The organism is Erwinia sp. SLM-02 (genome assembly GCF_037450285.1).
Classification (GTDB): Bacteria; Pseudomonadota; Gammaproteobacteria; order Enterobacterales; family Enterobacteriaceae; genus Erwinia.
This window is the reverse complement of record NZ_JAQISN010000003.1, coordinates 344036-459378: the sequence shown is the minus strand read 5'-3', so window position 1 is coordinate 459378 and position 115343 is coordinate 344036. Positions and strand designations below refer to the sequence as shown.

Genomic DNA, 115343 nt, shown 5'->3' with positions numbered 1-115343 from the left:
GGTTCACACTACTGCCTGCTGTCGCCAAAGCCCCTCGTGCCGGGCAGCCCGCAGGCGGAGCTTCTGGCATGGCTGAAATTGCAGGCATGAAGGTGGGTGTTTAAGACGGGTAATAAAAAAAGAGCCGACCAGCGGCTCTTTTTAACGGGGCAATGCTTATCCATTTCTGTCTGAAGCATCACCCATCTGAAAGATTTTTACCGATGACGATCGGAAAAATCCTCTCTCTCAGCGTTCTCAGACCGCAGTCTGGAAAATCACGCCGTCAGCTTTGTCAGTGTACTGGCTCAGCTGGTCGAAGTTCAGATAACGGTAGGTATCCACGGCGGTTTTATCCACCTGGTCCATAAACTTCAGGTACTCTTCCGGCGTCGGCAGCTTGCCCAGCAGGGAAGCAACCGCAGCCAGCTCGGCGGAGGCCAGGAACACGTTAGCACCGTTACCGAGGCGGTTCGGGAAGTTACGCGTTGAGGTCGATACCACCGTTGCGCCATCTTTCACGCGCGCCTGGTTACCCATGCACAGTGAACAGCCCGGGATTTCGATACGTGCACCGCTCTTACCGAAGACGCTGTAGTAGCCCTCTTCGGTCAGCTGCGCGGCATCCATCTTGGTTGGCGGAGCCACCCACAGACGGGTTGGCAGCTGCCCCTTATGGGCATCCAACAGTTTACCGGCGGCACGGAAGTGACCGATGTTGGTCATGCACGAACCGATGAAGACCTCATCGATCTTCTCGCCCTGCACGTCAGACAACAGGCGGGCATCGTCCGGGTCGTTTGGCGCACACAGGATTGGCTCTTTGATATCCGCCAGATCGATGTCGATCACCGCCGCGTATTCTGCGTCAGCATCGGCTTCCAGCAGCTGCGGATCGGCCAGCCATTTTTGCATGCCCTCTACGCGGCGCTCCAGGGTACGACGATCGCCGTAGCCTTCAGAGATCATCCACTTCAGCAGCACGATGTTGGACTGCAGATACTCAACGATCGGCTCTTTATCCAGCTTAATGGTACAACCGGCGGCAGAACGCTCTGCTGAAGCATCGGTCAGCTCAAATGCCTGCTCAACTTTCAGCTTAGGCAGGCCTTCGATTTCCAGCACGCGACCGGAGAAGATGTTTTTCTTACCTTTCTTCTCGACGGTCAGCAGGCCCGCTTTGATCGCGTACAGCGGAATAGCGTGAACCAGATCGCGCAGGGTGATACCCGGCTGCATTTCGCCTTTAAAGCGCACCAGCACCGACTCAGGCATATCCAGCGGCATTACGCCGGTCGCTGCGGCAAACGCCACCAGACCAGAACCCGCCGGGAAGGAAATACCGATTGGGAAACGGGTGTGGGAGTCACCGCCGGTACCGACGGTATCCGGCAGCAGCATACGGTTCAGCCAGCTGTGGATAACGCCGTCGCCCGGACGCAGCGACACGCCGCCGCGGTTCATGATGAAGTCCGGCAGAGTGTGGTGAGTGGTCACGTCAACCGGCTTAGGATAAGCGGCGGTATGACAGAATGACTGCATCACCAGATCGGCTGAGAAGCCCAGACAGGCCAGGTCTTTCAGCTCGTCGCGGGTCATCGGGCCGGTGGTATCCTGAGAACCCACGGAGGTCATTTTCGGTTCGCAGTAAGCGCCCGGACGGATACCTTCCACGCCGCAGGCGCGGCCAACCATTTTCTGCGCCAGTGAGTATCCACGGGTGCTGGCAGCCACATCTTTCGCCTGAACAAACACATCGCTGTGCGGCAGGTTAAGAGATTCGCGGGCTTTTGAGGTCAGGCCACGGCCGATAATCAGCGGGATACGACCACCGGCACGCACTTCATCCAGCAGCACGTCGGTTTTCAGCTCGAAGTTTGCCAGCAGCTCGTCGGTTTCGTGATTACGCACTTCGCCTTTGTAAGGGAAGATATCGATCACGTCGCCCATATTCAGCTTATCAACATCCACTTCGATCGGCAGCGCACCGGCATCTTCCATCGTGTTAAAGAAGATTGGTGCGATTTTGCCGCCGAGGCACACGCCGCCGCCCTTCTTGTTAGGCACGTAAGGAATGTCGTCGCCCATAAACCACAGCACCGAGTTGGTGGCGGATTTACGCGATGAACCGGTACCGACCACGTCACCAACGTAGGTCAGCGGGAAGCCTTTTTTCTGTAATTCTTCGATCTGTTTGATCGGTCCAACGTTGCCGGCATCGTCGGGTACAATGCCATCACGTTCGATTTTCAACATCGCCAGCGCGTGCAGTGGAATATCCGGGCGAGACCATGCATCCGGTGCCGGAGAGAGGTCATCGGTATTGGTTTCGCCGGTCACTTTAAACACGGTTACGGTGATTTTTTCTGCCAGTTTAGGACGCTTCAGGAACCACTCGGCGTCAGCCCACGACTGAATAATTTTTTTCGCGTGTGGGTTGCCCGCTTTGGCTTTCTCTTCAACATCATAGAAGTTGTCGAACATCAGCAGCGTGTGGGAAAGCGCTTCTGCGGCAATCGGAGCCAGCTTTTCTTCATCCAGAGCTTCAATCAGCGCATGGATGTTGTAGCCGCCCTGCATGGTGCCGAGCAGTTCAATTGCTTTTTCAGGAGTTACCAGAGGGGAGGTAGCTTCGCCTTTCGCGACAGCGGCCAGGAAACCGGCTTTAACATAGGCCGCTTCATCTACACCCGGCGGGACTCGATTGATCAACAGGTCTGACAGGAATTCTTCTTCACCCGCTGGAGGGGCTTTTAGCAGTTCAACCAGCGCGGCCATTTGGGAAGCATCTAACGGTTTAGGAACGATCCCCTGGGCAGCACGCTCGGCAACGTGCTTACGGTATTCTTCTAGCACGACGTTCTCCTCGCTCTCATTGTATATGGCATCCCGGGTCACCCAAGTCACCGCTATTAGTGATAACCATCCGTGTGTAGGGTAAGGCGCCCGGTTCCGCGTGGGGCAGCATAGCAGGATTTCGGTCGCATGTTAATCTGTTTACAAATAAGCAACATTATTTGCGAGGCGCGTCAACCCCGGTTAAGCGGTTTTTTATAGCATTCCACACTAGTCAGAAGGTTAATGTTTAGTTTTTATTCTGTTAGCCGAGCGATATAGCGGCATATCATCCAGGCATTAATCTTTATCTCTTTTAAATCAGCGCGAGAAATCGTCACGTTTTCGCACTGGTTGATAACCTGAGATTCAGGTTGGGGGCTGATGTTGGCTGGTATTGGCTGGCGGTTCGGTGCCCGAGCGGGCTGGCTGTGGCCCCTGCCGGGCTGGTCCTCGCGCAGCTTCGCGGTGCCCTCACTTCGTTCGTCAGCCTGTCGGACCGGCACTGCGCTGGCTGGCGGTTCGGTGCCCGAGCTGGCTGGCTGTGGCTCCTGCCGGGCTGGTCCTCGCGCCGCTTCGCGGTGCCCTCACTTCGTTCGTCAGCCGGCCGGACCGCCACAGACGCGCGTCCTGCGCGGCTGTGCCTTTCGGCCACTTCCCTGTGGCTGAATCCTGGCTTCCTCGCTACGTTCAGCGCTGCGGATTGTCCGGCAGGGGCCACAGCCAGCCCGCTTTCGATAACAATGTTGCCTGTTCGCAAACACAATTCCTATACCGTTCAGGCACGGCTCGCTAAACACCATGATTCCCATGCCATTTCAGGCCGCCAGCACATTGTAAAAAGGGGTCAGCCTCTGCGGCGACCGGGCAATCCGCAGCGCTGAGGTGCAGGCAGTGGGGCCGGAGAGACCAGCAGGGATGCTGGGCTCAGGCGCGGCGCGGGCAGGACGCCCGCTCCGCGCCGATCCGCAAGGCCCGCAGCCGGAACCGAAGGCACCGCAAAGCGGCGCGAGGACCGCCCGGCCGCCGCAGAGGCTGACCCCCGATCGCCATAGCCAACTCAGCCAGACGATATTCCCGCCAGTATCCGCTGCCACGGTTTTTCATGCTCACTCTATACATTTTTACTAATTTTCGCCCACTCCCCCCGGGGTTAGGATGACGCAGGATTTAACAATTTTTAAACATCCTGTCATCTCAACATGCACCCGCGGGGGTAAACCGATGTGGACACAACAGAAGTGGCAGCAACTGGCCGGGCAACAACACTTTATTCATCAGGCCATTATCGACGGCCAGAAACAGTTATCGACCAGTGAAAAAACCTTTGCCGTTATCAATCCGGCAACAAACCGCCTGCTGGCTGCCGTCGATATCAGCGAGCAGGCCACGGTCAATCAGGCGGTGAGCGTAGCGCGGCGCTGCTTTGAACGCGGCGACTGGTCACAGCAGTCTCCCGCCTCCCGCAAGCAGGTTCTGCTGCGGCTGGCCGACCTGATTATGCAGCACGCCGATGAACTGGCGCTGCTGGACTCACTGAGCATGGGCAAAACGGTAACCGATGCCAGGGAGATTGATGTGCCGGGCGCAGCGGGCGTATTCAGATGGTACGCCGAAAGCCTGGACAAGCTGTACGGCCAGATTGCTCCCACCGCGCAGGACGCCGTCGCCATGATCACCCGCGCTCCACTCGGCGTTATCGCCGCCGTGGTGCCGTGGAATTTTCCGCTGGATATGGCGGCCTGGAAGGTTGCCCCGGCGCTGGCGGCAGGCAACAGCGTAATTCTTAAACCGGCAGAGCAGTCCCCCTTCTCCGCGCTGCGCCTCGGAGAGCTGGCGCTGGAGGCTGGCCTGCCGCCCGGAGTGCTCAGCGTGCTTCCCGGTAATGGTGACATCACCGGCAAAGCGCTCGGCCTGCACGAAGATATTGATGCGGTGGTGTTTACCGGCTCCACTCAGGTTGGAAAATACTTTATGCAGTACGCCGCGCAGTCCAACCTCAAGCAGGTCTGGCTGGAGTGCGGAGGGAAAAGCCCGAACCTGATCTTCGCTGACTGCCAGAACCTCGAACTGGCGGCAGAAAAAGCGGCCAGCGCCATCTTCTTCAATCAGGGCGAAGTCTGCTCTGCGAATTCCCGCCTGCTGGTTGAGCACAGCATTCACCAAGAATTCGTCGAACGCCTGCTGGCAAAGGCTCAGCAGTGGCAGCCGGGCGATCCGCTCGACCCCGCCAGCCGGACGGGCGCCATGGTCAGCAGTCGTCATGCCGACAGAGTGATGGGCTTTATCCAGAACGCCTGCGAACAGGGGGCAGAACTGCGCTGCGGCGGCCAGCAGCAGCGCATTAACCATTCCAGCAACTACATCCAGCCAACGATTTTCACCGGCGTCCACGCCGGCATGACGCTGGCGCAGGAAGAGGTGTTCGGTCCGGTGCTGGCGGTTATGCCTTTCGACAGTGAAGAGCAGGCGATATCCCTTGCCAACGACAGCATCTACGGGCTGGCGGCGTCACTGTGGAGCGACGATTTGAGCCGTGCACATCGCGTTGCCCAGCGGCTGAATGCCGGCACCGTTTCCGTCAATACCGTTGATGCTATCGACGCCAGCGTCCCATTCGGCGGCGGCAAACAGTCGGGTTTTGGCCGGGATCTCTCCCTGCACGCCTTCGACAAATATACCCAGCTTAAAACCACCTGGATCCAGCTGCGCCGGTGATCGCCGCACTTCACAACGGAGGACAGACTCATGTCGCAAGATGCCGATGTATCAGTAAAACACAATACCTCACCGGTGCCGGGTAATAAGCTGGGGTTCCTCTCCCTTCTGTCGGTATCCGTCGGCCTGGTTGTCTCACAGGGCGTGATGGTGATGATGCTCCACGCGGCCGGTATCGCCGGTTTAAGCCTGATTCTGCCGCTGACCCTCGCCTGGCTTCTCGCCCTCAGCTATGCCTGCTCGTTTTCAGAGCTGTCGTTGATGATCCCGCGCTCGGGCAGCCTGTGCAGCTATACAGAAGTGGCCCTCGGCCATTTCCCCGCCATTATCGCGACCTTTTCCGGTTATATCGTCGTGGCGATGTTTGCGCTTTCCGCCGAGCTGCTGCTGCTGGATTTGATCATCGGTAAGGTATTCCCGCACAGCTCACTGCCGCCGCTAACCGTGGCCGCCGGCGTGCTGCTGCTGTTTACCCTGTTTAACCTGATGAATATCGATATTTTTGCCCGTCTGCAAACGGCGCTGGCGGTCATCATGATGGTGGTGCTGCTGGTGCTGGGGATTTGTGCCATTACCAGCCCGCATGCGGAAACCGTCACCAGCCTGGTCGCTCAGGGGAGTGTGGCACCGCAGGGTTGGGGATGGGGGGCGGTCGCCCTGGTGGCTACCACCGTCTGGGGCTTCGTCGGCGCGGAGTTTGTCTGCCCGCTGATTGAAGAAACCAAACGGCCCCAGCGCGACATTCCGCGGGCCATGATGATCGGTTTAACACTGATTTTTGTCACTATCATTCTTTACTGCCTCGGCGCGCTGCTGGTTCTGCCGCGTTCGGCGCTGACCGGGGACGATTTACCCCATTATCTGTTTGCCACCCGCGTGTTTGGGGAGGGCGGCAAGCTGCTGCTGCTAGCCGCCGCGATCACCGCCACCTGCAGTACCCTGAATTCATCGCTGGCAACGATTCCGCGCATGCTCAGCGGCATGTCGCAAAACGGTCAGGCCTTCCCTTGCTTTAATATCCACAGCCGCAACGGCGTGCCGTGGGTCGCCGTGGTGTTTGTCGCCGCCATTACCGGCCTGCCGCTGCTGCTGATGAATGCCGACTCCATCAGCCTGCTGCTGCTGGCCGCCGCAATCTGCTGGCTGCTGGCTTACATCATCACCCACATCAACGTCATCGTTTTACGCCGTCGCTATCCGCACCTGTCGCGCCCGTTCCGCACCCCCTTCTATCCGCTGCCGCAGATACTGGGGATCGTCGGCATGCTGTATGCCATCTGGAATGCCTCCCCCACCGCCGATATGGCAGGTGAAGTCTTTGCCGTCGCCGGCGGCGTGCTGGCGGTGGTGGCAATTATTGGCGCGCTGTGGGTGAGGCTGGTGATGCGCAAACCGCTGTTTACCCCGGAACCCATCGAGAAAGCGCTCAATCCCCCCCATAAAAACTGAATCAGGCAGGAAAAAACCTGCAGTACCCTACACTGACTGGAGAACTATTTATGAAAGAAAACGATGCAAAACAGCACAGTACCCGCACCTGGCAGAGTATGGATGCGGCGCATAATATGCATGCCTTCGTCGACCAGAAAAAACTGAACGCCGAGGGGCCGCGCGTGATGAACCGTGCAAAGGGACTGTACCTCTGGGATAACGACGACCGTCAATATCTGGACGGCATGTCCGGGCTGTGGTGTACCGCTTTAGGCTACGGCCGCCAGGATTTGATTGAAGCCGCCACAAAGCAAATGGCGCAGCTGTCCTATTACAATATGTTCTTCCACACCACCCACCCGTCGGTGATTGAGCTCTCCGAACTGCTGTTCAGCCTGCTCCCCGATCGCTACAGCCACGTGATTTATACCAACTCCGGATCGGAATCCAATGAGGTGCTGATCCGCACCGCACGCCGCTACTGGCAGGTCGTGGGCAAGCCGGAAAAACGGGTGATGATTGGCCGCTGGAACGGCTATCACGGCTCTACGCTGGCCAGTACCGCCATGGGCGGGATGAAGTTTATGCACGCGATGGGCGGCATGCTGCCGGATATAGCCCACATTGATGAACCTTACTGGTTCGCCCACGGTGGCAACCTGACGCCGGAGGAATTCGGCCTCAGGTGTGCCCGTCAGCTGGAGGAGAAGATCCTTGAGCTGGGCAGTGAGAACGTGGCCGGATTTATCGCCGAGCCGTTCCAGGGCGCGGGCGGAATGATCTTCCCACCGGAGAGCTACTGGCCGGAGATCCAGCGCATCTGCCGCCAGTACGATGTGCTGCTGTGCGCCGATGAAGTCATCGGCGGATTTGGTCGTACCGGAGAGTGGTTCGCCCACCAGCATTTTGGCTTCGAGCCGGACACCATTACCATCGCCAAAGGGCTGACCTCGGGCTACATTCCGATGGGCGGATTGATCCTTTCAAGGCGAATGGCGGAAGCGCTGGTCGAGCACGGCGGCGTGTTTGCTCATGGCCTGACCTACGCCGGGCATCCGGTGGCGGCGGCGGTGGCCATTGCAAATATCAAAGCACTGCGGGATGAAAAAATCGTCGATCGGGTAAAAAACGATACCGGTCCCTACCTGCAACAGCGCCTGAGAGAGACCTTCCGCGATCATCCGATGATCGGCGAGATCCAGGGAACAGGCCTGGTAGCCGCGCTGCAGTTTACCGCCGATAAAGCCACGCGGCGGCGCTTTACCAATGAAGATGAGATTAGCTGGCGCTGCCGCAGCTTTGGCTTCGAGGAAGGCGTCATCATCCGCTCAACGCAGGGCCGGATGATTATGGCTCCGGCGCTGGTTGCCACTCATGCCGAACTGGATGAGCTGGTGGAAAAAACCCGGCGGGCTGTGGAACGCACCGCGCAGGAATACAAGATTCGATAAATCATTAATGGCAGACCGCACGCGGTCTGCCGTCTTCCCTTAACGCTCCACCAGCGCAAACTCCTGCTCGCTGTAGCGCTCTCCGGCAATATTCGCCGGGGCAAACAGCGTATTCAGCGTGGCAAGATCGCGGTCGTTAATGACCACATCGGCCGCCGCACAGTTATCCTCCAGATGGGCCAGCTGACGCGCCCCTGGGATCGGCACGATATTCTCCCCCTGCGCCAGCACCCAGGCCAGCGCCAGCTGGGCCGGGCTGGCCCGATAGCCCTGCGCCATCTCCGTCAGCTGCGCGACCAGTTTCTGATTTTGCTCCCACGCCTGCTGCTGGAAGCGCGGCAGATAGCGGCGGAAATCATCCTCCGCCAGCGTACCGGCTGCCGCCACTTTACCGGTCAGAAATCCCCGGCCCAGCGGGCTGTAGGGAACAAAACCAACGTCCAGACGACGGCAGGTTTCAAGCAGTTCCTGCTCGGGGTCGCGGCTCCACAGCGAATATTCACTCTGCACGGCAGCGATGGGATGCACCGCCTGCGCGCGCCGCAGCGTATCGCTGGAAATTTCTGACAGGCCCAGATGCAGGACCTTACCTTCGCGAACCAGATCGGCCATCGTGCCGACCACCTCCTCCACCGGTACAGCAGGATCGGGGCGGTGCTGATACAGCAGATCGATGGCCTCTATCCCCAGACGCTGTAGCGAAGCTTCCACCACCGCACGGATGTTTTCCGGACGGCTGTTCACGCCTTTAATTCGCTCCCAGCCTTCGCCCTCATCGGTGATATGGAAGCCAAATTTGGTGGCAACTTTGACCTTACCCTGATGCCCCTTCAGCACGCGGCCAAGCAGCGATTCATTGGTAAACGGGCCGTAAACCTCTGCCGTGTCGAGAAAATCCACCCCAAGGTCGAAGGCACGATGCAGCGTATTGATGGCCTGGCGCTCATCGCTGGCACCGTAGGCGAAGCTCATCCCCATGCAGCCCAAGCCTATGGCGGACACCTGCAAACCCTGACTGCCTAACGTTCTTTTTTTCATGGTAATACTCCGGTTAACTGGCGATGAAGCAGTTATACTTTCTGCGGATTAAATCAACAATTGATGCCGTTTAACCGGTTTAGTGAAAAATAATCATCAATATGAAAAACCGCACCACGCTCCAGGAACTGGAAATTTTTGCCGCCATTGCCCGCCACCTGAACTTTCGCAAGGCGGCGGAAGAGCGCAACGTTACGCCGTCAACGCTCAGCCATACCATGAACCATCTGGAGCAGCGCATTGGCGTCAGGCTACTGAACCGCACCACCCGCAGCGTCTCGCTGACCGAGGCCGGGCGCGCCTTTCTCTCGCGTATTGAACCGGCGCTGGTGGACCTCTCCAGCGCAGTGGATGAGCTGAACAACTGGCGGGCCGATCCGCGCGGCACGGTGCGCCTGAACATGCCGCGCAGCGCCGCAACGCTCTGGCTTCAGCGGATCCTGCTGCCGTTTCGCCAGCGTTACCCGGACATCGCGCTGGAGATCGCCACCAGTGACAGCCTGGTCAATATCATTGACGAGGGTTTTGATGCTGGCGTTCGCTTCGGCGAGGCTATCCCGCAGGATATGGTCGCTATACCCTTTGGCCCGCCGATACACGGGGCGGTGATCGCCAGCCCGGCGCTGATTGCAGAGTACGGTACGCCGCAGCATCCCGAGCGGCTGGCGGGCTACCCCTGCATTCAGCGGCGCTTCCCCAGCGGCATGCTGTACAAATGGGAGTTTCAGGCGGAGGGGAAACCCTTTGACGTGGCGGTCAACGGCGACCTGACGCTGGATAACGATATGCTGATGATTCAGGCTGCCCGCGCCGGCGCGGGCGCGGCGCTGGTGATGCGCGAACTGGCACAGCCCTGGCTGGCCAACGGCACACTGGTGGAAATTCTGGCCGATTATGCCGCCAGGCCGGAGGGGCTGTGGCTTTACTACCCCAGCCGCAAATATCACTCCGCCGCGCTGCGCTGCTTTATTGAGTGGGTGCAGCAGGTCAATCGCGGCATGATAGACTTGCCTGATGCCTCAGACGCCGGGAAATTCTTATGATTATTGATGAACCGCTTACCCGCTTTGTCCTTGCCGACCGCCCCGCTCATCATGTGCTGTACCTGACGCTGCACCGCGCTTCGCAGCGCAATGCCTATAACGCGATGATGATTGCCGAGCTGGAGCAGTGGCTGGACTACAGCGAGCAGAACCCGGACATCTGGACCGTGATCCTCACCGGCAGCGGCAGCGCGTTTTGCAGCGGAGCAGATTTACAGGAAGCCTTTATCGACGGCGGTAAAAAGGTGCGTAATCGCCACGGCGGTTACAATCCCCTGCAGCACCAGCCCCGGCGTAAAATCTGGATCGCGGCCCTGAACGGCCATGCGATCGGCGGCGGGCTGGAGATGGCGCTGGACTGCGATTTTATCGTTGCCGGCGACCGGATAAAAATCGCCCTGCCGGAAGTTACGCACGGCCTGCTGCCGCTCGGCGGGGCCATCAGCCAGCTTGCGGCGCGCCTGCCGGTCAATATTGCTCGTGAGCTGCTGCTGACCGGAGAGGCCATCGATGCGGATCGGGCGCTGGCGCTGGGATTGTTTAATCAGTTGGCCGCGCCTGAAGGCCTGAAAGATGCGGCGCTGACGCTGGCGGCACGCATTAATCGCAGCGCCCCGCTGGCGGTACGGGCGTGCAATGCGCTGCTGAAACAGCATCTGAATACCGCTGCTGACGGCGAAGATGCACAGCTGAAAGATCCTCTACCCGCCGCCGGTGAGGATACGCAGCAGCACGCCCCTCTGCCCTCTGCCGGGGATGCGCTACGCCTGCTTCAGCAGAGCGAAGACTATCAGGAGAGCCTGCGCGCCTTCAGCGAACGCCGCCCGCCGCAGTGGCGCGGCAGATAACAGCGGGAAATTCTACATGAAGAACTGCGGTATTTTTGAAATACCCGTTCTGACGAGAGTAAAGCTCACTCTACAGCGCCTGCGCACGGAATAGCGCGCTCAGCCCCAGGCCACCGGCAATCCCCAGCATCGCCAGGCCAAAACCGTCTTCGCCCTCGGCGGTTACCAGCTGGCTGAACAGCCGCGTCACCATCATCGCGCCGGAAGCGCCGTAGGGATGGCCCAGCGCGATGGCTCCCCCCTGGCGGTTAACGCGCTGCTCGCCGATACCCAGCGCATCCAGCGATCCCAGCACCTGGGCGGCAAAGGCTTCATTAAACTCAATAGCCGCCACCCGATCGAGATCCAGCCATGGCTGCCTCACCAGCAGCTTCTGCGTGGCGGGAACCGGCCCCAGCCCGAGGTAATTCGGGTCAACGCCGGCGCTACAGGCATCAACAAAGCGCAGCCCGCGCACAAAGCCGCACTCGCGCGCCAGTCGGCGGCTCATCACCAGCAGCAGCGATGCACCGTCGTTAAGCGGACAGCAGTTGCCCGCCGTTACGCTGCCATCGGCGGCAAAGGCGGGCGGCAGCGCGGCCAGCCGGGCAAGTGAAGTTGTCGGGCGCGGGCATTCATCCTGCGCGATCGCCTGCCCCGCCACGTTCAGCGGCACGATCTCATTCTGGAATGCGCCCTGCTGCTGTGCGGCAACGGCCCGCTGGTGGCTGCGCAGGGCAAACTGGTCCTGTCGTTCCCGGCTGATGCCACAGCGGCGGGCTACGTTTTCTGCCGCTTCCCCCATCTCCGGGTCGCCGATAGCGTCCGGGGAAAAACGGGCGCGGCCATAAAAACGCGGCTGCTGCTTCAGCGAACCGGGTTTTTCCACCCGCCACGGTGCGGTACTGACGCTCTCCACGCCGCCGGCCAGGTAGCACTCTCCCGCCCGCGCCTGGATCAGGCGGCAGGCGTTGATCGCGGCCTCCAGCCCTGAACCACACTGACGGTCGACCGTCACTGCCGGAACCTCCAGCGGCAGCCCGGCGCTAAGCGCCGCGAGGCGGGCAATATTCCCGCCGCCGCCGGTCGCATTGCCGATAATCACCTCATCAATAGCGCGAAAGCCCGCCGGCAGCATACCAATCAGCCTGCCGAACAGCGGTGCCAGCAGCGCCTCCATCGGCAGCGCGGCCAGCATGCCGTATGCCCTGCCGACCGGCGTGCGGACCGCCGCTACGATGATGGGCTGCCAGTCATCTTCCGGCTGATAGTTCAGTGAGATCGGTTCTGAATTCATGATTTGCGATCCTTAATTCCAGCTCGGCACGTTTAATTTTTCCAGCGGGCGTGAGTGGCCAGCGGCTGATATGATAATAGTGACGCGGCAATTTATATTTCGCCAGATACTCACGGCATATTTCCGGGATCGTTTCCGCCAGGCTGAATTCCGCCTCAATAACAGCAACGATCTTTTTCCCCAGATAATTATCATCAATGGCAACGACTACCGCCTCAATAATTCCAGGGATCGATTTGATCGTCGTTTCTATTTCAGACAGATAAATATTATTCCCGCCGCTGACGATCATATTTCCGCGACGGCCAATAATATGCAGGCTCCGTTGTTCATCCAGATAGCCGATATCCGATACCGTGGCCCCCCACGGCGTTTTTTTAAATGCGCTGCCGTCATCGCCCCATAAATAGCCATCGATGATCTGTTCGCTGCGAATAAAAATCCGCCCCGGCTGATTCGCCGCCACCGGCGCACCGTCGTCGTCGAGGATCTCAATGGTGGTACCCGGGAAAGCCTGCCCGACGGTGGCCAGGGAATCGCGGATGCTGTCATCGTTCAGCGTGGAGACGGCGACGAATCCCAGCTCCGATGCACCATAATACTCCTGCATTCGCGCCGCCGGAAACAGCGCCCGCGCCTGCCGGTAGTGGTTCAGTTCCAGTTTGGCTCCGGCACTGAGCAGGTTGCGTAATCCGGGAAAAATCTGGCCATCGGCCACGCGGGAAAAACCGGCAATCATCGTGGGAACCACCACCAGCCGCTGGATCTGCTGCTCCACGATCAGCGCCAGTGCGGCATCAGGCTGCCACTTTCCGAGGCTGTAGAAGCACCCGCCCGCATAGAGCGTCTCATTCAGACAGTAGAGGCCGATGCCGTTCGAGAGCGGGCCGGGAAACAGCGTTGACGGCGCATCCGCCAGCTGAAAGATCGCTTCGCCGTTTTCAAAGCTGCTGCGCCAGGACCGACGCGAACGGACAAACGCCTTCGGCAGGCTGGTAGTGCCGGAGGTAAAGTTAATCAAAAACGGCGTTGCGTCCTGCATCCCCCGGCAGAATCCGGCCACGTCTTCAGTCACGGGAGGGGCATCCTCCAGCCACCGATCCACCGCCAGCCAGCGGATCTGCAGTTCATCCGCCAGCGCGATCGTTGCCCGATCCTGCTGATTAAGCAGCAGCAGATCCGGCTTAATACGGCTCAGCATTGCGTGCAGCTGCACGTCAGGCAGGTGCGGATCGATTATCGCTGCGGTAAAAGGCTGCGCCGTGGCCGCCAGCCAGGCGGTCGGGAAAGCAATGGCATTGCCGGTGGCGATCGCCACGGTATGCCCGGCTGAAGGCTGGTCGAGGAGATACTGATACAGTGCCTGCGATCCGGATAGCAGCTGCTGCCAGCTCAGCGTCTGGCCATCAATATTCACCGCGACAGACTGAGGAAACTCCCGGGCGTGCTGCTGAACCCTGTCGTGGACCGGCATCAGGCACCGGCCCCTGATTGCGGAAAATGACGGGTTAATGCCGTGCGGGTTTCATCGGGGATCGGACAAGGCTTATTATCGGCAGGATTAATGCAGACCCAGACCAGTTTTCCTTCAGCGGCGAGAATATCCTTGCTCTGTAAATTCAGATGAATAGAAAATATTAAGCTGCTGTTGCCGAGCTTCTCTATGAATACCTGCGGCTCAACCACATCGTCGACCGATAAGGGGAAATGAAAGGTGGCTTCGCATTTTTTAACGTGATAAACCACGCCTGCCGTCTGCGGGCGAAATAACGCTAAAATATCTGCACGGCGAAAGGCATTAACCACGGCATCTTCACAATAATCCAGGTAAACTGAATTATGGACGTGACCATGCAGATCGATATCACGCATTGATACGCGGAATGTTTCACTATTATACTGCTGCATAAAAATCATCAACCTGTAAACCAGAAACCACTAAAGAAAATATACCATGAAAGAGAGTTTATTCACCAGAGCGATGGTTCGCGAGTTCGGTAATATCAGGGATATTCTGCGGCTGGAATCCGGTGAGCTGAACGAATTATCCGCCGGTCAGGTGCGGATTAAGATGGCATGGGCGACGATTAACCCCTCTGATATTATTACTATTTCCGGCGCTTACCGTTCGCGCATTGCCCTGCCTTTCGTACCGGGCTTTGAAGGCATTGGGCATATTTTTCAGAGCAACGACCCTTCCCTGACGCCCGGGCAACGGGTGCTGCCGGTGGGCAGTATGGGTGCCTGGCAGACCTATAAGGACAGCGATGCGCAGTGGTGTTTTACCCTGCCCGACTTCGTCAGCGATCGGCAGGCCGCGACCAGCTATGTGAACCCAATGACCGCCCTGCTGATGCTGACCGAAGAGCTGCACTTCACTCCCGGCATGCGGGTAATCATCAATGCGGCTAATTCGGCGATTGGCAAGATGCTGATCCGCATTGCCGGCCATCTCGGCATCAGGCCGATTGCGATTGTACGTAAGGCAGAGAACCTGGCGCAGTTCGACGGCTATCCTACTGAGACGATACTGAACAGCGGCAGCCCGGATTATCCGCAGCAGCTGGCGGCTCTGCAGCGAAGCGGCGGCGTGGAGGCGATTCTGGACTGCATTGGCGGTGAAGAATCGTTGACGCTGGCGCAGGCGCTGATGCCGGGCGGGCAGTTTATTCACTATGGTCTGCTTTCCGGTCAGCCGATCCCTCCGGCGTTCTGGCGCAGCAGGCCGGATATTCGTTTTTCTAATTTCCATTTACGGTTGTGGGTACATGGTCATGAGAAGGCGCTGGTGCAGCGGCGCATTAATGAGGTGATGGCGCTGATCCGCGACGGGGTGATTGCCACCGAGGTGGTGGCCGAGTTCGCGCTGGCGGATATTCATCAGGCGGTGGAGGCGGTGCTGTCCGGGGAGTTGAAAGGAAAAATTCTGCTGAGGCTGTAAACGTGGCGCTGTTTGACGGTGCGGATGATGGCGCTGGCTGGCAGTGCCCCCGATCGAGCGGTCCTCGCGCCGCTTCGCGGTCCCTTCACTTCGTTCGTCAGCCGGTCGGACCGCCACAGACGGGCGTCCTGCCCGGCTGTGACTTTCGTCCGCGTCCATGCGGCCGAATCCTGGCTTCCTCTCTCCGCTCAGCGCTGCGGATTGCCCTCTCGGGGGCACTGCCAGCCTGCTCTCAAGCTTTCGCATTGCCTTAAAATCTAAAAGCGATGAAACAACTAAAGGGGCAGCCTCTGCTGCTGCGCCAGGGCATCCGCAGCGCTGAGGTGGAGCCATTGCGCCAGGAGACGGCAGCAGGGATGCTGGCGTCAGGCCTGGCTTGAACAGGGACGTTCAATCCAGGCCGATCCGTTCGGCACAATGGCGTTACCGAAGGCACCGCAACGCGGCGTGAGGACCGCCCTGAAGCAGCAGCAGAGGCTGAACCCATACGACTATTTTACCGCGCATCGCGCTGCGGATTGCCCTACCTGAGCAGAACCAGCCCGCTCCCATCTTTCGCGTTGCCTGAAAACAGATGGCTTTTCACTCTTGAGACAGTTACCAAGAACTCGCGTTTATACGTGTCGATCGGCTGGTCGGTTGTTATCTATTGAGTTGCCAGAATGAAGCATTGTTCCTTGTGGACGAACTCAATGATCTTTCCAAATCCAAAAGCGATGAAACATCTAATGGGGCAGCCTCTGCTGCTGCGCAAGGGCATCCGCAGCGCTGAGGTGGAGCCATTGCGCCAGGAGACGGCAGCAGGGATGCTGGCGTCAGGCCTGGCTTGAACAGGGACGTTCAATCCAGGCCGATCCGTTCGGCACAATGGCGTAACCGAAGGCACCGCAACGCGGCGCGAGGACCGCTCTGAAGCAGCACCAGAGGCTGAACCCCAACCACCAGTTCCACAGCGCCGTCTTGTGGCCTAAGTGCCACGCACGGCGTGAGGACCGCCCTGGAGCAGCAGCAGGGGCTGAACCCCAAACGCCTGTCCCACAGCGTAGAACGTTATCCCAGCGTCGGGTACGCCCGCCGTACCGCCCGAACAATCACCGCCGCCAGCACCACCTTCACGATATCGCCCGGCACAAACCCCAGCGAACCCAGGGCGGCCTGCTTCAGCGTGATGCCCGCAACGGCAGCAATCCACGGAATACCGCAGGCATAAATCACCACGATCCCGCCCAGTGCAATAATCAGCAGCTCCTTCACCAGCGTCAGTGAACGCAGGCCGCGCTGGTACAGTAAGCCGATGACCAATGCCGCCAGCGGCCAGGAAAGAATAAACCCTCCGCCCGGCCCCATATAAACCCCCAGCCCGCCGCGCCCGCCGGCCAGCAGCGGCAGCCCGATGGCCACCAGCAGATCGAACAGCACCATCGCCAGCGCGCCGCGCTTAGCACCGGCAATCGCCCCTGCCAGCATACAGCCCAGCGTCTGTGCGGTAATCGGCACGCCAATCACCGGCAGGCTGAAGGCCGGGAACAGGCCCAGCGCCGCGGTCATCGCCGCAAACAGCGCAATATAAACAATATCTCGGGTGGACATTAAGAGCCTCTCGACTTTGCAGCATCGCTGCGGGGATGTTTTAGCTGAGGATCGTATGCGCGGGCTTCCAGCGCCGCCGCAATGTCATCAGCCATTTTCAGGGTACGGACAATAACCGGGATCGCTACGGCAATCACACTGCGATCGAGGCCACGCGCTTTTTGCGCTTCACGCACCTCGGCGGTGATGGCGGCCAGCACCGGAATAAAACGCAGAGCCAGCGAGAGTGCCAGGCTGACCTTCGCCGGATTGATGCGCAGAAAACGCAGCCAGAACAGCCCGCTTTCCAGCGCATCAATCATCTCGGTGGTGCGCGTAGTCAGCGTTACCAGCGCCGCCAGCAGCAGCAGTGCTGAAAGACGCGCCACAACCAGCACGCCGGAAAGCCAGTCAACCATCCACCACTGCACGGCGAACAGCAGCCCCAGCACCCACAGCAGTGGTTTCAGCTGCAGCAGCATCATTTTCGGTCCAATACCCGCCAGCGGGTAAAGTGCCGCAACTACGGCCAGCGTGGACAGCACGGCCGCCAGCAGGGGAAAAACAAACAGCAGCGTACCGACCAGGGCCAGAGAGAGAATTTTTACTCCCGGCGGCAGGCGATGGATAAGCGAGTTACCCGGTACGTAATCACTCAGGGTCATGACATCATCCTGACATATTCTTTCAGCGCCACGGCGGGCACATCATCGACGGCAACTTCCCCGCGTTCAAACACCAGAACGCGGTCAAAATCCTGCAGAAACTCCAGATCGTGCGAAACGACGATCGCGGTTTGATCCAGCTCGGCAATCGCGGCGGCAATTCGCCGCTTGTTGCGCAGATCCAGCAGCGTGGTGGGTTCATCAAACACAATGTATTCCGGCTCCATCACCAGCACGCCGGAGATCGCCAGCAGCTGCTTTTGCCCGCCGCTGAGCAAATGCGCCGGATGCTGCCGCAGATCCTGCATATCGTAGCGGGTCAGCGCCGCGTCGGTGCGTTCACGGATCGTGGCTTTATCCAGCCCGAGGTTTTTCATGCCAAAGGCCAGATCCTCTTCCACTACCGGAAAGACGATCTGATTGTCCGGGTTCTGGAAGACAAAGCCGACTTTACGCCGTACCGCTTTACCCTGCTGGCGGGTATTCAGGCCGTCGATCAGCACATCGCCCTGGGAAGGCAGCAGTAATCCGTTCAGCAGGCGAACGAAGGTACTTTTGCCGCAGCCGTTGCTGCCAACGATGCCGATACGCTTCTCGGTGAGCTGAAGGTTGATATTTTTCAGTACTTTTCGATCGCCGTAAGCGTGGGAAACCCCGTTCAGTTCAATCATCAGAATGTCTCGCTCAGGACGGTTTACGCGGTCGATGCTGGCGGCCGATCGTCAACTGCTCAATGACGGCGGCCGGTGACAGCGACATCACAAAATCCACCGCGCGGCAGATATCTTTCGTGCTCAGCATCTCTTCCGCTGGCAGCCCCGAACCGACGGCCATATCGGTATCCACCACGTCCGGGCACAGCGTGGTGACTTTAATCCCCAGCGCGCCCAGCTCGCGGGCAATGGAGCGGCTGTAGCCGACCAGCGCGTGTTTGCTGGCGGCATAGCTGGCGACGCTGCCGAAGGGCTGCACGCCGCTCACCGAGGCAAGATTGAAGATGCGGCCATCGCCAGACTTCTGCAGCCACGGCGTGCACAGCTGGCAGAGGTGATGGATAGCGGTAACGTTGGTCGCCAGCAGCGCGCTGAAATCATCCAGCGGCGTCTGCGTGGAGCCCGGGCGGAAAATACCGGCGGCATTGATCAGCACGTCCAGCCGCGAGTGGCGGGAAAGCGCCTGCTGAACCTGCTGCGACACGCTGGCAAAATCACAGACGTCCAGCGCCAGCGTCTGCACGCGGGACGGATCGAACCCGGCGGCGAGCGCAGCCAGTGCCTGCGCATCACGCGCAAGCAGAATCAGATGATATCCCTGCGCATAGAAATGACGGGCGAGATGGTGGCCAATGCCACGGCTGGCACCGGTAATCAGGGCGACGTTGTTTGACACGGAGAGCCTTAAATCTGAAAACATAAGCGGCAAAGATACGCTATTTAGCGTAAAAGGAAAAATACGTTTTTGGTTTACAAGTCGGTTAAATCCAGGCTGGCGGGGAAATTCCACTTCGCCAGTCAGCACCAGGCCAGTCAAGGCTGAGTGCGGTCTGTCGCCCGGAAAAAGCCGTAAAAAAGCCGCTATCCGTTGAGAATAGCGGCTTAATTCTCGCTAACTAACGCGAATTACCCCTTGCGGGGCCGTCAGCGATTACTTCTTCTTCGCTTTCGGGTTTGGCAGGTCGGTGATGCTGCCTTCGAAGATCTCAGCCGCCAGGCCAACCGATTCGTGCAGAGTCGGGTGAGCGTGGATGGTCAGCGCCAGGTCTTCAGCGTCGCAGCCCATTTCGATTGCCAGGCCGATTTCGCCCAGCAGCTCGCCGCCGTTAGTACCAACAATCGCACCACCGATAACGCGGTGAGTGGTTTTGTCGAAGATCAGCTTGGTGATACCGTCTGCGCAGTCGGAAGCGATAGCACGGCCTGAAGCAGCCCACGGGAAGGTGGCGGTTTCATAGCTGATGCCTTTCTCTTTCGCTTCTTTCTCGGTCAGACCCACCCAGGCAACTTCCGGCTCGGTGTAGGCGATAGATGGGATCACTTTCGGGTCGAAGTAGTGTTTCTTACCAGAAATCACTTCTGCCGCTACGTGGCCTTCATGCACGCCTTTGTGTGCCAGCATTGGCTGACCCACGATGTCGCCGATAGCGAAGATGTGCGGTACGTTGGTACGCATCTGCTTGTCGACGCGGATAAAGCCGCGATCGTCCACTTCCACGCCCGCTTTACCGGCATCCAGACCTTTGCCGTTCGGTACACGACCGATAGCCACCAGCACCGCGTCGTAACGCTGTGGTTCTGCCGGCGCTTTCTTGCCTTCCATTGTCACATAGATACCGTCTTCTTTCGCTTCAACGGCGGTGACTTTGGTTTCCAGCATCAGGTTGAACTGCTTGGAGATACGCTTGGTGAATACTTTCACCACGTCTTTATCTGCCGCAGGAATCACCTGGTCAAACATCTCAACCACATCAATCTGTGAACCCAGGGCATGGTAAACCGTACCCATTTCCAGACCGATGATACCGCCACCCATCACCAGCAGACGCTCTGGGACAGATTTCAGTTCCAGCGCATCGGTAGAATCCCAAACGCGTGGATCTTCGTGCGGGATGAATGGCAGCTGAATTGGGCGGGAGCCCGCCGCGATGATGGCATTGTCGAAAGTGATCGTGGTGGTTTCACCCTTCTCATTTTCCACAACCAGAGTATTTGCGCCGGTAAATTTACCCAGGCCGTTAACCACGTTCACCTTGCGGCCTTTCGCCATACCGGACAGACCGCCGGTCAGCTGGTTAATGACTTTCTCTTTCCAGGCGCGGATCTTGTCAACGTCGGTTTGCGGCTTGCCGAACACGATACCGTGAGCTTCCAGCGCTTTCGCTTCTTCAATCACCTTCGCCACGTGCAGCAGGGCTTTAGAAGGGATACAGCCGACATTCAGACAAACACCACCAAGGGTGCTGTAACGCTCAACGATGACGGTCTCCAGACCTAAATCCGCTGCACGGAAGGCTGCAGAGTAACCTGCAGGACCTGCCCCAAGTACCACGACTTGAGTTTTAATTTCTGTACTCATCATGACCTCTTATTTGATAGTCCGGCGGGTCAGACAGCTTTTGATTCAACGCCCTTCTTCCACCGGGACGCGTTCACCGCAAGAGTTTACAGAATTGTTAAAAATCTGCAAACCGCAGTGCCACGAATATCTACATCCCTTATAACAAGGCCGGCTTACGCCGGCCTTGTCTGCTGTTACATCACCAGACGGCGAATGTCAGCCAGTGCCTGATTGATGATGGTGATGAAGCGCGCACCATCTGCACCGTCGATTACACGGTGGTCGAAGGAGAGCGACATCGGCATCATCAGACGCGGAGTGAACTCTTTACCGTTCCAGACCGGCTCCATGGCAGACTTGGAGACGCCCAGGATAGCCACTTCCGGCGCGTTCACGATCGGCGCGAAGTGAGTCGTCCCGATACCGCCCAGGCTGGAAATGGTGAAGCAGCCGCCCTGCATTTCGCCAGCGGTCAGCTTGCCATCACGCGCTTTCTTGGAGATAGCCATCAGCTCGCGAGACAGTTCGGTAATTCCTTTCTTGTTCACGTCTTTGAACACCGGAACCACCAGACCGTTTGGCGTATCAACCGCCACACCGATGTTGATGTATTTCTTCAGCGTCAGTTTCTGGCCATCTTCGGACAGTGAGCTGTTGAAACGAGGCATCTGCTCAAGGGCCGCAGCAACGGCTTTCATGATGAAGACCACTGGGGTGAATTTCACATCCAGCTTACGTTTGGCCGCTTCATCGTTCTGCTGCTTACGGAAGGCTTCCAGCTCGGTGATGTCGGTTTTGTCGAAGTGCGTAACGTGCGGGATCATCACCCAGTTACGGCTCAGGTTCGCACCAGAGATTTTCTGGATACGGCCCATTTCAACTTCTTCAATCTCACCAAACTTGCTGAAGTCCACTTTCGGCCAAGGCAGCATGCCAGGCAGACCGCCACCCGCAGCGGCTGGCGCTTCGGCGCGTTTTACCGCGTCCTTCACGTAGGTCTGAACGTCTTCTTTCAGAATACGCCCTTTACGCCCGGTACCTTTGACTTTGGCCAGGTTTACGCCAAACTCGCGCGCCAGGCGGCGGATAACCGGAGTCGCGTGAACGTAAGCGTCGTTTTCAGCGAAGTCGGATTTCGCGTCTGCTTTCGCAGGGGCAGCAGCCGGAGCCGCTTTCTCTTCCTGCTTAGCCGGTGCAGCCGCAGCCGGTGCTTCAGCTTTCGCAGCCGGAGCCGCAGCGGCTGGCGCAGCGCCTGCCACTTCAAAGACCATCACCAGTGAACCGGTGCTGACTTTGTCGCCGGTTGCCACTTTGATCTCTTTCACGGTACCCGCGAACGGAGCCGGCACTTCCATTGAGGCTTTGTCGCCTTCAACGGTCAGGATCGACTGTTCTGCTTCAACGGTGTCGCCCACTTTGACCATGATCTCGGTGACTTCAACTTCGTCGCCGCCGATATCCGGTACGTTCACTTCTTTCGAGCCGCTGGCCGCAGCCGGAGCCGCAGCAGCTGGTGCAGCCGCTTCTTCTTTCTTCTCTTCAGCCGGAGCGGATGGCGCGGCTGCGCCACCTGCTGCTTCGAAGATCATGATCAGTTTGCCGGTTTCGACTTTATCGCCGGTAGCCACTTTGATCTCTTTAACCACGCCCGCCTGCGGAGAAGGGACTTCCATAGAAGCCTTATCGCCTTCCACCACGATCAGCGACTGTTCAACTTCTACAGTGTCGCCAACCTTCACCAGGATTTCGGTGACTTCAACTTCGTCCGCACCGATATCCGGTACATTGATTTCGATAGCCATTACTCTTTACCTCTTATGCCAGACGCGGGTTAACTTTATCAGCATCGATTTCGAACTTGGCGATAGCGTCCGCTACCACTTTCTTATCGATTTCGCCGCGTTTAGCCAGTTCGCCCAGTGCTGCAACGACAACGTAAGATGCGTCCACTTCGAAGTGGTGACGCAGGTTCTCACGGCTGTCTGAACGACCGAAGCCGTCAGTACCCAGTACGCGATAGTCGCTGGCTGGGATGTAGCTGCGAACCTGTTCCGCAAACAGTTTCATGTAGTCGGTAGACGCCACGGCCGGTGCGTCGCTCATGATCTGAGCGATGTACGGCACGCGTGCTTCCTGAGTTGGGTGCAGCATGTTCCAGCGCTCACAGTCCTGACCGTCGCGGGCCAGTTCGGTGAAGGAGGTCACGCTGTACACGTCAGAACCTACGCCGTAGTCTTTCGCCAGGATTTCTGCCGCTTCACGCACGTGACGCAGGATAGAGCCTGAACCCAGCAGCTGAACTTTACCTTTGCTACCTTCGATAGTTTCCAGCTTGTAGATACCCTTACGGATACCTTCTTCAGCGCCTTCCGGCATTGCTGGCATGTGGTAGTTTTCGTTCAGCGTGGTGATGTAGTAGTACACGTTTTCCTGTGCATCACCGTACATACGTACCAGACCGTCATGCATGATCACGGCAACTTCGTACGCATAAGCTGGATCGTAAGAGATACAGTTAGGGATAGTCAGAGACTGAATGTGGCTGTGGCCATCTTCGTGCTGCAGACCTTCACCGTTCAGCGTTGTACGACCGGAAGTTCCGCCCACCAGGAAGCCGCGAGCCTGCTGGTCACCTGCAGCCCAGCACAGGTCGCCGATACGCTGGAAACCGAACATGGAGTAGTAGATGTAGAACGGGATCATTGGCAGGTTGTTGGTGCTGTAGGACGTTGCCGCCGCCAGCCACGATGCGCCTGCACCCAGTTCGTTGATACCTTCCTGCAGGATCTGACCTTTTTCGTCTTCTTTATAGTAAGCAACCTGCTCACGGTCCTGCGGGGTGTACTGCTGGCCGTTCGGGCTGTAGATACCGATCTGACGGAACAGGCCTTCCATACCGAAGGTACGGGCTTCATCGGCGATGATTGGCACCAGGCGATCTTTGATCGACGGGTTCTTCAGCATCACGTTCAGGGCGCGTACGAAAGCGATAGTGGTGGAGATTTCTTTGTTCTGCTCATCCAGCAGCTGGCGGAAATCTTCCAGCGTTGGCATTTCGAGCTTCTCGCTGAACTTAGGTTCGCGAGTTGGCAGGTAGCCACCCAGTTTCTGACGCTGTGCGTGCAGGTAGGTGTGCTCTTCTGAGCCTTCAGCAAAGGTCACGTACGGCAGTTTTTCGATGGCAGCATCGTCAACCGGCACGTTGAAGCGGTCGCGGATATAGCGCACGCCGTCCATGTTCATTTTCTTCACCTGGTGAGCAATGTTTTTGCCCTCCGCGGTGTCGCCCATACCGTAACCTTTGATGGTATGAGCCAGGATAACCACAGGTTTGCCCTTGGTGTCCTGCGCTTTTTTCAGTGCGGCGTAGACTTTCTTCGGATCGTGACCACCACGGTTCAGTGACCAGATCTCGTCGTCGCTCAGATCTTTTACCAGCTCAGCGGTTTCCGGATATTTACCGAAGAAGTGCTCACGCACATACGCGCCGTTTTTGGATTTGAAGGTCTGATAGTCGCCGTCAACGGTTTCGTTCATCAGCTGGATCAGCTTACCGCTGGTGTCTTTACGCAGCAGCTCGTCCCAACGACCGCCCCAGATCACTTTCAGCACTTCCCAGCCTGCGCCGCCGAAGATACCTTCCAGTTCGTTGATGATCTTGCCGTTACCGGTTACCGGGCCATCCAGACGCTGCAGGTTACAGTTGATGATGAAGACCAGGTTATCCAGTTTTTCACGGGTGGCGATGGTGATCGCACCTTTAGATTCTGGCTCATCCATCTCGCCGTCGCCCAGGAAGGCGTAAACGGTCTGCTGAGAGGTGTCTTTCAGACCACGGTGTTCAAGATATTTCAGGAATTTAGCCTGATAGATCGCACCCAATGGACCCAGACCCATAGATACGGTCGGGAACTGCCAGAAGTCAGGCATCAGTTTAGGGTGTGGGTAAGAAGACAGACCCTTACCGTGAACTTCCTGACGGAAGTTGTTCATCTGGTCTTCGCTCAGACGACCTTCCAGGAAGGCACGAGCATAAACGCCCGGAGAGATGTGACCCTGGAAGTAAACCAGATCGCCGCCGTCTTTTTCCGTACGCGCACGGAAGAAGTGGTTGAAGCACACTTCATAGATAGTGGCAGAAGACTGGAAGGAGGACATGTGGCCGCCCAGGTCCAGATCTTTCTTCGATGCGCGCAGAACGGTCATAATGGCGTTCCAGCGGATAGCAGAACGGATACGACGTTCTAAAGATGTGTTGCCAGGGTATTCCGGCTCATCTTCAACAGCAATAGAGTTGATATAGTTGCTGGCTCCAGCACCTGCAGCCACTTTCACGCCGCCTTTACGTGCTTCGCTCAGTACCTGGTCGATCAGATACTGTGCGCGCTCAACACCTTCTTCACGGATGACCGATTCGATCGCCTGTAGCCAGTCGCGAGTTTCGATCGGATCCACGTCATTGTTTAAACGTTCTGACATGGGGGGTATTCCTTATCTGTGTCTAATACGTTGAATTGTCTGGAGCCTGTCTCTTTGCATTCTGTCGTTCAAAACACAAAGAGACAGGCTCGTCGTTTATACCCTTGAGCCCTGGTGCTGGCGCTGTGTTAGCCGTTACGCCAATGGTGTCGGGTATAGTGCCGCGTTATATTTACGCGTTTTACTTACGTTATTCCTTACGTTGCTGTAAACGTCGCAGGGAGCGCTCTCTACGGCTTTGCTCCCGACTTCTGTCCAGCAATATTTCCTCGATAAACGCCAGGTGTCGGTGTGAGGCTTCACGGGCCTGTTCCGGCTCGCGTGCCACAATCGCCTGAAAGATACTGGCGCGATGTTCACTCACTTTCACCAGCATCTCCCGACGCGAGTAGAGCAACTCGAAGTTCTGTCTTACGTTCTGTTCCAGCATCGGACCCATACTGCGCAGCAAATGCAGCAGCACCACATTATGGGCGGCTTCTGTGACAGCAATCTGATACTGCATCACCGCATCGGCTTCTGCGTCCAGATCCCCGCTGTCCTGGGCGGTCTGAATGTGCAGGTGGCACTGCTGTATACGTGCAATATCATCGTCTGTCCCGCGAAGCGCGGCATAATAGGCGGCAATCCCTTCCAGAGCATGACGCGTTTCCAGCAGGTCGAACTGGGATTCAGGATGGCCGGCAAGCAGTTCGATGAGCGGATCGCTCAGGCTTTGCCACAGGGTTTTCTGGACGAAGGTGCCACCGCCCTGACGGCGAAGCAGCAGACCTTTTGCTTCCAGACGCTGGATTGCTTCTCGTAGGGAAGGACGGGAGACATCAAACTGCACGGCCAGCTCGCGCTCGGGCAGTAATTTCTCTCCGGGACGCAGCGTCCCTTCCATAATCAGGGACTCAAGCTGCTGCTCGATGGCGTCAGAGAGCTTTGGTTGGCGAATCTTACTGTAGGCCATAATCCCTTCTTCTACGATGTGCCAGAGTTAATTGGTAATACCAATTTAAAAAAGGTGCCCGTAAAGTAACAAAGTATTCACCTGATGTCTATATGACAACCCGGCGAAACCAGACCCCCGTCTCGTTCCTGGCAAGGGGTAAGCGGAATTTTTCGATCGCCCTCGAATGCATAATAAATGTTAATTTTTAAAACTTTTTTGAAACACGGCAGCAGCTTAGTTAATCGGTATCCCACTAATAGCACCATCTGTAATGCCTGATTTCCCTTATGCTGCCCCCTGAAATCGTTATGCACCCACCCGGTGCGATCGGCGTTTTTTTGACCACACTGGCGCACGGAATGAGAAAGAAAGTGCAAAGCACCCCGCCTACCACTATTCTCTGCGCGACGCCAGATTAAGCCAGGTTTTACTTTATCGATAAGCGTAAATATTTCAGTACGTTATTAGATTTAACCACTCTGGCAGACATAAATAAAAACAAGCATCACGAGGAAGAGTATGGAACATCAGCAGGGCGAGACGCTGCATCGCGGGTTAAAAAACCGCCACATTCAGCTTATCGCATTGGGCGGAGCCGTCGGTACCGGTCTGTTTCTGGGCAGCGCATCGGTGATTAAATCGGCCGGCCCCGCCGTCATTCTGGGCTATGCCATTGCCGGCATTATTGCCTTTCTGATTATGCGTCAGATGGGTGAGATGATCGTTGAAGAGCCGGTGGCCGGCAGCTTCAGCCATTTCGCGCATAAGTACTGGGGACCGTTCGCCGGGCTGGCATCCGGCTGGAACAACTGGGCGCTGTACGTGCTGGTCGCCATGGCCGAGCTGACCGCCGTCGGCAAATATATCCAGTTCTGGTACCCGGAGATCCCCACCTGGGTCAGCGCCGCGGTGTTCTTTATCGTGATTAACGCGATTAACCTGACCAACGTGAAGGTGTTCGGCGAGCTGGAGTTCTGGTTTGCCATTATTAAGGTCGTTGCGGTTGTCGCCATGATTGCCTTCGGCGGCTGGCTGCTGTTCAGCGGCAACGGCGGCCCGCAGGCAACGGTCAGCAACCTGTGGGACCACGGCGGCTTTATGCCTAACGGCCTGCACGGGCTGGTGATGATGATGGCGATCATCATGTTCTCATTCGGGGGGCTGGAGATGATTGGCCTGACCGCAGCGGAAGCTGAAAACCCGGAGAAGAGCATCCCCAAGGCAATCAATCAGGTGCTGTGGCGCATTCTTATCTTCTATATAGGTTCACTGACCGTGCTGCTGTCGCTGATGCCGTGGACTCGCATTACTGAAGATACCAGCCCGTTCGTCCTGATTTTCCACGAGCTGGGTGATGCGTTCGTAGCCAATGCGCTGAACGTGGTGATCCTGACCGCCGCGCTGTCGGTGTATAACAGCTGTGTGTACAGTAACAGCCGCATGCTATTTGGGCTGGCGCAGCAGGGTAACGCGCCGAAGGCACTGATGAAGGTCGATCGCCGCGGCGTGCCGGTGAATGCCATTCTGATTTCCGCCGCCGCCGCTGCCGTTGGTGTGCTGATCAACTATCTGATGCCGGGCGAGGCGTTTTCTCTGCTGATGTCGCTGGTGGTTTCCACCCTGATCATTAACTGGGCGATGATCAGTCTGGCGCATCTGCGTTTCCGCAAGCGTGCTAACCAGCAAGGCATTGAGCCACGCTTTAAGGCGCTGTTCTATCCGTTTGGTAACTGGCTGTGCCTGGTCTTTATGGCCGGCGTACTGGTGATTATGGCCATGACCCCGGGTATGGCGATCTCGGTGTGGTTGATTCCGGTTTGGATTGGCATTCTTGCGGTTGGCTATGCGTTTAAGCGCCGTTCGGTGAAGGCGCAAGGCTGAATCTGAGGCTTGATAAAGGTGGCAGCGCTGACAGTTTAATGCCGCTGGTTATCTCTGGGATAACGGTGGCTACGCTGACTGGCGGCTGCCCCTGCCGGGCTGGTCCTCGCGCCGCTTTGCGGTGCCTTCACTTCGCTCGTCAGCCTGACGGACCGGTGCAGACGTGCGTCCTGCACGGCTGCACCTTTCGCCCACTTCCCTGTGGGCGAATCCTGGCTTCCTCTCTCCGTTCAGCGCTGCGGATGGCCCTTTCGGGGCAGCAGCCAGTCCGCTATCTGATATCAGCATTGCCTGATCAACAGATCGATTTGTTCGCAAACCTGTTTCCCTTTCCCCTTCAGTGCTGTGGATGGCCTGCTCGGGGCAGCCACCACTCTCTTTATGATGAAGACGATCATATAGCAGCCGAAAACCACCACCCAAGCTCACCAGAACCCTTCCCCTCTCTTTCCGTTACGTACCGCGTGTGATTGAGTCAAAGGGGAACCCGCCTCTGCGGCGGCCGGGTAATCCGCAGCGCTGAGGCGCAGGCAGCAGGACAGGAGAGACCAGCATGGATGCTGGGCTCAGGCCTGGCGCGGGCAGGACGCCCGCTCCGGGCCGATCCGACAGGCCTGATGCCGAAGCCGAAGGCACCCTGCGCAGCAGGGCGCGAGGACCGCCCGGCCGCCGCAGAGACGGGTTCCCGATCGCCCAACCACCAGCCAACCGCCCCGCAAGCCCCGAAGCCGAAGACGAAGGCACCCTGCGCGGCAGGGCGCGAGGACCGCCCGGACGCCGCAGAGGCGGGTTCCCAATCCACCATCCACCGGCCAGCCGACCCTCCGTCATAAGAGAATGTTATTCGTCATTTGCACCAATTTGTGGCAAAACATAGACAGTAAAAAATGAGACAGCACGCTGATTTTTTAGTCATTTCTGCGTGTGTAGCGTAGAAAGCGAGTGCAAACCTCTGCGCTTAGCACTATTCTCTTCCTGAGGCTACGTTCAGGCTCATATTTACTCACACAACAATCGTAAACTTTTCGAAACAGCATGGCGACAGGGCCTGCTGAAAAGACGAAAAAATAATAAAACATCATGAGGTTAGACATGGGACAACAGCAGGGCGAAACGCTGCACCGTGGCCTGAAAAACCGCCACATTCAGCTGATCGCGTTGGGTGGGGCCGTGGGTACCGGCCTGTTTTTGGGAAGTGCGTCTGTTATTCAATCTGCCGGGCCTGGCGTCATACTGGGTTACGCGATTGCCGGGTTTATCGCATTTTTGATTATGCGCCAGCTGGGAGAGATGGTCGTGGAAGAGCCGGTCGCCGGTTCATTCAGCCATTTTGCCTATAAGTACTGGGGTAATTTCGCCGGTTTTGCCTCCGGCTGGAACTACTGGGTCCTGTACGTACTGGTCGCCATGGCTGAACTGACGGCCGTCGGTAAATATATTCAATTCTGGTATCCGGAAGTCCCTACCTGGATGTCCGCTGCCGCCTTCTTTGTGCTGATCAACGCCATTAACCTGACCAACGTTAAAGTGTTCGGGGAGATGGAGTTCTGGTTTGCCATTATTAAAGTGGTGGCGGTCATCGGTATGATCCTGTTCGGCGGCTGGCTGCTGTTCAGCGGCAACGGCGGCCCGCAGGCAACCGTACGCAACCTGTGGGATCAGGGCGGCTTCCTGCCGAACGGGTTCAGCGGGCTGGTCATGATGATGGCCATCATTATGTTCTCCTTCGGCGGCCTGGAACTGGTCGGGATCACCGCAGCAGAAGCGGATAACCCGGAAACCAGCATCCCTAAAGCCACTAACCAGGTTCTGTGGCGCATCCTGATCTTCTATATCGGCTCGCTGGCCGTGCTGCTGTCGCTGCTGCCGTGGACCCGCGTTACGCCAGATACCAGCCCGTTCGTGCTGATCTTCCATGAGCTGGGTGATGCTCTGGTGGCTAACGCGCTGAACGTGGTTATTCTTACCGCCGCGCTGTCGGTCTATAACAGCTGCGTGTACTGCAACAGCCGTATGCTGTTTGGTCTGGCTCAGCAGGGCAACGCCCCGAAAGCGCTGCTGAAAGTGGATGGCCGCGGCGTGCCGGTGATCTCAATTCTGTTCTCCGCTATCGCCACCGCGCTCTGCGTACTGTTGAACTATCTGATGCCGGGCGAAGCCTTTGGCCTGCTGATGGCGCTGGTGGTTTCCGCGCTGGTGATCAACTGGGCGATGATCAGCATGGCGCACATCAAGTTCCGCCGTAAGAAAGATCAGCAGGGCGTAAAAACGCGCTTCCCGGCGCTGCTCTATCCGCTGGGTAACTGGATCTGCCTGCTGTTCCTTGCCGGCATTCTGGTGCTGATGGCAATCACCCCGGGCATGGCTATCTCCGTCTGGCTGATTCCGGTGTGGATCCTGATTCTGGCCGTCGGCTACTGGCTGAAGAATCGCTCTCAGAAGGCATAATCTCTTCAGACAAAACGCAATCAGGCCAGCATATGCTGGCCTGATTTTTTTTACTTAAACACCGCCCCAGCCGGGTAGATGCTTACACCAGCGTGCCGTAAATCGTCAGCAGCGCGACCACTACCACCAGCACCAGCGATATCTTCTTCGCCAGCGATACCGCCCGCCGTGGCGTTTCCACCTTATCCAGATGCGGATCGCGTGCCAGCGAGAACTGTGCCAGTCGGGTCAGTACCTGATACTGCGGCGTGTGGCGATCGCCCAGTGAAGCCAGCCAGGCGGGCAGCGCGCGCTCGCCGTGCCCCAACAGGGCGTAAGCCACGCCCACCAGCCGTACCGGTATCCAGTCAATCCAGTGCAGCAGTGCATCCACGCCGGACTGAGAACGCAGAAGAGGAGCCCGCTGCCGTGCCAGCCAGCTTTGCCAGGCGCGGAGAAATGCATAACCCACCAGCAGCACCGGCCCCCACGGACCGCCCACAACAAACCAGAACAGCGGCGCGAGATAAAATCGATAGTTAATCCACAGCAGCGCATTCTGCAACTCGCAGAGATACTCGCGCTCGCTACACTCGCCCGGCACACCGTGGATCAGCGTCAGCTCCTCCGCCATCGCATCGTGCGCATGCGCGTCGTTCTGGCTGGCAGCCTTAAGATAGGCGTGATAGTGAAGACGTACCGAGCCAGCCCCGATGCACAGCAGACCCACAAGGATCCAGAAAAGCAGCTGCGGCACGCCGAAAAACCAGCCTTTCAGCGACAGCATCAAAACAGCCACGACGGCCATAATCAGCAGCAGCATTAGTAAGGTACGCATCAGCGAGAAATGCTTTATCCGGCGAAACAGCGGCATCAGATGATGATCCAGCTGCCAGTGTTCGCCCATTTTAAACAGGCGCTCCCACCCGAGAACTAACAACAGGCTAAATAACGTCATGCCTTAACTCCCCTCTTTTTTACCCTGGACTGGCAGCGCCAGAGCGGTGCGGAATCGGGCCCAGTCGAACGCCGGGCCAGGATCGGTTTTACGCTGCGGCGCAATATCGCTGTGCCCGGTGATGTTCAGAGCCATGGCCGGATATTCAGCAATCAGCAGCCCGGTCACAGTCAGCAGTGACTGGTACTGTGCGTCGGTATAAGGCAGCGTATCGGTGCCCTCGAGTTCAATGCCGACGGAAAAATCGTTGCAGGCATCACGCCCCTGATAATTTGATACGCCTGCGTGCCACGCGCGCTGCTGAAACGGCACATACTGCACAACTTCACCATCGCGACGGATCAGGCAGTGGGCGGCAACCCTCAGGTGGCTGATATCGGCAAAATAAGGGTGAGCGGCAGGATCAAGCTGACCGGTGAACAGATCGTCTATCCATGGGCCGCCGAATTCACCGGGCGGCAGACTGATGTTGTGGATCACCAACAGCGAGGGTTTTTCATCATCCGGTCGCTGATTAAAATGCGGCGACGGAACCTTTCTGGCCTCCGTAATCCAGCCCTGTTGCAACTGCATGCCCTGCTCTCCCGTTGTCAGAATCCCCTCAGATTAGCATGATTTATTTTGGCTCTGACAAACTTCTCACCGCGCATTGACGCCGCAAAAAAATATTTTCATTTTCCTGCATCCGTTTTTCATCGCTGAACGTAGATAGCTTTGTGAGGCAAATACGCCTTCTCTTACCCGAGGAATTCAGCATGAAAACTATCATCCGTTCTGCTCTGTGTGCGTCTTTCCTGTTCAGCGCTGCCGCTCTGGCTGAGATGTCACAAAACACTGTGATGGTGGGGGGTGCAGCCATGTATCCTTCTAAAAATATCGTTGAAAATGCCATGAACTCGAAAGATCACACCACGCTGGTCGCCGCCGTGAAAGCCGCCGGACTGGTCGATACATTACAGGGCCCCGGTCCTTTCACCGTATTTGCTCCGACAAATGCGGCATTTGCCAAACTGCCGATGGGCACCGTGGATACGCTGCTGAAGCCTGAAAATAAAAGCAAACTGACCGCCGTGCTCACCTATCACGTCGTTGCCGGGAAATATGACATGAAGGCGCTGGAGAAAAAGGTCAAACAGGGCCATGGCCGTGCCGAGCTGAAAACCGTTAACGGTGCTTCACTGTGGGTGATGCAGAATGGGCCACACAACCTGCAGCTGAAAGATAACCAGGGTAATGTCGCCAACATCAGTACCTATGACGTTCAGCAGAAAAATGGCGCAATCGACGTTATTGATACGGTGCTGATGCCATAACGGTAAAAAGGGTCTATACCCTGTGCAGGGGGAACGTTTTGTTCACCTCTGCACCTCTTTCAGGACGGTTCATGGCGGAAGAATCAATCGACAGTCAGGTTTTACTGATTCGGGCAGTGGCGGCCGGCGACAAGCGCGCTTTTGAAGCGCTTTACCGTAGCTACTCCCCCTATCTGTTTGCTATCGCGTTACGCCTTCTGCACCGGCGCGGCTGGGCTGAGGAGGTACTGCATGACAGTTTTCTGGCTCTCTGGCAGCGGGCTGGCAGCTTCGATCCCACCCAGAGTGCCCCTAAAACGTGGCTGACCAACATTGTTCGCCATCGCGCGATCGATTATCTGCGTTTGCAGGACAATCGCGTTCTGGAACTGGACGATGAAGACGACGCGGGCGCTGAAGAAGGCGAGCGTGACTCCGCCCCCTCAACAAGCGAATCGCGCAGGCTGTTGACCTGCATGGACGCCCTGCCCGCAGAACAGCGGCAAAGCGTTGTTCTGGCTTATCATCATGGGCTGTCGCACGGCGAAATCGCGCTGCATCTGCAACAGCCTGCCGGTACCGTTAAAAGTTGGATCCGCCGGGCCTTAATGCATTTAAAAGGCTGCGTGGGCATATGAAAAACAAACACGATTTTGACTCCGCCCTGGCCGCAGAGTATGCCCTGGGTACGCTGCGCGGTGCGGCTCGCCTGCGTTTTAAGCGCCGCACTGAACAAGAGCCTGAACTGGCGGCAGAAGTCCGGCGCTGGCAAAACGCACTGGCCGGGCTGGATTGCGATGTGGTCCCCGTTGCACCGCCGGAAACGCTGTGGCCACGTATTGCCGCCGCACTCCCGGCGGAACCTCGGGATAACGCGGGGCTGGCTCCAGCGCCCACTGCCGGGCAGCCGGTAAAATTATCGCGCAGCGCATGGCCGATGTGGCTTGGCTGGGGTCTGGCGGCCTCTTTTGCCGGCGCGCTGCTGTATACCCAACTGGTTCCGGCACCGGCACCCGCTCAGGCTATCGCCGTTCTGAGCAACAGCCAGCAGAAAGGGATCTGGGTGATCGGCATTAACCCGGCGCAAAACAGACTGACCGTGCAGACGGCGGAGCCACCGGCCATCGGCCCTGACCACAGTCTGCAGCTCTGGCTGATCCCGCCTGGCGGTAAGCCACAGTCGTTAGGGCTGCTGGATGTTTCCGGCAACCGTCGGGTGGACATCGCCCCACTTCAGCCTGAAGCCCTGCCGGGCCTTGCCATCAGTCTGGAGCCGCCGGGCGGTTCACCAACCGGCCAGCCTACCGGCCCCGTTCTGTTCAGCGCGAAAATATCGCTGCTGTAGACAGCGACTGTGGCGCAGGCATGGCCAGGCGTTCCAGAAGGATATCACGCAGGCGCTCTGCCGCAGGGTTCAGCGCCTCCTCTGCGGTATGCAGCGCCATACCCAGTTCGCCCAGTGGTGGCAGCCGCGAATGCTGTAACACCTGCAGTCCGGCAGGCAGACCGAAGCGGCTGCGGAGCGTGATCCCCAGTCCGGCGGCGGCGGCGGCCCAGATGCCGCTCAGGCTGCGGCTGGTAAACGCCACCCGCCAGGGAATGCCCGAGCGGTTAAGCGCATCAATTGCGCAGGTGCGCATCAGACAGGGCGCATCAAACAGCAGCAGCGGCAGCGCCTCCTCCCCCGTCAGCCAGCGCGATAAATCGGAATCAGAACGCCCAATCCAGTGAAGCGGTGCGGCAGGCAGCGCATGCATTAACCGCGTATTTTCGTCCCCCTGCCAGCACAGCGCGAGATCAAGCTCTCCCTGACGCATTGCCTGCAGCAGTTCGCCGTTACGGCCAATGCGTGCTGATACCTCAACCTGCGGAAACGCGCGAGAAAACTGCCCCAGCAGCTCCGGCAAAAGTGCCTCACCAAAATCCTCCTGCAGCCCAAGGCTTACGCTGCCTGCCAGATGACGGGCGCTGAGCGCGCTGAAAGCTTCGTCGTTGAGGGCGAGCAGGCGACGACCATAGGCCATCAGCAGTTCACCGCTGGCGGTGAGTTCCAGTCGGCGACCGGATTTTTGCAACAGCGGCAGGCCACTTTGCTGCTCCAGTTTTTTCAACTGGGCACTGACCGCCGACGTTGAGCGATTGAGCTTCACCGCGGCCAACGCAAAACTACCCAGTTCCATACCGGTTACCAGAGTGCGCAGCGCCTCAAGGTCAAAAGTCACACGTCTGTTCTGTGCCATAAACATCCTGATTTTCGGGATTATCAATCCAAATATATGCGATTTTATAAACGATTACTTCCCTCTATTCTGGCATTAACTCATCAACCTCCACAGGAGTGACAATGCCTCATTCACTTACCCGCGACGATCTGGCGGCAATAGCCCCCCGTTTTGCGGCAATTACCGATGAAATTCTGTTTGGTGACATCTGGCAACGCAGTGAGCTGGGCAAGCGCGATCGCAGCCTGATTACCGTTGCTGCGCTGATAGCCGCAGGCCGCCATCAGCAGCTGCCGTGGCATCTTGATTTTGCCCAAAAAAATGGCCTCAGCCGCAGCGAACTGACCGAAGTTATCACCCATCTGGCGTTCTACTGCGGCTGGCCTGCCTCAGTAACTGCGCTCGGCCATTTACATTTTCCGCAGGAGTAAGCCATGCCTTTTACCCGTATCGCCCTGCCTGCCGGAAAAACCACGGCGTTCCGCCAGGTGCTTTCCACTCTGTTACATCAGACGCTGGTCGACTTCTTCGATGTGCCGCAGGATGACTGCTTCCAGCTGTTTGACGAATATGCCCCCGGGCTGCGCGTTTTCCCGCCTCACTATCTCGGCGGCCCGCGCTCAGAAGGGTTTATCTGGTTCCACATCACCGCAGGCAGGCCGCGCAGCGTTGATCGGAAACATCAGTTCTATCAGCATCTTGCCCGGCGACTCTCAACTGAACTGGGAGTACGCCCGGAAGACGTCATGATCACGCTGAGCTTCACACAGCCTGAAGACTGGTCGTTTGCCAGCGGCAGCCCGTTCCACTGGCCTCAGGAGAAGCCGCTATGATCGCAATGCAATATCGCTTTCGCCTGCCCGCTGACTACGACATGACCATTATCGAGAATCGCGTGCGGGAAAACGGGCACCGACTGGATAACTTCCCCGGTCTGGTGCTCAAGGCCTGGTGCTACGCCCGCAGCGGCGATCCGCAGACCACCAGCGAACCCCTCTACGCGCCGTTTTATTTGTGGCAGGACAGCGCCAGCATGGCCCGTTTTTTACAGAGTGACGCCTTTAAAAAGCTGGTAACAGACTTCGGCAGGCCCGCTATCGACTGCTGGCCGGTGTTGGAATACCTTCCGGGCAACGGCCTGCATCACTCGACCTTTGCCCGGCGGGAGATAGTCCCCATTGATGCAAACGGCGATTTACGTCAAATCAGCCATGCTCCCGTTTCGTCGGCCGATATCACCCAGATCGTTGCCTGGGATGTCCGGCAGTGGCGGCGGCTCTGCTTTCAGCTGGGCAGCCGCCCGTTCGATGAGGTTCCCGGGTATGAGCGCTACCGGGTTGGGCACCTCTCCCTGCCCGCAGGGCGGTAAGCGGCGGTTAAAACAGGAAGGTAAGGGATGCCCTGCTTCTTTCAGCCAGAGAAGGTGAGAAAATGTCGGGCTGCCGGCCCTGCGGATGGCTGACAAACGGGGGAAAAACAGGCTAGCATGGCATTCTCTGTTACCCGACCTTTTCGGAGTTAAATCATGACATCCCGCCGTTACGATCCAGATAACCGCCGTATTGAGTTGATGGAGCGTATTGAGGACGATATTCCCCCTGCCGTTGAGCAGGCGCTGCGTGAGGACCTGGGTGGCGAAGTCGACCCCTGCAAAGACATCACTGCTGGTCTGCTGCCGGAAGATACCCAGGCACATGCGGTGGTGATCACCCGCGAGCCGGGGGTTTTCTGCGGCAAACGCTGGGTGGAGGAGGTGTTTATCCAGCTGGGTAATAAAACGCAGATTACCTGGCACGTGGCCGACGGGGAGGCGATTACCGCTAACCAGACGCTGTTTGAAGTCAGCGGCCCGGCACAGCTGATCCTGACGGCAGAACGCACCGCGCTTAACTTTGTGCAGACGCTGTCCGGCGTTGCCACGGAGGTCAGCCGCTATGTTGCTCTGCTGGAAGGCACGCACACCCAGCTGCTGGACACGCGTAAAACGCTGCCGGGGCTGCGTACCGCGTTGAAATACGCCGTACTGTGCGGCGGCGGGGCCAATCATCGCCTGGGCCTGTCCGATGCCTTCCTGATCAAAGAGAACCACATTATTGCCTGTGGTTCGATTGCCAAAGCGGTTGAGAAAGCGTTCTGGCTGCATCCGGACGTGCCGGTCGAAGTTGAAGTTGAATCTCTCGACGAACTGGCACAGGCGCTGAACGCCGGTGCCGACATCATCATGCTGGATAACTTTAGCGTTGAGCAGATGCGCGAGGCCGTCGCGCTGAGCAATAACCGCTCCCTGCTGGAAGTTTCCGGCAACGTCACCGATGAAACGCTGCGCATCTTTGCCGAAACCGGGGTTAACTACATATCCGTTGGCGCACTGACCAAGCACGTACGCGCGCTGGATCTGTCGATGCGCTTTCGTTAAACCTCTGCCGCTTTCCATACCTCTCCCCTGGTCAGCCTTTTGCGCTGACCTTTTTATTTAAGGCAGGCTGCGGCACTCGCCGCAAACCGTTTATGTAACGATGTTATCCCGCGAAATTGTGCTGAACAGGCCTCTGAAATACCCGTTTGCCTGCTACTACTCGCATAGGTTGAGGACTATGGTGCCCCCTGTTAACCACAAGGAGAACCATCATGAGCCAGCAGGGATTTACGTTAATTGAATTGATGATCGTGATTGCCATTGTCGCGATCCTGAGCGCGATCGGTCTGCCCGCCTACCAGAGCTATCTGCAGAAAGCCGCGCTGACCGATATGTTGCAAACGGCTATGCCGTATAAAACCGGCGTTGAGCTTTGTGCGATTGAGCATGGCGGTATTAGCGGCTGTGAAGCCGGCAGCCAGGGCGTCCCTTCCGCGCGGACTTCCCGCTACGTTTCTGCCATAACCGTCAATGCGGGCGTTATCTCTCTCACCGGGCAGGAGAGTTTAAAAGGGCTAAGCGTGTCGTTAACGCCGCAGTGGGACAGCAGCGACGGCTACCTCAGCTGGCAGCGCAGCTGTGTCAGTGACAGCAGTGGCCTGAAAGAAGCCTGTGAGGAGTTGTTCCGGTTTAACGAGGAGCAGAAATAATGACGACTGCCAGCCAGCGCGCCGTTGAAGCTATCTGCCAGCGCTATCAGGCCGCCATTGTCGAGTTCAACGATCGGCGTCTGCACATTGCAATGGCCGGAACACCTCCCCACGAGATGATGACCGAACTGCGCTTCATCACCCCGGGGGTTATCGATGTGGAATCCTGGCCTCAGGCGCGCCTGGAGCAGTATTTACACCGCACCGGTGAGGTTCCGGGAAACACCGGGCGGCCAGAGGAAATCGGCGCGGGTGCAGTAGAAAGAATTAACCATCTGCTGGCTGTTGCGCTGCAGAAGCGCGCTTCCGATGTCCATATTGAACCGCAGGAGCAGGGATTACGGATCAGAATACGGGTGGACGGCGTCTTACAGCAGGCCATGACCCTTAGCGAGGGCAGCGCTTCGCTTATCGCTCGCCTGAAGATCCTGGCCAACCTGGATATTGCGGAACGACGGGTACCGCAGGATGGCCAGTTCTCTCTCGAGCTGGGTGATAAAACCGAATCCTTTCGGCTGTCGACGCTGCCCACGCGCTGCGGTGAAAAAGCGGTAATCCGACTGCTACAAAGCGATACGCAGGCAATATCGCTGGAAAAACTCGGTATGCCTGCAACCTTACTGAAGCACTACCGCACGGCGCTGGCTAAGCCGCAGGGGCTTATTCTGGTGACCGGCCCGACAGGCAGCGGAAAGACGTTTACGCTTTACAGCGGTCTGAGCTGGCTTAATGCCCCCGGCCGTAATTTGTGCAGCGTTGAGGATCCGGTCGAGATCCCGCTGGCCGGGGTCAATCAGACGCAGATCCATATGCGATCCGGGCTGAGCTTTCATCTTGTGCTGCGCGCACTGCTTCGCCAGGATCCCGATGTGATTATGCTGGGGGAAATCCGCGACGGTGAAACGGCAGAGATCGCCGTTAAGGCCGCACAAACCGGACATCTGGTGCTCTCTACTCTGCACACTAATTCGACCACGGAAACGCTGGTTCGCATGGGCCAGATGGGTGTGCCCGGCTATATGCTGGCCTCGGCGCTTAAGCTGATCGTTGCGCAGCGTCTGGTGAGGAAACTGTGCCCGCACTGCCGGGAGCCGGCGGACGCCCTGGCGCACTTCCCCAGCCATATCTGGCCGGGAACGGTACAGAACTGGCGAGCCGTCGGCTGCGAACGTTGCTTTTCCGGATTTTACGGCCGGCTGGCGCTGTTTGAAATGCTCCCGGTTTCCCCGGCACTGCAAAATGCGCTGGCGCAGAATGCCAGCCCGGAAGCCCTGGCAACGTTAGCGCACCAGCAGGGCCTGGATCCGCTGTTCGTCGGCGGACTGCACAGCGTAAATAAAGGGGAGACAACGCTGGAAGAACTGACGCGAGTGACCGGAGGGCCGGGATGAGTCAGCGCTATTTGTTTCGCTGGCAGGCGATCGATGACGGCGGTGCGGTACATAGCGGCTGCGGCTTTGCGCCAGATTCAGGCAGGATAGTTGATGATATTGTCGCGATGAAGCAGCTGCCCCTGAAGATTTCTCGTGGCCGCCGCTATCGATCCGCTGACTGGCAGTGGCAGCACAAGGTCGCCTTCATTCGCCAGCTTGCAACCTTGCTGAAGGCGGGAATGCCGCTGGCCGGTGGGCTTCATTTACTGGCAGAAGGTCACCCCGATCCCGGATGGCAGGCACTTCTGCTGTGCCTGCAGGAGAGGATCACCGCAGGCGAGCCATTTTCAAAAGCGTTACTGGAGTGGCCGGAGGTGTTTCCACCGCTCTATCCCGCGTTGATTCATATCGGTGAGTTAACCGGGGAGCTGGATGAGTGCTGCCTGCGGCTTGCGCAGCAGCAGGAGCGGCAGCAGCAACTGCAGCAGAAAGTGAAAAAAGCGCTGCGCTACCCGCTGTTTATTCTGGCGGTAGCGCTTCTCGTCAGCATCGGTATGCTGGTTTTTGTCCTGCCGGAGTTTGTGGCGATTTATCAGACGTTTGATGCTCCTCTGCCCGCCTTTACCGCGGCGGTCATCGCATTCTCAGCGCTTTTACAGCATCAGGCACCGCTGATAGCGTTGACGCTTTTCGCGATGGTGATGCTTTATCGTCAACAGCGCAAAAAATCGCTCCGCTGGCAGAGAACGGAACAGCGACTTTTGCTGAGGATCCCCCTGCTATCACCGCTCTACCGGGGCAGCCAGCTTAGCCAGATCTACACAACCCTGGCGCTGACTCAGCACGCGGGTCTGACGTTACTACAAAGCCTGCAGGCGGTAGAGAAAACGGTCGGCGCTCTGGTCTGGCGGGAAGCGATTATTAAACTTCAGCAGCATATTGCCGCAGGGAACCCACTGCACCAGGCGTTGAAACCCCACGACCTGTTTACACCTTTATGCTATCAGCTCATCAAGGTGGGTGAGGAGTCCGGCTCGCTGGACGCCCTGCTGGCCCGGCTGGCCGGCTGGCACGAAGCGCAAACACATCAGCTGGCCGACACGCTTGCGGCAGCGCTGGAGCCGCTGATGATGGTGGTGATTGGTATCATTGTGGGCACGCTGGTCGTGGCGATGTATCTGCCGGTATTCCGGCTGGGAGATGCGCTGGGCTGAACATCCCCCTGAAACCGCCAGGAGAATGTTCAGCCACCGCCGCTAGCGGTTAAAGACGCGGTTTTCCTGCTCGGCCACGCGGATAAACGTCGTGCGCTTGGTCAGCTCTTTCAGGCGCTCCGCCCCCACATAAGTACATGCCGAGCGCAAACCACCGAGAATATCCCGTGCGGTCAGTTCAACCGGACCGCGCAGCGGCAGCCGGACCGTTTTACCTTCTGCAGCGCGATACTGCGCAACGCCGCCTACGTGGCGCTTCATGGCGGACTCAGAACTCATGCCGTAGAACAGCATAAACTGTTCCCCGTTTTCTTCGACAATTTCGCCCTCACATTCATCGTGGGCCGCGAGCATACCGCCCAGCATGACGAAATCCGCGCCGCCGCCAAATGCTTTAGCCACATCACCGGGTACGGAACAGCCCCCGTCGCTGACGATCTGCCCCCCCAGCCCGTGCGCGGCATCGGCACATTCAATAACGGCGGAAAGCTGCGGATAACCCACGCCGGTTTTAACCCGGGTGGTGCAGACAGAGCCAGGACCGATGCCAACCTTTACAATATCGGCACCGGAAAGAACCAGCTCTTCCACCATTTCACCGGTGACCACATTCCCGGCACAAATCGTTTTTCCCGGGCAGGCTTCACGCGCGCGCTTAAGAAACGTAACAAAATGCTCGGAATACCCGTTGGCAACGTCAATACAGATAAAGTTCAAATGCGGCGAAAGCGCGAGGATCTGCTGAAGCCTGATGAAGTCTTCGGCGGAGGTGCCGGTTGACACCATAACGTGTTGCAGTACCGACTGCGGTACCCGGGCAATAAACTGGCTCCACTGCTCTACGCTGTAATGCTTATGCACCGCGGTGAGAATATCGAAAGAAGCCAGAGCTTCCGCCATGCTGAAGGTACCCACGGTATCCATATTGGCGGCGATGATGGGAACGCCTGACCAGGCAATACCCGAATGCTTGAAAGTAAACTGGCGGGCCAGTTCCACCTGAGAACGGCTTTGTAACGTTGAACGTTTAGGCCGGATGAGGACATCTTTGAAGCCTAACTTGATATCTTCTTCAATACGCATAACGATTTTTCCTGGTTTGTGGCGTTGATGCAGAAACCGTCCTTTGCAGAGCGATCCCCGATCACAGGCTGAATGCCAGTTCCAGTGACGTTATCATACGCGCTAAAAACGCGCGGACAAGACTGCGAAACATGAAATATTTACGCTACAATCCGGTAAATATAACTGTAATTACCTCCTGTGATCTGTGCCTCATATTTGCCGCCCTCCGCACTGTAAAAGCCCGGTAACGTAGCAGATGCGCAGCAGCAGGACAGCGAGAATAATAACTATGCCTTACACCGTGGCGCTGACCGGAGGGATCGGCAGTGGAAAAAGTACCGTGGCTGACGCCTTTGCACAGCTTGGCATTGATATTATTGATGCCGACGTTATTGCCCGTCAGGTGGTAGAACCCGGTCAGCCGGCCCTGCTCGCCCTGCATCAACGATTTGGCGATGACATCCTGCTGGAAAATGGGAGTCTGAACCGCGCCAGATTACGTCAGATTATCTTCAGTTCCACCGATGAAAAGCTTTGGGTTAACAATTTGTTACACCCTCTTATCCACGCTGAGACGCAACGACAGTTAGCATTAGCACATTCTGCATGGTGTTTGTGGGTCGTCCCGCTGCTGGTAGAGAATGGACTGCAACGCCTGGCTGACCGGATTCTGGTCGTTGATGTGGATCGGGAAACCCAACTGGCCCGCACTATGGCTCGCGACAATATCAGTCGCGAACAGGCTGAAAACATTTTGGCTGCCCAGGCTTCTCGCGAAGCGCGCCTGGCGGTGGCTGATGACATTATTGATAACAGTGCGTCACCTCAGGCGGTGATCGCGCATGTTGCCGTACTCAACCAGCGTTACATCGCGCTGGCTTCGGTAAAAGATCGGGATTAACAGCATGAGCACAACGGTTCTTTTTGAATACCCACTTAATGAAAAAATGCGCACATGGTTGCGTATTGAATTCTTACTCAAGCAGCTGTCCGCCAGCCAGACGATTGTTGACCATCTTGGTGCACTGACTTTTTTCCGCAATGCGGCCGAATTGCTGGACGTTTTTGAACGCGGCGAGTTAAGAACGGAGATTTTGAAAGAGCTGGAGCGACAGCAGCAAAAACTGCGCTCATGGTCTGAGCTACCGGGGGTTGATATTACCGTGGTAAACGCCCTGAGCAGTGATCTGAGAAAACGCAACGATGAACTGATGGCCGCACCGCGTATGGGCCAAACGCTGAGGGAGGATCGCATGATTGGACTGGTCCGCCAGCGTCTGAGTATCCCCGGCGGGTGCTGCAGCTTCGATCTTCCCACGTTGCATATCTGGCTGCACGTTGAGCAATCGCTGCGCGATCGCCAGGTAAAGCAGTGGCTGGATTCACTCGAACCGATTCGTTCGGCGCTGACCACCATCCTTGACCTGATTCGTCAGGCCGGAATATTCCGTCATCACACCAGCCTGAACGGTTTCTTTCAGGACAACGCGGAAAACGCCGACCTGCTGCGTTTACAGTTGAAGCTTGAGGATTCACTGTATCCTCAGGTTTCCGGCCACAAGAGCCGTTATGCCATTCGCTTTCTGCCGCTGGACAGCGAAAATGGTGAAGTCCCTGCCCGTCTCGATTTCGAGCTGGCCTGTTGTTAAGGTTATGAATAATGAGTGATGTAACGATGGTTGATTGCCCCACCTGTGGTAAACAGGTCGTCTGGGATCAACACAGCACCTGGCGCCCTTTCTGCAGCAAACGCTGCCAGCTTATTGATTTGGGTGAATGGGCCGCTGAAGAGAAATATATCCCCAGCCATAGCGATCAAAACGACAGCGATGACTGGAGCGAACAAAAAGACGAGTTCAGGTAGCGACCGACTTTAATTTTTGGCCCGCCGTGACTCCGCGCGATTTATGCGCTGGCTATCAGGCGGGCAATAACGTCGGCATTCGCCGGAGGAAATTCCTCAGCTCTCAGTTCACTTTGCGCGACCCAACGCTGAGGCTGCCCTTCCCGCCCATAGGGCTCCCCCAACCATTTCTCTACAATAAAGAAATTGATCGTCACATATCGGTCGTCAAACTGATGCTCAATATTCATAAAAGGCAGAAAACTAATCGCATCAATTCCGACTTCTTCATTCAACTCGCGTTTTAATGCCTGTTCAGCCGTCTCACCCGGCTCGAGTTTCCCTCCAGCAAACTCCCATTTATTCGCCATATGGGAATCAGCCGAACGCTGCGTCAAAAAAATACGCCGTTGTTCGTCACGTATAATCCCTACGGCAATATGCAGATGCTTCATAATTTCCACTCTGATAGTAAGATCGGCTTTACATTAACATTTAGCCTGGTCTCACTGCAATACCTTATCGTTAACGGGGACCATTGAAACACGATAAAAATTACCAATAAAAAACAAGCCCAGGAAACACAACCCTTACGAAAAAAAACCTACCCCGCCCTCCAAAAACACAAAAAAACAGCCACCCACCCTTTTTAATTTATTATTAAGGAACATCATAAAATCACAATAATTTCCTTTAAAAACATACATATAAACACATTAATTTATTATTAATCTCTTCATTAATATTTCAGGCTATTGCATAAGAGAGTTCTTAAAATTAGCATTATTCGCATTAAAGATATCAACAAATAAGGATAACAAAATGCTTAGCACTGAAGAATGTATTGAAATACTTAATTATGACACGTTAGAGTTATCTGAAGGCGTGTTCATAAACTGCAATACCAATACACTGGAAATAACATCGCGCCAACTTAGCATCGATCTGAATGAATCGCAGAAGCGCCTGCTGGTGTGCCTCACTAAGAAGGTTTATACCAAACGCGATATTATCAATATTGTATGGTACGAGAATCATCAACGTATCAGTGATAACAACTATCATCAACTGACATTCCAACTCAGGGCACTTTTACATCGCAACGGATTACCTGATAACCTGCTGATTACGGTGCCGTACTATGGTTTGAAATTGAATGAAAAACAATGGAAGATCCTGGCCGGGGATCAGACTGAAAATGTTACGCCAGAAAAAGAGGAGAGAACGGCTGTCGATTCGCAAGCAAATGATGATAACACCGTGAGTAACACCGTGGTAAATAAAGAAAATGTGCAACGGCACCCTGCCATTAACGCTAACCCGTTTACAGGAACGCCTTATTTTTCTTATTCATCCGTTGCACAGAACGCCTTTATTCTTTGCATGTTTGTGGCCCTCGTCGTGTTTATCTGAGAGCACCCGTGCTGAAGAAGATTAATTTGCGAACAGGCTTCCATAGTCTGATACAGGTCGCCATTTATTCCGTCCAGGTCTGATAAATGGCGCCAGCTTCTCGTAGACTGGGTGCAGGATGTGACGCTCAGGCCTTACCGGGCACACTGACGCAATGCAGCAACAGGCTGGCCCTGCCAGCGAGTATGTAAAGGGTAAAGGGAGTTACCTGATGAATAATTTCGTTCTGTATTTTTTTGCCGCGCTTTCGGGTGCCTGCATCGGCAGCCTGCTCAACGTGGTCATTTATCGCCTGCCGCGCATGATCAAGCAACAGGAGGAGGAGGGCTACAATCTGTGGCTGCCGCGATCGCACTGCCCCCGATGTGGTTTTACACTCGCATGGTATGACAATATCCCCCTGTTAAGCTGGCTCATTTTACACGGCCACTGCCGCCGCTGTTCTCACGCCATACCCTACCGCTATCCACTTGTCGAAGTGTGCAGCATGCTGCTGTGTATCATGATGGCGGCAATGCTGCCGGCAGGAGGAACGCTGATTGCCTCCTGGACGCTTACCTGGCTGCTGCTGGCACTGACCTTCATCGACATTGAGCACCAGCTTTTACCTGATTTACTAACGCTTTCGCTGTTATGGCTGGGGATGTTGTTTCAGCTCCTCCACTGCCTGCCGCATATTTCATTGCAACAGAGCGTCATCGGGGCGCTGAGCGGTTACCTGGTGCTGTGGCTGCTTGCGCATGGCTATCGCTTACTGCGTGGGAAAGAGGCGCTGGGCATGGGGGATGCAAAGCTGCTGGCCGCTTTGGGCGCATGGCTCGGCTGGCAGGCGTTGCCGCTGCTGCTGTTGCTGGCGTCGGGAGGCAGCCTGATCTGGCTTTGCATCAGCCGACGGATAAATCAACGATCGTTAACGGCCCCCTTTCCGTTCGGCCCCGGGTTGGCTGCAGCAGGCCTCATACTGTTTATTATCGACAACGCGGCCTAAGTCTCATTCATCGGCCTTCAATCTCTCTTTGCTTTTCCTTGATTGCTGTTCCTTCAGACAAAAAAAGGCCGGGTATTCACCCGGCCCTGATTTCAGATCTCAGCTGGCTGGCAGATTACGCCAGGCGGCCGTGACACTGTTTGTATTTTTTACCCGAGCCGCAAGGGCACAGGTCGTTACGGCCCACTTTACGCTCGCCGGTCTGCGAGGCCAGTTCCTGAGCGGCTTCGGTTTCATCATCAACATGGCTGAGGTGCTGCTGCTGAGCCAGACGTTCAGCTTCCTGACGGCGCTGCTCTTCCATTTGCTCGACTTCTTCCGGCATGCGGACCTGAACCTTACTCAGCGTGCTGATGACTTCATACTTCAGCGACTCCAGCATAGCAGCGAACATAGCGAAGGATTCGCGTTTGTATTCCTGCTTAGGATCCTTTTGCGCGTAGCCGCGCAGATGGATGCCCTGACGCAGGTAGTCCATTGCGGCAAGGTGCTCTTTCCACAGGGAGTCCAGCGTCTGCAGCATCACGCCTTTTTCGAAGTTACGCATCATTTCAGCGCCAACGACTTCTTCTTTGCGCTGATACTGCTCTTTCGCCTGATCCATAATACGATCGCGCAGCGTTTCTTCATGCAGATCTGGCTCTTTATCCAGCCACTCGCCAATCGGCAGGTCAAGGTCGAAATCAGTTTTCAGGCGCTCCTGCAGGCCAGGGATGTCCCACATTTCTTCCAGCGACTGCGGTGGAATATAGCTGTCGAGGGTCGCCTTGAAGACGTCTTCGCGAATGCTGATAATGGTTTCTGAAACGTCGGATACGTCCAGCAGCTCATTACGCTGGGTGTAAATGGCACGACGCTGATCGTTGGCTACGTCATCATATTCAAGCAGCTGCTTACGAATATCGAAGTTGCGGCTTTCAACCTTACGCTGTGCGTTGGCAATCGCTTTGGTGACCCACGGATGCTCGATGGCTTCGCCAGGCTTCATTCCCAGCTTACGCATCATATTGGAAACGCGATCCGAGGCGAAAATACGCATCAGGGCATCTTCCATCGACAGATAGAAGCGGGATGAACCGTTGTCACCCTGACGACCTGAACGACCGCGAAGCTGGTTATCAATACGGCGTGATTCATGACGCTCGGTACCGATAATATGCAGACCACCGGAAGCCAGCACCGCATCATGGCGGATCTGCCATGCGCTCTTAATCGCGTCGATTTGTTCCTGAGTCGGTTCCTCAAGCTCGGCGAGTTCAGACTGCCAGCTGCCGCCCAGCACGATGTCCGTACCGCGACCGGCCATGTTGGTGGCGATAGTGACCGCGCCCGGCTGGCCCGCCTGCGCCACGATATCCGCTTCGCGGGCGTGGAACTTGGCGTTCAGCACTTCGTGTTTAATCCCCGCACGGGTCAGCTCGTTGGAAACCACTTCTGATTTTTCAATCGAGATGGTACCGACCAGCACCGGCTGCCCGTTAGCGGTACGCTCACGGATATCCTCGATGATCGCATCAATTTTCTCTTTCTCGGTCATGTAGACCAGGTCCGGAAGATCTTTACGCACCATCGGGCGGTTGGTTGGTACCACGATAGTATCCAGCTTGTAAATCGAGCTGAATTCAAAGGCTTCCGTATCCGCCGTACCGGTCATACCGGCCAGCTTGTTGTACAGGCGGAAATAGTTCTGGAAGGTGATCGAAGCCAGCGTCTGGTTTTCGTTCTGAATATCCACGCCTTCTTTCGCTTCTACCGCCTGATGCAGACCATCAGACCAGCGACGCCCCTGCATGGTACGACCGGTGTGCTCGTCGACGATGATCACTTCGCCGTCTTTCACGATGTAGTCTACGTCGCGGGTGAACAGCACATGGGCACGCAGCGCGGCGGTCACATGGTGCATCATCATGATATTAGCCGGCGAGTAGAGAGACTCGCCTTCTTCCATGATGCCTTCGCTGACCATCAGGCCTTCTATCGTCACCAGACCACGTTCGGTCAGATGAACCTGGCGGGCTTTCTCGTCAACCGAGAAGTGGCCTTCGCCCTGGAAAGAATCAGAGTCTTCTTTCTCCTGGCGGATCAGGTGAGGGATGATTTTATTCACTTTGATGTACAGCTCTGAGCTGTCTTCCGCCGGACCGGAGATGATCAGTGGCGTACGCGCTTCATCGATCAGAATCGAATCCACCTCATCGACCAGGGCATAGTTCAGCTTGCGCTGTACGCGCTCTTCCGGGCTGAAGGCCATGTTGTCACGCAGGTAGTCAAAGCCGTATTCGTTATTGGTACCGTAGGTGATATCGGCAGCGTAGGCGGCACGTTTAGCCGGGGCTGGCATACCCGGCAGGTTAATACCGATGCTCAGGCCCAGGAACTCGAACAGACCACGGTTGTTTTCGGCATCACGCTGAGCCAGATAGTCGTTGACGGTGACGACGTGCACGCCTTTACCGCTCAGGGCGTTGAGGTAGGCTGGCAGGGTCGCCGTCAGGGTTTTACCCTCACCGGTACGCATCTCGGCGATGCAGCGATCGTTCAGCACCATGCCGCCCAGCAGCTGGACGTCGAAGTGACGCATACCAAACACGCGGCGGCTGGCTTCACGCACGGTGGCGAACGCTTCCGGGATCAGGTTTTCCAGCACTTCGCCTTTTTCCAGCCGTGCGCGGAACTCGCCGGTTTTTGCTTTCAGCTCATCATCGGTCAGCTTCTGGAAATCCGGTTCCATCTTGCCGATCTGCTCAACGACTTTGCGCATGCGACGCAGGGTACGGTCATTGCTGCTACCAAAAACTTTAGTCAGTAATTTTGTAAACATAATAAGTAATTTCTCTCAGCCACGGCTTAAGGCCACGGTCATACTGTTTGATTATTAACGATTTTTATATGTATTTAGCTGAGAAGGAGAGGTCCGGCACGAATGCCACGAACCTGGGCCAGCCACAGGCCGATATGGAGAGAGGGAAGAACGGACACGTCGCGCGGAGCCGTACGGCGAATAATCACCGGTGGCCGGGCTTCATGCGTCAGCAGTGCATTCAGCGTATCCAGCAGCGCCAGTTTTTGCGCCTGCAGCGGCTGAACCTCTTCGGCAACCGGAACGACGGAAGGCGTAAGAGCAAATGACAGATGGCGGATTACCGTGCGAATCGCATGCTGGTGCCAGTAGTCAACGCTAAAGGCGGGGCGGCGAACGCTTTCCTGTAACAGTGCCAGGCTATCGAAACGCGCAGCGCTACCGATATTAAGGCTTCGTGACGAGGTTTCTGCTAAGGTAGTGCGGTCATGCGCTGACGCCTGAGGCAGGCCGAGACTCGCCGCGACCATCCCCAAAAGGAGATGCGGCCAGAAATAGCGTCTGCCAAATTGTCGCCAACGATTTAGAATACCGATCACTGTGTTCCGCCGGAGCTAGCTATGCGTGATAGTCGCCCACAATCAATTGAAAGTTATTTCGACCAGGCCCAGGATAAAAGCATGCTGCAAAATATTCAGCAGCGCGCAATTGCCCTGAACAAGCTGAATCGTGCAGTGCAGGGCGTTATCCCCGCTCAGCTGCATCCCTGGTGCCGTGTGGCTAATTTCCGCCAGGGCGTCCTGGTTATCGAAACGGCTAACGCCAGCTGGTTGATGCGTTTGCGCTATGAACAATCCAGCCTGCTGTCAGCATTACGTGCCCAAATATTACCATCATTGACGTCGATCGACATCAGGATTAATCCTTCCCTTGCGGCAAAAGGACATGAATCCGTTCAAGAAAGCAGCAATCAGGTGCAAAAAGCAGAAAAACCGCCGGTCAGGCAGTTGAGTGAACACAGTGCAGAAATTTTGCGTAGCGTCGCGAGCCAGAGCCCGGAAAAACTGAAGAAAATATTAGAACGACTGGCCTCGCTGGCCGGAGAGAGTACCAGCTCAACCAGTCGTTAGAGTGATTATGGCTTACGCCAGAACCAGGTTTGGTGCTTTGAATGTCACCGGGAGTTCAGCTTCGTCTTCAAACGTTGCCCATTCCCACGCTTCCTGCTTAGCCAGAACCGCCTGCAGCAGCTTGTTGTTCAGTGCATGGCCCGATTTGAATGCGGTAAACGCACCAATGATGTTATGGCCACACATGTACAGGTCACCGATCGCGTCGAGCATTTTGTGACGTACGAACTCGTCTTCGAAGCGTAAACCGTCTTCGTTCAATACGCGGTAGTCATCCACCACGATTGCACAGTCAAAGCTGCCGCCCAGGCACAGGCCACGAGACTGCAGCGCTTCGATGTCACGCATAAAGCCGAAAGTACGAGCACGGCTGATCTGACGCGCAAAGGCTTCAGCAGAGAAGTCCATGCGGTAGCGCTGAGAGCTGGAGTCGATTGCCGGATGGTTAAAATCAATGGTGAAATCCAGAGAGAAACCATTATGCGGCGAAAGCTCGGCCCATTTGTCACCATCTTCAACCCGGACAGGCTGTTTGATGCGGACAAATTTTTTCGCGCTGTTCAGTTCTTCAATACCGGCATCCATCAGCAGATAGATAAAGGGTGCTGCGCTACCGTCCATAATAGGAATTTCAGGCGCGTTAACTTCCACCACAATATTATCGATACCGAGGCCGGCAAGGGCAGCGTTCAGATGTTCGACTGTCGAAATACGCACGTCATGCTCATTCACCAGGCAAGTACAGAGCATGGTATCACGCACGGATTTTGCATCAGCCGGAAAATCTACCGGTGGATTCAAGTCAGTGCGGCGATAGATGACCCCGGTATTAGCCGGCGCAGGGCGTAACGTCAGCGTGACTTTTTTGCCGGTATGTAAACCGACGCCAGTCGTCTGAACAATACGTTTTAATGTCCGTTGTTTGATCATCGCATTATCTCGCAAAAATTCTATCCGATCGCCAGTTTACTGTACTGGCGGGCGAATAGTTTAACACAAAGAGTGAATTTTCCCACTTTTTAGGTAAATTCTTAATCCGCCTGCTTACGCAGGAACGCCGGAATATCCAGATAATCTGGCTCTTTGTTAGTCTGAGGACTTTGATCGTTAACCACTTTTGCAGCAGGCTTCTGCTCCTGCGGCAGCGGCGACATACCGTGCTGCTGGTAACGATGGTCCATCACAGGCTGAGAAGACTGCTTGTTAGTCACCAGCGTAATTTCTGGACGTTTGTCCATGCCGATACCGGTTGCCACCACGGTGACGCGCAGTTCGTCGTTCATTTCCGGATCCAGTGATGTACCGATAACCACGGTAGCATTGTCGGATGCGAAGGCACGGATGGTGTTACCCACGGTTTCGAATTCGTCGAGACGCAGATCGAAGCCAGCGGTGATGTTAACCAGCACGCCGCGAGCACCGGACAGGTCGATATCTTCCAGCAGCGGGCTGGAGATCGCCATTTCTGCCGCTTCTTCCGCACGGTCTTCACCGCATGCCACGCCGGAGCCCATCATCGCGTAGCCCATTTCGGACATCACGGTGCGCACGTCAGCAAAGTCAACGTTCATCAGACCCGGGCGGGTGATCAGTTCAGCGATACCCTGCACCGCGCCTTTCAGCACGTCGTTAGCCGCGCCGAACGCATCAAGCAGAGAAATACCGCGACCCAGCACTTTCAGCAGCTTGTCGTTCGGAATGGTGATCAGTGAATCGACATGCTTGGACAGCTCGGCGATACCCTGCTCGGCAAACGCCATGCGTTTTTTGCCTTCAAAATTAAAGGGCTTGGTCACCACGGCAACGGTCAGGATGCCCAGTTCTTTTGCCACTTCAGCAACGACAGGCGCAGCACCGGTACCGGTACCGCCGCCCATACCGGCAGCGATAAACACCATGTCTGCACCATCCAGTGCCTGACGCAGTGCTTCACGATCTTCTTCGGCAGAGTTACGGCCGACTTCCGGGTTTGCACCCGCGCCCAGACCTTTGGTAATTCCGTTACCGATCTGGATTGTCTGGCCTACGGCAGTCTTGCGCAGGGCCTGAGCATCTGTATTTACCGCGAAGAATTCAACGCCTTCGATACGTTCACGCACCATATGCTCTACGGCATTACCGCCGCCGCCGCCGACGCCGATGACTTTAATCACCGCGTCATTGGTTAATTCCATAGGTTCAAACATAATTTCTCTCCGTTTATGTGCCTGTTCGCCTGGAGATCACTAATACTAATAAGACTAGCATGATCTCTATGGTAAAAATTAAAACTCTTTTCTCAGCCAGCTGTTGATTCTCTTGAACCAGTTACCCACTGAGGCTCTTTTTTCTACTTCTGCTTCACCGCTGAGGTGAGATTCTTTTCCGTAGTGCAGTAAGCCAACCGCCGTTGAGTAGTACGGCTCCTGCGCGTAATCCGTTAATCCTGTGATGTTCAGCGGCTGTCCGATACGCACCTGCGTGTGGAAAACACGCTGGGCGCAAGCCGCCAATCCTTCAATCTGCGCCGCGCCGCCGGTCAGAACGATACCGGCCGCGAGGTGGTGTTTAACGCCCTGCTGGCGGAGCTGCTCCTGCAGCTGCAGGATCTCGTCATTGACCAGATTCAGCAGTTCGGTGTAACGCGGCTCGATAACCTCAGCCAGCGTCTGACGCTGCAGGCTGCGCGGTGGTCGGCCACCCACGCTTGGCACTTCAACGTTTTCATCTTTGCCCACGATTGAACCGAGCGCGCAGCCGTGACGAACTTTAATCGCTTCAGCATCCGTTGGCGGCGTACCAAAAGCATAAGCGATATCGCTGGTTACCACGTTACCCGCATACGGAATAACTTTGGTGTGACGCAGCGCGCCGCCGGTGTACACCGCGATATCCATCGTGCCGCCGCCGACATCCACGACGCAAACACCCAGTTCACGTTCATCTTCGGTCAATACGGCAAAACTTGAGGCCAGCCCGGCAAAAATCAGCTGATCAACCTTCAGGCCACAGCGTTCAACCGCTTTGACGATATTCTTCGCCATATCGTTGTGGCAGGTGATCAGATGCACTTTTGCCTGCATGCGCACGCCGGATAATCCAACCGGGTTTTTGATCCCTTCCTGATAGTCGATCGCGTATTCTTGCGGAATAACATGGAGGATGCGGTGTTCATCACGAACACGGACGGATTTCGCGGTGTGGACCACGTTTTCCACATCTTCCTGGGTTACTTCCTCTTCTGAAATAGGAACCATCCCTATTTCGTTCTGGCAGCTGATATGTTTGCCCGACAGCGCCAGATAAACTGAAGAAATCTGACAATCTGCCATCAGCTCAGCCTGATCGATAGCGCGCTGAACGCACTTCACTACCGATTCCAGGTCATTAACGCCGCCTTTATCCATGCCACGAGACGGGCAGCTGCCCACCCCGATAATATTGACCATGCCATCGGGCAGGACTTCTCCTACCAGGGCGGCAACCTTCGCGGTGCCTATCTCGAGTCCAACTACCAGTTTTCTGTCCGTCGACTTGATCATTGTTGTTTAGCCTGTACCTGATTCTGTTGCTGATGACTGTCAGCGCTAGTAATGAGTTCGGGTGTCCATCCTACTGCCGCGCCAGAGTCATAACGCAGGTCCACGTAGCTGATACGCTTGTGTTCCGCCTGGCCCTGCTGTTGCAGGGTTGGGTAGAGAGCGATGAAGCGTTTTAGTCGCTTCATATCTTCGTTACGCCCCAGCTCCAGACGGATATCATCATCTAACACCAGCTGCCATGAACGCCGCGCGGTCATTGAGGCAGCCTTTAACTTAAACTTGCTTGCCGCCAGGACGTCCCGCATCTGGTGGTAACCGGTCAGCACTTCCGTTTCGCTCCCTTCCGGGCCATACAGCAGCGGTAAAACTTCTTTATCCTGATGGCTGGCCGGAACGCTGAACGATTTCCCGTCGGCGTCCACCATGTGCACATCATTCCAGCGTGCAACCGGCACATACTCAACCAGATGAATCTTTAATTCGTCCGGCCACTGCTTGCGCACGCTCACCTGCTGGATCCACGGCAGACGTTCAATCTGCTGCTGGATGATGTCCACATCCTGCGACATAAAGGTGCCGGGTTCGCCAAGCGATAAAATTGCCTGACGGATATCATCGTTCCTGGTGTAGTGGGTCTGCCCCGTCACTACCAGCTTCGATAACGGCAGCCGTGATGCATCGTCCATCCACTTGAGCACCACATAGCCACCCGCCAGCATGGTGCCGATAACCATCAGCAAAAACAGGATCCCGGCCAGGCGTGAGCCATTACTGCGCCCGGCTCGCGCTTTTTCCTGCGCTTCACGGTTTCGGACATTTAACGCCGCCTGAGACATATCAGTCGGCCAGTTCCAGAATGCGTACTACCAGCTGCGAGAAGCTCAGGCCTGCCTGTTTTGCTGCCATTGGCACAAGGCTGTGGCTGGTCATGCCCGGGGAGGTGTTCACCTCCAGCAGATAGAAGCGCCCGTCGCCGCCCATCATCACATCAACGCGGCCCCAGCCACTGCATCCCAGAGCACGCCATGCGGCGATCACCAGCTGGCTTAACTCAGCTTCCTGCTCGTCGTTTAATCCTGACGGGCAGAAATATTGCGTATCATCAGAAATGTACTTCGCCTGATAATCATAGAATTCGCTGGCGGCCTGAATGCGAATGGACGGCATAATCTGATCGCCAATCACCGCGACGGTGTATTCCGGACCGCTGAGGAAGGCTTCAACCAGCACTTCGTCATCGTGACGGAATGCTTCAACCAGCGCGGCGTGCAGTTGGGAAGCATGATTCACGCGGGAGATCCCCACGCTGGAGCCTTCACGGCTTGGCTTCACGAACAGCGGCATCCCCAGAGCGGCAATGCTGTCGGCCACGTCGCCATCAATACCGGCATCCATCTGCTTGCGGGTTAACGCCACATAAGGCGAAACCGGCAGCCCACAGCCCTGCCACAGAAACTTGCTGCGCAGTTTATCCATCGTAATGGCCGAGGCCATCACGCCGCTACCGGTGTAAGGGATATCAAGGAACTCCAGTACGCCCTGCAGCGTGCCGTCTTCACCGCCGCGACCGTGCAGCGCGATGAAGGCCTTAGTAAAGCCCTGTTCTTTCAGGCTCAGTACAGGAACATCACGAATATCGACCGGATGTGCATCCACGCCCGCTTCTTTCAGCCCGGCCAGTACGGCCGCACCCGATAACAGGGAGACGTCACGCTCTGCGGACGTTCCACCCAGCAATACCGCTACTTTATCAGCCATGATATTCCTCTTCTTTCGTCTGCGGTTGTAACTTCAGATCTGCCAGTTTACGGGCAATACGCCCAACGTTTCCTGCGCCCTGAACCAGGATCAAATCATTGCCGGAAAGCTTCGGCAGCAGGGTTTCCAGAACCGCGTCATGATCGGACACCAGAATCGGATCTACCTTGCCACGGCCGCGGATCGTGCGGCACAGTGAACGGCTGTCAGCACCGGGGATCGCTGTCTCACCGGCGGAATAGACGTCCAGCATCAGCAGTACATCAACCTGCGACAGTACGTTGGCGAAATCGTCATACAGATCGCGCGTTCGCGTGTAACGATGCGGCTGGAAAATCATCACCAGATTTTTGTCCGGCCAGCCCGCACGTGCGGCTTTGATCGTCACGTCAACCTCGGTTGGATGATGACCATAGTCATCAACCAGCATCGCCGTGCCCGCCTGACCGTTGGCTTCTGCCAGCGGATATTCGCCGAGGAAGTCAAAGCGGCGCCCGGTCCCCTGGAAGCTTTCCAGCGCGCTGAGGATATCTTCATCCTCAATGCCCTCTTCCGTAGCAACCGCCACGGCGGCGGCGGCGTTCAGCGCGTTGTGGCGACCCGGGGCGTTAAGCGTGACGTGCATTAACGGTTTATCGTGGCGCACCAGCGTAAAGAGGCCCTGCGCACCGCGCTGTTCATAATTTTCAACCCGCACATCGGCATCATCGCTGAAGCCGTAGGTGGTGATCTGACGCCCGACGCGCGGTATCAGATCGCGGATCACGGCGTCATCAATGCACAGTACCGCACGACCGTAAAACGGCAGATTGTGCAGAAAGTTAATAAACGTCTGCTTTAAGTTCTCAAAGTCGCCCTGGTACGTGTCCATATGGTCGGCTTCAATATTGGTGACAATGGCCACCATCGGCTGCAGATGGAGGAACGAGGCATCACTCTCATCCGCTTCAGCAATCAGGTAGCGGCTGCTGCCCAGGCGCGCATGGGTGCCTGCGGCCTTAACCAGCCCACCGTTCACGAAGGTCGGATCCAGCCCACCTTCGGCATAAATGCTGGAAACCATCGCCGTGGTCGTGGTTTTCCCGTGCGTGCCGGCAATCGCAATACCGTGGCGGAAGCGCATCAGCTCGGCCAGCATCTCCGCGCGGCGGATAACCGGGATGCGCGCTTCACGCGCGGCAACCACTTCCGGGTTGTCCTGCGCGACCGCCGTGGAAACCACGACCACGCTGGCATCGCTGACGTTTTCCGGGCGATGGTTGAAATAGAGAGTTGCGCCCAGCGCGCTCAGATGCTGGGTCACCGCATTCGGTGCCAGGTCAGAGCCGCTGATTTCATAACCTTCATTCGCCAACACTTCGGCAATACCGCCCATGCCGGCACCACCGATGCCAACAAAATGGATGTGCCGGACGCGACGCATCTCGGGCACGATAGAACGCAGTTTTGCCAGTTGTTGTGTATTCATCTCTTCTTTGCCACACCTGTGTTTCTTTGAAGCGGGTGTTCCCGCTCCAGCAAATAGTGTTTACAGCGCCGCTTTGCTGACTTCAGCAGCGACGCGCTCTGTTGCATCCGGAATGGCAACGGCGCGGGCCTTTTCGGCCATCTGCAGCAGCGTTGCGCGATCCCAGCCTGCCAGCGTTGAAGCCACCGTTTCTGCAGTAAACTGCGGCTGCTCATAAATTTTTGCGGCGCCTGCCTGTTCAAGCGGCAGCGCGTTCCAGTACTGCTGGCGATCTTTATGTTGGAACGGGACGAAAATCGCCGGTAATCCTGCCGCCGCGACTTCGCTGACGGTCAGTGCGCCGGAACGGCATACCACAACGTCCGCCCAGGCATAGGCTTCCGCCATATCATCAATAAATTCTGCGACTTTATGCTGGGTCTGCCCTACCTGCGCATAAGCCTGATTGACGCTGTCCAGCGCCCCCTTCCCCACCTGGTGCCACAGCGTAATGCTGTCGCCCAGGATCGCGGCCACCTCGGGCAGCGTCTGGTTCAGGATGCGTGCGCCCTGGCTACCGCCGATAACCAGCACGCGGGTCGGTCCCACACGCCCGGTCAGACGTTCTGCCGGTAACGGCAGCGCCAGCACATCGGTGCGCACCGGGTTACCGACGACTTCCGCATTCGGAAAGGCACCGGGAAACGCCTGCATCACTTTTTTGGCAATTTTTGCCAGCCACTTGTTGGTCAGCCCGGCAATGCCGTTTTGTTCATGCAGCACCACCGGAATACCGCAGCTCCACGCGGCCAGGCCACCGGGACCGGAGACATAGCCCCCCATTCCCAGCACCACATCCGGCTGCCAGCGCTTCATAATCGCCCGCGCCTGGCGCCAGGCGTTGAAGATACGCAGCGGTGCTGCCAGCTGCGCTTTGATCCCTTTACCGCGTAGCCCACTGATGCGAATAAATTCGATGTCGATTCCGTGTTTTGGCACCAGGTCCGCTTCCATCCGGTCTGCGGTTCCCAGCCAGCGAACCTGCCAGCCCTGTGCCATCAGATGGTGCGCTACTGCCAGCCCGGGGAAAACGTGCCCCCCGGTACCACCGGCCATCACCATCAGTCGCTTTCCACTCATCGACTACCCTCTCGTAAACGCCTGGGCCTTCGCCAGACGCGTTTCATAATCAATACGTAACAACAGTACGATGGCGGTCGACATAATTATCAGACTCGATCCACCGTAACTGATTAGCGGCAGCGTCAGACCTTTAGTCGGTAGCATTCCCGCCGCAGCGCCAACGTTAACCAGAGCCTGGAAGCTGAACCAGACGCCGATTGAACACGCCAGAAAGCCGGAAAAACGCTGATCGATTTCTAACGCCTTTCGCCCGATGGACATCGCGCGAAAAGCGACGAAGAATACCATTAACAACGCGAAAACCACACCGATATAACCCAGTTCTTCCCCAATTATCGAGAAGATAAAATCGGTGTGCGCTTCCGGTAAATATTCCAGTTTCTGCACCGAGTTCCCAAGGCCCTGGCCCCAGAATTCACCGCGGCCAAATGCCATCAGCGACTGGGTTAACTGGTAGCCGCTGCCGAACGGATCTTCCCACGGGTTCCAGAACGACGTTACGCGTCGCATACGGTACGGTTCCGCCACAATCAGCAGGCAAACGGCAAAAATTCCGGAGCCGATAATCGCGAGGAACTGCCATAGTTTCGCTCCGGCAAGAAACAGCATCGCCAGCGTGGTCACGAACAGGACCACCACGGTTCCCAGGTCCGGCTGGGCCAACAGCAGCACGGCCAGCACCACCATCACGCCCATTGGCTTACAGAAGCCCCAGAAGTTATGGCGAACCTCTTCAACCTTGCGCACCAGATAGCTGGCCAGATAGCAAAACAGGGCCAGCTTTGACAGCTCGGCGGGCTGAATACGCAGCGGTCCAAGGGCGATCCAGCGCGATGCCCCGTTTACCGAGCTTCCCACCACCAGCACCACCAGCAGCATCACAATCGTGACCATCAGCATAATGTTGCTGTAGCGCTGCCAGAAAGCCATCGGCACCCGCAGCGTAACCAGCGACATGCCGAACGCCAGCGCAATATAGAACGCATCACGCTTGGCGAAATAAAACGGATCGTCCGAGAGGCGCTGCCCCACCGGCATCGATGCCGACGTCACCATCACAAAACCGATAATTGCCAGGCCAAAGGTCAGCCACAGCAGCATGCGGTCGTACAGCACCATGGAGTTGGTATCGCTTTCGCGCGATCCCATCACCCAGCCCTTCAGGCGATCGGAAATGCCACCGGCAAGGCTCAGACCGGGTATACGCATCAGCCCATCTCCTGTGCCAGCTGGGCAAACAGGTCGCCGCGCTGCTCAAAGTTTTTAAACTGATCGAGGCTGGCACAGGCGGGTGACAGCAGCACCATATCGCCCGATTTCACCTGAACGGCAATCTGCGCCATCGCTTCCGCCATCGTCTCCGTCTGTACAGAGATGTCCGGCCGCAGCGCCGCCAGTTCCGCGCCGTCGCGGCCAAAGCAGTAAACGCGAATGTTGTCGCCCTGCAGGTAGCGGGTCAGCGAGCTGAAATCGGCGGATTTGCCGTCTCCGCCCAGTAGCAGCCACAGCGTACCGGCAACCTGTAAACCATTCAGCGCCGCCTCGGTACTGCCAACGTTGGTGGCTTTGGAATCGTTGATCCAGCGCACGCCGTTATTGTCACGCACCAGCTGGAAGCGGTGTGCCAGGCCAGCGAAGGTCGTCAGGGCTTTCAGGCTGGTCGCACGCGGCAGGCCGACGGCATCCGCCAGCGCCAGCGCGGCCAGCGCATTGGTGAAGTTATGTTGGCCCGTCAGGTTCATTTCAGCGGTGTTCAGCACCTTCTCACCTTTGACCCGCAGCCAGGTATTCCCCTGCTGGCGATTAAGATGATAGTCACCCACGTCCACGCCAAAGCTGACGCAGCGCTGGTCAGCGCCGCGTACCGGCATGGTCATGGCGTCATCCGCGTTGACCACGCACACCGCCGCGTTTTCATAAATCCGTAACTTGGCGGCACGATACTGCTGCATGCCGAGCGGGTAGCGGTCCATATGATCTTCAGTGACGTTGAGGATGGTTGCCGCCGCCGCGTGCAGGCTGCTCGTTGTTTCCAGCTGGAAGCTGGAAAGTTCCAGCACGTACAGCTGCGCCGGTTTATCCAGCAGCATCAGCGCCGGGAGGCCGATATTGCCGCCGACGCCCACCTGCCAGCCTGCGGCCTGTGCCATTTCGCCCACCAGCGTTGTGACGGTGCTTTTCCCGTTCGAGCCGGTAATGGCGACAATCGGTGCCTGAGCTTCGCGGCAGAACAGTTCGATATCGCCAACAATCTCAACGCCCGCCTCCGCCGCATCCATCAGTGAAGGATGCGCCAGAGCCATCCCCGGGCTGGCGACTATCAGGTCAGCGTCCAGAAGCCAGCTGTCGTTCAGCGATCCCAGCCAGCGTTCAACCGCCGCCGGGAGTTTTTCCAGCCCTGGCGGTACGACGCGGGTATCCATCACGCGCGGCGTTACGCCGCGCGCTAAAAAGAAATCAACGCAGGAAAGGCCGGTGAGGCCCAATCCGATGATGACGACTTTTTTACCCTGATAGTCAGCCATGATTAACGTACCTTCAGCGTTGCCAGGCCAATCAGCACCAGCATCAGTGAAATAATCCAGAAGCGCACGATCACGCGCGGTTCCGGCCAGCCTTTCAGTTCGTAATGGTGGTGAATCGGCGCCATGCGGAAAATACGCTGGCCGCGCAATTTAAACGAGCCAACCTGCAGAATAACGGACAGGGTTTCGACCACGAATACGCCGCCCATAATCACCAGCAGGAACTCCTGACGCAGCAGCACGGCGATCGTACCGAGCGCACCGCCGAGTGCCAGAGAACCGACATCACCCATAAAGACCTGCGCCGGATAGGTGTTAAACCACAGGAATCCAAGGCCGGCACCGACAATCGCGGTACAGACAATCACCAGCTCACCGGCATGGCGCAGATAAGGAATATGCAGATACTCAGCGAATTTGACGTTACCGGTGGCCCAGGCAACTAAGGCAAAACCTGCTGCAACAAACACCGTTGGCATAATCGCCAGCCCGTCCAGGCCATCGGTGAGGTTAACGGCGTTGCTGGTGCCAACGATGACGAAGTAGGCCAGCAGCAGATAAAGCAGGCCCAGCTGCGGCATCACATCCTTAAAGAACGGTACGACCAGCTGAGTAGCCGGCGTGTCTTTACCAATCGCATACATCGCAAAGGCCACGGCCAGAGCGATAACCGACTGCCAGAAGTATTTCCAGCGGGCGATAAGCCCCTTGGTATCCTTGCGCACGACCTTGCGGTAATCATCCACAAAGCCAACAATGCCGTAGCCCACCAGCACAAACAGCACGCACCAGACGTAAGGATTTGACGGATAGGCCCACAGCAGAACGGAAATGGTGATCGAGGTCAGGATCATAATCCCGCCCATGGTCGGCGTGCCGCGCTTGCTGAAGTGCGACTCCGGGCCATCGTTACGCACCACCTGGCCAAATGACATTTCCTGCAGGCGGGCGATCATCCGTGGGCCCATCCACAGCGAGATAAACAATGCGGTCAGCAGGCTGACAATGGCGCGAAACGTCAGATACGAAAAGACGTTAAAGCCAGAATATAAAGAGACCAAATGCTCGGCCAGCCAGACTAACATGCGCCTTTCTCCTGTAAGGTACGTACGATCTGCTCCATTGCAGAACTACGCGATCCTTTGACTAATACGGTTATCTTTTGATGTTCAGAAAGCAGCGCCAGCGCGCGAGCGCTAAGTAATGCCTTATCACTGAAATGCTCCCCTACGCCGCTGGCATCGCTGATGTCATGGCTGAGGTTGCCCGTGCTTAAAACCTTATCGATCCCGGCCAGGCGAATTGCTTCGCCGACCTGACGGTGGCATTCGGCAGCCTCCGCCCCAAGCTCGCCCATATCGCCAACGATCATCACGCGGTAGCCCGGCATTTCAGCCAGCACCTGTGCAGCCGCCGTCATGGATCCGACGTTGGCGTTGTAGCTGTCATCCAGCAGCAGCCGATCGTCATCAAGCACAACAGGGAACAGACGACCCGGCACGGCCTGCAGCGAACTCAGCCCCTGACGAATAGCGCTGAGCGGTGCGCCCACCGAAAGTGAAAGCGCAGCGGCGGCGAGCGCGTTGGCAATATTGTGGCGGCCCGGCAGCGGCAGCGTAATGTCGATCTCGCCCTGCGGGGTATGCATGACAAAAAGCGTTCCGCGGGTGCTGAAGCGGACCCCGCTGGCATAGAAGTCGCCGTCGGCCTGCTGCTCCGGCGAAAAACGCCAGACGGTTTTGCTCTGAAGCGATGCCTGCCAGTGCGGCCAGTCATTGCTGTCGGCGTTGATAATGGCCGTGCCGTGCAGTGGCAGCCCGTTAAAAATTTCGCCTTTGGCCTTTGCCACTCCGGCTAGAGAGCCAAAGCCTTCCAGATGCGCCGCCGCCAGATTATTGACCAGCGCCGCTTCCGGGCGGGTTAATTCGGTGGTGTAAGCGATCTCACCCTGGTGGTTTGCACCCAGCTCAATCACCGCATACTGATGTTCTGCCGTCAGGCGCAGCAGCGTCAGCGGCACGCCGATGTCATTATTAAGATTGCCCGCGGTGTACAGCGTTTCGCCACATTCACGCAGGATCGCGGCGGTCATTTCTTTCACGGACGTTTTGCCGGAGGAACCGGTCAGCGCGACCACGCGGGCAGAAGACTGCTGGCGCACCCAACCGGCAATGCGACCAAGCGCGAGGCGGGTGTCTTCCACCACCACCTGAGCGACCTCTACTGGTAAGCGCTTACTCACCAACAGTGCCGAAGAACCGGCCTTAACCGCCTCGTCCGCGAAGTCATGCGCATCGAAACGCTCGCCCTTAAGGGCAATAAACAGGCAACCGGCGGTAATCTTACGGGTGTCGGTGGTGACGGCATCGATCGTTGCATCGTTACCGAACAGCGTTCCCCCGGTGATTTCGGCCAGCTGCTTCAGGGTAAAGGCGATCATGCCACCACCCCCAGCAGCCGCGCGACGGTAACCCGGTCGGAATAATCAAAGCGCTGCTGGCCGATGATTTGATAATCCTCGTGGCCTTTCCCCGCCACCAGCACGATGTCGCCTTCCTGCGCCTGCATGACGGCGTTAGTGACCGCTTGCGCACGTCCAAGAACAACGCGAGCGCGGCTTGGATCCAGCAGACCGGTAAGCACATCGGCCACAATCGACGCCGGATCTTCACTGCGCGGATTGTCATCGGTGATCACCACTACATCGGCAAACTGCTCGGCGATAGCGCCCATCAACGGACGCTTGCCTTTATCGCGATCGCCACCGCAGCCGAACACGCACCACAGCTTGCCTTTGCAGTGCAAGCGCGCAGCAGCCAGCGCTTTTTCCAGCGCATCCGGGGTGTGGGCGTAATCCACGACTACCGTCGGTTTGCCCGGGGCAGTAAACACTTCCATACGGCCTGTCACCGGCTGTAGCTGGTTTGCCGTTGCGGTCAGTGCGGCCAGTGGATAATCAAGCGACAGCAGCGTCGCCAGGGCCACCAGCAGGTTGCTGACGTTAAAGGCACCCATCAGGCGGCTTTCAAATTCACCGTTGCCCCAGCTGGAGGCAAACTTCACGCTCGCACCGCCGTCGTGATAGTGCACGTCGGTCGCTTTTAACCAGCGCCCGTGGCAGTCGGACTGCAAATTATTTTCCATGGTGACGGCAACAGCATCAGGAAGCTGCTGCAGCCAGCAGCGGCCAACTTCGTCATCGGCATTAATGATGGCTTCACCCACCTGATGCTCGGCAAAAAGCAGCCATTTTGCCGCTTCGTAACGCGCCATATCACCATGATAGTCGAGGTGATCGCGGCTCAGGTTGGTAAATGCCGCAGCGGCAAACGGCAGAGCGGCAACGCGGTGCTGCACCAGGCCGTGGGAGGAAATCTCCATGGCCGCCAGCGTCGCGCCTTTCTCAACCAGCGATGCCAGCTGATGCTGGACGTCAACCGCGGAGCCGGTGGTGTTTTCAGCGGCGGCCAGCTGGCCGTACAGGCCGTTACCCACGGTTCCCATCACCGCGCCGGTTTCACCCAGCAGCTGCGCCCACTGGGCTAAAAGCTGCGTCGTGGTGGTTTTGCCGTTGGTGCCTGTCACGCCGATAAGCTTCAACTTCTCGCCGGGCTGCTGATAGAAGCGCCCGGCCAGCGCGGACAGCCGCTGGGAAAGCTGCGACAGGTAAATCACCGGTACGCCGTGCATTTCCACTACGCTGCCGTCTTCCGCTTCGCCTTCGGCGTCCGCAATCACCGCCGCCACGCCCTGGGCAATCGCCTGGGGGATAAAACGACGGCCATCTGCCGCATGTCCTTTAATCGCTACAAAGAGATCGCCGGAAGCCGCAACGCGGCTGTCCAGTGTCATTTCATTCAGCGCGCGCGCAGGCAAACCAGCTACCCAGGGGGCCAGTAAGTCGTGCAGATTACGATCGGTCACGCGATCCCTCACTCTTGTTAGTTACCATCTCGCTTTTGTCAGTGGTCGGCAGCGCATCCGGCTCAACGTTCATGGTGCGCAGTACGCCACCCATAATCGCGCCAAACACCGGTGCAGAAACCGCACCGCCGTAATATTTGCCGGCCTGCGGATCGTTAATCACTACCACCAGCGCAAAACGAGGGTTGCTTGCCGGTGCAACACCGGCGGTATAAGCAATGTATTTATTGACGTATTTGCCATCCGGGCCGACTTTCTTCGCCGTACCGGTCTTAATCGCAATACGATAGCCTTTGATGGCCGCCTTCACCCCGCCGCCGCCAGGCAGAGCCACGCTCTCCATCATATGCACCACGGTGCGCACGGTCGCTTCAGGGAAGACGCGTTGACCCGCTACTGGCGGGTCAACTTTGGTGATCGACAGCGGGCGATATACGCCATAGCTGCCGATGGTTGCATAGACTCGCGCTAACTGTAACGGCGTTACCATCAGCCCGTAGCCGTAAGAGAAGGTGGCCCTCTCTATGTCAGACCACCGTTGTTTTTGAGGATATAAGCCACTGCTTTCTCCGACCAACCCCAAATTGGTCGCTTTGCCAAATCCAAAGCGCGCGTAAGTGTCTACCAGCGCATTGGACGGCATCGCCAGCGCCAGGCGAGAAACCCCGACGTTAGACGACTTCTGGAGCACCCCGGTCAGGGTGAGTTCACTGTAACGCGCCACGTCTTTGATCTCATGGCCGTTAATTCGATAAGGAATGGTATTCAGCACGCTGTTTTCACGCACCACGCCCCGCTGCAGCGCGGTCATTACCACCATCGGTTTCACGGTGGAGCCCGGCTCGAAGATGTCGGTAATCGCCCGATTACGCATCACATCTTTGGTGGTATTGGCAAGATTATTAGGGTTGTACGCCGGGCTGTTGGCCATGGCCAGCACTTCGCCGGTGTTAACATCCACCAGCACCGCCGTCCCTGATTCCGCCTTGTTAAACGCCACCGCGTTATTCAGTTCGCGGTACACCAGCGCCTGCAGACGTTCGTCAATGCTCAACGCCAGGTTATGCGCTGCCTGACTGTCGACGGAGGAGATATCCTCAATGACGCGGCCCTTACGATCCTTACGTACCGTGCGCTCACCGGGCTGGCCGGTCAGCCATTTATCAAAGCTTTTTTCAACGCCCTCAATGCCCTGACCATCAATATTGGTAAAGCCAATCAGATGGGAGGTCACCTGCCCTGCCGGGTAATAGCGGCGGGATTCTTCGCGCAGATAAATCCCGGGCAGCTTGAGTTTTTTGATGTAGTCGCCAATTGCCGGATTCACCTGGCGCGCCAGATAGACAAAACGGCCGTTGGGATTGGCGTTAACGCGGGTGGCCATCTGGTCAAGAGGAATGGATAGCGCATCGGACAGCGCCTTCCAGCGGCTGTCGAGGGTAATGCCACCCTTGTCGTGAAGTTCTTTCGGATCGGCCCAGATCGCATTCACCGGCACGCTCACCGCCAGCGGACGCCCGGCCCGGTCGCTGATCATGCCGCGAGACGTCGGGATCGCCTGCACGCGCAGGGAACGCATATCCCCTTCGCGCACCAGCCGGTCTGGATTAATCACCTGCAGATAGGCAACGCGCAGCAGCAGCCCGATCAGGGCAAGAAAAATACCGCCGCACAGCAACGCAAAACGCCAGCTTACGAAGCTGGCCTTATCTTCCGTGCGTTTCAGTTTCTGCGTTTTGCCTGCGGCTCTCATTGAGTCCGTGTTTCCTTATTGCTGTACCACAATGTTTTCTTGAGAAGGATCAACGTGTTGTAGTTGAAGTTTCTCTGTTGCTATCCGCTCCACACGACTGTGATCGCCCAGTGCATTTTCTTCAAGGATCAGGTTGCGCCACTCAATATCCAGCGCGTCACGTTCCAGAACCAGCTGCTCACGCTGAGCGGTCAGCAGGCGCGTTTTATGCGCCGTAGTGACCACCAGGACGGAAGAAACCAGCACTGAAACCAGCAGGATCAGCGGGATCTTGCCGTGACGTAACAGGTCACCACCGATAACGCCGGGTAAGCTGTGACGCTCGTTACCGATCATGATGCCGTTCTCTCCGCAATACGCAGTACGGAACTCCGCGCGCGTGGGTTTTCAGCGATTTCCGCGTCACCCGGCATCATTTTACCCAGCGCCTTCAGCTGGCGCCCGCCAAGGCTGCTGAGCTGCGCTTCGGTCATCGGCAGGCCGTGTGGCACCTGCGGTCCGCGGCTTTGCTCACGCATAAAGCGCTTCACGATACGGTCTTCCAGCGAGTGGAAGCTGATAATCGACAGCCGCCCACCCGGTGCCAGCGCGCTGAGCGCACCCTTAAGCGCCTGCTCGATCTCTTCCAGCTCGCTGTTAACCCAGATACGGATAGCCTGGAAACTGCGCGTCGCCGGGTGCTTGAACTTGTCTTTCACCGGCGTTGCCGCATAAATCACATCGGCCAGCTCTTTTGTCCGGGTCATCGGTTCCACGCGATTGCGTTCAACGATGGCGCGGGCGATACGCTTGGCGAAGCGTTCTTCACCGAAGGTTTTCAGCACAAACGCGATATCACTCTCGTCGGCATGCAGCAGCCATTCAGCCGCTGAGTGACCGCGCGTCGGGTCCATGCGCATATCCAGCGGCCCGTCACGCATAAACGAAAAACCGCGCTCTGCGTCATCGAGCTGCGGAGACGAAACGCCCAGATCGAGCAAGATTCCATCGATCTTACCGCTCAGGCCGCGTTCGGCCATGTATTCAGCGAGCGCCGAAAACGGCCCGTGAATAATGCTGAAGCGTGGATCGGTAATCTCAGCGGCAGCAGCAATAGCTTGCGGATCGCGGTCGATGGCATAAAGACGTCCATGCTCACCTAGCTGGGAGAGGATCAGGCGTGAGTGCCCGCCGCGCCCGAAGGTGCCATCAATATAGATGCCGTCAGATTTGATATTGAGGCCGTTAACCGCCTCATCCAACAGCACCGTGGTGTGATTAAAAGTATCCTGCATAGCTATAACGACAAATCCTGCAACCGCTCAGACAAAGGCTGCTGAGAGGTATGCTCTGCGTCTATATCTTCCTTGACTTGTTGATACCAGGTCTGTTCATCCCACAGCTCAAACTTGTTGAACTGTCCAACCAGCATCACTTCTTTAGTCAGCGCCGCGTGCTGACGAAGGGTATTCGCCAGCAGCAAACGGCCTGCACTGTCCATCTGGCATTCACTGGCATGGCCCAGCAACAGACGCTGAACGCGCCGCTCTGCCGGGATCATGCTGGATAAGCGAGACAGCTTTTGTTCAATAATTTCCCATTCGGGTAGCGTATAAAGCAGCAGGCATGGCTGGTGGAGGTCAATGGTACAAACCATTTGCCCCTGAGACTCCTCGATCAGCGTATCGCGATATCGCGTTGGTACGGCGAGCCGCCCCTTGCTGTCGAGATTAACCAACGTTGCCCCGCGGAACATGCCAGTCTGCCCCTCCAGTTACCCCAAAACACCACTTTACACCACAAATTCCCACTAAAAGAGTTTACGGAGCGAAGGAAAACATTGTCAAGCCGCAGTCATGGCAGAAAGGCATTATTTCTCAGAGGAATAAAAAGCGGGGAACTTAAAAACAAACCGCCTGGAGGGATATACCGAGAATAAACTAATGAATAGTGGCAGGAAATTTATCCGACCGTTTAAATTGCTCAAAAATATACCACTCAGGGACGAAATGAAATAAGTGCTCAGCTTTGCGACGCGGGCTGCATTTTAAGGCATTTCCGAGGGTTTTCCCAGCGCGATACGGCTGCACGGGTAGGCTGAATGCAACGCGTTCGTAGGATTATTATTATTTGCTAGCTTATATAATCAGCTGTGCAACATTTTTTAACCCGTTTACTTATATTTACTCAATACCTATAAGATGAATCTCAAATACAAGATATTTTTTGCCATCGAATGTGACAGGTTATGAGAGTAACGCAGAGTAAATGCAGGGATATGTAAAAGGCAGCCTGAGCTGCCTTATCCAATCTGAATAGTTAGAGAGTTTTACGATTTAAGCGCCCACGCCGGTAAAGATTGCGGCGAATACGCGTCAGGCCGGGTTTCGGTTTGCGCGGCTCATCAAGGCTGGCTAATACCAGTTCCAGAACCCGCTCAGCGACATCCCGATGCCGCTGACCCACGGCCAGTACCGGGCATTCCAGGAAATCGAGCAGTTCATGATCGCCAAAGGTCGCTATTGCCAGATCTTTCGGCAGCCGCCCTTCCGATTTCAGCGTTACATCCATCACCCCCTGAAGCAGGCCAAAGGACGTGGTAAACAGCGCCTCCGGCATGTCGTGCGTTTCGAGGTACTTTTCAAACAGCGCCGCGGCAGCATGGCGCTCAAAGCTGTTGGCATACACATAGTCGATCTGCCGTTCGTCACCCTTCCACGCATCGCGGAAGCCCAGCTCGCGCAGGAAGCTGACCGACAGCTCCGGCAGCGCGCCGAGGAACAGCACCGATTTAACCGGCAGCTTGCGCAGTTCCGCCGCCAGTGCCTCGGCATCGTCCTGGTCTGCCCCAACCACGCTGGTAAAGTGCTCACGATCGAGCGCGCGGTCCAGCGCGATAATCGGCAGCGGATCGTTAATCCAGCGCTGGTAGAACGGATGCTCAGGCGGCAGCGAGGTGGACACAATAATTGCATCGACCTGCCGCTGAAGCAGGTGCTCCACGCAGCGCATTTCGTTATCTGGCTGGTCTTCCGAGCAGGCGATCAGCAGCTGGTAGCCGCGCTGACGCGCCTGGCGTTCCAGGTAGTTCGCTATTCGGGTATAGCTGGTATTCTCCAGATCGGGAATAACCAGTCCTATTGATCGGGTTCGGCCGGCACGAAGCCCTGCCGCCACCGCGTTCGGATGGTAATTATGCTCACGCACCACCGCCATCACCTTCTCGACGGTTTTATCGCTGACACGATACTGCTTTGCTTTGCCGTTGATGACATAGCTTGCTGTCGTGCGTGATACACCGGCCAGGCGGGCAATTTCATCCAGTTTCACAATAACCCCACACTTCTGTCGCGTATCTGCGGCCAATAGCCACAGTACATCTATGGATAAGTCGTTTATAACATCTAACCGCAGAATAGTTTAGCGGGCAACAGCTTTTCATCAGCGGCGGGGGCATTTGAGCAAAAAATAAAAAAACCCGGCATTACGCCGGGTTAGCAGACTGTCTGTAAAATCGTCAGGGACAATTAGCGCATGATGCGCTCGCCGCGTGCCACGCCGACGATGCCTGAACGCGCAACTTCAACAATTTCCGCAACTTCGCGCACGGTGCTGAGGAAGGCGTCAAGCTTATCGCTGGTACCAGCAAGCTGAACCGTGTAAAGCGAAGGCGTCACATCCACGATTTGACCACGGAAAATTTCCGCACTGCGTTTGACCTCTTCACGACCGTAACCGGTCGCCTGGATTTTCACCAGCATGATCTCGCGTTCAACAAATGCACCCTGGCCCAGTTCGCTGACGCGAAGCACATCCACCAGCTTGTGGAGCTGCTTCTCAATCTGCTCCAGCACTTTCTGGTCGCCGACGGTTTGAATGGTCATTCGCGACAGAGTGGGGTCGTCGGTAGGCGCAACCGTCAGACTTTCAATGTTGTAGCCACGCTGAGAGAACAGTCCTACCACGCGGGACAATGCGCCGGATTCGTTTTCCAGCAGAACCGATAATACACGACGCATAATTAAGTCCTCTCCGTTTTGCTCAGCCACATTTCATCCATAGCGCCACCGCGAATATGCATCGGGTAGACGTGTTCGGTACCATCCACATTCACATCCACAAACACCAGACGCTCATTGCGAACCTGCTCCAGCGCCTCGGCCAGTTTCGACTCCAGCTCTTCCGGACGATCGATAGAGATGCCCACATGGCCATAGGCTTCTGCCAGACGAACGAAATCAGGCAGCGATTCCATGTAGGACTGTGAGTGGCGGCCAGAATAGATCATATCCTGCCACTGCTTCACCATGCCCAGGAAGCGGTTGTTGAGGTTCAGCACCAGCACCGGGATGCCGTACTGCAACGCGGTAGACAGCTCCTGGATATTCATCTGAATACTGCCGTCACCGGTCACACACACCACGGTTTCCTGCGGCAGCGCCAGCTTCACGCCCAGCGCGGCAGGCAGGCCGAAGCCCATCGTGCCCAGGCCACCCGAGTTGATCCAGCGGCGTGGTTTGTCGAACTGATAGTAAAGCGCGGCAAACATCTGGTGCTGGCCCACGTCGGAAGTGACGTAAGCATCGCCTTTGGTCAGGCGGCAGATAGTTTCGATAACCGCCTGCGGTTTTATTTTATCGCTGGTGCGATCGAACTCCAGGCAATGACGCGCGCGCCACTGTTCAATACGCTGCCACCAGTCGCGCAGGCTGTCATAATTCTGCTGCGCGTCGCTTTGCGCCAGCAGCTCCAGCATCTGCTGTAAAACCAGCTTCGCATCGCCCACGATCGGCACGTCCGCCGATACGGTTTTGGAAATAGAGGTCGGGTCGATATCAATATGCAGCACGGTGGCATTCGGGCAGTATTTCGCCAGATTGTTGGTTGTGCGGTCATCAAAGCGCACGCCGACGGCAAAAATAACGTCGGAGTGGTGCATAGTCATGTTGGCTTCATAGGTGCCGTGCATACCCAGCATGCCCACACACTGGCGATGCGTTCCCGGGAAGGCACCCAAGCCCATCAGCGATGTGGTGACCGGCACGTTGAGTTTCTCCGCCAGCTGGCGCAGCTCTTCATGACAGGCGGCGTTAATCACGCCACCGCCGGCATAGATCACCGGCTGCTTCGCCGCTAACAGCGTTTGCAGCGCACGTTTAATCTGCCCTTTATGACCCTGAGTGGTCGGGTTATAAGAACGCATGCTGACTTCTTCCGGCCAGACATAAGGCAGTTTATTCGCCGGGTTCATCATATCTTTCGGCAGATCGACCACTACCGGGCCGGGACGACCGCTCGCCGCCAGCCAGAAGGCTTTCTTCATGATGGTCGGGATATCTTCCACGCTCTTCACCATAAAGCTGTGCTTCACCACCGGGCGGGAAATCCCCACCATGTCGCACTCCTGGAAGGCATCGTAGCCAATCAGCGAGGACATCACCTGGCCGGAAAGCACGACCATTGGAATTGAATCCATATAGGCCGTGGCAATACCGGTAATCGCATTGGTTGCACCGGGGCCGGAGGTCACCAGCACCACACCGACATCGCCGGTTGCGCGTGCATAACCATCCGCCATATGCACTGCGCCCTGCTCGTGGCGGACCAGAATATGGTCGACACCACCAACGGTTTGCAGAGCGTCATAAATATCAAGGACCGCTCCACCGGGGTAGCCGAATACATGTTTTACGCCCTGATCGATTAACGATCGGACCACCATCTCGGCTCCTGACAACATCTCCATCTTTGCCTCCAGGCTTTCAAGGTACAGAGTTATCCAGCAGGTAAGCTCTCTGCCGGATAGGTTCAACACCCGTGTTTTATGCTTAGAAATTGGAAGTCATTTCCAAAATCCAGGTACAGGGCAGAGCCCCGGTCATTTTTTTGGTTTGAGGTTATGCCGATTACCATAACCGTAGAAAACCTGGCAGGCAAACGGCAAACCACACACAGGGTGCGGAAAGGGATGATTAAGGCTCTGCCCCCCGGCCTCTGCTATCGACAATAACACTGAACTTAAAGCGTTATAAAAGCGGAATGTACTGAGCTTTAGTTAATTATCAGCGCGATCGTTTTGTTATCAAAACGGAGCAGGATAAAAAAAACGGAGGGCCGCACTGACTGTTCGTTTTTTTTAGTTATATCTACTAAGTTTTAAACTAAAGGTAATATTTTAATCCAAAAAACCCGAAACCATCACGGCGGAGCAGCACCCAGTTAAAACAATAAAAACCTATATATATCAATACATTGTAAATAGAAATAACGCCCTGAACCATCGATAAGTCCGTCATATCACGATCGAAAATGTTCTTCAGCTACCTATTCTTCTGACACGCCGCCGACCGCCAGAATATTTTCCTAAAGGCATCGTGCTCCCCACGTTAATAACCCCATAGTGAAAGTTGACAGCCCGCCCCGTTATCAGGTATCAATAATGTCACTTTGAATTTATGAGGTCTGGGTCAATGATTCGTTCCATCCGCCTACTCGGTCTACTACTAAACGCATCTTCGTTGCGCGGTAGACGAGTGGGCGGAATCAATCACTGATTCAGGCCTGCAAGACCTAAGAAACCCGCGCCAATGCGCGGGTTTTTTTATGCTCGCGGCCAGGCCCGACGTAATCACGACAAGGAATTAACCCATGAGCCAACAAGTCATTATTTTCGATACCACTCTGCGCGATGGTGAGCAGGCATTACAGGCCAGCCTGAGTGTGAAAGAAAAACTGCAAATTGCCCTGGCACTGGAGCGTATGGGCGTGGATGTGATGGAGGTCGGCTTCCCGGTGTCTTCTCCCGGTGATTTTGAATCCGTGCAGACCATTGCCCGTCAGATTAAAAACAGCCGCGTTTGCGGTCTGGCACGCTGTGTGGAAAAAGATATCGACGCAGCTTACGAAGCGCTGCGCGTGGCCGAGGCCTACCGTATTCATACCTTCCTGGCGACATCGCCCATGCACATTGCCACCAAGCTGCGCAGTACGCTGCCGGAAGTGATTGAGCGCGCGGTGAAGATGGTGAAGCGGGCACGTAATTACACCGATGACGTGGAGTTCTCCTGCGAGGACGGCGGTCGTACCCCGATTGACGACCTGTGCCGCGTGGTGGAAGCCGCAATTAACGCGGGTGCCACCACCATCAACATTCCAGATACCGTTGGCTACACCCTGCCCTACGAATACGCCAACATCTTCACCCAGCTGCGCGAACGCGTGCCGAACATCGACAAAGCCATTCTGTCCGTACATACCCACGACGATCTGGGAATGGCCGTTGGCAACGCGCTGGCCGCCGTCAATGCCGGTGCACGCCAGATTGAAGGCGCGATGAACGGTCTGGGCGAGCGTGCCGGTAACTGTGCGCTGGAAGAAACCATTATGGCGATTAAAACCCGCGGTCAGTTGATGAACGTGCATACCCGCATCAACCACCAGGAAATCTATCGCACCTGCCAGACCGTCAGCCAGATTTGCAACATGCCCATCCCGGCGCATAAAGCGGTAATTGGTTCCAATGCCTTCGCCCACTCCTCCGGTATCCACCAGGATGGCGTGCTGAAGAACCGTGAAAACTACGAAATCCTGACCCCGGAATCCATTGGTCTGAAGCAGGTGCAGTTGAACCTGACCTCCCGCTCCGGCCGCGCAGCCGTCAAGCACCGCATGGAAGAGATGGGCTACAGCGAATCCGATTATAATCTGGATACGCTGTACGAAGATTTCAAAGCGCTGGCCGATAAAAAAGGCCAGGTCTTCGATTACGATCTGGAAGCGATGGCGTTTATCAACAAACAGTCGGAAGAGCCGGAGTTCTTCTCGCTGGATACCTTTAACGTGCAGTCCGGCTCCAGCGTAATCGCCACCGCCACCGTGCAGCTGCTGTGCGGCGAAGAGCAGAAAACCGAAGCGGCAACCGGCAACGGCCCGGTTGATGCGGTATACCAGGCCATCAACCGCATTACCGATTTTGACGCCGAGCTGATCAACTATCAGCTGACCGCCAAAGGCCACGGTAAAGACGCGCTGGGCCAGGTGGACATCGTGGTGAAATATAATGGACGCAAATTCCACGGCGTCGGTCTGGCGACCGATATCGTCGAATCTTCCGCTAAAGCCATGGTACATGCGCTGAACAACATCTGGCGCGCCCGCCAGGTCGAGCAGGAACTGCAACGTAAGTCGACTCAACAGGATCAAAAGGAAACCGTGTAATCATGTCCAGAACCTATCATCTCGCTGTATTACCCGGTGACGGCATCGGACCCGAAGTCATGGCGCAGGCCGGCAAAGTGCTGGAAAGCATTCGCCAGCGCTTCAGCCTGCGTATCACCACCAGCGAATATGACGTTGGCGGTGTGGCCATCGATCGCCACGGCGTGCCGTTGCCGGAAGCCACGGTAAAAGGCTGTGAGCAGGCGGATGCGATCCTGTTTGGTTCCGTGGGTGGCCCGAAGTGGGAACATCTGCCACCGGCAGAGCAGCCGGAGCGCGGTGCGCTGCTGCCGCTGCGTAAGCACTTCAAACTGTTCAGCAACCTGCGCCCTGCCAGCCTGTATCAGGGCCTGGAAGAGTTCTGCCCGCTGCGCCGCGACATTGCCGACAAAGGCTTTGATATCCTGGTGGTGCGTGAACTGACCGGCGGGATCTACTTCGGACAGCCTAAAGGCCGTGAAGGCAGCGGCATGCACGAACGTGCATTCGACACCGAGGTGTATCACCGTTTTGAGATCGAACGCATTGCGCGTATCGCCTTCGAATCCGCGCGCAAGCGCCGCAAGAAAGTGACCTCAATCGATAAAGCTAACGTGCTGCAGTCCTCAATCCTCTGGCGTCAGATCGTGACCGAAGTCGCGCAGGACTATCCGGACGTTGAGCTGAGCCATATGTATATCGACAACGCCACCATGCAGCTGATCAAAGCGCCGTCGCAGTTCGACGTGATGCTGTGTTCCAACCTGTTTGGCGACATTCTTTCCGATGAGTGCGCAATGATCACCGGCTCAATGGGCATGCTGCCGTCAGCCAGCCTGAACGAACAGGGCTTCGGCCTGTTTGAACCGGCGGGCGGTTCAGCACCGGATATCGCCGGTAAAAATATCGCTAACCCAATCGCGCAAATCCTGTCGCTGGCGCTGCTGTTGCGCTACAGCCTGGACGCGGGCAACGCCGCCGATGCCATTGAGCAGGCTATCAGCCGGGCGCTGGAAGAAGGTTATCGCACCGGTGACTTAGCCGGCAACGGCAAGGCTATCGGCACCGATGAAATGGGCGACATCATTGCCCGGTTTATTCGCGAAGCATAATTATGAAAACACTGTACGAGAAGCTGTTTGATGCGCATGTCGTGCACGAAGCACCCAACGAAACACCGCTGATCTACATCGATCGTCACCTCGTTCATGAGGTGACATCAGCCCAGGCCTTTGACGGACTGCGCGCGCACGGACGTCCGGTGCGCCAGCCGTCAAAAACCTTCGCCACGATGGATCACAACGTTTCAACCCAGAGCCGGGACATCAACGCCAGCGGTGAGATGGCGCGTATTCAGATGTCGATGCTGATCAAAAACTGTGAAGCCTTTGGCGTACAGCTTTTCGATCTCAGCCATCAGTTCCAGGGCATCGTTCACGTTATGGGGCCGGAACAGGGTCTGTCGCTGCCCGGCATGACTATTGTCTGCGGTGATTCCCACACCTCTACCCACGGTGCGCTGGGTGCGCTGGCGTTTGGTATCGGCACGTCCGAAGTTGAACACGTGCTGGCAACGCAGACGCTGAAGCAGGCACGGGCAAAAACCATGAAGGTGGAAGTCCGCGGAAAAACGGCACCCGGGATCACCGCCAAAGATATCGCGCTGGCGATTATCGGTAAAACCGGTAGCGGCGGCGGGAACGGTCACGTGGTGGAATTTTGCGGTGAGGCGGTAGCGGCACTGAGCATGGAAGGCCGCATGACCCTGTGCAATATGGCTATCGAACTGGGTGCGAAAGCCGGTCTGGTTGCGCCGGATGACACCACCTTTAACTATGTTAAAGGCCGCCGTTTTGCACCAAAAGATGACCAGTGGCAGCAGGCGGTGGATTACTGGCGCACGCTGAAGTCCGATGACGGCGCGCACTTTGATAAAGTGGTCACGCTGGAAGCGGGAGAAATCGCACCGCAGGTTACCTGGGGAACCAACCCCGGCCAGGTGATTGCCGTCAGCGATCCGATCCCCGACCCGGTTTCATTCAGCGATCCGGTGGAGCGCGCCTCCGCCGAGAAAGCCCTGGCCTATATGGATCTGAAACCCGGTATTCGCCTGACTGATGTGCGCATTGATAAAGTCTTTATCGGCTCCTGCACCAACTCCCGCATTGAGGATCTGCGCGCGGCGGCGGCGGTAGTGAAAGGCCATAAAATTGCCGAGGGCGTGCAGGGTTACGTGGTTCCGGGATCCGGTCCGGTGAAAGCGCAGGCCGAAGCCGAAGGGCTGGATAAGATCTTTATTGATGCCGGTTTTGAGTGGCGTTTACCCGGCTGCTCAATGTGTCTGGCCATGAACAACGATCGTTTAAGCCCCGGCGAACGCTGCGCGTCCACCAGCAACCGTAATTTTGAAGGCCGTCAGGGCCGCGGCGGGCGCACGCATCTGGTCAGCCCGGCGATGGCGGCGGCGGCGGCGGTGGCCGGGCATTTTGCTGATATCCGCGAGCTGGCGTAAGGAGCTTTTATGGCGAAGAAATTTATTCAACATACCGGCGTAGTACTGCCGATGGACCTGGCCAACGTCGATACCGATGCGATTATCCCCAAGCAGTTCCTGCAGATGGTGACCCGTACCGGTTTTGGCCGCAACCTGTTCTTCGACTGGCGCTACAGCGATGCAGAAGGCAAGGTCGATAACCCGGATTTCATTCTGAACAAGCCGGAGTTCAGCGGCGCCAGCATTATGCTCACCCGCGAAAACTTCGGCTGCGGTTCATCGCGCGAGCATGCGCCCTGGGCGCTGACCGATTACGGTATTCAGGCGATTGTCGGCTCTGATTTTGCCGATATTTTTGCCAACAACTCCTTTAACAACCAGCTACTGCTGGTGTCGCTGGCGGAAAGTGAAGTTGATGAGCTGTTCCGCATGGTGGCAGGCGATCCGGGGATGCAGATGACCGTCGATCTGGAGAATCAGCAGGTCCGGGCGGGCAGCAAGGCGTATCGTTTTGAGATCGACAGTTTCCGCCGTCACTGTCTGCTGAACGGTCTGGATGCGATTGGTCTGACGTTACAGCACGATGCGGCGATCGGGGCTTACGAGCAGAAGCAGCCGGTGTTTTTACGCTGATTGGCTTATCGGTGTAGGACTTAGGGTTGCTGCTTGTTGAGAGCCTGGCTTATCGGTGTGGGATTGGGTGTAGCTGCTTGTTTCGCATCTGGCTTATCGGTCTGAGATTGGGTGTAGCTGTTTGTTTCGCATCTGGCTTATCGGTGTGGGGCGGGTTCGCGGACTCGGCGTGAATACGTCCCTGTAGCCTCGACGGGCGCGTCCATGCGCCCGACGGTCTGCGAACCCGCCCCACACCGATTGCCTGCTAATCAATACGTTGCTGCAAAGGTAAAACCAGAGTCTTTCTTCACTGCCCTTCCATTCTCTGTCAGTAAAAACTGATCTGGTAGTTAAAGCAGATATTTCCCACAGCAACAGCATTGTCTGAAAGGCCGAACGTTACGGGACAGGTTAGCCGGGTGTCTGCCGCAAGGATGCGGCAGCCAAGCCTACAGGGACGTATTTACGGCGACTCGGCGATCTGCCCGTAACGGTCAGCCAGGGCATCGGGTTCACAGCAAAATGAACCCGTACGCTGTATTCTCAGCCCCTTTCCCCCAATACCAATCAGCTACTGGCAAGGATATAGCGTTAGCCAAAACCGACGTTTCCCGCAGCAACACCACTGCCTGAAAGGCCGACCATTACGGGACAGGTTAGCCGGGGGTCTGCCGCAGGGATGCGGCAGCCAGGCCTCCAGGGAGGATTCACGGCGACCCGGCGATCTGCCCGTAACGGTCAGCCGTGGCACTGAATGTCAGCGATCCGCCCGTAACGGTCAGCCCGGGCACCGAGTTCACAGCCAAACAAGCCTAAGCACCGAACGTTGCTATCCCGCCCGCGCTTCCCGAATTCGCCACGACAGCGCAAACGACACCAGCACCAGGGCCAGCGCCAGCATATACACCGCGTGATGGCCGAAGTTTTCCGCCACGGTCCCCTGGAATATCCCAGCCAGAATCACCCCGGTAGAAATACTGTTGGTAAACAGCGTAGTCGCCGCTCCCGGCCGCCCCGGCATCAAATCCTGGAACCAGATCATCCCAATCCCGGCGATAATGCCGATAAATACCGCGTTAAACAGCTGCAGAATCATCAGCGCCGCGCGATTCTGCAACAGCACCAGCCCAAGGTAAAACAGCGCGCCGCAGCCAACCGCCAGCAGCATCATATTGCGCTTACCGGTGCGCCTGACGTACCGCCCGGCCAGCAGCATCACCGGAATTTCCAGCCCGGCGGCGGTGCCCATCAGCAAACCCGCCAGCGAGTCCGGCAGGCCCAGCGTACTGCTAATATACAGCGGCATATCAATGACATACATACTGTTGCAGGACCACATCAGCACCGAAGCAATAAACAGCAACCGGACATCGGTGTTCTTTAAGCCGCTAACTTCCGTCACCGGCACCGCCGTGGTCGGCAGCACTCTGGGCACCGACGGCAGGGTAAACCAGATCATCGCGATGCAGACCACAAACAGCAGCGCGGCGATGCTGAACATCAGCGTGAAACCAAAGTTCAGTACCAGCGAGAAGGAGAGCGGCGGCCCGATCACCCAGGCCAGTGACATCTGCGCACGCATCACCGAGCTGAACATCACCGCCTCTCGCGCCGAACTGTCGGCATACTCGCGCGCCAGAGCAAAAATCTGCGGCATCGCCACGCTGGCTATCGCAGAAAGCAGCACGCCCAGCGTAATCAGCGTCAGGTAGTGACGATTAAATGCAAACAGGACGGCGTTCGCCACGGCAATCAGGCAGCAAAACAGAATCAGCATGCGGCGATCGCCGCGATTATCGGAACGCTTCGCCAGCAGCAGGCTGACCACAATCCCCGCCACCGCGTTCACCGTATAAAACAGCCCCACCCAAAATGGCCGCACGTCCACCTCACGGCTGAGGAACAGGCTCAGCGTCGGTGCCTGCAGCGCACCGGCAATGCCGACCATGAACGTAATCGCCATAAACGCCAGATAGACCGGATTAAAACGATGACGCGCCAACAGCGATTTCATAGCAATGCCTCACTGGCATAAAATAGGGAGAAATAATGCAAAAGCTTAGAAGAGAAACGACGAAAAAAGCCAGCGACATTTTTGCCCGCTGGCTGGTGAACAGCACCATACTCAGAAATCAGTGACCTCAGCCACGTAAAGATGGCCAAGCGCCACTCCGCAGAGTGCCTCCCGCTCTTCCATCTGTGACCATTATCGCCGTAATATACGGCAGGAAAAACTGACCGCTTTGACTACGGAGTTCCTCTTTTATGTCCTCACCGCGTTTGCAGCAGCAATTTATCCGGCTCTGGCAATACTGCGACGGCCAGCCGCAGGAAACTACCCTTAACGATCTGGCGGTGCGGCTCAGCTGCTCACGCCGCCATATGCGCAACCTGCTGAATGCAATGCAGGAGGCAGGCTGGCTGGAGTGGCAGGCGGAAGCCGGACGCGGCAAGCGGTCACGGCTCAGTTTTCTCTACACCGGGCTGGCCCTGCAGCAGCAGCGTGCGGAGGATCTGCTGGAGCAGGACCGCATTGACCAGCTGGTGCAGTTAGTCGGTGATAAAAACCGCGTGCGGCAGATGCTGCTGTCCCATCTGGGGCGCAGTTTCCGCCAGGGAAAACATATCCTGCGGGTTCTTTACTACCGGCCGCTGCTCAATTTGCTGCCGGGCACGCCGCTGCGGCGATCGGAAACCCACCTCGCCCGCCAGATATTCAGCGGCCTGGCGCGAATAAATGAGGAAAACGGGGAAGCCGAACCCGATATCGCCCACCACTGGCAGCAGCTGACTCCGCTGCACTGGCGGTTTTTCCTGCGCCCGGCGATCCGTTTTCACCACGGGCGCGAGCTGGATATGGAAGACGTTATCGCCAGTCTGCAGCGCTTAAACGATCAGCCGCTGTTCAGTCACTTCGAACGCATTGAATCCACAACGCCCTGGACGCTGGATATTCACCTGAAGCATCCGGACAGCTGGATCCCCTGGCTGCTGGCCAGCGTCAGCGCAATGATCCTGCCAAAGGAGTGGCCGTTTATGCGCAATTTCGCCCGTCAGCCGTCGGGAACCGGCCCGTATGCCGTCGAGCACAACCAGCAAAGCCAGCTGCGGATCAGCGCCTTCGACGACTATTTTGGCTATCGCGCACTGATCGACGAGGTCAATATCTGGGTGCTGCCTGAAATCAGCGATGAGCTGGTTTACTCGGGCGTGAAGCTGCAAAGCGACAACACCGATGAACATCCCCAGGAGAGCCGGCTGGAAGAAGGCTGCTATTTCCTGCTGTTTGACCAGCGTTCCGCGCTGGGCGGTAACGAAGCGGTACGCCGCTGGCTCAGTTCAATCTTCAATCCGATTACCCTGCTCAACCACAGCGGCATCGCCTATCAGCGTTACTGGTTCCCGGCCTGGGGACTGCTGCCGCGCTGGCACCATCGCCACGATATGGAGATTACCGATAAGCCCGAGGGGCTGAATTCGCTGACGATTACCTGGTACAGCGATCAGATTGAACACCAGGGGATCGCCAACGCGCTGGGGCCGATTCTGGCTGCCCACGGCGTGGAATTGATAACGCAGGAACTGGACTATGAGAGCTGGTATCAGGGTAATGCCGACAGTGATATCTGGCTGGGCAGCGCCAACTTTACGCTGCCGCTGGAGTTTTCGCTGTTCTCACTGCTGTACGAAATGCCGTTGATGCACCACTGCGTTCCCATCGACTGGCATCAGGATGCCCGGCACTGGCGGGAACAGAAGCTGCCTCTGGCCGACTGGAGCAAACGGCTGATCGACAATCATTACCTGCACCCGCTGTTCCATCACTGGCTGCAGCTGCACGGCCAGCGCAGCATGCGCGGCGTGAGAATGAACACGCTGGGCTGGTTCGATTTCAAATCCGCCTGGTTTGCGCCGCCGGACGAGTCATGAAAGCTTTCGTTAGTGGAGTGAACTCACTAGAATAGGCCGTTCTCAACGGGGTGCGGATGACCTGCTGCGCAGCAGCAGAGTGATACCGCTGAGAGAAAACCCGTCGAACCTGATCCGGCTCATACCGGCGTAGGGATTTGAGAGTGCCGTTTACTCAGATCCTTTGCGCATCTTCATTTCAAGGAACGCAAAGTGTTAAAAAAAATCTTACCTCTGCTGGTGCTGTTCTCGCTGCCCGCCGCTGCCGCGAAAGACACGCTGACCGTTTATACCTACGACTCGTTCTCCGCCGACTGGGGCCCCGGCCCGGCGGTCAAAAAAGCCTTTGAAGCGCAGTGCAACTGCGAGCTGAAGTTTGTCGCGCTGGCGGATGGCGTGTCGTTGCTGAACCGCCTGCGGATGGAAGGCAAAAACAGCCAGGCCGACGTGGTGCTGGGGCTGGACAACAATCTGCTGGATGCGGCAGAAAAAACCGGCCTGTTCGCCGCCAGCCAGGTGAATACCGACAGCAGTAACGTACCCGGCGGCTGGAAAAACAGCACCTTCGTCCCGTTTGACTATGGCTGGTTTGCCTTTGTTTATGACAAAACCCGGCTGAAAAATCCGCCGAAAAGCCTGAAAGAACTGGTCGAGAGCGACCGTCCGCTGAAAGTCATTTATGAAGATCCGCGCACCAGCACGCCGGGCCTGGGCCTGCTGCTGTGGATGCAGAAGGTGTACGGCGAACAGTCTCCGGCGGCGTGGCAGAAGCTGGCGCAAAAAACGGTAACCGTGACCAAAGGCTGGAGCGAAGCCTACGGCCTGTTCCTCAAGGGCGAAAGCGATATGGTGCTGAGCTACACCACCTCCCCTGCTTACCACCTGATTGAAGAGAAAAAAGACCAGTATGCCGCCGCCAGCTTCAGCGAAGGCCACTACCTGCAGGTGGAAGTGGCCGGGCAGCTTAAGGCCAGCAAACAGCCGAAGCTGGCGCAGGAATTTATGCAGTTCCTGCTGACCCCGGCGTTCCAGAACACCATTGCCACCGGCAACTGGATGTATCCGGCCATCAAAACCACGTTGCCTGCCGGTTTTGATACGCTCACCGTGCCGGCGACGACGCTGCAGTACAGCGCGCAGGACGTCGCCCGCCAGCGCAGCCAGTGGATCGGTAAATGGCAACGCGCCGTCAGCCGCTGATCCCCGGCTGGCTGATCCCGGGCGGTCTGACGGCTCTGCTGCTGGCCGGCGTCGCCCTGCTGGCCTTCCTGTCGCTGTGGTTTAACGCGCCACAGAGCGACTGGCGCAGCATTCTGTCAGACAGCTATCTCTGGCACGTGCTGCGCTTTTCGTTCTGGCAGGCGCTGCTCTCCGCCCTGCTGTCGGTGCTGCCTGCGATCCCGCTGGCTCGTGCGCTCTATCGCCGCCGCTTCCCCGGGCGCAGCAGCCTGCTGCGCCTGTGCGCGATGACGCTGGTGCTGCCGGTGCTGGTCGCCGTCTTTGGCATCCTCAGCGTGTATGGCCGCAGCGGCTGGCTGGCTCAGCTCTGCGCGCTGGTCGGCATTGACTACACCTTTACTCCCTATGGCCTGCAGGGCATTCTGCTGGCGCATATCTTCTTCAATCTGCCGCTGGCCAGCCGGCTGCTGCTGCAGGCGCTGCAGCAAATCCCCGGCGAGCAGCGCCAGCTCGCGGCCCAGCTCGGCCTGCGCGGCTGGATGCACTTTCGCATTGTGGAATGGCCGTGGCTTCGTCGCCAGATCCTGCCCGCCGGCGCGCTGATTTTTATGCTCTGCTTCGCCAGCTTTGCCACCGTACTGTCGCTGGGCGGCGGACCACGCGCCACCACCATCGAACTGGCGATTTTTCAGGCGCTGAGCTTTGATTACGATCCCGGCCGGGCCGCGCTTCTGGCGCTGCTGCAGATGATCTGCTGCCTGGGACTGGTGCTGCTCAGCCAGCGGCTGAACAAGGCGATGCCGGCGGGAAGCGACAGCCTCGGCGGCTGGCGAAATCCGGAGGACAGCCGCCGCGCCCAACTGCAGGACGGCCTGCTGATTGTGCTGGCGCTGCTGCTGATCCTGCCGCCGCTGCTGGCGGTCGTCGTTGACGGACTGCGCCAGGGCGTGAGCGGCGTGCTGGTTCAGCCCGCGCTCTGGCAGGCCACGTTTACCTCACTGCGCATTGCGCTGGGCGCCGGGCTGCTGAGCGTTGTGCTGACGGTAATGCTGCTGTGGAGTAGCCGGGAACTGCGCCTGCGCCTGCATCCCCGCTGGGGGCAAACGCTGGAGCTGAGCGGGATGCTGATCCTCGCCATGCCCGGCATCGTGCTGGCGACCGGGTTTTTCCTGCTGCTTAACGCCACGGTGGGCCTGCCGCAGTCGGCGGACGGTATCGTGATTTTTACCAACGCGCTGATGGCCATTCCCTACGCGATGAAGGTGCTGGAGAACCCGCTGCGCGACATCGCCGAACGCTATAACCGTCTGTGCCAGTCGCTGGGTATCCAGGGCTGGAACCGCCTGCGGCTGATTGAGCTGCGCGCGCTGAAGCGGCCGCTGGCCCAGGCGCTGGCCTTTGCCTGCGTGCTGTCGATCGGGGATTTTGGCGTGGTGGCGCTGTTCGGCAATGAAAACTTCCGCACGCTGCCGTTTTATCTTCATCAGCAGATTGGATCCTACCGCAGCAGCGAAGGTGCGGTGACCGCGCTGCTGCTGCTGCTGCTCTGCTTCCTGCTTTTTACCCTGATTGAAAAACTGCCGGGGCGCCATGTTAAGCCTGACTAACCTGACCTACCTCTACAACCATCTGCCGATGCGCTTTAGCTTCAGCGCGCAGGCGGGTGAACGGCTGGCGATCCTCGGCCCCAGCGGCGCGGGCAAAAGCACGCTGCTCAGCCTGATCGCCGGTTTCCTTCACGCCAGCAGCGGCAGCCTGCTGCTGGATGGTCAGGATCATCGTGATTCTCCCCCGGCCAGGCGTCCGGTATCGATGCTGTTTCAGGAGAACAATCTCTTTCCACATTTGACGGTGGCGCAAAACATCGGGCTTGGGCTGCATCCGGGGCTGAAGCTGAGCCACCGGCAAAAACAGGTTCTGCAGGACATAGCCCGCCGCGTCGGTCTGGAAGAACAGCTGCAGCGGCTGCCGCATCAGCTTTCCGGCGGCCAGCGCCAGCGCGCCGCCCTCGCCCGCTGCCTGGTTCGCCAGCAGCCGGTTCTGCTGCTGGATGAGCCTTTTTCCGCGCTCGACCCGGCTTTGCGTAAGGAGATGCTGGATCTGGTAAATCGGGTGTGCAGCGAGCGAAATATTACGCTGCTGATGGTGTCGCACAGTATTGAAGACGCGGCGCAGATTGCCCCCCGCAGCCTGCTGATTGTAGACGGCAGGGTTTACTGGGACGGCAGCACCGCGCAGCTACAGCAGGGCGAGGTTGATGAAGCGGCGATTCTGGGGATTCATCGCCGCTAACCCCCGGACGGGTCAAAAGAAGACCTGCCACAGCAGATGACGAAACACCGGCATCAGCGGGTGGAACTGTATAGCCGTAAAGCTGCCAATCGCCACGGCCAGCATTACCGGTGCCAGCCAGCGCAGGCGCGATACGGGCAGATACGGCGTAGCCCAGTCCTGTTGCTTTTTGGCCCGCAGCAGGCGCCAGCTCAGCCAGCAGCCCAGCCACACCACGATTGCCACCAGCAGCAGCAGCCATTTAAACAGGCCGCTGCTGGCATCTTTCGGCACGTCAATCGCCACCCCGGCGAGAATGCCCGGCAGCAGATACAGCGGCGGCCACAGCAGGCAGCCGATGATATTCGGGGGTAAAAACTTGCGCACCGGCAGTTCCAGCATGCCGGCAACCAGCGGGATCAGCGGCCGCGTGGGTCCGATAAAGCGCCCAACGATAATCGTAAACATGCTGTGCTCGTGCAGGGCATGCTCGGTTTTATCCATCAGCTTCTGGTGTCGTTTTATAAACGACCAGCGATGCAGCGGCCCCTTAAACTGCCAGCCGATCAAGTACGAGATCCAGTCCCCCAGCAGGCAGCCAATAATCCCGGCCAGCCAGGCGGGATACAGCGCCACCTGACCGCTGCCAATCAGCGCACCAAAGGAAGCCATCAACACGGTGCCGGGAAGCAGCAGCCCCACCAGCGCCAGGGATTCTAAAAAAGTCACCAGACCCACGGCCAGCAGCGACCATGCCAGCGATTGAGTAATGATGTGTTGCAGCCAGGCTTCCATAATGTTCCAAAACGATTTTCAGGACCTCGGATTGTCCTGAGAGAGTTAAAAAGCGTCAAGGCCAGATTTGTATAAGAATGCATAGCGGCGAGAGATTAAGCGCCCGCCCAGTGAACACTGTATAAATAAACATGCTATTATAGCCTGATGTACAGCATGATGAGGTCAGGGTGAACAACGCACAAGCAGGATTTCTGTTAACCCGCCACTGGCGCGATACGCCTTCAGGCAGTGAAGTCACCCTGTGGCTGGCCACCGACAGCGGCCCGCAGTGCGTGGTGCTGCCGCCGCAGGAGTCTGTCGCGTTCATGCCCGCCGAACACCAGGATGCCGCAGCCGCCCTGCTGTCAGGCGAGCGCGACTGGCGTTTTGCCCCGCTCACGTTGAAAGATTTCCGCCAGCGCCCGGTGGTCGGCCTGTACTGCAAACAGTATCGCCAGCTGCAGAAGCTGGAAAAGCTGCTGCGCGAAAACGGCATTGCCCTGTTTGAGGCCGATGTGCGCCCGCCGGAACGCTTTCTGATGGAGCGCTTTATCACCGCCGCCGTCTGGTTCAGCGGCCAGCCGGCCGGCCCCCGGCAGGTCAATACCCGCCTGAAACCTCATCCCGACTATCGCCCGCCGCTCAAATGGGTATCGCTGGATATCGAAACCACCCAGCACGGTGAGCTGTACTGCATCGGCCTGGAGGGCTGCGGCCAGCGCGATGTGTATATGCTCGGCCCGGAGAACGGCGATGCCAGCCAGCTCGACTTTAATCTGGAATACGTTTCCAGCCGCCCGCAGCTGCTGGAAAAGCTCAACGACTGGTTTGCCCGCCACGACCCGGACGTGCTGATCGGCTGGAACGTGGTGCAGTTTGACCTGCGTGTGCTGCAAAAGCACGCCGACCGCTACGGCATTCCGCTGCGCCTGGGCCGCGGACATAACAACGTGCTGGAGTGGCGAGAGCACGGCTTCAAGCCGGGCATCTTCTTTGCACAGGCCAGCGGGCGGCTGATTATCGACGGTATCGAAGCTCTGAAGTCCGCCTTCTGGAACTTCGACTCCTTCAGCCTGGAGGCCGTTTCCCGCGAGCTGCTGGGCGAGGGTAAGGCGATTAATAACCCCTGGCAGCGCATGGAGGAGATCAACCAGCGCTTTGCGGAAGATAAACCGGCGCTGGCGCACTACAACCTCAAGGACTGCGAGCTGGTCACGCGCATTTTTCAGCACACCGAGCTGATGCCGTTTTTACTGGAGCGCGCATCGGTCAACGGTCTGGCGGTGGATCGCCACGGCGGCTCGGTAGCGGCCTTCGGGCATCTCTATCTGCCGCGTATGCACCGCGCCGGCTTCGTTGCGCCTAACCTCGGCGAGATAGCTCCGGAGGCCAGCCCCGGCGGCTACGTCATGGACTCGCGCCCCGGCCTGTACGATTCGGTGCTGGTGCTGGACTATAAAAGCCTGTACCCGTCAATTATCCGCACCTTCCTGATCGACCCGGTGGGTCTGGTTGAGGGCATGGCGCATCCCGGCGATGCGGATTCCGTGCCCGGTTTTCGCGGCGCACGCTTCTCCCGCAGCAATCACTGCCTGCCGGACATCGTCAGCCAGATTTGGGCGGGCCGGGAGGCGGCAAAAAAACAGGGCAACAAGCCGCTGTCGCAGGCGCTGAAAATCATTATGAATGCGTTTTACGGCGTGCTGGGCACCAGCGCCTGCCGCTTCTTCGATCCGCGCCTCGCCTCCTCCATTACCCTGCGCGGCCACGAGATCATGCGTCAGACCCGGGAGCTGATCGAAGCGGAAGGCTATGACGTCATCTACGGCGATACCGATTCGACCTTCGTCTGGCTGAAGTCACCGCACGATGAAGAACAGGCCGGCGCCATTGGCCAGCGGCTGGTGGAGAAAGTGAATCAGTGGTGGCAGCAGCATGTGAGTGAGGAATACGGCCTGACCAGCGCGCTGGAGCTGGAGTATGAAACCCACTTCAGCCGTTTTCTGATGCCCACCATCCGCGGCGCGGAACAGGGCAGTAAAAAGCGCTATGCCGGCATGGTGAAAAACAGCGGCGGCGAAAAGATGATTTTTAAAGGTCTGGAAACGGTTCGCACCGACTGGACGCCGCTGGCGCAAAAATTCCAGCAGGAGCTGTATCTGAAAATTTTCAAACAGCAGCCCTATCAGGATTACATTCGCGAAACGGTCAGAAAGCTGCTGGACGGTGAGCTGGATGAGCAGCTGGTTTACAGCAAGCGGCTGCGCCGGCCGCTCGGTGACTATCAGCGAAATGTGCCGCCGCACGTGCGCGCCGCACGCATTGCCGACGACGTAAATCAGAAGCTCGGGCACCCTTTGCAGTATCAGAACGGGGGGAAGATCCGCTACGTGATTGCCACGTCAGGCCCGGAACCGCTTGAGGCACGTACCACGCCGCTGGACTACGATCACTATCTGACCCGTCAGCTGCAGCCGGTCGCCGATGGCATCCTGCCGTTCCTCGAAGATGACTTTGCTGCACTGGTCACCGGACAGCTGGGGCTTTTTTGACAGGTGACGAACGGGCCACCTTCCAGTACCATAGCGCCCTTCCTCAAATAACTCGTTCTGACATGCACGCCGGGCAGATTCTGCCGGGGCGTTATACTATTGCCTGAAACTGACTACACGAAAATCGAGCCGAATATTTATGCCTTTTACACTTGGTCAACGCTGGATAAGCGATACGGAAAGCGAACTGGGATTAGGAACTGTGGTTGCCGTTGATACCCGAATGGTGACGCTGTTATTCCCCGCAACGGGCGAAAACCGCCTCTATGCCAGAAATGATTCGCCGATCACTCGCGTCGTTTTTAATCCGGGCGATACCATTACCAGCCACGAGGGCTGGCAGCTGGAAGTTGACGAAGTGCAAACCAATAACGGCGTGGTGAGTTATTTCGGTACCCGCCTCGACACCAATGAACCCGCCGTGCGTCTGAGCGAAGTGATGCTGGACAGCAAGCTGGTGTTTGGCAAGCCGCAGGATCGCCTGTTCGCCGGGCAGCTGGACCGCATGGACCGCTTTGCGCTGCGCTTCCGCGCGCGTAAATATCAGAGCGAGCAGTACCGTCTGGCCACCAGCGGCCTGCGCGGCATGCGCACCAGCCTGATCCCGCACCAGCTGCATATTGCTCACGACGTCGGCCGCCGCCATGCGCCGCGCGTGCTGCTGGCCGATGAGGTCGGTTTAGGTAAAACCATTGAAGCCGGGATGATTATCCACCAGCAGCTGCTGGCCGGTCGCGCCGAGCGCATCCTGATCGTCGTCCCGGAAACCTTACAGCATCAGTGGCTGGTTGAAATGCTGCGCCGCTTTAACCTGCGTTTCGCCCTGTTTGACGATGCGCGCTATGCCGAAGCCCAGCTCGACAGCGATAACCCGTTCGATACCGAGCAGATGATTATCTGTTCGCTGGACTTCGTGCGCCGCAACAAGCAGCGCCTTGAAAAGCTGGCCGATGCCGAATGGGACCTGATGGTGGTCGATGAAGCGCACCACCTGGTGTGGTCAGAAGATGCCCCAAGCCGTGAATATCAGGTGATTGAGCAGCTGGCCGAGCATATCCCGGGCGTACTGCTGCTGACCGCAACGCCGGAACAGCTGGGCATGGAGAGCCACTTCGCCCGCCTGCGCCTGCTGGACCCGAACCGCTTCCACGATTTCGCGCAGTTTGCCGAAGAGCAGAAGCACTTCCGCCCGATCGCCGATGCGGTATCGATGCTGCTGGCGGATAAAACCATCGGCAACGATGAGATGAACCTGATCAACGACCTGATGGGCGAGCAGGATATCGAGCCGCTGCTGCAGGTCGCTAACAGCGATCGCGAAGGCAAACAGGCCGCCCGCAAAGAGCTGATTAGCATGCTGATGGACCGCCACGGCACCAGCCGCGTGCTGTTCCGTAACACCCGTAACGGCGTGAAGGGCTTCCCGAAACGCGAGCTGCATCAAATCCGTCTGCCGCTGCCAACCCAGTACCAGACGGCGATCAAAGTGTCCGGCATCATGGGCGCCCGTAAATCCGCCGACGAACGCGCCCGCGATATGCTTTATCCGGAGCAGATTTACCAGGAATTTGAAGGCGACAGCGGCACCTGGTGGAACTTCGACCCGCGCGTTGAATGGCTGATGGGCTACCTCACCAGCAACCGCGACCAGAAAGTGCTGGTGATCTGTGCCAAAGCCGCCACCGCGCTGCAGCTGGAGCAGGTTCTGCGCGAGCGTGAAGGTATTCGCGCCGCCGTGTTCCACGAAGGCCTGTCGATTATTGAGCGTGACCGCGCGGCGGCCTGGTTTGCCTCGGAAGAGGACGGCGCTCAGGTTCTGCTGTGCTCCGAAATCGGTTCAGAAGGCCGTAACTTCCAGTTCGCCAGTAAGCTGGTGATGTTCGATCTGCCGTTTAACCCGGACCTGCTGGAGCAGCGTATCGGCCGTCTGGACCGTATCGGTCAGGCGCACGATATCGAGATCCACGTTCCCTACCTGGAAAAAACCGCCCAGTCGGTGCTGGTGAAGTGGTATCACGAAGGGCTGGATGCGTTTGAACACACCTGCCCGACCGGCCGCACCATTTACGACAGCGCCTATGAGCAGCTGATCGCCTATCTGGCCTCACCGGAAAATCAGGAAGGCATGGATGACTTTATCCACGAGTGCCGCAAGCAGCACGACGCGCTGAAAGCCCAGCTGGAGCAGGGCCGTGACCGCCTGCTGGAGCTGAACTCCAACGGCGGCGAGCAGGCGCAGGCGCTGGCCGACCTGATTTCCGAGCAGGATAATGACGTTGAGCTGGTCAACTTCGCGCTGAACCTGTTCGACATCGTCGGTATCAATCAGGAAGACCGCAGCGACAACCTGATCGTGCTGACCCCGGGCGATCATATGCTGGTGCCGGACTTCCCGGGCCTGCCGGAAGACGGCTGCACCATCACCTTTGACCGCAACCAGGCGCTGTCGCGCGAAGATGCGCAGTACGTCAGCTGGGAGCATCCGATCATCCGCAACGGTCTGGATCTGATCCTTTCCGGCGATACCGGCAGCTGTGCGCTGTCGCTGCTGAAGAACAAGGCGCTGCCGGTGGGTACCCTGCTGCTGGAGCTGATTTACGTGGTGGAAGCCCAGGCGCCTAAGCATCTGCAGCTGACCCGCTTCCTGCCGCCAACGCCGGTACGTATGCTGGTGGACAGCAAAGGCAACAACCTCGCCAGCAAGGTTGAGTTCGAAAGCTTTAACCGTCAGCTGAACGCGGTGAACCGCCATACCGGCAGCAAGCTGGTGAACGCGGTGCAGCAGAACGTGCACGAGATCATCAAGCTTTCTGAAGAGCAGGCCGAAGTGGAAGCGCGCAAGCTGATTGAAGCCGCCCGGGTGGAAGCCAACGAGAAGCTGAGCGCCGAGCTGTCGCGTCTGGAAGCGCTGAGCGCGGTCAATCCGAACATCCGTCAGGATGAGATTGATGCGCTGGAAAGCAATCGTGAGCAGGTGCTGGCTAATCTGGACCAGGCCGGCTGGCGTCTGGACGCGCTGCGTCTGATCGTTGTTACCCACCAGTAAGTCACAAGAGCGGGCCAGCACGGCTGGCCCAGGGCAGAGAAATGATGATGGAACCCTACAATCCGCCGCTTGAACCCTGGCTGCACATTCTCTACCAGGATCAGCATATTATGGTGGTGAACAAGCCCAGCGGTCTGCTGTCGGTTCCCGGGCGCCTGGAGGAACACAAGGACAGCGTGATGACGCGCGTCCAGCGTGATTTTCCGGCGGCCGAATCCGTGCATCGTCTGGATATGGCCACCAGCGGCGTGATCGTCGTGGCGCTTAACAAGGCCGCCGAGCGCGAGCTGAAGCGCCAGTTCCGCGAACGCGAGCCGCAGAAAACCTACGTCGCCCGCGTCTGGGGCCATCCGCAGCCGGAAAGCGGCCTGGTGGATTTGCCGCTGATCTGTGACTGGCCCAACCGGCCTATGCAGAAGGTGTGTTTTGAAACCGGCAAGTCGGCGCAGACCGAGTATCAGGTGCTGGACTATGCCGCCGACAACAGCGCACGCGTGCAGCTAAAGCCGATCACCGGGCGTTCCCACCAGCTGCGCGTGCATATGCTGGCGCTGGGGCACCCGATTCTCGGCGATCGCTTCTACGCGCACGACGAAGCCAGAGCGATGGCGCCCCGCCTGCAGCTGCATGCGGAGAGCCTGAGCATCACTCATCCGCAGTTCGGCACGCCGATGACCTTCCGCCAGCCCGCCGATTTTTGAAGCGGAGTACGTGAGGATATCGGGCACTGCCCAGGCCTGAAACTATTTAAATCCTTTCTCGCGCTTAATCAGGTCGTACGCGGCCTGAATTTCCTGCGCTTTCTGCTTGGCCATTTCCATCATCTGCGGCGGTAATCCTTTGGCCACCAGCTTGTCGGGATGATGCTCGCTCATCAGCTTGCGGTAGGCGCGCTTGATCGTCGTGGCGTCATCGCTGCTTTTGACACCGAGCACGCTGCAGGCATCTTCCAGCGTCGGGCCACGGCTGCCGGGTGCGTAACCGCCCTGCGACGAACCACTGCCCTGATAGCCGCCGCCAAACTGCTGGCCGCTCTCCATCATCCGCAAGAACTGATCGAACTGAACGCGGGAAATCCCCAGCTCTTCGGCGATCACGTACAGCACCTGGCGCTCGTTGGGATGCAGTGAGCCATCGGCAAAGGCGGCCTGGATCTGAATTTCCAGAAACATCCGAATCAAATCAAAGCGGCCAAAGCAGGCGCTGCGCAGTTCGCGAAGCTTATCCCTTAAGGGGTAATCCCCTTCTTTGCCCTCGCGGAAAGCACGCTGTGCGGCGGTACGGGCTTCGCCGTGCAGCTGCATACGATCCATCAGCAACGAGGCCATCTGAATATCCGCGTCGGTCACCCGCCCCTTTGACTTGGTCAGATGGCCCATCACCTGGAAGGTGGTGCGGAAAAAAAGCGCCTGGCGAGACTGCTGATTCGCAAAATATCCCTGCTGCCGGGTCACACTTGCACGATCGACCAGATGGCCCACCAGCAGGCCGATAACCAGTCCCCAAAAGCCCGCGCCGGATAACAAACCGAGCACAAGACCCAATACTTTTCCCCAATAGCGCATATACTCCTCAATTCGCCATGCTCAAGGCTAAAAATTGCATTATCATACCTGTCATTCACCCCATAGCCTATTGGCAACACGGTCAAACAACCAGAAGTCTCCCTGTTTGGTTGATACAGACAGACAACGAGTAAACTGTAGAGCTACGGCCCTCCCGAAAGATGGTGGGTATGACTGGCGCAATCCAGTTGAGTACGATAGTCTCTGACGGTTTGTCGGCATGATGCCAGTGACCACGGAATTTTCGATACCGCGTATGAAAAAAAGTCTACCTACATTGCTGGCAACCCTAATCGGTTCAGCGCTGTACAGCCAGCAAGGACTGGCCGATGACCTCGCATCTCAATGTATGCTGGGTGTACCTAGTTACGACCGCCCTCTGGTACAGGGAAAGAAAACCAACGAGCTGCCGGTCACCATCGATGCCGACAAAGCGCAGGGAAACTACCCGGATAACGCGGTGTTCACCGGTAACGTTGACATTCAGCAGGGCAACAGCCGTCTGCAGTCCGACGAAGTTCAGCTGCATCAGAAAACGGTACAGGGGCAGGCCACGCCGACCCGCACCGTGGATGCGCTCGGTAATGTGCGCTATGACGATAACCAGGTGATCCTGAAAGGCCCGAAAGCCTGGTCGAATCTGAATACCAAAGATACCAACGTCTGGAACGGTAACTACCAGATGGTGGGTCGTCAGGGTCGCGGTGACGCCGATCAGATGAAGCTGCGCGGCGACAACCGCTACACGATTCTGGAAAACGGTACCTTTACCTCCTGCCTTCCAGGGCAGAACAGCTGGAGCGTGGTGGGTTCTGAAGTGATCCACGATCGCGATGAGCAGCTGGCTGAGATCTGGAACGCCCGCTTTAAAATCGGCCCGGTGCCGGTGTTTTACAGCCCTTATCTGCAGCTACCGGTGGGCGATAAGCGCCGATCCGGTTTCCTGATCCCGAACGCGAAATACGGCAGCAGCAGCGGCTTTGAGTTTATGCTGCCGTACTACTGGAATATCGCGCCGCAGGCCGATGCCACGCTGACGCCGCACTATATCAGCCGTCGCGGTATGCAGTGGCAGAATGAATTCCGCTATCTGACCGGCGTGGGTTCCGGCCTGATGGAATTCGACTATATGAATTCCGATGACGTTTACAATCGTGAACACGCGGATGATAAAGATTCGAACCGCTGGCTGTTCCACTGGGTCCATTCCGGTGTCTACGATCAAAACTGGCGATTCAACGCGGACTATACCAAAGTCAGCGACCCGTATTACTTTACCGACCTGGATTCCACTTACGGTTCAACCACCGATGGCTACGTCACGCAGAAATTCAGCGTGGGCTACGCGGAAAAGAACTGGGACGCCACGCTGTCGACCAAGCAGTTCCAGATCTTTTCAACCAACTCCACGCGTAACATCTATCGCGCCGAGCCGCAGTTTGACTTCAACTATTACAAAAACGACATCGGTCCGTTTGATACGCACCTCTATGCGCAAGCGGTCAAGTTCACCAACGTTAACGGTCAGTACCCGGACGCCACGCGTTTGCATCTGGAACCGACCATTGACCTGCCGCTGTCTAACCGCTGGGGCAGCCTGAACACCGAAGCGAAACTGCTGGCCACCCACTACGAACAGAATGACGTTGAGTACTTCAACTCGCTGAGCCAGAACCAGGATAACCAGTTAAAGAACTCGGTTAACCGCGTTATGCCGCAGTTTAAGGTTGACGGAAAAATGGTCTTTGACCGCGATATGAACTGGTCACCGGGCTATACGCAAACGCTGGAACCGCGTATGCAGTACCTGTACATCCCGTATCGTAACCAGAGCAATATCAACGCGTATGACTCCACGCTGCTGCAAAGCGACTATACCGGCCTGTTCCGCGACAAGACCTACAGCGGCCTGGATCGTATCGCGTCAGCCAACCAGGTGACCACCGGTGTCACCACGCGAATTTTTGATAACGATCTGGTTGAACGTTTTAACGCTTCCATTGGTCAAATCTACTCGTTCACCCCGGCACGGACCGGATTGAACTATACGGATGATGACGATCGAGGCAGCCTGGTGTGGGCCGGCGATACCTACTGGAAAATCAGCGACCGTTGGGCAGCGCGTGGTGGTCTGCAGTATGACACCCGCCTGGACAACGTTTCGCAGGGTAACGCCGTGCTGGAATGGCGTCGTGATGCTGACCGCATGGTGCAGCTGAACTATCGCTATACCAGTGAAGAGTATATTCAGCAGACGCTGACTCAATATACTAACCCACTGTATCAAAAAGGCATTTCTCAGGTTGGTGCCACAGCCAGCTGGCCTATTGCTGATGCGTGGTCCGTGGTCGGTGCGTGGTATTACGATACCAAAGCGAATCAGCCAGCCGATCAGCTGGTGGGCATCCAGTACAGTTCCTGCTGTTATGCGATTCGCCTGGGGTATGAACGTAAAATTACCAGCTTCGAAGACGACAACAGTAAGTACGACAATAAAGTCTCGTTCAACATTGAGCTGCGTGGCCTCAGCCCGAGTTATGGCTTAGGTACCGGTCAAATGCTGCGTCAGGGCATCCTGCCTTATCAACGCGCTTTCTGATGTTGTAATGTTTGATATGCCAACCCGCAGTGCGGATAGGAAGAATGGAAAAAGTATGAAGAACTGGAGAATGCTGATCCTCGGTGCAGCCCTGACGGCCAGCACCGCGTTCGCAGCCCCGCAGGTAGTTGATAAAGTCGCCGCTGTTGTTAACAACGGCGTGGTCTTGGAAAGTGATGTGGACGGCATGATGCAGTCCGTTAAAGGTCAGGCACAGCAGGCAGGACAGCAGCTACCCGATGACAAAACGTTACGCCATCAGATTATTGAACGTCTGATTATGGATAACATTCTCCTGCAGATGGCTAAACAGGCGGGCGTGCAGATCAGCGATGCCCAGCTGGACCAGGCCATTGGCAACATTGCCGCGCAGAATAAAATGAGCGCCGATCAGCTGCGTAGCCGTCTGGCTTATGACGGTATTAACTACGCCACCTACCGTGAGCAGATCCGCAAAGAGATGCTGACCTCTGAAGTCCGCAATAACGAAGTTCGCCGTCGCGTGACCATTCTGCCGCAGGAAGTTGATTCCCTGGCAACGCAGATGGCTGCCCAGAACGATGCGGGCACCGAACTGAACCTCAGCCACATCCTGCTACCGCTGCCGGAGAATCCTTCCCAGCAGCAGGTTGACGATCAGGAAGCGCTGGCGCGTAAGCTGGTTGAAGAAGCCAAAGGCGGCGCTGACTTCGGTAAAATGGCTATCACCTATTCCGCCGATCCTCAGGCGCTGAAGGGCGGTAACATGGGCTGGGGTCGTATTCAGGAGCTGCCGTCACTGTTCGGCCAGGCGCTGATTACCGCGAAAAAGGGCGATATTATCGGCCCAATCCGTTCCGGCGTTGGCTTCCATATCCTCAAAGTGAACGACATGCGCGGCGACAGCCAGAGCATTTCCGTGACCGAGGTGCATGCCCGCCACATTCTGTTGAAGCCGTCGCCGATTATGACCGACGACCAGGCGCGTCAGAAACTGCAGGAAGTGGCCAACGAGATCAACAGCGGCAAGCTGACCTTTGCCAACGCGGCGAAACAGCTGTCGCAGGATCCGGGTTCAGCGAACCAGGGCGGCGATCTGGGCTGGGCTTCTCCGGAAACCTTCGATCCGGCCTTCCGGGATGCGCTGCTGCGTCTGCAAAAAGGTCAGATGAGCGCGCCGGTTCACTCCTCCTTCGGCTGGCATTTAATCCAGCTGCTGGACACGCGTCAGGTTGATAAGACCGATGCGGCGAAGAAAGAGCGTGCTTACCGCCTGCTGTTCAACCGTAAATTTGCGGAAGAAGCGCAGACCTGGATGCAGGAAGAGCGTGCGGCCGCCTATGTGAAGATTCTGGATGCCAATGCACAGTAACCTTCGCGTCGTTATCACTCCCGGCGAACCCGCCGGGATTGGTCCCGATTTAATCGTTCAGCTGGCCCAGCAGGCCTGGCCGGTTGAACTGGTTATCTGTGCCGACCCCGAGCTGCTGCGCACCCGCGCGGCAGCTTTGCATTTACCCCTGACCCTGCGTGAGTACCAGCCGGATGCGCCCGCTCAGCCGCAAAGCGCAGGCTCGCTGACGGTATTATCGCTGCCGCTGGCGCAGCCGGTGACCGCCGGCGAGCTGTGCGTGGACAACAGCCATTACGTGCTGGCCTCCCTCGCCCGCGCCTGTGACGGCTGCCTGAACGGCGAGTTCGTCGCGCTGATCACCGGCCCGGTGCACAAGGGCGTGATTAACGATGCCGGGATCCCGTTCAGCGGCCATACCGAATTCTTTGCCGAACGCGCGGGCTGCGACCGCGTGGTGATGATGCTGGCCACGGAGGAGCTGCGCGTGGCGCTGGCGACCACGCACCTGCCGCTGAAGGACGTGTCCGCCGCCATTACCCGCGAAAGCCTGCACGAAGTGATTACGATTCTGCATGCCGATCTGCAAAGTAAGTTTGGCAGCCGCGAGCCGCATATCCTGGTCTGCGGGCTGAATCCCCACGCCGGGGAAGGCGGCCATATGGGCCGTGAAGAAATTGACACCATTATCCCGGCACTGGACGAACTGCGTCAGCGTGGGATCAATCTGACCGGCCCGCTCCCTGCCGATACGCTGTTCCAGCCCAAGTATCTGCAGCACGCAGACGCGGTGCTGGCGATGTATCACGATCAGGGCCTTCCGGTGCTAAAATATCAGGGCTTCGGCCGCGCGGTGAATATCACCCTCGGTCTGCCATTTATCCGCACGTCTGTCGATCACGGTACGGCTCTTGAGCTGGCCGGGAGCGGTCAGGCCGATGCGGGCAGCTTTAAAACGGCGCTTAACCTCGCCATCACCATGATTAAGAGCAGTAATGAATAGTCGCGTCCATCAGGGCCATTTTGCCCGCAAACGTTTTGGCCAGAACTTCCTTAACGATCAGTATATTATCGACAGTATTGTCAACGCTATCCACCCTCAGCGCGGCGAGGCGATTGTCGAAATCGGCCCCGGCCTCGGCGCACTGACCGAGCCGGTTGGCGAACGCATTGATGAAATGACCGTGGTGGAGCTTGACCGCGATCTGGCAGCACGCCTGCAGACCCATCCGTTCCTCGGTCCGAAGCTCACTATCTTCCAGCAGGATGCGATGACCTTTGATTTTGCGGCCCTCGCCGCAGAAAAAGGCCAGCCGCTGCGCGTGTTCGGCAACCTGCCGTATAATATTTCCACGCCGTTGATGTTCCACCTTTTCAGCTATGTTGGCTCCATTCGCGACATGCACTTTATGCTGCAAAAGGAAGTGGTGAATCGTCTGGTTGCCGGTCCGGGCAGTAAAGCGTATGGTCGTCTGACGGTGATGGCACAGTATTACTGCCAGGTGATCCCGGTGCTGGAAGTGCCGCCTGAGTCCTTTACCCCGGCACCGAAAGTTGACTCGGCGGTGGTCCGCCTGATGCCTTACGCCACGCTGCCTAACCCGGTAGAGAGCGTACGGGTGCTGAGCCGCATCACGACAGAAGCCTTCGGTAAGCGCCGCAAAACCCTGCGCAACAGCCTCGGCCATCTGTTCACGCCGGAAGCGCTGGAAGAGATGAATATCGATGCGACCCTGCGTGCCGAGAACATCACGGTGGCGCAGTACTGTCAGCTGGCTAACTGGTTATCTGCAAATCCGCAGCAGCAGGAGAGCTAAAATGAACGATACGCCCCGTGTATGTGTACAGGTACAAAGTGTCTACATCGAGTCGCAGTCCGCGCCAGATGAAGATCGCTATGTGTATGCCTACACCATCACCATCCGTAATCTGGGGCGTATCTCCGTTCAGCTACTTGGCCGCTACTGGCTGATCACCAACGGCAACGGCCGTGAAACCGAAGTTCAGGGTGAAGGCGTTATCGGTGAACAGCCGCACATTGAACCCGGCGGTGAATACCAGTACACCAGCGGTGCGGTGCTGGAAACCCCCATGGGTACCATGCAGGGCCACTATCAGATGGTGGATAAAGACGGCGAAGCGTTCCGGGTTGATATCCCGGTGTTTCGCCTGGCTATCGCCAGCCATATTCATTAATCCGCTCTTTTCAGCCTTTCCCGCCGCGCTTCCCGCCGGCCATCAGGGCTGCTTTCTTTTTTCAGGACAGATGCATGAGTACATATCTAATCGGGGATGTTCACGGCTGCTATGACGAGCTCAGGTCGCTGCTGGGCCAGGTCGCCTTCGACCCGGAGCGGGACGAGCTGTGGCTGACCGGTGATTTAGTCGCCCGCGGCCCGGATTCTCTGGAAGTGCTGCGGTTTGTCCGCTCGCTGGGCGACAGCGTCAGGCTGGTTCTCGGCAACCACGATCTGCATCTGCTGGCGGTTTATGCCGGCATCAGCCGTAACAAACCCAAAGACCGTATCTCTCCCCTGCTGCAGGCAGACGATGCCGATGAGCTGATCAACTGGCTGCGTCGACAGCCGCTGCTGCAGGTCGACGAAGAGAAAAAGCTGGTGATGGCGCATGCCGGTATTACGCCGCAGTGGGATATTGAAACCGCGAAAGTGTGTGCCCGTGAAGTGGAATCGGTGCTGAGCAGCGATACTTACCCGCTGTTCCTTGATGCGATGTACGGCGATATGCCGAACAACTGGTCGCCGGAGCTGACCGGCCTGGCGCGTCTGCGTTTCAGCAGCAACGCGCTGACGCGGATGCGCTTCTGCTTCCCCAACGGCCAGCTGGATATGATCAGTAAAGAGTCGCCGGAAAGCGCGCCACCGCCGCTTAAACCCTGGTTTAACATTCCCGGCCCGGTGTCGCGTGAGTACACCATCGTATTCGGTCACTGGGCGTCGCTGGAAGGCAAAGGCACACCGGCAGGAATTATCGCTCTGGATACGGGCTGCTGCTGGGGCGGCACGCTGACCATGCTGCGCTGGGAAGATAAGCGGATTTTCACTCAGGTATCAAACCGCGAAAGCGAGATCCTGTAAGTACGGCCCTCATCAAAGCAAAGGGCGGACCTCACGGTCCGCCCTTTCTTTTTTCGTGCAGCTCACGACGATCCTTAACGACGATCTAAAATCTCAAAGCAGAAGCTGTGGGAGTTTTTATCATCGGCATCGTGGAACTCGCTGAACGTTGACTGCCACTCGTCCGGCTCATAGTCCGGGAAATGGGTGTCGCCTTCCACTTCCGCATCAATGTGGGTCAGATACAGACGATCGGCGCGCGGCAGCAGCTGTTCGTAAATACGGCCACCGCCAATCACCATCAGCTCATCGACTTCACCGGCGGCTTTCAGCGCGTCTTCAACGGACGTCACCCAGGTCACCCCTTCCGCATCGCCTTTCTTACTGCTGATCACGATATTGAGACGTCCCGGCAGCGGGCGACCAATCGATTCCCAGGTGCGACGCCCCATCACCACCGGCTTATTCAGGGTGTGACGCTTAAACCAGGCCAGATCCGCCGGCAGATGCCACGGCATGGCATTTTCCATCCCAATTACACGATCGGCCGCCAGGGCCGCAATCAGGCTAATCATCATATAAAACTCAACAGGGGTAAAATTGGCGCCATCATACGGAAAGGCGAAAGTTTCGTCGATAGCAAAGCGTAGCTTATTCAGTAAAGGTTTATCAGGTTATCGGTTGCGTCACCTTCCCCACCATTTTCGCCATGAAAATCCCCGGCGGCGTGCTAAAATTCGACTTTCGTTAAGATGCAGACTACCCTCATGTTAGAAACCAGTTTATTTGTCGCCACCATTGCGGCACTGGGGATGCTCTCCCCGGGGCCTGATTTTTTCCTGATTATCAAAAACGCCGCCCGCTATCGTCGCAGCGCGGCGCTGATGAGCGCGCTCGGCGTTAACTGTGCCGTCGCCACCCATATGGCCTACTGCGTCGCCGGGCTGGCGGTGGTGATCACCACCACGCCGTGGCTGTTTATGCTGCTGAAATACGCCGGTGCGGGCTACCTGATTTATATCGGCATTCAGGCGCTGATTTCGCGCGGCGGCGGCAAGATGGATCTCAGCCACGTTGCGCCGGAACAGACCTCGCTGAAGAAAGCCTTCCTGCAGGGCTACCTGTGCAATCTGCTGAACCCCAAGGCCACGCTGTTCTTCCTGTCGATTTTTACCCAGGTCCTGAACGTGAACTCCGACATCAGTGAAAAGCTGCTGTATGCCGGTATCATCCTCGGTCTTTCGGCGCTGTGGTGGCCGCTGCTGGTGGTGTTAATCCAGAGCGCGCCGGTGCGTCGCGGACTGGCTAAAGCCCAGCGAATTGTGGACAAACTGCTGGGCGGCGTACTCATCGCGCTGGGGATTAAAGTCGCTCTCTCCTGAGTGCTATAAACGGATCTGGCTGTCCGCATCAAACAGCTGCACTCTTGCCACGTCCAGCGCGATACCGAGGGTATCCCCCGCCTGTGCACCCGAGCGCAGCGTGCTGTAGATCATCAGCGGAATGCCCTGCAGCGTGCCGTGAATCAGCTCGGACAGCCCGGTCGGTTCCACCAGCGACACCTGTAGCGGCAGCGCGCCCTCGTCGGCGAGATCGCACAGCGTGATGTTTTCCGGGCGAATGCCGTATATCACCTCTTTACCTGCCGCGATACCGTCACGCATCCCCAGCGGCAGCACCAGCCGGGCGTTGACCTCGACGCACGCACCGCGATCGCCGCTCTGAACCCGCCCGTTAATAAAGTTCATCGGCGGTGAACCGATGAAACTGGCGACAAATTTATTGGCCGGCGTGTCATACAGTTCCAGCGGCGTACCGACCTGCTGAATAACGCCGTGATTCAGCACCACGATGCGATCGGCCAGGGTCATCGCCTCCACCTGATCGTGGGTGACGTACACAATGGTATTGCTCAGCTGCTGATGCAGTTTTTTTATCTCCACCCGCATCTGACCGCGAAGCTGAGCATCCAGGTTAGAGAGCGGCTCATCAAACAGAAACACCTGCGGCTGGCGCACAATAGCCCGCCCCATCGCCACGCGCTGGCGCTGCCCGCCGGACAGCTCTTTCGGCCGCCGGTCCAGCAGGTGCGTCAGGCTGAGGATCTCTGCCGCACGCTGCACAGCCGCCTCAATTTCCGCCTTAGGGCGCTTTTGTACCTCCAGGCTGAAGCCCATATTGCGCGCCACGGTCAGGTGCGGATAGAGCGCATAGCTCTGAAACACCATTGAAATATCGCGATCTTTTGGTGCCACCTCATTCATCAGGCGGCTGCCGATGCGGATATCCCCGCTGCTGGCCAGCTCCAGCCCGGCAATGGTACGCAGCAGGGTGGATTTACCGCAGCCCGATGGCCCCACCAGCACCACAAACTCACCGTCGGCGATGGTCAGATCGATATTACGCAGCACTTCAACGTTGCCGTAGCGCTTCTGGATTTGTGACAGAGAAATTTGAGCCATAACGATTATCCTTTTACCGCGCCAGCCGTCAGCCCCTGGATCAGGTAGCGCTGAATGAAGGCGAAAAACAGACAGGCGGGGATCAGCGCCAGCACCGCGGCGGCCATCATATCTCCCCATGAAACGGCGAATTTAGACACGAAGCTCAGCAGGCCGACCGGGAAGGTCATCACTTCGTTTTTATTAATCAGCATCAGTGAGAACAGCAGCTCGCTCCAGGCGGCGGTAAAGACAAACCCCAGCGTGGCGGCCATCCCCGGCAGAGTCAGCGGCATCAGCACGCGATACAGCGCCTGAAAACGGGTACAGCCTTCCAGCATCGCTGACTCTTCAAGATCTTTCGGAATGGCATCGAAAAACGACTGCATCAGAAACGTGGCGAACGGCACGTTGAACGCGCTGTAAACCAGGATCAGTCCCAGCAGGCTGTTGGTCAGCCCCAGCGGTGCCATCACCTTATAAATCGGCGCCAGGATCATCACCAGCGGGAACATCTGGGTAAACAGCAGCGCCGCGGCCATCACGGTTTTGCCGCGAAAGCCAAAGCGGGAAAACGCATACCCTGCCGCCGCCGCCACCACCGTCGACAGCGCGGCCGTACCGAACGAGACGATCAGGCTGTTGGTGAAGAAGGTCGGGAACTCACTCTCCACCAGCACGCGCCGAAAGTGATCGAGGGTCAGCGCCGCAGGCCACAGCCGGACGCCCTCGCTGAACAGCAGGGGGTCCGGGGTCAGTGAAATTTTGATTACCCAGTACAGGGGAAACAGCGCAAAGATCAGATAACACAGGATACCGGCACGATGGCCCATCAAACGTAACAGCGCACTCATCGTCGCCTCCTTATTTCAACAGGCGCTGGCGGATGCGCAGCAGCACCAGCGCGTAGCAGGTCATCAGCACCAGCAGGAATACCGCCATCGCCGAGGCATAGCCGAAGTCCAGCCTGCGGTAGGCGGTGGTAAAGATGTAGCTGGAAAGGATCGACGTGGAGCCTGCGGGGCCGCCGTCGGTCATCACCACGATCAGATCGGCAAAGTTGGCGATCCAGATGGTTCGCAGCATCACGGTAATGGCGATCATCGGGGCCAGGAACGGCAGCGTCACGCGCTTAAACTGCTGCCAGCCGCTGGCGCCGTCCATCGATGCGGCCTCATACAGATCCTTCGGGATCGACTGCAGCGCGGCAAGCAGGGTGATGGCAAAAAAAGGAATGCCGAACCAGACGTTGGCGATCACCGGTCCGTACAGCGCCAGCTGCGGATCGGAGAGGATATTGTACGGCTCGCTGAGCACGTGCAGATCCACCAGCCAGTGCGGCAAAATACCGATCACCGGGTTAAGCAGCCATGACCAGGTCAGGCCGGATAAAAACGCCGGCACCGCCCACGGCAGAAACACCAGCGCCTGCGCCCAGCGTCGCAGCGGGAACTCGCGGTTCAGCAGCAGCGCCAGCCCCAGCCCTAAGGCAAACTGCAGCGCCAGCGAGGTCAGCGTCCAGTTCACGGTATGGCCCAGCGCCTTGTAGAAGCGCCGATCGTCAAACATCTGGCGGAAGTTATCCAGGCCGACCCAGCCGCTGTCCATGGGATTGAGCAGCTGTATATTCTGGAAGGCATAGGAAATGCCGATCGTCATCGGCACAAAAATAAACAGTCCGATCAGCACCAGCGTCGGGCTGAGGTAGAGCCACGGCTCGGCCAGCATACGCAGGCGAGAAAAGCGCGGGGCGCTGGCGACGCGGCCAGCGGGGGTATCAAGCTTCATAGGGCGTCTCCGTAAAGACTCCCGCCTGCGCGGGAGTCACTGTTATTGCGTAGCCAGCCAGGCCTTCTGCTCTTTCGTCAGGTACTTCGCCCAGTCCCTGACCATGGATTCCGTATCGTTCTGATCCAGCAGGGTTTCCTGCGAGCTTTCCTTCACGATCACCGAGTTAAAGTAGCCCCAGCCTTTCAGATGCGTCGGCATGGTCAGCGGCACGTAGTTCGGGCTGTTCAGCTCGGCAAACCAGCCGGCAAACTGAGGAGAGTGGTAGTAAGGGTCATTTTCCGCCCCCTTATAGATCGGCAGCGTACCGACGAACTTCGACCAGGTGAGGTTATTGGACTCGCTGCTGAGGAACTGGATCAGCTGCCAGGACTGATCCTTCTGTTTGGCCTGCTTAAACACCGACCAGCCGGTATAGCCGATGGTCGGGAAAGCTTTGCCCGACGGGCCAACCGGCATCGGCGCCACGGCAAAATCGTCGGCCGGCATGCTGTTTTTAATGGCGATCAGCGCGTCCGGATCCTGGTCGAGCATCGCGCATTTTCCGGAGTAGAAGCCGGAGACGATCTCGTTAAAGCCCCAGTTCACGCTGTCCTTCGGCGCGCCGCCGCTCTGATACATATCCACCAGCAGCTGTGCCCCCTTGAGCGCACCGGGCTGGGTCAGCGTGCTGTTGCCCTGCTTATCAAAGAAGTCCGGCGATCCGTTCATCGCCGCCATAAACATCATCCAGGCGTTGGTGCCGCCCACGCCGCCGCGCATGCAGTAGCCGCTGATGCCGTTACCCAGGGCGCTGATTTTCTTCGCGTCAGCGACGAATTCATCCATGGTTTTCGGCGCTTCGCTGAGGCCCGCCTGCTGGAACAGCTTTTTGTTCCAGAACATCGCCCGCAGATAGAAGCCGTAAGGGATCATCGTCGCTTTACCGTTAGCGGCGCGCGCCATCGCCAGCGCTTTATCGGTCAGCTGCGGCGTGGCAGACCAGCTTTTCAACTGCGGCTCCAGGTCTTCCAGCATGTTGTTACTGGCGTACAGCCCCTGCCAGGTATCTGGCATCTCAACCACGTCCGGCACCTGGCCGCTTTGCAGCATGGTGCCCAGCTTTTCAAACGCCTGACCCCACGGCAGCGAGATCACTTCAATTTCCGTTCCCGGATGCTGCTTCTTATAGTCCGTCAGCATCTCCTGCAAAACGGCGGTCCTTGCCGGGCTGGTGATCACCTCCACCAGCGTCAGTTTGGTGGCGGCCTGGCTGCAGACCGCGGCCCCCATACCCAGGGCGGCGACCACGCACTGGCATAACAAAGCGCGCATAGGATGTTGCATGATGATGACCTCTGGTTAGATGAAATGTCCCGCCGGGCGGGGTTAGCGTGCGGCGGCAATCGCCTGCTGCAGGTCGAGCCACAGCTCTTCCGTCTCTTCCAGGCCGACAGAGACGCGCACCACACGGGGCGATACGCCAAAATCGCGAGCGGAATTAAACTCCCCGGCCTGGTTAAGTACCGAAATCGCCGGCATCACCAGGCTTTCAAAACCGCCCCAGCTCACGCCCATATGGAACAGACCAAGCGCATTGCAGAAGCGGGGAATATCTACCGATTCATCCAGCTCGAAGGCGAACAACCCGCTGTAGCCGGTGAGGGCGGAGGAAGGCAGAGGTTCAAGACCGGGGTGATAAACACGGGTCACCTGCGGATGCGCCAGCAGCCGACGGGCAATACTCAGCGCGCTCTCCTGGTGCTGACGCATGCGCAGCGGCAGCGTGCGCAGGCCGCGGATCAACAGCCAGGCCTCGTTGGCCGACAGCTTGCCGCCGAGGAAGGGGCTGACGCCGCTGGTGATAGCGGTAATGCGCTCGCGGCTGGCAATCACCAGCCCGGCCACCACATCGCTGTGGCCGCTGATGTATTTCGAGGCGGAATGCACCACGATATCCACGCCCAGCGTCAGCGGTTTTTGATACAGCGGCGATGCCCAGCTGTTGTCGATAATCGTGGTGACACCCATCGACTGCGCCAGCTCGGCCAGCGATCGCAGATCCTGCTCGCCCATCACCCAGCTGCTCGGGCTTTCCAGATACAGCAGTTTGGCGCCGGACAGCGCCGCTTTGACCGACTCGAGCGACTCGCCGTCGACGAACTCGCTGCGGATACGAAAACGCTGGCAGAAGCCGCGCAGAAAACGGTAGGTATCCGGGTAGACGTGATTGATGCACACCACCTTGTCACCGGGTGAAACCACGCTGAGAATGGCATTGCTGATCGCCGCCATGCCGCTGCTGAACGCCAGGCAGGCTTCCCCCTGTTCCAGCTTCGCCACCTTTTCCTGCAGTTCTTTCACCGTCGGATTATCAACACGGGAATAGAGCGGCTGGTCGCTGTCGCCGCGAAAGCGGGCAATCATGCTGTCGTAATCGCTGAAGCTGAACAGCGAGGACTGGTAAATCGGCGGCGAAACGGCCCCTTTGTCATGGCGGGCATCGTGGGTGAGCTGGGTCTGGTCACTACGCTTTTCTGGCTGCATGGATCACGTCCTTCATGTCACGTTCGGTTATGTCGAGGATCAGATGGCTGACGCGCTTTGCCTCACCGGCATCGCGCTGCTGTATGGCCTCAAACAGCGTGCGGTGCAGCGGGAAAGAGTCGCTGAACAGCGCCTGTTCGGGCGGGGATTCAAAGAAGGCGTGCAGGGTGTCGTACAGCCCCACCACCATGTGCAATAGCAGCGGGTTGTGCGCCGCCTGGTAAATACTGGCGTGAAACAGCCAGTCCTCCGCGCCGGCGGACCCGACCGCCAGATGGACGCGCTCCATTTCCTGAAGCCGCCGCTCAATCAGCAGCAGGTCATCCGCCGTGGCGCGCACCGCCGCCAGCGCGCAGGATTCGGCCTCGATAATTCGACGGACCTCCAGCGCGTGCAGCATGTTTTGTGAATCGTTTTTAAAGCGCAGCGAAAGGAAACTGTCATTGCTGGTGACCTCGGCCTGCAGAAAAGTGCCGCTGCCCTTACGCCGCACGATAATGCCCAGCGTTTCCCAGCGCTTCAGCGCTTCGCGGACCGTATTGCGGCTGACGGCAAGCTGCTCTGCCAGCACACGCTCCGGCGGTAGCCGCTCACCGACCTGCATGCCTGACTGCGCCACGTAGCGCGTCAGCGCATCGAGGACCAGCACGTCGCTGTGCTGTACGGCTATCGGTGCCAGTGCGGCGGGAAGTAATGACATGCTGCCTCCTGAAATTGGTCCAACAACTCAACCTGATTCAGATAAGGCAATTTTGATGCCAAAAATTAACGTGCTGATTTATAAGGAAAGAGGTGAGGAATAAGAAAATCCTCTGATCGGCAAGAGTGCAAATTTCACGTGAGTTGCGCAGGGAATGCGCAGGCAGCGGCCCCTACAGACGGGGCCGCTGGTAAACGGTGGCATGCAAAAGGGGAGGTGAATTAGTGGGTGCTGCCCTGCAGACGCGTGAATTCATCTTTGGCTTTCTGCAGCTGGCTGACAAAAGCCGGTTCCGCATGCAGACGCGCGACAATGGCTGACGCCACCACGCGGGCGGCCGTCACATCGCTTTGCCAGTGATATCCGCAGATCACCCGGCTCTGCCCCATCTCATAGCCCCGCTGCAGGATCTGGCCCTGCCGGTCAGGGTTAATTTCGGACAGCACCAGCGCGGTAGCCCAGCCGATGGTGGTATGCCCGGAAGGATAAGACCCGTTGGTTGACAGTTTTCCTTCTTCGTCTGAGCGGCAGGTCGCCTCATGGTAAAAGGCGAACGGACGGATACGCATGTAGTGCTCTTTGGCGCTGCGGGTGGCAAGATCGCCCGCATCCTCACGCATTTTTTTGACCAGCCGGTTTAATTCGGGCGTTTTTTCTTTGCTGATGGGCATGCCATATGCGTCTGAAAACGCTTCTGCCACGCCGTCTCCCTCAACGTTCGCATCTTTCCAGGCCTGCTTACCGCGTGGGGTGTTACGCAGCATTTTTCCCGCGTCGTACTGGGTTTTGTCATTCAGAAACTCAATGCTGTCCACCGCAGGTGGAGGAGGAAGCAGCGCCAGGCTGTCAATGGATTGTGACTCTTTCAGGAAGTAAACATCAGGTTTGGTGGTGACATCTTTTGCAGCCAGGGCCAGTGGAGACATAACGGCAGCAATTAACGTCGCCAGGACGATTTTGTTCATTATTAATTTCCCTATTACTCTTGATATACAACAGGCTGTTCATTCAGCACCTGACAATCTAACCAACCCGGGCAATCCTATAACGCAGGGAGATTGTTGCAACCCACGAGATCACAAAACCCGCCATCTCCAGGAGAATCATCGGGCAGATAAAAAAAAACCCTCGCCGGGGCGAGGGTTTGTGGTCACGGCAGTCGGGATTAGCCGTTAATCTGCGCGTGCATTTCCTGCACCGAGATAACCTGGTCGATCGCGCTGGCGTTCAGCGAGTTCGTCGTGGCGAAAGCACCGTTCAGCGTCGTGTCGTAGTGCACTTTGTACTGCAGCGCACTGCGGCGGATCAGCTTGGAGTCCTCAATCGCCTGGCGGCCGGCGGTGGTGTTGACGATGTAAACGTACTCACCGTTCTTCACGCGGTCCTGAATGTGCGGACGACCTTCGTGTACCTTGTTAACGCGGCGCACGTCGATGCCGGCAGCGTGCAGCACCGCGGCGGTGCCTTCGGTGGCATCCAGCTCAAAGCCGAAGTCCAGCAGACGACGCGCCAGCTCAACGATACGTTTCTTATCGCCCTCGCGCACCGACAGCAGCGCACGACCGCTCTTCTTCATGTTGCTCTGCGCGCCCAGCATCGCTTTGCTGAAGGCTTCAGCGAAGGTGCGGCCCACGCCCATCACTTCACCGGTAGAGCGCATTTCCGGGCCAAGGATAGGGTCAACGCCCTGGAACTTGTTGAACGGCAGCACCACTTCTTTCACCGAGAAGTACGGCGGGATGATTTCTTCCGTCACGCCCTGCTCTGCCAGCGTTTTACCGGCCATGACGCGTGCGGCCACTTTCGCCAGCGGCACGCTGGTGGCTTTCGAGACGAACGGCACGGTACGGGCAGCACGTGGGTTAACCTCAATCAGGTAAACTTCGTTATCCTTCACCGCAAACTGCACGTTCATCAGGCCGCGTACGCCCAGCTCAAAGGCCAGCTTCTCAACCTGCTGACGCATCACATCCTGAATTTCCTTGCTCAGCGTATAGGCCGGCAGGGAGCAGGCGGAGTCACCGGAGTGCACGCCAGCCTGTTCGATGTGTTCCATGATGCCGCCAATCAGCACCTGTTCGCCGTCGCAGATGGCATCCACGTCCACTTCTACCGCGTCGTCCAGGAAGCGGTCCAGCAGCACCGGCGCGTCGTTAGACACGGAAACCGCGGTGGTGAAGTAGCGCTTCAGGTCGATTTCGTCGTAAACGATTTCCATCGCCCGGCCGCCCAGCACGTAGGAAGGACGCACCACCAGCGGATAGCCGATGGTTGCCGCTTTCTCTACCGCCATTTCGATGGTGGTGACGGTGGCGTTAGCCGGCTGCTTCAGCGCCAGGCGGTCAACCGCCTGCTGGAAACGCTCACGGTCTTCGGCACGGTCAATCGCGTCCGGGCTGGTGCCGATTACCGGCACGCCTGCGGCTTCCAGCGCACGCGCCAGCTTCAGCGGAGTCTGGCCGCCGTACTGCACGATCACGCCTTTCGGCTTCTCGATGCGCACGATTTCCAGCACGTCTTCCAGGGTCACCGGTTCGAAGTACAGGCGGTCTGAGGTGTCGTAGTCGGTGGAAACGGTTTCCGGGTTACAGTTAACCATAATGGTTTCGAAACCGTCTTCGCGCAGTGCCAGCGAGGCGTGTACGCAGCAGTAGTCGAATTCGATACCCTGCCCGATACGGTTTGGACCGCCGCCCAGCACCATGATTTTGTCGCGATCCTGATTCGGGTTCGCTTCGCACTCTTCTTCATAGGTGGAGTACATGTAGGCGGTGTCGGTCGAGAATTCGGCCGCACAGGTATCCACACGTTTGTACACCGGGTGCAGGTTGTGCTGCTCGCGCAGTTTACGAATTTCAGACTCGGTCACACCGGCAACGTCGGCCAGGCGCGCATCGGCAAAGCCTTTACGCTTCAGGGTGCGCAGGAAGTCGTAGGTCAGGCCGTTCAGGCCCACTTTCGCCACCTGCTGCTCCAGCTGAACCAGCTCTTCAATCTGCACCAGGAACCAGCGATCCACGTTGGTCAGTGCAAACACGTCTTCCACGGTCATTCCGGCGCGGAAGGCGTCGGCGATGTACCAGATACGGTCAGAACCGGCGTCTTTCAGCTCGCGGCGAATGACGGTCATCGCTTCCGCATCGTTGAGGTCAACTTTCGGGTCGAAGCCGTTAGCGCCCACTTCCAGACCGCGCAGCGCCTTCTGCATGGATTCCTGCAGGGTACGGCCAATCGCCATCACTTCACCCACGGATTTCATCTGCGTGGTCAGACGGTCGTTAGCACCGGCAAACTTCTCAAAGTTGAAGCGAGGGATCTTGGTCACCACGTAGTCGATGGACGGTTCGAACGACGCCGGGGTCAGACCGCCTGTGATGTCGTTGGTCAGCTCATCAAGGGTGAAGCCCACCGCCAGCTTGGCCGCGATTTTTGCAATCGGGAAGCCGGTCGCTTTCGATGCCAGCGCGGAAGAACGTGATACGCGCGGGTTCATCTCAATCACGATCAGGCGGCCGTTTTCCGGGTTTACGGAGAACTGCACGTTGGAGCCACCGGTTTCCACGCCGATTTCACGCAGTACAGCCAGCGAGGCGTTACGCATGATCTGGTACTCTTTGTCGGTCAGCGTCTGTGCTGGCGCAACGGTAATGGAGTCACCGGTGTGGATGCCCATGGCATCGAAGTTTTCAATTGAGCAGACGATGATGCAGTTGTCGTTTTTATCACGTACCACTTCCATCTCGTACTCTTTCCAGCCAATCAGCGACTCATCAATCAGCAGCTCGTTGGTTGGCGACAGATCCAGACCGCGTTCGCAGATCTCTTCGAACTCTTCGCGGTTGTAGGCGATACCGCCGCCGGTGCCGCCCATGGTGAAGGAAGGACGAATGATGCACGGGAAGCCCACGTCGGCGGCAACCGCCAGCGCTTCTTCCATATTATGTGCAATACCGGAACGCGCGGTGTCCAGGCCGATGCTTTTCATCGCCACGTCGAAGCGGCGACGGTCTTCTGCTTTATCAATCGCATCGGCGGTGGCACCAATCATGGTCACACCGAACTCTTCCAGCACGCCGCGGCGCTCCAGCTCCAGCGCACAGTTCAGCGCCGTCTGGCCGCCCATGGTTGGCAGTACCGCATCCGGGCGCTCTTTTTCGATGATTTTGCGCACCACTTCCCAGTTAATTGGCTCGATGTAGGTTGCATCGGCCATATCCGGGTCGGTCATGATGGTGGCCGGGTTAGAGTTCACCAGGATAACGCGGTAGCCCTCTTCACGCAGCGCCTTACACGCCTGCGCACCGGAATAGTCAAACTCACAGGCCTGACCGATAACGATAGGACCTGCGCCAATGATCAGGATACTTTTTATGTCTGTACGTTTTGGCATTTCTCTCTCTCCTGACCTTATTTCGCGCTGGAACGGTAAGCTTCAATCAGTTCGATAAAGTGATCGAACAGGGGGGCAGCATCGTGCGGGCCCGGGCTGGCTTCAGGGTGTCCCTGGAAGCTGAAGGCTGCTTTATCCGTGCGGTGAATACCCTGGACCGTGTGGTCAAACAGTGAGGTATGAGTCACGCGCAGATTTGCCGGCAGGTTGCTGTCATCAACGGCGAAGCCGTGGTTCTGAGCGGTAATCATCACGGTGTTTTTATCGTGATCTTTCACCGGGTGGTTGCCGCCGTGGTGGCCGAGTTTCATCTTGACGGTTTTTGCACCGCTGGCCAGGGCCAGCAGCTGGTGGCCGAGGCAGATGCCAAATACCGGGATATCGGTTTCCAGGAAGCGCTTAATCGCGGTGATGGCGTAGTCGCACGGCTCCGGGTCACCGGGACCGTTGGAGAGGAAAATGCCGTCCGGGTTCAGCTTCAGTACGTCTTCAGCCGGAGTCTGCGCAGGCACCACGGTCAGGCGGCAGCCGCGATCCACCAGCATGCGCAGGATATTGCGCTTCACGCCGTAATCGTAGGCCACCACGTGGAACGGCAGCTCGCCTTCCGCTTTGACCGCAGGCAGGTCGCCTTCCAGCGTCCAGCTGCCCTGCTGCCAGCTGTAGGCTTCCGGGGTGGTGACTTCTTTCGCCAGGTCCATGCCTTTCAGGCCAGGGAACGCTTTCGCTTTTTCCAGCGCCACGGTGGCGTCCGGTGCATCTCCGGCAATAATGCAGCCGTTCTGCGCCCCTTTTTCGCGCAGCAGACGAGTCAGCTTACGCGTATCGATATCGGCAATAGCGACAATGTTGTTGCGGACCAGATAGTCGGTCAGCCCTTCTTCATTGCGGTAGTTGCTGGCAATCAGCGGCAGGTCACGGATCACCAGACCCTGTGCATGTACCTGAGTCGATTCTGCGTCAGCGGCGTTGGTGCCGACATTGCCGATATGGGGATAAGTAAGAGTAACGATTTGGCGGGAATAGGAAGGATCAGTGAGGATTTCTTGATAACCGGTCATTGAAGTGTTGAAAACAACTTCTCCCACTGCCGATCCGGTTGCCCCGATGGCCCGACCGTGGAATTGGGTTCCGTCTTCCAGAACCAAGAGCGCTGACTTAATCAAAACATCCTCCAGGGAATAAACAATCACAATATCTGCATATTAATTCAGTAATAGAGCCGAATCAATGCAAAAACTGCCTGATTGCTCAGTTTTTGGCAAATTGCGCGCATTCTAATGATCGCCCTCGCGAATGTCTACCCTGCGAGGCACTTTTTCTTCACTTTTTAACTCACTGGTTGGTTTATAAGAAGATTAACGCTGAAAACACCACATATCCTGGCAATAAAATCGGTTGCCTGCCAGTGAATGCATAAAAACGGATGGCATAACGTGAAAAAGTGGACCAAATGGTCAAAAATCTTATAAAAAGGCGAGTCTGCGAGGAGTAAAGGCAACCTTATAAGTCTTAAGGATGAAAAATGATAATAAGATTTCATTTTTAAAAAATAAAAAGGGCAATAAAATTATTGCCCAGCCAATCATAACCTTATGATTGAAATAACCACATCACGATGGTTTACAACGCTTACAAATCATCAAGATTAAGTACGCTTCTCATATCAAAAAGACCTGATTTATGCGCACCCAACCATAATCCTGCTTTAACCGCACCATTAGCAAAGGTCATGCGGCTGGAAGCCTTGTGGGTAATCTCTACCCGCTCACCGATATCTGCAAACATCGCCGTATGCTCACCGACGATATCGCCCGCGCGAACGGTGGCAAAACCGATGGTCTGCGCCTTACGTTCCCCGGTGATCCCTTCACGGGTGTAAACCGCGTGCTCATTCAGATCCCAGTCCATGGCATCGGCAATGGCTTCACCCATCGCCAGCGCCGTGCCGGAAGGGGCATCCACTTTATGGCGGTGGTGGGCTTCGACAATCTCAATATCCGCGTACTCACCCATGACTTTGGCCGCTTTTTCCAGCAGCTTGAGCACCAGATTCACACCGACGCTGAAGTTGGCGGCAAACACGATGCCAATATCTTCCGCTGCGGCCTTAATTGCGGCTTTTCCGGCGTCATCAAAACCGGTGGTGCCAATCACCATCGCTTTTTTATGCTGACGGCAAAATTCCAGATAGTTCAGCGTCGCTTCCGGACGGGTGAAATCGATCAGTACGTCGAAGTCATTCACCACCGCGTCCAGGCTGTCGCCGATCTTCACGCCCTGTACGCCACAGCCGGCCAGTTCCCCGGCATCGCTGCCCACCAGAGAAGATCCGGCACGCACCACGGCGGCCCCCAGGCGAGCGCCATCGGCCTGAACAGCAGCCTGAATCAGCTGGCGCCCCATACGCCCTGCGGCTCCCACCACGGCGATACGGATTTCTGCGTTACTCATAATTATTCATTCCTGACAGATTTCTATGCATGCAAAGCGCATACAGATTAACCACGCGTTAACCTCTGCGCCACAATTAAAACCACATAATTAGAATTTTACGCCAGCTGGCGCAGATTATCAGTAAAACAGATTTATTACGGGTCGGGCAGAGGTTGTCGCTGATGGCTTTGGCTTGGGAGGAAGGCTGGACCATGGCGTGGCTGTTATTTATGTCGCTGATGGCTTTGGCTTGGGGGGACAGCCTCTGCGGCTTCCGGGCGGTTCTCGCGCCGCGTTGCGGTGCCTTCGGCTACGGCATCCGGCCTGTCGGATCGGAGAAGATGGCGCATCCCTGCACCAGCTTCTCCTGACGCCAACATCCCTGTTGCCGTCTCCTGGCCTGCTGCCTCCACCTCAGCGCTGCGGAATGCCCTGCAGCCGCAGAGGCAGTCCCCCTTTCATCAATATCGTCGCGGTTAAAAGACAGCGTCAGATACAGCGAGTAGATATGCGGCTATTGCTTCATAGATTTACTGGCTTCTGGCTATCCCTGTTGCCGTCTCCTGGACTGCTGCCTCCACCTCAGCGCTGCGGAATGCCCTGTACCCTTTCATCAATGGATGTAGCGAGTCTAAAGGTAACGTCAGATATATGATCGTATTCAACAGGCAACGCGGAAAGTGAGGCGAGGACGGGCGGGCTTTGGCAGGGCAATCCGCAGCGCGGAGCGGAGAGAGGAAGACTGGACTCGCCAACAGGACGTTGGCGAGAGGTGAAGCTGGCGCAGGGACGCGCCATCTTCACCGGTCCAAAAGGCTGACGAACGCAGTGAGGGAACCGGGCGAAGCCCGGCGCGAGGACCGCCAGGCCAAAGCCAACCCGTCCTCGCAGCCACCAGTCCGACAGCCATCGAAATCACAGCGAACTAATCGACCTGCCGAACCTCAACGCGCAATTCTGCAGCGTTGAAGACTTCATCCAACGAAACGAATACAAATAAGGTCGTATTCAACAGGCAACACGGAATGTGAGGCGAGGACGGGTGGGCTTTGGCAGGGCAATCCGCAGCACGGAACGGAGAGAGGAAGGCTGGACTCGCCAACAGGACGTTGGCGAGAGGTGAAGCTGGCGCAGGGGCGCGCCATCTTCACCGGTCCAAAAGGCTGACGAACGCAGTGAGGGAACCGGGCAAAGCCCGGCGCGAGGACCGCCAGGCCAAAGCCCACCCGTCCTCGCTGCCACCTATCTGATAGCCACCGAAATCACAGCAAACTAATCGACCTGCCGAACCTCAACGCGCAGCTCTTTCGGCACTTCAAACACGATGTTCTCTTCACGACCGATCAGCTCAATGGCATCCACACCGCCAAGCTGATTCAGCCGCTGGATAACTTCCTGCACCAGCACGTCAGGTGCAGAAGCCCCCGCGGTCACGCCAACGCAGCGCGCACCCTGAAGCCACTCTT

Annotated in this window: 100 protein-coding genes and 1 riboswitch (2 of these 101 running past the window's edge); of the genes, 46 read left to right on the top strand and 54 right to left on the bottom strand. The window is 57.3% G+C overall.

Translation table 11 applies throughout. From position 1 onward, the window contains the following. A protein-coding gene (locus PGH32_RS18945; RefSeq protein WP_337894836.1) for a LysR family transcriptional regulator crosses the window boundary here: on the top strand, positions 1–90 show its 3' portion. It extends 828 nt beyond the left edge of the window; 90 of the gene's 918 nt are visible here — the last part of the coding sequence; its start codon lies off the left edge, out of view; the stop codon is at positions 88–90. Between the two features lie 147 nt (positions 91–237). On the opposite strand, the gene acnB is transcribed toward PGH32_RS18945, so the two are convergent. Continuing rightward, on the bottom strand, positions 238–2835 hold the full coding sequence (acnB, locus tag PGH32_RS18940) for a bifunctional aconitate hydratase 2/2-methylisocitrate dehydratase (protein WP_314421129.1): 2598 nt from the start codon (positions 2833–2835) through the stop codon (positions 238–240). A 1203-nt stretch (positions 2836–4038) separates the two neighbouring features. On the opposite strand from acnB, the gene PGH32_RS18935 reads away from it, so the two are divergent. The 3 genes from PGH32_RS18935 to PGH32_RS18925 are packed head-to-tail and all read left to right on the top strand — an operon-like array spanning position 4039 to position 8414. Further along, the gene (locus PGH32_RS18935) at positions 4039–5532 is read left to right on the top strand and encodes an aldehyde dehydrogenase (protein ID WP_337894835.1); all 1494 of its coding nucleotides are present in this window, start codon (positions 4039–4041) and stop codon (positions 5530–5532) included. A gap of 30 nt (positions 5533–5562) precedes the next feature. Next, on the top strand, positions 5563–6981 hold the full coding sequence (locus PGH32_RS18930; protein WP_314421133.1) for an APC family permease: 1419 nt from the start codon (positions 5563–5565) through the stop codon (positions 6979–6981). Positions 6982–7031: 50 nt separating this feature from the next. Then, positions 7032–8414, top strand: a complete 1383-nt coding sequence (locus PGH32_RS18925) for an aspartate aminotransferase family protein (protein WP_337894834.1) — start codon at positions 7032–7034, stop codon at positions 8412–8414. A gap of 39 nt (positions 8415–8453) precedes the next feature. Here the strand turns inward: PGH32_RS18925 and PGH32_RS18920 are convergent, their stop codons facing one another. Next, entirely contained in the window at positions 8454–9452 is a 999-nt protein-coding gene (locus PGH32_RS18920; RefSeq protein ID WP_337894833.1) for an aldo/keto reductase, read from the bottom strand. A gap of 101 nt (positions 9453–9553) precedes the next feature. On the opposite strand from PGH32_RS18920, the gene PGH32_RS18915 reads away from it, so the two are divergent. Together PGH32_RS18915 and PGH32_RS18910 are read left to right on the top strand one after the other, a co-directional pair. Next, on the top strand, positions 9554–10495 hold the full coding sequence (locus PGH32_RS18915; protein WP_337894832.1) for a LysR family transcriptional regulator: 942 nt from the start codon (positions 9554–9556) through the stop codon (positions 10493–10495). Next, positions 10492–11343 carry an enoyl-CoA hydratase/isomerase family protein gene (locus PGH32_RS18910; RefSeq protein WP_337894831.1) on the top strand — a complete coding sequence of 284 codons (852 nt, stop codon included), beginning with the start codon at positions 10492–10494 and terminating at the stop codon, positions 11341–11343. The genes PGH32_RS18915 and PGH32_RS18910 overlap by 4 nt, the downstream gene beginning before the upstream one ends. Positions 11344–11413: 70 nt before the next feature. Here the strand turns inward: PGH32_RS18910 and PGH32_RS18905 are convergent, their stop codons facing one another. Genes PGH32_RS18905 through PGH32_RS18895 form a run of 3 tightly spaced genes read right to left on the bottom strand, consistent with a single transcriptional unit; the run spans position 11414 to position 14527 of the window. Beyond that, positions 11414–12619, bottom strand: coding sequence for a thiolase family protein (locus PGH32_RS18905; protein ID WP_337894830.1), 1206 nt, complete (start codon positions 12617–12619; stop codon positions 11414–11416). Continuing rightward, positions 12576–14093 carry a class I adenylate-forming enzyme family protein gene (locus PGH32_RS18900; protein ID WP_337894829.1) on the bottom strand — a complete coding sequence of 506 codons (1518 nt, stop codon included), beginning with the start codon at positions 14091–14093 and terminating at the stop codon, positions 12576–12578. The genes PGH32_RS18905 and PGH32_RS18900 overlap by 44 nt, the downstream gene beginning before the upstream one ends. Then, positions 14093–14527 carry an acyl-CoA thioesterase gene (locus tag PGH32_RS18895; RefSeq protein WP_337894828.1) on the bottom strand — a complete coding sequence of 145 codons (435 nt, stop codon included), beginning with the start codon at positions 14525–14527 and terminating at the stop codon, positions 14093–14095. The genes PGH32_RS18900 and PGH32_RS18895 overlap by 1 nt, the downstream gene beginning before the upstream one ends. A 46-nt stretch (positions 14528–14573) precedes the next feature. On the opposite strand from PGH32_RS18895, the gene PGH32_RS18890 reads away from it, so the two are divergent. Then, a complete protein-coding gene (locus tag PGH32_RS18890) occupies positions 14574–15560 on the top strand; it encodes a zinc-dependent alcohol dehydrogenase family protein (RefSeq protein ID WP_337894827.1) in 987 nt (328 codons plus the stop codon). A gap of 692 nt (positions 15561–16252) precedes the next feature. Then, positions 16253–16390, top strand: a complete 138-nt coding sequence (locus PGH32_RS18885; RefSeq protein ID WP_337894826.1) for a hypothetical protein — start codon at positions 16253–16255, stop codon at positions 16388–16390. 220 nt (positions 16391–16610) lie between these two features. Here PGH32_RS18885 and PGH32_RS18880 read toward each other — a convergent pair whose 3' ends face one another. The 8 genes from PGH32_RS18880 to pdhR form a co-directional block, all read right to left on the bottom strand. Next, on the bottom strand, positions 16611–17150 hold the full coding sequence (locus PGH32_RS18880) for a biotin transporter BioY (protein ID WP_200545234.1): 540 nt from the start codon (positions 17148–17150) through the stop codon (positions 16611–16613). Beyond that, complete coding sequence (locus PGH32_RS18875; RefSeq protein ID WP_337894825.1) at positions 17150–17794, bottom strand: energy-coupling factor transporter transmembrane component T family protein; 645 nt, start codon at positions 17792–17794, stop codon at positions 17150–17152. The genes PGH32_RS18880 and PGH32_RS18875 overlap by 1 nt, the downstream gene beginning before the upstream one ends. After that, entirely contained in the window at positions 17791–18465 is a 675-nt protein-coding gene (locus PGH32_RS18870; protein WP_314421175.1) for an energy-coupling factor ABC transporter ATP-binding protein, read from the bottom strand. Before PGH32_RS18870 ends, PGH32_RS18875 begins: the two co-directional genes overlap by 4 nt. A gap of 13 nt (positions 18466–18478) precedes the next feature. Next, positions 18479–19207, bottom strand: a complete 729-nt coding sequence (locus PGH32_RS18865; RefSeq protein WP_337894824.1) for an SDR family NAD(P)-dependent oxidoreductase — start codon at positions 19205–19207, stop codon at positions 18479–18481. A gap of 231 nt (positions 19208–19438) precedes the next feature. Then, positions 19439–20866 (bottom strand): dihydrolipoyl dehydrogenase, encoded by a 1428-nt coding sequence (gene lpdA / locus PGH32_RS18860; RefSeq protein WP_314421181.1) that lies wholly within the window; start codon positions 20864–20866, stop codon positions 19439–19441. A gap of 176 nt (positions 20867–21042) precedes the next feature. Continuing rightward, a complete protein-coding gene (aceF, locus tag PGH32_RS18855) occupies positions 21043–22650 on the bottom strand; it encodes a pyruvate dehydrogenase complex dihydrolipoyllysine-residue acetyltransferase (protein ID WP_314421187.1) in 1608 nt (535 codons plus the stop codon). Positions 22651–22663: 13 nt separating this feature from the next. Further along, on the bottom strand, positions 22664–25327 hold the full coding sequence (gene aceE, locus PGH32_RS18850) for a pyruvate dehydrogenase (acetyl-transferring), homodimeric type (RefSeq protein ID WP_205066736.1): 2664 nt from the start codon (positions 25325–25327) through the stop codon (positions 22664–22666). 190 nt (positions 25328–25517) lie between these two features. Then, entirely contained in the window at positions 25518–26282 is a 765-nt protein-coding gene (pdhR, locus tag PGH32_RS18845; protein ID WP_314421190.1) for a pyruvate dehydrogenase complex transcriptional repressor PdhR, read from the bottom strand. 501 nt (positions 26283–26783) lie between these two features. Here pdhR and aroP (PGH32_RS18840) point away from each other — a divergent pair. Together aroP (PGH32_RS18840) and aroP (PGH32_RS18835) are read left to right on the top strand one after the other, a co-directional pair. Further along, positions 26784–28145: an aromatic amino acid transporter AroP gene (aroP, locus tag PGH32_RS18840; protein WP_337894822.1), complete on the top strand. Its 1362-nt coding sequence runs from the start codon at positions 26784–26786 to the stop codon at positions 28143–28145. Between the two features lie 1092 nt (positions 28146–29237). Further along, positions 29238–30593 carry an aromatic amino acid transporter AroP gene (gene aroP / locus PGH32_RS18835; RefSeq protein WP_314421196.1) on the top strand — a complete coding sequence of 452 codons (1356 nt, stop codon included), beginning with the start codon at positions 29238–29240 and terminating at the stop codon, positions 30591–30593. An 82-nt stretch (positions 30594–30675) separates the two neighbouring features. On the opposite strand, the gene ampE is transcribed toward aroP (PGH32_RS18835), so the two are convergent. Beyond that, positions 30676–31530 carry a beta-lactamase regulator AmpE gene (ampE, locus tag PGH32_RS18830; RefSeq protein ID WP_337894821.1) on the bottom strand — a complete coding sequence of 285 codons (855 nt, stop codon included), beginning with the start codon at positions 31528–31530 and terminating at the stop codon, positions 30676–30678. Positions 31531–31533: 3 nt separating this feature from the next. Beyond that, entirely contained in the window at positions 31534–32103 is a 570-nt protein-coding gene (ampD, locus tag PGH32_RS18825) for a 1,6-anhydro-N-acetylmuramyl-L-alanine amidase AmpD (protein WP_337894820.1), read from the bottom strand. Positions 32104–32285: 182 nt separating this feature from the next. Here ampD and PGH32_RS18820 point away from each other — a divergent pair, with 182 nt between their 5' ends. The 3 genes from PGH32_RS18820 to PGH32_RS18810 all read left to right on the top strand — a co-directional run bounded on the left by PGH32_RS18820 (position 32286) and on the right by PGH32_RS18810 (position 34167). Beyond that, complete coding sequence (locus tag PGH32_RS18820) at positions 32286–32843, top strand: fasciclin domain-containing protein (protein WP_123337191.1); 558 nt, start codon at positions 32286–32288, stop codon at positions 32841–32843. A 71-nt stretch (positions 32844–32914) separates the two neighbouring features. Then, a complete protein-coding gene (locus PGH32_RS18815; protein ID WP_314421215.1) occupies positions 32915–33460 on the top strand; it encodes an RNA polymerase sigma factor in 546 nt (181 codons plus the stop codon). Then, a complete protein-coding gene (locus tag PGH32_RS18810; protein WP_337894819.1) occupies positions 33457–34167 on the top strand; it encodes an anti-sigma factor in 711 nt (236 codons plus the stop codon). Before PGH32_RS18815 ends, PGH32_RS18810 begins: the two co-directional genes overlap by 4 nt. Here PGH32_RS18810 and PGH32_RS18805 read toward each other — a convergent pair. After that, a complete protein-coding gene (locus tag PGH32_RS18805; protein ID WP_337894818.1) occupies positions 34142–35062 on the bottom strand; it encodes a LysR substrate-binding domain-containing protein in 921 nt (306 codons plus the stop codon). The genes PGH32_RS18810 and PGH32_RS18805 overlap by 26 nt on opposite strands. Positions 35063–35166: 104 nt before the next feature. On the opposite strand from PGH32_RS18805, the gene PGH32_RS18800 reads away from it, so the two are divergent. The 7 genes from PGH32_RS18800 (at position 35167) to hofC (ending at position 40697) form a co-directional block, all read left to right on the top strand. Further along, on the top strand, positions 35167–35475 hold the full coding sequence (locus tag PGH32_RS18800; protein ID WP_337894817.1) for a carboxymuconolactone decarboxylase family protein: 309 nt from the start codon (positions 35167–35169) through the stop codon (positions 35473–35475). A gap of 3 nt (positions 35476–35478) precedes the next feature. Continuing rightward, complete coding sequence (locus tag PGH32_RS18795) at positions 35479–35877, top strand: tautomerase family protein (protein ID WP_337894816.1); 399 nt, start codon at positions 35479–35481, stop codon at positions 35875–35877. Continuing rightward, positions 35874–36413 carry a DUF4865 family protein gene (locus PGH32_RS18790; RefSeq protein ID WP_337894815.1) on the top strand — a complete coding sequence of 180 codons (540 nt, stop codon included), beginning with the start codon at positions 35874–35876 and terminating at the stop codon, positions 36411–36413. The genes PGH32_RS18795 and PGH32_RS18790 overlap by 4 nt, the downstream gene beginning before the upstream one ends. A 156-nt stretch (positions 36414–36569) precedes the next feature. Continuing rightward, on the top strand, positions 36570–37460 hold the full coding sequence (gene nadC, locus PGH32_RS18785) for a carboxylating nicotinate-nucleotide diphosphorylase (RefSeq protein ID WP_314421241.1): 891 nt from the start codon (positions 36570–36572) through the stop codon (positions 37458–37460). Positions 37461–37669: 209 nt separating this feature from the next. Then, positions 37670–38110 (top strand): prepilin peptidase-dependent pilin, encoded by a 441-nt coding sequence (ppdD, locus tag PGH32_RS18780; protein WP_337894875.1) that lies wholly within the window; start codon positions 37670–37672, stop codon positions 38108–38110. Further along, positions 38110–39501 (top strand): type II secretion system protein GspE, encoded by a 1392-nt coding sequence (gene gspE / locus PGH32_RS18775; RefSeq protein WP_337894814.1) that lies wholly within the window; start codon positions 38110–38112, stop codon positions 39499–39501. Before ppdD ends, gspE begins: the two co-directional genes overlap by 1 nt. Next, positions 39498–40697 (top strand): protein transport protein HofC, encoded by a 1200-nt coding sequence (gene hofC / locus PGH32_RS18770; protein WP_337894813.1) that lies wholly within the window; start codon positions 39498–39500, stop codon positions 40695–40697. Before gspE ends, hofC begins: the two co-directional genes overlap by 4 nt. 42 nt (positions 40698–40739) lie before the next feature. Here the strand turns inward: hofC and PGH32_RS18765 are convergent, their stop codons facing one another. After that, positions 40740–41780 carry a GMP reductase gene (locus PGH32_RS18765; protein WP_314421254.1) on the bottom strand — a complete coding sequence of 347 codons (1041 nt, stop codon included), beginning with the start codon at positions 41778–41780 and terminating at the stop codon, positions 40740–40742. A 271-nt stretch (positions 41781–42051) separates the two neighbouring features. On the opposite strand from PGH32_RS18765, the gene coaE reads away from it, so the two are divergent. Genes coaE through yacG form a run of 3 tightly spaced genes read left to right on the top strand, consistent with a single transcriptional unit; the run spans position 42052 to position 43626 of the window. Next, complete coding sequence (gene coaE / locus PGH32_RS18760) at positions 42052–42663, top strand: dephospho-CoA kinase (protein ID WP_314421258.1); 612 nt, start codon at positions 42052–42054, stop codon at positions 42661–42663. A gap of 4 nt (positions 42664–42667) precedes the next feature. Then, positions 42668–43411 (top strand): cell division protein ZapD, encoded by a 744-nt coding sequence (gene zapD / locus PGH32_RS18755; RefSeq protein WP_337894812.1) that lies wholly within the window; start codon positions 42668–42670, stop codon positions 43409–43411. An 11-nt stretch (positions 43412–43422) separates the two neighbouring features. Beyond that, entirely contained in the window at positions 43423–43626 is a 204-nt protein-coding gene (gene yacG, locus PGH32_RS18750; protein WP_314421267.1) for a DNA gyrase inhibitor YacG, read from the top strand. 41 nt (positions 43627–43667) lie between these two features. On the opposite strand, the gene mutT is transcribed toward yacG, so the two are convergent. After that, positions 43668–44060, bottom strand: coding sequence for an 8-oxo-dGTP diphosphatase MutT (gene mutT / locus PGH32_RS18745; RefSeq protein WP_314421271.1), 393 nt, complete (start codon positions 44058–44060; stop codon positions 43668–43670). 367 nt (positions 44061–44427) lie between these two features. Between mutT and PGH32_RS18740 the strand changes: the two genes are divergently transcribed. Continuing rightward, positions 44428–45018 carry a winged helix-turn-helix domain-containing protein gene (locus PGH32_RS18740; protein ID WP_314421273.1) on the top strand — a complete coding sequence of 197 codons (591 nt, stop codon included), beginning with the start codon at positions 44428–44430 and terminating at the stop codon, positions 45016–45018. Between the two features lie 208 nt (positions 45019–45226). Then, positions 45227–46006 (top strand): prepilin peptidase, encoded by a 780-nt coding sequence (locus tag PGH32_RS18735; RefSeq protein ID WP_443112809.1) that lies wholly within the window; start codon positions 45227–45229, stop codon positions 46004–46006. A gap of 115 nt (positions 46007–46121) precedes the next feature. Here the strand turns inward: PGH32_RS18735 and secA are convergent, their stop codons facing one another. Next, the gene (gene secA, locus PGH32_RS18730) at positions 46122–48827 is read right to left on the bottom strand and encodes a preprotein translocase subunit SecA (RefSeq protein WP_314421284.1); all 2706 of its coding nucleotides are present in this window, start codon (positions 48825–48827) and stop codon (positions 46122–46124) included. A 74-nt stretch (positions 48828–48901) separates the two neighbouring features. Beyond that, positions 48902–49405: a secA translation cis-regulator SecM gene (secM, locus tag PGH32_RS18725; RefSeq protein WP_337894809.1), complete on the bottom strand. Its 504-nt coding sequence runs from the start codon at positions 49403–49405 to the stop codon at positions 48902–48904. A 21-nt stretch (positions 49406–49426) separates the two neighbouring features. On the opposite strand from secM, the gene PGH32_RS18720 reads away from it, so the two are divergent. Beyond that, on the top strand, positions 49427–49936 hold the full coding sequence (locus PGH32_RS18720) for a DUF721 domain-containing protein (RefSeq protein WP_314421296.1): 510 nt from the start codon (positions 49427–49429) through the stop codon (positions 49934–49936). A 12-nt stretch (positions 49937–49948) separates the two neighbouring features. On the opposite strand, the gene lpxC is transcribed toward PGH32_RS18720, so the two are convergent. The 19 genes from lpxC to ilvI all read right to left on the bottom strand — a co-directional run bounded on the left by lpxC (position 49949) and on the right by ilvI (position 71732). Then, positions 49949–50866, bottom strand: coding sequence for a UDP-3-O-acyl-N-acetylglucosamine deacetylase (lpxC, locus tag PGH32_RS18715; RefSeq protein WP_105595358.1), 918 nt, complete (start codon positions 50864–50866; stop codon positions 49949–49951). 101 nt (positions 50867–50967) lie between these two features. Next, positions 50968–52122, bottom strand: a complete 1155-nt coding sequence (ftsZ, locus tag PGH32_RS18710) for a cell division protein FtsZ (protein ID WP_105595357.1) — start codon at positions 52120–52122, stop codon at positions 50968–50970. Between the two features lie 78 nt (positions 52123–52200). Next, positions 52201–53457 carry a cell division protein FtsA gene (gene ftsA / locus PGH32_RS18705; RefSeq protein WP_105595356.1) on the bottom strand — a complete coding sequence of 419 codons (1257 nt, stop codon included), beginning with the start codon at positions 53455–53457 and terminating at the stop codon, positions 52201–52203. Then, positions 53454–54293, bottom strand: a complete 840-nt coding sequence (gene ftsQ / locus PGH32_RS18700) for a cell division protein FtsQ (protein WP_314421308.1) — start codon at positions 54291–54293, stop codon at positions 53454–53456. Before ftsQ ends, ftsA begins: the two co-directional genes overlap by 4 nt. 1 nt (position 54294) lies before the next feature. Beyond that, positions 54295–55215, bottom strand: a complete 921-nt coding sequence (locus PGH32_RS18695) for a D-alanine--D-alanine ligase (protein WP_123337233.1) — start codon at positions 55213–55215, stop codon at positions 54295–54297. Beyond that, entirely contained in the window at positions 55208–56683 is a 1476-nt protein-coding gene (gene murC / locus PGH32_RS18690; protein WP_337894808.1) for a UDP-N-acetylmuramate--L-alanine ligase, read from the bottom strand. Before murC ends, PGH32_RS18695 begins: the two co-directional genes overlap by 8 nt. 60 nt (positions 56684–56743) lie before the next feature. Then, positions 56744–57802 (bottom strand): undecaprenyldiphospho-muramoylpentapeptide beta-N-acetylglucosaminyltransferase, encoded by a 1059-nt coding sequence (gene murG, locus PGH32_RS18685; RefSeq protein WP_337894807.1) that lies wholly within the window; start codon positions 57800–57802, stop codon positions 56744–56746. Positions 57803–57805: 3 nt separating this feature from the next. Beyond that, positions 57806–59014: a cell division protein FtsW gene (gene ftsW, locus PGH32_RS18680; protein WP_314421320.1), complete on the bottom strand. Its 1209-nt coding sequence runs from the start codon at positions 59012–59014 to the stop codon at positions 57806–57808. Continuing rightward, the gene (gene murD / locus PGH32_RS18675; RefSeq protein WP_337894806.1) at positions 59014–60330 is read right to left on the bottom strand and encodes a UDP-N-acetylmuramoyl-L-alanine--D-glutamate ligase; all 1317 of its coding nucleotides are present in this window, start codon (positions 60328–60330) and stop codon (positions 59014–59016) included. Before murD ends, ftsW begins: the two co-directional genes overlap by 1 nt. A 2-nt stretch (positions 60331–60332) precedes the next feature. After that, positions 60333–61415, bottom strand: a complete 1083-nt coding sequence (gene mraY, locus PGH32_RS18670) for a phospho-N-acetylmuramoyl-pentapeptide-transferase (RefSeq protein WP_314421324.1) — start codon at positions 61413–61415, stop codon at positions 60333–60335. Then, positions 61409–62770 carry a UDP-N-acetylmuramoyl-tripeptide--D-alanyl-D-alanine ligase gene (murF, locus tag PGH32_RS18665; RefSeq protein WP_337894805.1) on the bottom strand — a complete coding sequence of 454 codons (1362 nt, stop codon included), beginning with the start codon at positions 62768–62770 and terminating at the stop codon, positions 61409–61411. The genes mraY and murF overlap by 7 nt, the downstream gene beginning before the upstream one ends. Beyond that, on the bottom strand, positions 62767–64254 hold the full coding sequence (gene murE / locus PGH32_RS18660) for a UDP-N-acetylmuramoyl-L-alanyl-D-glutamate--2,6-diaminopimelate ligase (protein ID WP_337894804.1): 1488 nt from the start codon (positions 64252–64254) through the stop codon (positions 62767–62769). Before murE ends, murF begins: the two co-directional genes overlap by 4 nt. Further along, positions 64241–66007 (bottom strand): peptidoglycan glycosyltransferase FtsI, encoded by a 1767-nt coding sequence (locus PGH32_RS18655; RefSeq protein ID WP_314421334.1) that lies wholly within the window; start codon positions 66005–66007, stop codon positions 64241–64243. Before PGH32_RS18655 ends, murE begins: the two co-directional genes overlap by 14 nt. A gap of 15 nt (positions 66008–66022) precedes the next feature. Then, a complete protein-coding gene (ftsL, locus tag PGH32_RS18650) occupies positions 66023–66343 on the bottom strand; it encodes a cell division protein FtsL (RefSeq protein ID WP_314421335.1) in 321 nt (106 codons plus the stop codon). Then, complete coding sequence (gene rsmH, locus PGH32_RS18645) at positions 66340–67281, bottom strand: 16S rRNA (cytosine(1402)-N(4))-methyltransferase RsmH (protein ID WP_337894803.1); 942 nt, start codon at positions 67279–67281, stop codon at positions 66340–66342. Before rsmH ends, ftsL begins: the two co-directional genes overlap by 4 nt. Before the next feature lie 2 nt (positions 67282–67283). After that, positions 67284–67742, bottom strand: a complete 459-nt coding sequence (gene mraZ / locus PGH32_RS18640; RefSeq protein ID WP_314421343.1) for a division/cell wall cluster transcriptional repressor MraZ — start codon at positions 67740–67742, stop codon at positions 67284–67286. Positions 67743–68305: 563 nt separating this feature from the next. After that, on the bottom strand, positions 68306–69316 hold the full coding sequence (gene cra / locus PGH32_RS18635) for a catabolite repressor/activator (RefSeq protein ID WP_314421344.1): 1011 nt from the start codon (positions 69314–69316) through the stop codon (positions 68306–68308). A 197-nt stretch (positions 69317–69513) separates the two neighbouring features. Continuing rightward, positions 69514–70005: an acetolactate synthase small subunit gene (ilvN, locus tag PGH32_RS18630; protein WP_123337260.1), complete on the bottom strand. Its 492-nt coding sequence runs from the start codon at positions 70003–70005 to the stop codon at positions 69514–69516. Between the two features lie 2 nt (positions 70006–70007). Then, complete coding sequence (gene ilvI, locus PGH32_RS18625; protein ID WP_314421350.1) at positions 70008–71732, bottom strand: acetolactate synthase 3 large subunit; 1725 nt, start codon at positions 71730–71732, stop codon at positions 70008–70010. A gap of 709 nt (positions 71733–72441) precedes the next feature. Between ilvI and leuL the strand changes: the two genes are divergently transcribed. From leuL to leuD, 5 genes are all read left to right on the top strand, one after another. Next, positions 72442–72540 (top strand): leu operon leader peptide, encoded by a 99-nt coding sequence (gene leuL, locus PGH32_RS24735; protein ID WP_443112805.1) that lies wholly within the window; start codon positions 72442–72444, stop codon positions 72538–72540. 94 nt (positions 72541–72634) lie between these two features. After that, a complete protein-coding gene (leuA, locus tag PGH32_RS18620) occupies positions 72635–74203 on the top strand; it encodes a 2-isopropylmalate synthase (protein ID WP_105595339.1) in 1569 nt (522 codons plus the stop codon). Positions 74204–74205: 2 nt separating this feature from the next. Beyond that, complete coding sequence (gene leuB, locus PGH32_RS18615; RefSeq protein ID WP_337894802.1) at positions 74206–75294, top strand: 3-isopropylmalate dehydrogenase; 1089 nt, start codon at positions 74206–74208, stop codon at positions 75292–75294. Next, complete coding sequence (gene leuC / locus PGH32_RS18610; RefSeq protein ID WP_337894874.1) at positions 75294–76694, top strand: 3-isopropylmalate dehydratase large subunit; 1401 nt, start codon at positions 75294–75296, stop codon at positions 76692–76694. The genes leuB and leuC overlap by 1 nt, the downstream gene beginning before the upstream one ends. A 9-nt stretch (positions 76695–76703) precedes the next feature. After that, positions 76704–77309 (top strand): 3-isopropylmalate dehydratase small subunit, encoded by a 606-nt coding sequence (gene leuD, locus PGH32_RS18605; RefSeq protein WP_337894801.1) that lies wholly within the window; start codon positions 76704–76706, stop codon positions 77307–77309. Positions 77310–78120: 811 nt separating this feature from the next. Here leuD and PGH32_RS18600 read toward each other — a convergent pair. Beyond that, entirely contained in the window at positions 78121–79305 is a 1185-nt protein-coding gene (locus tag PGH32_RS18600; RefSeq protein WP_337894800.1) for an MFS transporter, read from the bottom strand. Positions 79306–79556: 251 nt separating this feature from the next. Between PGH32_RS18600 and sgrR the strand changes: the two genes are divergently transcribed. The 4 genes from sgrR (at position 79557) to thiQ (ending at position 84671) form a co-directional block, all read left to right on the top strand. Continuing rightward, complete coding sequence (gene sgrR, locus PGH32_RS18595; protein ID WP_314421372.1) at positions 79557–81221, top strand: HTH-type transcriptional regulator SgrR; 1665 nt, start codon at positions 79557–79559, stop codon at positions 81219–81221. Positions 81222–81257: 36 nt separating this feature from the next. Beyond that, positions 81258–81375: riboswitch (TPP riboswitch) on the top strand. Positions 81376–81413: 38 nt separating this feature from the next. Next, positions 81414–82400 carry a thiamine ABC transporter substrate binding subunit gene (gene thiB / locus PGH32_RS18590; protein WP_337894799.1) on the top strand — a complete coding sequence of 329 codons (987 nt, stop codon included), beginning with the start codon at positions 81414–81416 and terminating at the stop codon, positions 82398–82400. Beyond that, complete coding sequence (gene thiP, locus PGH32_RS18585) at positions 82376–83986, top strand: thiamine/thiamine pyrophosphate ABC transporter permease ThiP (protein WP_314421376.1); 1611 nt, start codon at positions 82376–82378, stop codon at positions 83984–83986. Before thiB ends, thiP begins: the two co-directional genes overlap by 25 nt. Beyond that, positions 83970–84671 (top strand): thiamine ABC transporter ATP-binding protein ThiQ, encoded by a 702-nt coding sequence (gene thiQ, locus PGH32_RS18580; protein WP_337894798.1) that lies wholly within the window; start codon positions 83970–83972, stop codon positions 84669–84671. The genes thiP and thiQ overlap by 17 nt, the downstream gene beginning before the upstream one ends. A 12-nt stretch (positions 84672–84683) precedes the next feature. Here the strand turns inward: thiQ and PGH32_RS18575 are convergent, their stop codons facing one another. After that, positions 84684–85445, bottom strand: a complete 762-nt coding sequence (locus tag PGH32_RS18575) for a DedA family protein (protein ID WP_337894797.1) — start codon at positions 85443–85445, stop codon at positions 84684–84686. Positions 85446–85615: 170 nt separating this feature from the next. Here PGH32_RS18575 and polB point away from each other — a divergent pair, with 170 nt between their 5' ends. The 3 genes from polB to rluA all read left to right on the top strand — a co-directional run bounded on the left by polB (position 85616) and on the right by rluA (position 91726). Continuing rightward, on the top strand, positions 85616–87979 hold the full coding sequence (gene polB, locus PGH32_RS18570) for a DNA polymerase II (RefSeq protein ID WP_337894796.1): 2364 nt from the start codon (positions 85616–85618) through the stop codon (positions 87977–87979). Positions 87980–88118: 139 nt separating this feature from the next. Further along, the gene (gene rapA, locus PGH32_RS18565; protein ID WP_337894795.1) at positions 88119–91025 is read left to right on the top strand and encodes an RNA polymerase-associated protein RapA; all 2907 of its coding nucleotides are present in this window, start codon (positions 88119–88121) and stop codon (positions 91023–91025) included. A gap of 41 nt (positions 91026–91066) precedes the next feature. Then, positions 91067–91726, top strand: coding sequence for a bifunctional tRNA pseudouridine(32) synthase/23S rRNA pseudouridine(746) synthase RluA (gene rluA, locus PGH32_RS18560; RefSeq protein WP_314421392.1), 660 nt, complete (start codon positions 91067–91069; stop codon positions 91724–91726). 42 nt (positions 91727–91768) lie between these two features. Here rluA and djlA read toward each other — a convergent pair whose 3' ends face one another. After that, positions 91769–92590, bottom strand: a complete 822-nt coding sequence (djlA, locus tag PGH32_RS18555; RefSeq protein WP_314421396.1) for a co-chaperone DjlA — start codon at positions 92588–92590, stop codon at positions 91769–91771. Positions 92591–92810: 220 nt separating this feature from the next. On the opposite strand from djlA, the gene lptD reads away from it, so the two are divergent. The 6 genes from lptD (at position 92811) to apaH (ending at position 99617) form a co-directional block, all read left to right on the top strand. Further along, positions 92811–95189 carry an LPS assembly protein LptD gene (gene lptD, locus PGH32_RS18550; RefSeq protein WP_337894794.1) on the top strand — a complete coding sequence of 793 codons (2379 nt, stop codon included), beginning with the start codon at positions 92811–92813 and terminating at the stop codon, positions 95187–95189. A 55-nt stretch (positions 95190–95244) separates the two neighbouring features. Continuing rightward, complete coding sequence (surA, locus tag PGH32_RS18545) at positions 95245–96540, top strand: peptidylprolyl isomerase SurA (protein ID WP_314421416.1); 1296 nt, start codon at positions 95245–95247, stop codon at positions 96538–96540. Beyond that, positions 96530–97522 carry a 4-hydroxythreonine-4-phosphate dehydrogenase PdxA gene (gene pdxA / locus PGH32_RS18540; RefSeq protein ID WP_337894793.1) on the top strand — a complete coding sequence of 331 codons (993 nt, stop codon included), beginning with the start codon at positions 96530–96532 and terminating at the stop codon, positions 97520–97522. Before surA ends, pdxA begins: the two co-directional genes overlap by 11 nt. Then, the gene (rsmA, locus tag PGH32_RS18535) at positions 97515–98336 is read left to right on the top strand and encodes a 16S rRNA (adenine(1518)-N(6)/adenine(1519)-N(6))-dimethyltransferase RsmA (RefSeq protein WP_314421420.1); all 822 of its coding nucleotides are present in this window, start codon (positions 97515–97517) and stop codon (positions 98334–98336) included. Before pdxA ends, rsmA begins: the two co-directional genes overlap by 8 nt. 1 nt (position 98337) lies before the next feature. Then, the gene (gene apaG / locus PGH32_RS18530; RefSeq protein ID WP_314421425.1) at positions 98338–98715 is read left to right on the top strand and encodes a Co2+/Mg2+ efflux protein ApaG; all 378 of its coding nucleotides are present in this window, start codon (positions 98338–98340) and stop codon (positions 98713–98715) included. A 74-nt stretch (positions 98716–98789) separates the two neighbouring features. Next, positions 98790–99617: a bis(5'-nucleosyl)-tetraphosphatase (symmetrical) ApaH gene (apaH, locus tag PGH32_RS18525; RefSeq protein WP_337894792.1), complete on the top strand. Its 828-nt coding sequence runs from the start codon at positions 98790–98792 to the stop codon at positions 99615–99617. A gap of 74 nt (positions 99618–99691) precedes the next feature. On the opposite strand, the gene folA is transcribed toward apaH, so the two are convergent. After that, positions 99692–100174, bottom strand: a complete 483-nt coding sequence (folA, locus tag PGH32_RS18520) for a type 3 dihydrofolate reductase (RefSeq protein ID WP_314421429.1) — start codon at positions 100172–100174, stop codon at positions 99692–99694. A gap of 189 nt (positions 100175–100363) precedes the next feature. On the opposite strand from folA, the gene PGH32_RS18515 reads away from it, so the two are divergent. Continuing rightward, positions 100364–100978 carry a LysE family translocator gene (locus tag PGH32_RS18515; RefSeq protein WP_314421434.1) on the top strand — a complete coding sequence of 205 codons (615 nt, stop codon included), beginning with the start codon at positions 100364–100366 and terminating at the stop codon, positions 100976–100978. A gap of 3 nt (positions 100979–100981) precedes the next feature. Here PGH32_RS18515 and PGH32_RS18510 read toward each other — a convergent pair whose 3' ends face one another. From PGH32_RS18510 to dapB, 10 genes are all read right to left on the bottom strand, one after another. Next, on the bottom strand, positions 100982–102058 hold the full coding sequence (locus tag PGH32_RS18510; RefSeq protein WP_314421437.1) for an ABC transporter ATP-binding protein: 1077 nt from the start codon (positions 102056–102058) through the stop codon (positions 100982–100984). A gap of 5 nt (positions 102059–102063) precedes the next feature. Next, complete coding sequence (locus PGH32_RS18505; protein ID WP_314421445.1) at positions 102064–102891, bottom strand: carbohydrate ABC transporter permease; 828 nt, start codon at positions 102889–102891, stop codon at positions 102064–102066. A gap of 10 nt (positions 102892–102901) precedes the next feature. Further along, positions 102902–103825 carry a carbohydrate ABC transporter permease gene (locus tag PGH32_RS18500; RefSeq protein ID WP_337894791.1) on the bottom strand — a complete coding sequence of 308 codons (924 nt, stop codon included), beginning with the start codon at positions 103823–103825 and terminating at the stop codon, positions 102902–102904. 42 nt (positions 103826–103867) lie between these two features. Continuing rightward, on the bottom strand, positions 103868–105139 hold the full coding sequence (locus PGH32_RS18495; RefSeq protein WP_314421450.1) for an ABC transporter substrate-binding protein: 1272 nt from the start codon (positions 105137–105139) through the stop codon (positions 103868–103870). A gap of 54 nt (positions 105140–105193) precedes the next feature. Next, positions 105194–106351, bottom strand: a complete 1158-nt coding sequence (locus PGH32_RS18490; protein ID WP_314421454.1) for a PLP-dependent transferase — start codon at positions 106349–106351, stop codon at positions 105194–105196. Next, positions 106332–107051 (bottom strand): FadR/GntR family transcriptional regulator, encoded by a 720-nt coding sequence (locus tag PGH32_RS18485; protein ID WP_337894790.1) that lies wholly within the window; start codon positions 107049–107051, stop codon positions 106332–106334. Before PGH32_RS18485 ends, PGH32_RS18490 begins: the two co-directional genes overlap by 20 nt. 221 nt (positions 107052–107272) lie before the next feature. After that, positions 107273–108016, bottom strand: coding sequence for an acid phosphatase (locus PGH32_RS18480; RefSeq protein ID WP_314421462.1), 744 nt, complete (start codon positions 108014–108016; stop codon positions 107273–107275). A gap of 200 nt (positions 108017–108216) precedes the next feature. Beyond that, positions 108217–111441: a carbamoyl-phosphate synthase large subunit gene (gene carB / locus PGH32_RS18475; RefSeq protein WP_314421478.1), complete on the bottom strand. Its 3225-nt coding sequence runs from the start codon at positions 111439–111441 to the stop codon at positions 108217–108219. A 17-nt stretch (positions 111442–111458) separates the two neighbouring features. Next, complete coding sequence (carA, locus tag PGH32_RS18470; protein ID WP_443112804.1) at positions 111459–112607, bottom strand: glutamine-hydrolyzing carbamoyl-phosphate synthase small subunit; 1149 nt, start codon at positions 112605–112607, stop codon at positions 111459–111461. A gap of 466 nt (positions 112608–113073) precedes the next feature. Then, entirely contained in the window at positions 113074–113895 is an 822-nt protein-coding gene (gene dapB / locus PGH32_RS18465) for a 4-hydroxy-tetrahydrodipicolinate reductase (RefSeq protein ID WP_337894788.1), read from the bottom strand. A gap of 194 nt (positions 113896–114089) precedes the next feature. On the opposite strand from dapB, the gene PGH32_RS18460 reads away from it, so the two are divergent. Continuing rightward, positions 114090–114248, top strand: a complete 159-nt coding sequence (locus tag PGH32_RS18460; protein WP_337894787.1) for a hypothetical protein — start codon at positions 114090–114092, stop codon at positions 114246–114248. Between the two features lie 901 nt (positions 114249–115149). Here the strand turns inward: PGH32_RS18460 and ispH are convergent. Continuing rightward, positions 115150–115343, bottom strand: the final stretch of a protein-coding gene (gene ispH, locus PGH32_RS18455; protein ID WP_314421491.1) for a 4-hydroxy-3-methylbut-2-enyl diphosphate reductase. 760 nt of this gene lie beyond the right edge of the window; the window shows 194 of its 954 coding nt (coding positions 761–954); the start codon falls outside the window, past its right edge — the gene reads right to left on this strand; the stop codon is at positions 115150–115152.

What these genes read in the sequence shown, in the direction of transcription:
- PGH32_RS18870 (WP_314421175.1), bottom strand. Translation starts at nt 18,465, where the DNA reads ATGATTGAACTGAACGGGGTTTCCCACGCTTACGGCGATCGAAAAGTA.
- ampD (WP_337894820.1), bottom strand. Translation starts at nt 32,103, where the DNA reads ATGCAGTTGCAACAGGGCTGGATTACGGAGGCCAGAAAGGTTCCGTCG.
- gspE (WP_337894814.1), top strand. Translation starts at nt 38,110, where the DNA reads ATGACGACTGCCAGCCAGCGCGCCGTTGAAGCTATCTGCCAGCGCTAT.
- murG (WP_337894807.1), bottom strand. Translation starts at nt 57,802, where the DNA reads ATGAGTGGAAAGCGACTGATGGTGATGGCCGGTGGTACCGGGGGGCAC.
- surA (WP_314421416.1), top strand. Translation starts at nt 95,245, where the DNA reads ATGAAGAACTGGAGAATGCTGATCCTCGGTGCAGCCCTGACGGCCAGC.
- thiP (WP_314421376.1), top strand. Translation starts at nt 82,376, where the DNA reads ATGGCAACGCGCCGTCAGCCGCTGATCCCCGGCTGGCTGATCCCGGGC.
- PGH32_RS18795 (WP_337894816.1), top strand. Translation starts at nt 35,479, where the DNA reads ATGCCTTTTACCCGTATCGCCCTGCCTGCCGGAAAAACCACGGCGTTC.
- ftsZ (WP_105595357.1), bottom strand. Translation starts at nt 52,122, where the DNA reads ATGTTTGAACCTATGGAATTAACCAATGACGCGGTGATTAAAGTCATC.
- mraZ (WP_314421343.1), bottom strand. Translation starts at nt 67,742, where the DNA reads ATGTTCCGCGGGGCAACGTTGGTTAATCTCGACAGCAAGGGGCGGCTC.
- apaG (WP_314421425.1), top strand. Translation starts at nt 98,338, where the DNA reads ATGAACGATACGCCCCGTGTATGTGTACAGGTACAAAGTGTCTACATC.
- PGH32_RS18875 (WP_337894825.1), bottom strand. Translation starts at nt 17,794, where the DNA reads ATGACCCTGAGTGATTACGTACCGGGTAACTCGCTTATCCATCGCCTG.
- murF (WP_337894805.1), bottom strand. Translation starts at nt 62,770, where the DNA reads ATGATCGCCTTTACCCTGAAGCAGCTGGCCGAAATCACCGGGGGAACG.
- carB (WP_314421478.1), bottom strand. Translation starts at nt 111,441, where the DNA reads ATGCCAAAACGTACAGACATAAAAAGTATCCTGATCATTGGCGCAGGT.
- rluA (WP_314421392.1), top strand. Translation starts at nt 91,067, where the DNA reads ATGATGATGGAACCCTACAATCCGCCGCTTGAACCCTGGCTGCACATT.
- thiQ (WP_337894798.1), top strand. Translation starts at nt 83,970, where the DNA reads ATGTTAAGCCTGACTAACCTGACCTACCTCTACAACCATCTGCCGATG.
- ftsQ (WP_314421308.1), bottom strand. Translation starts at nt 54,293, where the DNA reads ATGTCTCAGGCGGCGTTAAATGTCCGAAACCGTGAAGCGCAGGAAAAA.
- PGH32_RS18460 (WP_337894787.1), top strand. Translation starts at nt 114,090, where the DNA reads ATGGCGTGGCTGTTATTTATGTCGCTGATGGCTTTGGCTTGGGGGGAC.
- rapA (WP_337894795.1), top strand. Translation starts at nt 88,119, where the DNA reads ATGCCTTTTACACTTGGTCAACGCTGGATAAGCGATACGGAAAGCGAA.
- PGH32_RS18790 (WP_337894815.1), top strand. Translation starts at nt 35,874, where the DNA reads ATGATCGCAATGCAATATCGCTTTCGCCTGCCCGCTGACTACGACATG.
- PGH32_RS18495 (WP_314421450.1), bottom strand. Translation starts at nt 105,139, where the DNA reads ATGCGCGCTTTGTTATGCCAGTGCGTGGTCGCCGCCCTGGGTATGGGG.
- ilvN (WP_123337260.1), bottom strand. Translation starts at nt 70,005, where the DNA reads ATGCGTCGTGTATTATCGGTTCTGCTGGAAAACGAATCCGGCGCATTG.
- murC (WP_337894808.1), bottom strand. Translation starts at nt 56,683, where the DNA reads ATGAATACACAACAACTGGCAAAACTGCGTTCTATCGTGCCCGAGATG.
- ftsW (WP_314421320.1), bottom strand. Translation starts at nt 59,014, where the DNA reads ATGCGTATACCCGGTCTGAGCCTTGCCGGTGGCATTTCCGATCGCCTG.
- PGH32_RS18515 (WP_314421434.1), top strand. Translation starts at nt 100,364, where the DNA reads ATGTTAGAAACCAGTTTATTTGTCGCCACCATTGCGGCACTGGGGATG.
- aroP (WP_314421196.1), top strand. Translation starts at nt 29,238, where the DNA reads ATGGGACAACAGCAGGGCGAAACGCTGCACCGTGGCCTGAAAAACCGC.
- PGH32_RS18510 (WP_314421437.1), bottom strand. Translation starts at nt 102,058, where the DNA reads ATGGCTCAAATTTCTCTGTCACAAATCCAGAAGCGCTACGGCAACGTT.
- aceF (WP_314421187.1), bottom strand. Translation starts at nt 22,650, where the DNA reads ATGGCTATCGAAATCAATGTACCGGATATCGGTGCGGACGAAGTTGAA.
- aroP (WP_337894822.1), top strand. Translation starts at nt 26,784, where the DNA reads ATGGAACATCAGCAGGGCGAGACGCTGCATCGCGGGTTAAAAAACCGC.
- leuB (WP_337894802.1), top strand. Translation starts at nt 74,206, where the DNA reads ATGTCCAGAACCTATCATCTCGCTGTATTACCCGGTGACGGCATCGGA.
- ilvI (WP_314421350.1), bottom strand. Translation starts at nt 71,732, where the DNA reads ATGGAGATGTTGTCAGGAGCCGAGATGGTGGTCCGATCGTTAATCGAT.
- PGH32_RS18805 (WP_337894818.1), bottom strand. Translation starts at nt 35,062, where the DNA reads ATGGCACAGAACAGACGTGTGACTTTTGACCTTGAGGCGCTGCGCACT.
- yacG (WP_314421267.1), top strand. Translation starts at nt 43,423, where the DNA reads ATGAGTGATGTAACGATGGTTGATTGCCCCACCTGTGGTAAACAGGTC.
- PGH32_RS18695 (WP_123337233.1), bottom strand. Translation starts at nt 55,215, where the DNA reads ATGGCTGATAAAGTAGCGGTATTGCTGGGTGGAACGTCCGCAGAGCGT.
- PGH32_RS18920 (WP_337894833.1), bottom strand. Translation starts at nt 9,452, where the DNA reads ATGAAAAAAAGAACGTTAGGCAGTCAGGGTTTGCAGGTGTCCGCCATA.
- apaH (WP_337894792.1), top strand. Translation starts at nt 98,790, where the DNA reads ATGAGTACATATCTAATCGGGGATGTTCACGGCTGCTATGACGAGCTC.
- PGH32_RS18910 (WP_337894831.1), top strand. Translation starts at nt 10,492, where the DNA reads ATGATTATTGATGAACCGCTTACCCGCTTTGTCCTTGCCGACCGCCCC.
- rsmA (WP_314421420.1), top strand. Translation starts at nt 97,515, where the DNA reads ATGAATAGTCGCGTCCATCAGGGCCATTTTGCCCGCAAACGTTTTGGC.
- PGH32_RS18915 (WP_337894832.1), top strand. Translation starts at nt 9,554, where the DNA reads ATGAAAAACCGCACCACGCTCCAGGAACTGGAAATTTTTGCCGCCATT.
- secA (WP_314421284.1), bottom strand. Translation starts at nt 48,827, where the DNA reads ATGTTTACAAAATTACTGACTAAAGTTTTTGGTAGCAGCAATGACCGT.
- PGH32_RS18810 (WP_337894819.1), top strand. Translation starts at nt 33,457, where the DNA reads ATGAAAAACAAACACGATTTTGACTCCGCCCTGGCCGCAGAGTATGCC.
- PGH32_RS18765 (WP_314421254.1), bottom strand. Translation starts at nt 41,780, where the DNA reads ATGCGTATTGAAGAAGATATCAAGTTAGGCTTCAAAGATGTCCTCATC.
- mutT (WP_314421271.1), bottom strand. Translation starts at nt 44,060, where the DNA reads ATGAAGCATCTGCATATTGCCGTAGGGATTATACGTGACGAACAACGG.
- rsmH (WP_337894803.1), bottom strand. Translation starts at nt 67,281, where the DNA reads ATGCAGGATACTTTTAATCACACCACGGTGCTGTTGGATGAGGCGGTT.
- PGH32_RS18930 (WP_314421133.1), top strand. Translation starts at nt 5,563, where the DNA reads ATGTCGCAAGATGCCGATGTATCAGTAAAACACAATACCTCACCGGTG.
- PGH32_RS18815 (WP_314421215.1), top strand. Translation starts at nt 32,915, where the DNA reads ATGGCGGAAGAATCAATCGACAGTCAGGTTTTACTGATTCGGGCAGTG.
- aceE (WP_205066736.1), bottom strand. Translation starts at nt 25,327, where the DNA reads ATGTCAGAACGTTTAAACAATGACGTGGATCCGATCGAAACTCGCGAC.
- dapB (WP_337894788.1), bottom strand. Translation starts at nt 113,895, where the DNA reads ATGAGTAACGCAGAAATCCGTATCGCCGTGGTGGGAGCCGCAGGGCGT.
- pdxA (WP_337894793.1), top strand. Translation starts at nt 96,530, where the DNA reads ATGCACAGTAACCTTCGCGTCGTTATCACTCCCGGCGAACCCGCCGGG.
- ftsA (WP_105595356.1), bottom strand. Translation starts at nt 53,457, where the DNA reads ATGATCAAGTCGACGGACAGAAAACTGGTAGTTGGACTCGAGATAGGC.
- lpxC (WP_105595358.1), bottom strand. Translation starts at nt 50,866, where the DNA reads ATGATCAAACAACGGACATTAAAACGTATTGTTCAGACGACTGGCGTC.
- mraY (WP_314421324.1), bottom strand. Translation starts at nt 61,415, where the DNA reads ATGTTAGTCTGGCTGGCCGAGCATTTGGTCTCTTTATATTCTGGCTTT.
- PGH32_RS18935 (WP_337894835.1), top strand. Translation starts at nt 4,039, where the DNA reads ATGTGGACACAACAGAAGTGGCAGCAACTGGCCGGGCAACAACACTTT.
- PGH32_RS18600 (WP_337894800.1), bottom strand. Translation starts at nt 79,305, where the DNA reads ATGAAATCGCTGTTGGCGCGTCATCGTTTTAATCCGGTCTATCTGGCG.
- djlA (WP_314421396.1), bottom strand. Translation starts at nt 92,590, where the DNA reads ATGCGCTATTGGGGAAAAGTATTGGGTCTTGTGCTCGGTTTGTTATCC.
- PGH32_RS18895 (WP_337894828.1), bottom strand. Translation starts at nt 14,527, where the DNA reads ATGCAGCAGTATAATAGTGAAACATTCCGCGTATCAATGCGTGATATC.
- PGH32_RS18890 (WP_337894827.1), top strand. Translation starts at nt 14,574, where the DNA reads ATGAAAGAGAGTTTATTCACCAGAGCGATGGTTCGCGAGTTCGGTAAT.
- lptD (WP_337894794.1), top strand. Translation starts at nt 92,811, where the DNA reads ATGATGCCAGTGACCACGGAATTTTCGATACCGCGTATGAAAAAAAGT.
- PGH32_RS18485 (WP_337894790.1), bottom strand. Translation starts at nt 107,051, where the DNA reads ATGTCATTACTTCCCGCCGCACTGGCACCGATAGCCGTACAGCACAGC.
- PGH32_RS18885 (WP_337894826.1), top strand. Translation starts at nt 16,253, where the DNA reads ATGATCTTTCCAAATCCAAAAGCGATGAAACATCTAATGGGGCAGCCT.
- nadC (WP_314421241.1), top strand. Translation starts at nt 36,570, where the DNA reads ATGACATCCCGCCGTTACGATCCAGATAACCGCCGTATTGAGTTGATG.
- PGH32_RS18925 (WP_337894834.1), top strand. Translation starts at nt 7,032, where the DNA reads ATGAAAGAAAACGATGCAAAACAGCACAGTACCCGCACCTGGCAGAGT.
- PGH32_RS18820 (WP_123337191.1), top strand. Translation starts at nt 32,286, where the DNA reads ATGAAAACTATCATCCGTTCTGCTCTGTGTGCGTCTTTCCTGTTCAGC.
- PGH32_RS18480 (WP_314421462.1), bottom strand. Translation starts at nt 108,016, where the DNA reads ATGAACAAAATCGTCCTGGCGACGTTAATTGCTGCCGTTATGTCTCCA.
- leuD (WP_337894801.1), top strand. Translation starts at nt 76,704, where the DNA reads ATGGCGAAGAAATTTATTCAACATACCGGCGTAGTACTGCCGATGGAC.
- pdhR (WP_314421190.1), bottom strand. Translation starts at nt 26,282, where the DNA reads ATGGCCTACAGTAAGATTCGCCAACCAAAGCTCTCTGACGCCATCGAG.
- zapD (WP_337894812.1), top strand. Translation starts at nt 42,668, where the DNA reads ATGAGCACAACGGTTCTTTTTGAATACCCACTTAATGAAAAAATGCGC.
- leuA (WP_105595339.1), top strand. Translation starts at nt 72,635, where the DNA reads ATGAGCCAACAAGTCATTATTTTCGATACCACTCTGCGCGATGGTGAG.
- PGH32_RS18500 (WP_337894791.1), bottom strand. Translation starts at nt 103,825, where the DNA reads ATGAAGCTTGATACCCCCGCTGGCCGCGTCGCCAGCGCCCCGCGCTTT.
- hofC (WP_337894813.1), top strand. Translation starts at nt 39,498, where the DNA reads ATGAGTCAGCGCTATTTGTTTCGCTGGCAGGCGATCGATGACGGCGGT.
- PGH32_RS18905 (WP_337894830.1), bottom strand. Translation starts at nt 12,619, where the DNA reads ATGAATTCAGAACCGATCTCACTGAACTATCAGCCGGAAGATGACTGG.
- PGH32_RS18740 (WP_314421273.1), top strand. Translation starts at nt 44,428, where the DNA reads ATGCTTAGCACTGAAGAATGTATTGAAATACTTAATTATGACACGTTA.
- PGH32_RS18655 (WP_314421334.1), bottom strand. Translation starts at nt 66,007, where the DNA reads ATGAGAGCCGCAGGCAAAACGCAGAAACTGAAACGCACGGAAGATAAG.
- ampE (WP_337894821.1), bottom strand. Translation starts at nt 31,530, where the DNA reads ATGACGTTATTTAGCCTGTTGTTAGTTCTCGGGTGGGAGCGCCTGTTT.
- PGH32_RS18900 (WP_337894829.1), bottom strand. Translation starts at nt 14,093, where the DNA reads ATGCCGGTCCACGACAGGGTTCAGCAGCACGCCCGGGAGTTTCCTCAG.
- PGH32_RS18880 (WP_200545234.1), bottom strand. Translation starts at nt 17,150, where the DNA reads ATGTCCACCCGAGATATTGTTTATATTGCGCTGTTTGCGGCGATGACC.
- PGH32_RS18505 (WP_314421445.1), bottom strand. Translation starts at nt 102,891, where the DNA reads ATGAGTGCGCTGTTACGTTTGATGGGCCATCGTGCCGGTATCCTGTGT.
- lpdA (WP_314421181.1), bottom strand. Translation starts at nt 20,866, where the DNA reads ATGAGTACAGAAATTAAAACTCAAGTCGTGGTACTTGGGGCAGGTCCT.
- PGH32_RS18575 (WP_337894797.1), bottom strand. Translation starts at nt 85,445, where the DNA reads ATGGAAGCCTGGCTGCAACACATCATTACTCAATCGCTGGCATGGTCG.
- coaE (WP_314421258.1), top strand. Translation starts at nt 42,052, where the DNA reads ATGCCTTACACCGTGGCGCTGACCGGAGGGATCGGCAGTGGAAAAAGT.
- ftsL (WP_314421335.1), bottom strand. Translation starts at nt 66,343, where the DNA reads ATGATCGGTAACGAGCGTCACAGCTTACCCGGCGTTATCGGTGGTGAC.
- murD (WP_337894806.1), bottom strand. Translation starts at nt 60,330, where the DNA reads ATGGCTGACTATCAGGGTAAAAAAGTCGTCATCATCGGATTGGGCCTC.
- PGH32_RS18720 (WP_314421296.1), top strand. Translation starts at nt 49,427, where the DNA reads ATGCGTGATAGTCGCCCACAATCAATTGAAAGTTATTTCGACCAGGCC.
- folA (WP_314421429.1), bottom strand. Translation starts at nt 100,174, where the DNA reads ATGATGATTAGCCTGATTGCGGCCCTGGCGGCCGATCGTGTAATTGGG.
- PGH32_RS18865 (WP_337894824.1), bottom strand. Translation starts at nt 19,207, where the DNA reads ATGTTTTCAGATTTAAGGCTCTCCGTGTCAAACAACGTCGCCCTGATT.
- PGH32_RS18800 (WP_337894817.1), top strand. Translation starts at nt 35,167, where the DNA reads ATGCCTCATTCACTTACCCGCGACGATCTGGCGGCAATAGCCCCCCGT.
- PGH32_RS18490 (WP_314421454.1), bottom strand. Translation starts at nt 106,351, where the DNA reads ATGCAGCCAGAAAAGCGTAGTGACCAGACCCAGCTCACCCACGATGCC.
- leuL (WP_443112805.1), top strand. Translation starts at nt 72,442, where the DNA reads ATGAGGTCTGGGTCAATGATTCGTTCCATCCGCCTACTCGGTCTACTA.
- sgrR (WP_314421372.1), top strand. Translation starts at nt 79,557, where the DNA reads ATGTCCTCACCGCGTTTGCAGCAGCAATTTATCCGGCTCTGGCAATAC.